Annotated in this window: 67 protein-coding genes; 46 read left to right on the top strand and 21 right to left on the bottom strand. The window is 49.9% G+C overall.

What is annotated here, in order from left to right:
• The first annotated feature begins 63 nt into the window (after positions 1–63).
• The 9 genes from JUB14_RS10615 (at position 64) to JUB14_RS10655 (ending at position 13,347) form a co-directional block, all read left to right on the top strand.
• On the top strand, positions 64–663 hold the full coding sequence (locus tag JUB14_RS10615; protein ID WP_207505825.1) for an RNA polymerase sigma factor: 600 nt from the start codon (positions 64–66) through the stop codon (positions 661–663).
• A gap of 152 nt (positions 664–815) precedes the next feature.
• Positions 816–1,844 carry a FecR family protein gene (locus JUB14_RS10620; RefSeq protein WP_207505826.1) on the top strand — a complete coding sequence of 343 codons (1,029 nt, stop codon included), beginning with the start codon at positions 816–818 and terminating at the stop codon, positions 1,842–1,844.
• Positions 1,845–2,101: 257 nt separating this feature from the next.
• Positions 2,102–5,491, top strand: a complete 3,390-nt coding sequence (locus JUB14_RS10625) for a TonB-dependent receptor (RefSeq protein ID WP_207505827.1) — start codon at positions 2,102–2,104, stop codon at positions 5,489–5,491.
• A 10-nt stretch (positions 5,492–5,501) separates the two neighbouring features.
• Positions 5,502–6,974, top strand: coding sequence for a RagB/SusD family nutrient uptake outer membrane protein (locus JUB14_RS10630; RefSeq protein WP_207505828.1), 1,473 nt, complete (start codon positions 5,502–5,504; stop codon positions 6,972–6,974).
• A gap of 79 nt (positions 6,975–7,053) precedes the next feature.
• Entirely contained in the window at positions 7,054–8,823 is a 1,770-nt protein-coding gene (locus JUB14_RS10635; RefSeq protein WP_207505829.1) for a DUF8769 domain-containing protein, read from the top strand.
• Between the two features lie 178 nt (positions 8,824–9,001).
• Complete coding sequence (locus tag JUB14_RS10640; RefSeq protein WP_207505830.1) at positions 9,002–11,005, top strand: alginate lyase family protein; 2,004 nt, start codon at positions 9,002–9,004, stop codon at positions 11,003–11,005.
• Positions 11,006–11,142: 137 nt separating this feature from the next.
• Positions 11,143–11,784: a hypothetical protein gene (locus JUB14_RS10645; RefSeq protein WP_207505831.1), complete on the top strand. Its 642-nt coding sequence runs from the start codon at positions 11,143–11,145 to the stop codon at positions 11,782–11,784.
• Between the two features lie 209 nt (positions 11,785–11,993).
• Positions 11,994–12,668: a hypothetical protein gene (locus JUB14_RS10650; RefSeq protein WP_207505832.1), complete on the top strand. Its 675-nt coding sequence runs from the start codon at positions 11,994–11,996 to the stop codon at positions 12,666–12,668.
• Positions 12,669–12,768: 100 nt separating this feature from the next.
• Positions 12,769–13,347 carry a PepSY domain-containing protein gene (locus tag JUB14_RS10655; protein WP_207505833.1) on the top strand — a complete coding sequence of 193 codons (579 nt, stop codon included), beginning with the start codon at positions 12,769–12,771 and terminating at the stop codon, positions 13,345–13,347.
• A gap of 13 nt (positions 13,348–13,360) precedes the next feature.
• Here the strand turns inward: JUB14_RS10655 and JUB14_RS10660 are convergent, their stop codons facing one another.
• Together JUB14_RS10660 and JUB14_RS10665 are read right to left on the bottom strand one after the other, a co-directional pair.
• A complete protein-coding gene (locus JUB14_RS10660) occupies positions 13,361–14,053 on the bottom strand; it encodes a hypothetical protein (RefSeq protein ID WP_207505834.1) in 693 nt (230 codons plus the stop codon).
• A gap of 52 nt (positions 14,054–14,105) precedes the next feature.
• Complete coding sequence (locus tag JUB14_RS10665) at positions 14,106–15,359, bottom strand: MFS transporter (protein WP_207505835.1); 1,254 nt, start codon at positions 15,357–15,359, stop codon at positions 14,106–14,108.
• Between the two features lie 174 nt (positions 15,360–15,533).
• Here JUB14_RS10665 and JUB14_RS10670 point away from each other — a divergent pair, with 174 nt between their 5' ends.
• Together JUB14_RS10670 and JUB14_RS10675 are read left to right on the top strand one after the other, a co-directional pair.
• Positions 15,534–15,893, top strand: a complete 360-nt coding sequence (locus JUB14_RS10670; RefSeq protein ID WP_207505836.1) for a BlaI/MecI/CopY family transcriptional regulator — start codon at positions 15,534–15,536, stop codon at positions 15,891–15,893.
• Between the two features lie 23 nt (positions 15,894–15,916).
• The gene (locus JUB14_RS10675) at positions 15,917–17,830 is read left to right on the top strand and encodes a M56 family metallopeptidase (RefSeq protein ID WP_207505837.1); all 1,914 of its coding nucleotides are present in this window, start codon (positions 15,917–15,919) and stop codon (positions 17,828–17,830) included.
• 12 nt (positions 17,831–17,842) lie between these two features.
• Here JUB14_RS10675 and JUB14_RS10680 read toward each other — a convergent pair whose 3' ends face one another.
• Together JUB14_RS10680 and JUB14_RS10685 are read right to left on the bottom strand one after the other, a co-directional pair.
• Positions 17,843–19,549 carry a GH39 family glycosyl hydrolase gene (locus JUB14_RS10680; protein WP_207505838.1) on the bottom strand — a complete coding sequence of 569 codons (1,707 nt, stop codon included), beginning with the start codon at positions 19,547–19,549 and terminating at the stop codon, positions 17,843–17,845.
• Positions 19,550–19,681: 132 nt separating this feature from the next.
• Complete coding sequence (locus tag JUB14_RS10685; RefSeq protein WP_207505839.1) at positions 19,682–20,911, bottom strand: porin; 1,230 nt, start codon at positions 20,909–20,911, stop codon at positions 19,682–19,684.
• A gap of 529 nt (positions 20,912–21,440) precedes the next feature.
• Here JUB14_RS10685 and JUB14_RS10690 point away from each other — a divergent pair.
• The 4 genes from JUB14_RS10690 (at position 21,441) to JUB14_RS10705 (ending at position 26,997) form a co-directional block, all read left to right on the top strand.
• Positions 21,441–23,408 (top strand): DUF3858 domain-containing protein, encoded by a 1,968-nt coding sequence (locus tag JUB14_RS10690; protein WP_207505840.1) that lies wholly within the window; start codon positions 21,441–21,443, stop codon positions 23,406–23,408.
• Positions 23,409–23,430: 22 nt separating this feature from the next.
• On the top strand, positions 23,431–25,338 hold the full coding sequence (locus JUB14_RS10695; protein WP_207505841.1) for a DUF3858 domain-containing protein: 1,908 nt from the start codon (positions 23,431–23,433) through the stop codon (positions 25,336–25,338).
• A 275-nt stretch (positions 25,339–25,613) separates the two neighbouring features.
• Entirely contained in the window at positions 25,614–26,093 is a 480-nt protein-coding gene (locus JUB14_RS10700; RefSeq protein ID WP_207505842.1) for a GAF domain-containing protein, read from the top strand.
• A gap of 187 nt (positions 26,094–26,280) precedes the next feature.
• On the top strand, positions 26,281–26,997 hold the full coding sequence (locus tag JUB14_RS10705; protein WP_207505843.1) for an SRPBCC family protein: 717 nt from the start codon (positions 26,281–26,283) through the stop codon (positions 26,995–26,997).
• Positions 26,998–27,076: 79 nt separating this feature from the next.
• Here JUB14_RS10705 and JUB14_RS10710 read toward each other — a convergent pair whose 3' ends face one another.
• A complete protein-coding gene (locus JUB14_RS10710) occupies positions 27,077–29,287 on the bottom strand; it encodes a B12-binding domain-containing radical SAM protein (RefSeq protein ID WP_374757800.1) in 2,211 nt (736 codons plus the stop codon).
• A gap of 148 nt (positions 29,288–29,435) precedes the next feature.
• Between JUB14_RS10710 and JUB14_RS10715 the strand changes: the two genes are divergently transcribed.
• Positions 29,436–30,593 (top strand): zinc-dependent alcohol dehydrogenase, encoded by a 1,158-nt coding sequence (locus tag JUB14_RS10715; protein ID WP_207505845.1) that lies wholly within the window; start codon positions 29,436–29,438, stop codon positions 30,591–30,593.
• An 80-nt stretch (positions 30,594–30,673) separates the two neighbouring features.
• Here the strand turns inward: JUB14_RS10715 and JUB14_RS10720 are convergent, their stop codons facing one another.
• Positions 30,674–31,549: an aldose 1-epimerase family protein gene (locus JUB14_RS10720; protein WP_207505846.1), complete on the bottom strand. Its 876-nt coding sequence runs from the start codon at positions 31,547–31,549 to the stop codon at positions 30,674–30,676.
• 39 nt (positions 31,550–31,588) lie between these two features.
• On the bottom strand, positions 31,589–32,287 hold the full coding sequence (gene rbp / locus JUB14_RS10725; RefSeq protein WP_207505847.1) for an RNA-binding regulator: 699 nt from the start codon (positions 32,285–32,287) through the stop codon (positions 31,589–31,591).
• A gap of 124 nt (positions 32,288–32,411) precedes the next feature.
• Here rbp and JUB14_RS10730 point away from each other — a divergent pair, with 124 nt between their 5' ends.
• Together JUB14_RS10730 and JUB14_RS10735 are read left to right on the top strand one after the other, a co-directional pair.
• On the top strand, positions 32,412–33,845 hold the full coding sequence (locus JUB14_RS10730) for a glycoside hydrolase family 30 protein (RefSeq protein ID WP_207505848.1): 1,434 nt from the start codon (positions 32,412–32,414) through the stop codon (positions 33,843–33,845).
• A gap of 165 nt (positions 33,846–34,010) precedes the next feature.
• Positions 34,011–37,232 (top strand): VPS10 domain-containing protein, encoded by a 3,222-nt coding sequence (locus JUB14_RS10735; protein ID WP_207505849.1) that lies wholly within the window; start codon positions 34,011–34,013, stop codon positions 37,230–37,232.
• 122 nt (positions 37,233–37,354) lie between these two features.
• Here the strand turns inward: JUB14_RS10735 and JUB14_RS10740 are convergent, their stop codons facing one another.
• Both JUB14_RS10740 and JUB14_RS10745 read right to left on the bottom strand, forming a co-directional pair.
• The gene (locus JUB14_RS10740; RefSeq protein WP_207505850.1) at positions 37,355–39,556 is read right to left on the bottom strand and encodes a TonB-dependent receptor plug domain-containing protein; all 2,202 of its coding nucleotides are present in this window, start codon (positions 39,554–39,556) and stop codon (positions 37,355–37,357) included.
• Between the two features lie 157 nt (positions 39,557–39,713).
• Entirely contained in the window at positions 39,714–40,223 is a 510-nt protein-coding gene (locus JUB14_RS10745) for a metallophosphoesterase family protein (RefSeq protein ID WP_207505851.1), read from the bottom strand.
• A gap of 144 nt (positions 40,224–40,367) precedes the next feature.
• Between JUB14_RS10745 and JUB14_RS10750 the strand changes: the two genes are divergently transcribed.
• Positions 40,368–41,423 carry a 3-oxoacyl-ACP synthase III family protein gene (locus JUB14_RS10750; RefSeq protein WP_207505852.1) on the top strand — a complete coding sequence of 352 codons (1,056 nt, stop codon included), beginning with the start codon at positions 40,368–40,370 and terminating at the stop codon, positions 41,421–41,423.
• A 133-nt stretch (positions 41,424–41,556) separates the two neighbouring features.
• On the opposite strand, the gene JUB14_RS10755 is transcribed toward JUB14_RS10750, so the two are convergent.
• Positions 41,557–43,146 (bottom strand): glucoamylase family protein, encoded by a 1,590-nt coding sequence (locus JUB14_RS10755; RefSeq protein WP_207505853.1) that lies wholly within the window; start codon positions 43,144–43,146, stop codon positions 41,557–41,559.
• 399 nt (positions 43,147–43,545) lie between these two features.
• Here JUB14_RS10755 and JUB14_RS10760 point away from each other — a divergent pair, with 399 nt between their 5' ends.
• On the top strand, positions 43,546–44,160 hold the full coding sequence (locus JUB14_RS10760; protein ID WP_207505854.1) for a DUF6134 family protein: 615 nt from the start codon (positions 43,546–43,548) through the stop codon (positions 44,158–44,160).
• A 41-nt stretch (positions 44,161–44,201) separates the two neighbouring features.
• On the opposite strand, the gene JUB14_RS10765 is transcribed toward JUB14_RS10760, so the two are convergent.
• Complete coding sequence (locus JUB14_RS10765; protein ID WP_207505855.1) at positions 44,202–44,951, bottom strand: hypothetical protein; 750 nt, start codon at positions 44,949–44,951, stop codon at positions 44,202–44,204.
• Between the two features lie 132 nt (positions 44,952–45,083).
• Positions 45,084–45,728, bottom strand: a complete 645-nt coding sequence (locus tag JUB14_RS10770; RefSeq protein ID WP_207505856.1) for a hypothetical protein — start codon at positions 45,726–45,728, stop codon at positions 45,084–45,086.
• A gap of 245 nt (positions 45,729–45,973) precedes the next feature.
• On the opposite strand from JUB14_RS10770, the gene JUB14_RS10775 reads away from it, so the two are divergent.
• The 3 genes from JUB14_RS10775 to JUB14_RS10785 all read left to right on the top strand — a co-directional run bounded on the left by JUB14_RS10775 (position 45,974) and on the right by JUB14_RS10785 (position 51,042).
• Positions 45,974–48,808, top strand: a complete 2,835-nt coding sequence (locus tag JUB14_RS10775; RefSeq protein WP_207505857.1) for an outer membrane beta-barrel family protein — start codon at positions 45,974–45,976, stop codon at positions 48,806–48,808.
• A gap of 107 nt (positions 48,809–48,915) precedes the next feature.
• Entirely contained in the window at positions 48,916–49,662 is a 747-nt protein-coding gene (locus JUB14_RS10780; protein WP_207505858.1) for a GLPGLI family protein, read from the top strand.
• Between the two features lie 492 nt (positions 49,663–50,154).
• A complete protein-coding gene (locus JUB14_RS10785; protein WP_207505859.1) occupies positions 50,155–51,042 on the top strand; it encodes an OmpA/MotB family protein in 888 nt (295 codons plus the stop codon).
• Positions 51,043–51,176: 134 nt separating this feature from the next.
• Here the strand turns inward: JUB14_RS10785 and JUB14_RS10790 are convergent, their stop codons facing one another.
• Positions 51,177–52,187 (bottom strand): phosphotriesterase family protein, encoded by a 1,011-nt coding sequence (locus JUB14_RS10790; protein ID WP_207505860.1) that lies wholly within the window; start codon positions 52,185–52,187, stop codon positions 51,177–51,179.
• Between the two features lie 103 nt (positions 52,188–52,290).
• Between JUB14_RS10790 and JUB14_RS10795 the strand changes: the two genes are divergently transcribed.
• On the top strand, positions 52,291–53,592 hold the full coding sequence (locus JUB14_RS10795) for a serine hydrolase domain-containing protein (RefSeq protein WP_207505861.1): 1,302 nt from the start codon (positions 52,291–52,293) through the stop codon (positions 53,590–53,592).
• A gap of 15 nt (positions 53,593–53,607) precedes the next feature.
• Positions 53,608–54,906, top strand: a complete 1,299-nt coding sequence (locus JUB14_RS10800; RefSeq protein WP_207505862.1) for a serine hydrolase domain-containing protein — start codon at positions 53,608–53,610, stop codon at positions 54,904–54,906.
• A gap of 38 nt (positions 54,907–54,944) precedes the next feature.
• On the opposite strand, the gene JUB14_RS10805 is transcribed toward JUB14_RS10800, so the two are convergent.
• Entirely contained in the window at positions 54,945–56,633 is a 1,689-nt protein-coding gene (locus JUB14_RS10805; protein ID WP_207505863.1) for a fatty acid--CoA ligase, read from the bottom strand.
• 230 nt (positions 56,634–56,863) lie between these two features.
• Between JUB14_RS10805 and JUB14_RS10810 the strand changes: the two genes are divergently transcribed.
• Entirely contained in the window at positions 56,864–57,820 is a 957-nt protein-coding gene (locus tag JUB14_RS10810) for a threonine ammonia-lyase (RefSeq protein WP_207505864.1), read from the top strand.
• A gap of 315 nt (positions 57,821–58,135) precedes the next feature.
• Positions 58,136–58,435: a hypothetical protein gene (locus tag JUB14_RS10815; RefSeq protein WP_207505865.1), complete on the top strand. Its 300-nt coding sequence runs from the start codon at positions 58,136–58,138 to the stop codon at positions 58,433–58,435.
• Positions 58,436–58,487: 52 nt separating this feature from the next.
• Here the strand turns inward: JUB14_RS10815 and JUB14_RS10820 are convergent, their stop codons facing one another.
• From JUB14_RS10820 to JUB14_RS10830, 3 genes are all read right to left on the bottom strand, one after another.
• The gene (locus JUB14_RS10820; protein WP_207505866.1) at positions 58,488–58,970 is read right to left on the bottom strand and encodes a hypothetical protein; all 483 of its coding nucleotides are present in this window, start codon (positions 58,968–58,970) and stop codon (positions 58,488–58,490) included.
• A gap of 85 nt (positions 58,971–59,055) precedes the next feature.
• On the bottom strand, positions 59,056–59,871 hold the full coding sequence (locus JUB14_RS10825) for an SDR family NAD(P)-dependent oxidoreductase (RefSeq protein WP_207505867.1): 816 nt from the start codon (positions 59,869–59,871) through the stop codon (positions 59,056–59,058).
• Between the two features lie 153 nt (positions 59,872–60,024).
• Positions 60,025–61,662: a hypothetical protein gene (locus tag JUB14_RS10830; protein ID WP_207505868.1), complete on the bottom strand. Its 1,638-nt coding sequence runs from the start codon at positions 61,660–61,662 to the stop codon at positions 60,025–60,027.
• Positions 61,663–61,917: 255 nt separating this feature from the next.
• Between JUB14_RS10830 and JUB14_RS10835 the strand changes: the two genes are divergently transcribed.
• From JUB14_RS10835 to JUB14_RS10890, 12 genes are all read left to right on the top strand, one after another.
• On the top strand, positions 61,918–62,478 hold the full coding sequence (locus JUB14_RS10835) for a collagen-like protein (RefSeq protein WP_207505869.1): 561 nt from the start codon (positions 61,918–61,920) through the stop codon (positions 62,476–62,478).
• Positions 62,479–62,713: 235 nt separating this feature from the next.
• Complete coding sequence (locus JUB14_RS10840) at positions 62,714–64,171, top strand: PQQ-dependent sugar dehydrogenase (RefSeq protein ID WP_207505870.1); 1,458 nt, start codon at positions 62,714–62,716, stop codon at positions 64,169–64,171.
• Between the two features lie 8 nt (positions 64,172–64,179).
• Positions 64,180–64,527: a c-type cytochrome gene (locus JUB14_RS10845; RefSeq protein ID WP_207505871.1), complete on the top strand. Its 348-nt coding sequence runs from the start codon at positions 64,180–64,182 to the stop codon at positions 64,525–64,527.
• Positions 64,528–64,678: 151 nt separating this feature from the next.
• Positions 64,679–66,058: a Gfo/Idh/MocA family protein gene (locus JUB14_RS10850; RefSeq protein ID WP_207505872.1), complete on the top strand. Its 1,380-nt coding sequence runs from the start codon at positions 64,679–64,681 to the stop codon at positions 66,056–66,058.
• A gap of 241 nt (positions 66,059–66,299) precedes the next feature.
• Positions 66,300–66,482, top strand: coding sequence for a hypothetical protein (locus JUB14_RS10855; protein ID WP_207505873.1), 183 nt, complete (start codon positions 66,300–66,302; stop codon positions 66,480–66,482).
• Positions 66,483–66,790: 308 nt separating this feature from the next.
• On the top strand, positions 66,791–68,416 hold the full coding sequence (locus tag JUB14_RS10860) for a carboxylesterase/lipase family protein (RefSeq protein WP_207505874.1): 1,626 nt from the start codon (positions 66,791–66,793) through the stop codon (positions 68,414–68,416).
• An 82-nt stretch (positions 68,417–68,498) separates the two neighbouring features.
• On the top strand, positions 68,499–70,052 hold the full coding sequence (locus JUB14_RS10865) for a carboxylesterase/lipase family protein (RefSeq protein ID WP_207505875.1): 1,554 nt from the start codon (positions 68,499–68,501) through the stop codon (positions 70,050–70,052).
• 13 nt (positions 70,053–70,065) lie between these two features.
• Positions 70,066–71,361 (top strand): CitMHS family transporter, encoded by a 1,296-nt coding sequence (locus JUB14_RS10870; protein WP_207505876.1) that lies wholly within the window; start codon positions 70,066–70,068, stop codon positions 71,359–71,361.
• Positions 71,362–71,540: 179 nt separating this feature from the next.
• Positions 71,541–72,863 carry an acyclic terpene utilization AtuA family protein gene (locus tag JUB14_RS10875; RefSeq protein ID WP_207505877.1) on the top strand — a complete coding sequence of 441 codons (1,323 nt, stop codon included), beginning with the start codon at positions 71,541–71,543 and terminating at the stop codon, positions 72,861–72,863.
• Complete coding sequence (locus JUB14_RS10880; RefSeq protein WP_207505878.1) at positions 72,860–73,171, top strand: AtuA-related protein; 312 nt, start codon at positions 72,860–72,862, stop codon at positions 73,169–73,171. Before JUB14_RS10875 ends, JUB14_RS10880 begins: the two co-directional genes overlap by 4 nt.
• A gap of 123 nt (positions 73,172–73,294) precedes the next feature.
• Positions 73,295–74,170, top strand: coding sequence for an alpha/beta hydrolase (locus JUB14_RS10885; RefSeq protein ID WP_207505879.1), 876 nt, complete (start codon positions 73,295–73,297; stop codon positions 74,168–74,170).
• Between the two features lie 191 nt (positions 74,171–74,361).
• Complete coding sequence (locus tag JUB14_RS10890) at positions 74,362–78,456, top strand: glycosyl hydrolase (RefSeq protein WP_207505880.1); 4,095 nt, start codon at positions 74,362–74,364, stop codon at positions 78,454–78,456.
• Between the two features lie 114 nt (positions 78,457–78,570).
• On the opposite strand, the gene JUB14_RS10895 is transcribed toward JUB14_RS10890, so the two are convergent.
• Entirely contained in the window at positions 78,571–80,136 is a 1,566-nt protein-coding gene (locus tag JUB14_RS10895) for a protein adenylyltransferase SelO (RefSeq protein ID WP_207505881.1), read from the bottom strand.
• 200 nt (positions 80,137–80,336) lie between these two features.
• Between JUB14_RS10895 and JUB14_RS10900 the strand changes: the two genes are divergently transcribed.
• Positions 80,337–81,041, top strand: coding sequence for an alpha/beta hydrolase (locus JUB14_RS10900; RefSeq protein WP_207505882.1), 705 nt, complete (start codon positions 80,337–80,339; stop codon positions 81,039–81,041).
• A 7-nt stretch (positions 81,042–81,048) separates the two neighbouring features.
• Here the strand turns inward: JUB14_RS10900 and JUB14_RS10905 are convergent, their stop codons facing one another.
• A complete protein-coding gene (locus tag JUB14_RS10905) occupies positions 81,049–81,972 on the bottom strand; it encodes a gamma-glutamyl-gamma-aminobutyrate hydrolase family protein (RefSeq protein ID WP_207505883.1) in 924 nt (307 codons plus the stop codon).
• Positions 81,960–82,964 (bottom strand): amidoligase family protein, encoded by a 1,005-nt coding sequence (locus JUB14_RS10910; protein WP_207505884.1) that lies wholly within the window; start codon positions 82,962–82,964, stop codon positions 81,960–81,962. The genes JUB14_RS10905 and JUB14_RS10910 overlap by 13 nt, the downstream gene beginning before the upstream one ends.
• Before the next feature lie 225 nt (positions 82,965–83,189).
• On the opposite strand from JUB14_RS10910, the gene ggt reads away from it, so the two are divergent.
• From ggt to JUB14_RS10940, 6 genes are all read left to right on the top strand, one after another.
• Positions 83,190–84,881, top strand: coding sequence for a gamma-glutamyltransferase (gene ggt, locus JUB14_RS10915; protein WP_207505885.1), 1,692 nt, complete (start codon positions 83,190–83,192; stop codon positions 84,879–84,881).
• 14 nt (positions 84,882–84,895) lie between these two features.
• On the top strand, positions 84,896–85,351 hold the full coding sequence (msrB, locus tag JUB14_RS10920) for a peptide-methionine (R)-S-oxide reductase MsrB (protein ID WP_207505886.1): 456 nt from the start codon (positions 84,896–84,898) through the stop codon (positions 85,349–85,351).
• An 81-nt stretch (positions 85,352–85,432) separates the two neighbouring features.
• Positions 85,433–86,536 carry an amidohydrolase family protein gene (locus tag JUB14_RS10925; protein ID WP_207505887.1) on the top strand — a complete coding sequence of 368 codons (1,104 nt, stop codon included), beginning with the start codon at positions 85,433–85,435 and terminating at the stop codon, positions 86,534–86,536.
• A 1,307-nt stretch (positions 86,537–87,843) separates the two neighbouring features.
• On the top strand, positions 87,844–88,113 hold the full coding sequence (locus JUB14_RS10930; RefSeq protein WP_207505888.1) for a hypothetical protein: 270 nt from the start codon (positions 87,844–87,846) through the stop codon (positions 88,111–88,113).
• Positions 88,114–88,249: 136 nt separating this feature from the next.
• Positions 88,250–90,418: an O-antigen ligase family protein gene (locus JUB14_RS10935; protein WP_207505889.1), complete on the top strand. Its 2,169-nt coding sequence runs from the start codon at positions 88,250–88,252 to the stop codon at positions 90,416–90,418.
• A gap of 543 nt (positions 90,419–90,961) precedes the next feature.
• Positions 90,962–91,204, top strand: coding sequence for an SBBP repeat-containing protein (locus tag JUB14_RS10940; RefSeq protein WP_207505890.1), 243 nt, complete (start codon positions 90,962–90,964; stop codon positions 91,202–91,204).
• Between the two features lie 606 nt (positions 91,205–91,810).
• Here the strand turns inward: JUB14_RS10940 and JUB14_RS10945 are convergent.
• Positions 91,811–92,416 (bottom strand): fatty acid desaturase family protein (locus JUB14_RS10945; RefSeq protein WP_207505891.1); only part of this gene is annotated, 606 nt, incomplete at its 5' end.

Genomic DNA, 92,416 nt, shown 5'->3' on the forward strand with positions numbered 1-92,416 from the left:
AATTTTATTGTTACATTATTATATATTTATTGAATTTTTTACTCTACACAGTATTTCTCCACCATGAAAAAGGTATCCTTTGACGATAGGGCTGCGGTTGAAAGTATCAGGGAAGGAGACTTACAGGCTTTCACGGCGGTCTATCATGAGTATCATCGTTACCTTTTTCATTTCTCTCTTAAATTTTTAAGCTCTACCCAGCTGGCTGAAGAAGTAGTTCATGATGTGTTCCTGAAAGTGTGGGAGAATCGCCAGGGACTCAACGCAGAGCTGTCGCTGAAAGGGTACCTGATCAAGATCTGCAAGAACCAGGTACTGAATCTGCTGCAAAGAGCCAACCGGGAGCAAGCCATTATGGAAGAGATTATGCGCTCGGCACTGACCGGACATAACGAAACCGAAGACGCTATCGTGGCGGCTGATCTGGAAGTACACGTAGACCATCTTATTTCTCAGCTTCCGGCCCAGCGGCAAAAGATATTCCGGATGTACCGGTTTGACAATATGAATACGGACGAGATAGCTACTGAACTGGATATCTCCCGGGGTACCGTCAAGGACCACCTGCTGAAGGCTAACCGTTTTCTCCGTAAGTACCTAACTACTGCTACGCACATCCCTCAGGATGTTTCGTTACTGCTACTGGCGTTGCTGAGCTTTTAATCGTCAAATAACCATTTATCTGATTTCCATCTTTCCTATCTCCCTGCTTCCGGGGCCATTTCAGCTATATTTTAGCATTAAATAAATATTTTTTTGAAGGAGAGCATGTCTGCCTACCTGATTCTTGGTATTAGTAATATAAACTAAGCATCATGAAGGACGAGCTCTACATTAAGAGACTGCTGGATAAGTACCTGGCGAAAGAATGTACCGAAGCAGAAATTAAAGAGTTACTAGCCTGTCTGGAGAGTCCGGAGGGGAAGCAGGTACTGGCAGAGATAATGGACGAGGAGGCTGCACAGCTGGAGGTACTTAACCTGGAAGTACGGCCCGACGTATCGGATCGGATGCATAGCCGACTCATGCAGAGTATCGAACAGGCAGAGGTTCCGGCGCCAGTGTACCGGTTACCCATTTACCAGCGTAGAAGCTTCTGGCAACTGGCGGCTGCCTTTGTAGGGCTGCTGCTGCTGGTAGGTGTAGGTATGTATGCGCTTGATCAAACCGGTAAGCAGACCTATACCACGGAGGTAAGTCAGAAGCGGACGGTACTCTTGCCGGATGGTTCGCGGGTAATCCTTAATTCGAGTTCAATGATAACCTACACAACCCAGTGGCTGGGAGAGGAGGCCCGTCGGGTGGAGCTGGAAGGAGAGGCTTTCTTTGATGTGAAGCATGATAGAGAGCGTCCCTTTTATGTAAAAACGGCGCGCGCCGAGATCAAAGTACTGGGTACTGCCTTCAACGTGCGATCCAGCAGCAGCTCTAATACTTTCGAAACCACCCTCATTCGGGGTAAAGTAGTGGTGAAAGATCTATGTGCCCCGGAAAGGCCGGAAACGGTACTGAAACCCAACGAGAAAGCTGTACTGAGTAACGAACTGGCCCGGATAAAAACAACCAAAGCGGAGCCCGAGCCGGCTAGCTATTGGCAAAAAGGGCAGCTGGTATTTGAGGATGAGCCCATCCAGGTTATCGCAGAGGAACTGGAAAAATGGTACAATGTACAGATTGAAATTGAGGAAGCTTCGAAGGATTGCCGTTTTCACCTGAACGTAGAAAAAGAAACGCTACCGGATGTACTCCGGCTTTTTGAGAGCCTGACCGGCGTCCGCCCCATCATCAGCGGAAACCAGGTCACTCTCAAAGGAAAGCTATGCGATACTAATAGACCTAACTAAACCACGAAGTGCCTATTGAGCAGAAAATATTCCGAAGGTACCTGCGAACAGGGAGTTTGTTCCGGTAGAAAAGTTCGGATGCTATCCTATCTCGCCAAAGATTAACCAGATAGCATCCGGGTTTAAGCAAACCTGTTGTTTTACTTAACCATAACAAAAGTATGAAAAATACTTTATTACCAGCCTATTGCCTATTCAAACGAAGTAGTAAGCAAAAAATTAAGACGATCCCTATGGTAGCATTAGTGGTACTACTGATGAATATAATGCAGGTGCAGGGATATGCACCTGCAAGGGAGCCCAAAGTATCTTTAAATCTCCGGGAGACGACGTTGCGGCAGGTACTGTACGAGCTTGAACGTCAGAGCAAAATGAGCTTTTTTTACAGCTCAAGCCAGATTGATACCAAAAAGAAAGTAAGTATCACTCAGAGTGGTAATCTGGCGGAAGTCCTGAATGAGCTGTTTAGAGACTCAGAGATTCTGTGGCAGGTAGATGGTAAACATATCCTGCTGAAGAGAAAAGCTGAAGCCAAAAAGTTGTCAACGTATAATAGTGACCGTTTACCTACTCCCAATGAAGAAGCGTCCCGTTTATTACCCAATGTTGCCGTGAGAGCGCAGGTACTACGGGCGGTGACGGGGGTAGTCAAAGATGAAAATAATGATCCCCTACCCGGTGTAAGTATCATCGTCAAAGGTACTCAGCGCGGTACGGTTTCGGATCAGGATGGAAAATTCTCCATTGACGTACCGGACGCAGATGCGGTGTTGGTGTTTTCATTCGTAGGGTATTCTCCCCGGGAGGTTCGGGTAGGGAATCAGTCATCGGTTGAGGTATCCTTACAGACCGATACCAAAGCCCTGTCTGAAGTCATAGTGGTAGGATACGGTAGCGTCAAAAAGGAAAACCTTACCAGTTCAGTATCTAAGATTGGTACGGATGCCATCGAGAGCCGACCCCTGACTACCCTGAGTGATGCCTTTGCCGGTCAGCTGGCGGGGGTACGGGCGCAGAGTGTATCGGGTATACCCGGACAGGAGCTCCAGATCCGGATCCGGGGCGTCAACACAATCAATGGAAACAGTAGCCCGCTTTATGTGATAGATGGTGTACCGCGTGATGATATGAATGATATCAACCCTGCCGATGTAGCTTCCATTCAAATCCTGAAAGATGCTTCGGCTACCGCTATCTACGGAGCGCGCGGAGCCAACGGGGTAGTACTGATTGAAACCAAGCAGGGATCTGGCCGCCCATCCGTGACGTTTGATGCTTTCTATGGTATCCAAAGCCCCGAGAAGCTAGTAGGTATGATGAACAAGCAGGAGTGGCTGGCTTATAACATCTGGGACCGCAACGAAACCTGGCTGCGCCAGGGCGGCTCCATGAAAGACCCCATGTCGGCCCGTCCGGCCAACCTGCAGGTACCCGAGCAATGGCTTGACCCAAGCAACACCGGAACAGACTGGCAGCGGGCTATATTTGCGGATGCTCCCATTCAGAGTTATCAGGTAGCAGTATCCGGCAAAAATGATATGGGAAGCGTGTACATGTCGGGTGGGTACTTTGACCAGGATGGGGTGATCTACAACACCTACTACCGCCGTATGAACTTCCGGTTCAATGGTACCCTGAACGTGACCAAGCGGTTTCAGGTAGGTATGAACCTGTCGCCGTCGTTCTCGGTACAGGATGATCGCGAAACGCAGGGAAAGGAAACCGTCATCCACCACGCCATGGCGCAGTCGCCGCTGGTCAGGCTCAACGAGGCTACCCGTGACTGGGGCTATCCGGTAGGTATCGGACAGGTGTACCCCAACCCGCTGGAGCGCCTGAAATACACCACCGACCGTACCAACAAGAGCAGGTTTACCTCGGTGGTTTGGGGGCAGTACGAGCTTATTCCCGGCCTTACCTTCAAGTCCCAGTTTGGCTATAACTACAACCAGAACTTGTACGAGTTCTTCCAGCCAGGTAACATTACCTACAGCAATGGTTTTGTGACGCTGGGTAATAGCAGTTCTCAGATGATGAGGGACTGGTCCATTCAGAACACGCTGTCGTACGAGAAAAACTTTGGTGATCATAACATCAATCTGTTAGCCGGTCAAAGCGCCGAAGACCGTAGCTTTTACCAGATCCAGGCGATAGCAAGCGGCTGGCCTAACGAAATCATCGAAACCCTGAATGTCGCTACTACACCTACGCGTGCTTCCACGGATAGAAACGGCTCCCGCATCTCCTCCTTCTTTGGGCGGGCGGGCTATAACTTCCGGGAGAAGTACCTGATCAATGCGACTATTCGTCGCGATGGATCCTCCCGTTTCGGATCTAATCATAAGTGGGGGATATTCCCGGCGGTATCGGTAGGTTGGAAGCTCAACGAAGAAGCTTTCCTGCAGAATGTAAACTGGCTGTCCCTGTTGAAGCTGCGCGCTTCGATCGGAACCTCAGGCAATGACCGCATTGGTAACTACGACTACATGTCCAAACTGGCCATCAGCAATACGACCTGGGGCGATGCCATCGTGGCGGGTCTGGTACCTTCCAATATAGAGAACCCTGATCTGAAGTGGGAGTCTACCACAAGCAAGGATTTAGGATTGGACATATCGGCCTTCAATAACCGCGTACAGGTGAGTCTGGATTACTACGTCAACCGTACCAACAACCTGCTGTTCAACCTCCCCATTCCCAACAGTACCGGCTTTGGTAGTTTCAGAACGAACATTGGTAGTATCCAGAACCAGGGATGGGAAGTGGATCTGACTACGGTGAATACCGCCGGAGCCGTTCGCTGGACTTCGTCCCTGAACCTGTCGACTAATCAGAACAAAGTATTGGACATGGGTAATATCAGCCAGTTTACCAGTACCAGCTGGGATGCTCAGTTTATTACGCGGGTGGGTGGTCCGGTTTCACAGTTCTACGTGTACCGTACCAATGGTATCCTGAACCGCGAAGACTTTGACGATGCCGGCAAAGCCCGGGTACCCATATTCCCCGGTCAGGAGCAGGGCAACGTGAAGTACATCGACCAGAACGGCGATGGACAGATCAACGCGCAGGATCTGGTACCTTACGGCAATCCGCTGCCGGATATGATCTACGGATTTACCAACCGTTTCAAATGGAAAAACTTAGAACTGAATGTACTGCTGCAGGGGCAGTTTGGCGGCGATGTTCTCTTCCTGGGTCAGCGCCAGCTGGATAACGGAAATACCAACGTCAACAACTTTTCCCGCTGGGTACGCGCCTGGAAACCTGACTACGAAGCCAAGTACGGTCCCGGCGAAAACCCGATACCTGACCTGGGCGTGGATATGTCATGGGACGGTGAAACTCCGTATACTAAGGGTAAGAAGTCTGACAACAACAGTGACTTCCGTATTTACGATGCTACCTTCTTCCGGATCCGTAACATTGCTCTCAACTATACGCTGCCCAAGAGCATCGGTGGGCGGAGTTTCTACAAAGGAGCGCGGGTGTACGTATCGGTGGATAACCTGAAGACCTTCGACAACTACCCTGGTGTCACTCCCGAAACCAATAGCTTCGGCAATGCCACTACCCAACAGGGGGTTGACTATAGTACCTATCCTTTGTCCAAGAAATTTACATTCGGAATAAATGTTACCTTCTAACAAGCCCGACATGAAAAAACTCATATATTCTTCCTTGCTGATAGTGAGTGTTGCTCTTACAGCATGTACCAAGTTTCTCGAGATGACTCCGGAGTCGGAGTACAGCGTAGCAGGAGCCTACAAGACCCAAAACGATTTTCAGCAGGCCATTGCGGGGGTGTATTCTGCTCAGCAGGGGCTGTACTCGTCCAACGCCAGCTGGTTCCGGGGGCTTATTTCCCGCTCCGACGAGATCAGTACCGGCGCTACCTACATGGAAGGGCTGGATCAGTTTATCGAGAATGCTACTAATCCCTGGTTGAGTACCTCCTGGAACGGTTACTATCGCATGATCCAACTAAGCAACCTGATTCTCGAAAAAATAGATCAGGGGGAATTTACCGACTCTAAGATGCGCGACTATATCAAGGGGGAGGCGCATATGTTCCGGGCTTATTCGTACTGGACCCTCGGAACGCTCTTTGGAGGAGTGCCCATCCTGGATAAGTCCATGTCGATAGAAGAGGTAAAAAAGGTAAAGCGTGGTACACAGGAAGAAACCTTTGCCTTTGCCGAAGCTGAATATAAAAAAGCCATTGAGCTGCTACCCGCCGACTGGGCTGGTGCCAACAAAGGCAGGGCTACCAAATACGCCGCTCAGGGTATGCTGGCTCGCCTGTACATGTTCCGGTCAAAGTTTGACCTGGCCAAGCCACTGCTCGTCGAAGTTATCAACTCAGACAAGTACAGTCTTGAAGCTACCTACAGCAACGCGTTCAACGATGGCTTTGACAATGGGAAGGAAAGGGTGTGGGAGGTACAGTTTACCGGAGGACAGAACGGCGAGGGACAGGCCTTCACCACGGGATTACTCCCCGAAGGATTCAATGACCGTACCATCATGCCATTTTCGGGCTATTCAACGGCTATGCGGGTATCGCCGGCCCTCTATGAGAGCTACGAGAAGGGAGACCTGCGCAGGGACTTATCTATCCTGAAAGGCTGGGTAAGTATGACCGGAGTGAAGGACACCGTGTCCATGTTTGTGAAGAAGTACCATCCCCATACCTATGTACCCAAAATGCAAAATGACTGGGCCAACAACATACCTATACTTCGCTACGCGGATGTAAAGCTGATGTACGCTGAGGCCCTGAATGAGCTTGGGTACGAAGCGGGTGGTGAAGCCTTTGCCGCTCTGAATGAAATCCGTAAGCGGGCCGGATTACCGGCACTTACCGTGACCGATCTGCCCACGCAGGCGGCTTTCCGCGAGGCGCTACGAAAAGAGCGTAAAATAGAATTGGCCTTTGAAGGATTGAGGTGGCTGGATCTTGTTCGCTGGAATATTGCCGAGGAAACCATGAATACGTTTCTGGCACAACCTCTGGAAGGAGGGGGCATCTACTCCATGAAGCCTCACCAGAAGATATTCCCCCTCCCGTTTGATGAATTGACGCGTTACGCGGATGAGCAGGTACTCTGGCAAAATCCGGGCTACTAAGTCATACTCCCCAGGCCATTGGAAAATATTCAATGGCCTGGGTCAATTCCCATTTACCTATTCCTAAACCCTTACCACTATGAGCACCAGACTTATCCTATGCTTACTGCTGATAGTAGGAGTGACCGCCTCTTTATACGCTACCGGGTATAAGGATGCCTACATCCAATACGAGCCGGTACAACTGACGGAGGCCGAAAAGCAGGTACTGCGGGAGTCGATGAGTAAGCTGCACGATCGGTATGACCCGAAGGAGAAAATGCTTACCAAGCAGCTCACCGGATGGAATTACCATACTGATGCCGAAAGTGGCCTGTACCACGAAGTACGCAGCTCACTCAACTACGCAGTCGGGCTGCTGGACCTGGGGGAGGAGCAGTACAAGCAAAGAGCCTTTGACATCATCAGAAAGGTAATCAGCCTGCAGGATACCATCAGTGCCAACAAGACCAGCGGTATTTGGCCCTACTACCTGGAAGAGCCCCTGGCTACTAAGAAGTCACCCGCCGACTGGAACTGGGCCGACTTCAACGGGGTGAGCCTGCTGGATATCTACATGGGGCATCAGGCACGACTGCCGGAGGATCTGAAATCCATAATCAGGACTTCTCTGATCTATGCGGCCCGATCCATCCAGAAGCGGAATGTACAGCCCGGCTATACCAACATCGCCATCATGGGTACCTACGTGACCTTTATGACGTCGCACCTGTTTGACCTGCCTGAGATGAAGGTTTACGCCAACAACCGGCTCAACAACTTCTACGACTATACCCTCAAGCGCGGCTTTACCGAATACAACAGCCCTACCTACACCATTGTGGCCCTGGATGAGCTGGACCGGATGAAGCGTCACATCGTAGACAAAGACGCCAAACCCAAAGTGGATTCTCTGTATACGATGGCGTGGGAGGTAGTGGCCAAACACTACCACAAACCTTCGGGCCAGTGGGCCGGCCCGCACAGCCGGGCATACAACTCCTTTCTGACGCCTTCGATTTATGGTATACTCAAACAAGCCTCGGGGGGACAGATAGATCTGCCGGGAGCTACGGCCCGCAACGATGTCAAGATCAGTCACCAGATCCCGGAGCACCTGATGCCCTACTTCCTGTCGCCCCAGTACCCACGTACCCAGCGTGATGTACTGGCCATTGATGATCCACAGGTAATAGGTACTACCTACCTTACAGACAAGTACGCATTGTCTACGGCCAACCGGTCCAGCCTCTGGAACCAGCGGCGGCCATTCCTGGCGTACTGGGGTACTCCCGCGCAGCCGCACTACCTGCAGGTACGCTTCCTGCACGATCTGTACGACTTCAGCTCAGCCAGCTTTTACAGCGATCAGAAAGAAAACATCGTCCTGGCAGCCATCAACTTCCTGACCAACGGCGGCGACAAACACATCAGTATCGATCGGTTGAAGGACGGTAAGTTCAGGGCCAATGACTTGCGGCTGCGGTTTGAGTTCGGGAATGTACAGGCCGATCAGCTCGCGCTACCCAAAGCTGTTAATGAATTCCACTTCCAGCAATTGGATAATCTGACTTTCGGAATCCAGCTTTTCCACGCCGCTTTTGGCGATCAGAAAGGGTACTGGGAAAAAGGTGGGGACGATAAGGCTGCCTGGATAGATTACGTCATCTACTCGGGAGCCGAAAAAGACCTGGATCTGGCGGCCCTCAACGAAGCGGTACTTGGTTTCAGATTCCACCTGACCGACACCAAATCGAGCAACCTGAAAGAGGTAAAGGTCACAAAGACAGCGGATATCCTATCAGCGGTCTGGCAGGGCCTTACTGTACAGGTACCCGTCAAGCCCATGCCGCAGCCTAAGAATCTTTAAGCCGCGTCAGCGGAACCTATATCCACACCCTTTATTGTTCACAGAGTACCAGACGCCTCTTTCAGAAAAGAGGCGTCTGCTTTTTTACAAGAATACCTTTTGGTAGTTGTGTGCCAGTATTGAGTAAGTAGGTTAGATTCAATGTATGCTTATTCAATCAATACTATCTCCTGAAAAAATGGACAAAAAGCTGTTACTCTTCCGGTACCTATGGTCACTCACAGGCTATATTTGCTATGTACTGCTGTTCATTTTTCTGCTAGCTGGAATGGGACCTGCTCGTGGTGAGGGTAATCATGAAAACGTGGAGCCAATTGCTGAGATCAGCAAGCTACTGGCAAGGCTGAATCTGGATGCGCCGGGGCTCGCGGGTGTAAAAGCTGCCGCCCATACGCCCGAGCTGGCAGCCAGAGAACTACTGACTTACTACCGGGCTCGTACTTCGGTGAAGCATCCTGTGGACCGGCAACTGAAAGCCCCTAGGCGGGGGAATAGCGCCAGCGAGAAAGATATTCAGGTAGCCAATGATGCGCTAAAACATGTGTTCGTGGGGCAGCCAGCTTACTCATCCCATTTCTGTGGTGAAAATATTTACTGGGCTACCAATCCTTACCCGGATAAGGAATGGGTGTGGCAGCTGAACCGAATGAGCTTTTGGGATGCCATGGCACGCGCTTACTGGCATACCGGAGATGAGAAGTATGCCCGAGAGTGGTGCGTGCAGGTTGTAGACTGGACCCGCAAAAACCCACGCGACGACCAGCACCAGTACGCCTGGCGCTCCATTGAAGCCGGTATACGTGGCTATCGTTGGACAGGGTTATTTCAGTATTTTATTGATTCGCCTCATTTCACACCTGACGTGCTGGTAGCTTTTCTCAATAGCTGCTATGATCATAGCACATACCTGATGACCCGCTACACCAAGGGAAGTAACTGGGGCCTGATGGAAGCGGAGGGCATGGCCTTTATCGCTATGTCCTTTCCGGAGTTTAGGGAGTCACAACAATGGAAGGAGGAGGCCATCCAGCGGCTGAACCAGGAAATTACTAATCAGGTATATCCGGACGGACACCAGCGCGAACTGGCCTTTGGCTACCATATGGGCTGCATCGGGTGGTTTATGCATACCTATGAATTAGCCAAATTGAACGGGCAGACGGATGCTTTTTCAGACTCGTATACAAAGATCATCGAAAAAATGTGTGAGGTACCTATGAAGCTCAGCTTCCCGGATGGTACTACTCCGCAGTTTGGTGATGCCTGGTCAGGTACTCCCGGTCAGTATTACAAGCAACTCCGGGAGTGGGCGAAGCTATTCAATCGCCCTGACTTCCTGTACGTGGCTACCGAGGGTAAAGAAGGTTCCCGACCCGAGGCTACTGCCTTTGCCTATGATAAAAGCGGACTATACTCCCTACGCAGCAGCTGGGACAAGGATGCCATTAGTCTGGTACTTAAGTGTGGACCTGATGGAGGGGGCCACAGCCAACCCGACAACGGTACCTTTGAGTTGTACGCAGGGGGCCGCCACCTGATGCCTGATGCGGGTAGCTACATCTACAGCGGAGACCCCGAAGGCCGCCGGTGGTTTCGCCAGACCAAGGTACACCAGACCCTTACACTGAATGAAGCAAACTCGGCTTACGCACCGAGCCTGCGGCTATGGAAACCAGGTCCGGATATGGATGTACTGGTAGTTGAAAATAAGAGCTACCCGGATCTGACCCACCGGCGGGCTGTACTGTTTGTCGACAGGAAATACTTTGTGCTTGTTGACGAAGCCATAGGAGAGGGCACCGGCGACGTAGATCTGCATTTCCAGCTGGCTCCGGGTGATGCTGTTTTTGATCAGAATACCCATTCGGTGCGCTCAGATTTTAAAGAAGGCTGGAATGTACTGGTACAGACTGTGGAGCAGCTGGGGATGAAGCTGGAAGCGGAGGAAGGGCAGGTGTCATTTATTTATACCAAAAAGGAGCCGCGCCCTGCCTTCAGGTACCGGATACATAAGGCTACCACAGAGAACGGGCTCCGTTTTGTTACCGTCGTAGTACCTTATACCGGCTCCCGACCTAATGTGAGTGCCCGTATAGTCGGACAGCCGCCAGTAGGTACCTCTCACATGGAACTGGAAGTAACAATAGATGGAGTGAAGAAACACCTGACTTACCAGTTCTGAGGATTCTTTATTAAACGTGTCTTGACTTGTACTAAATTTAGAAAGCTGGTGCCGTTAAATAAAATTACATGGATTCTTTTGAATGGATTGCGGTAAGCCTCTACTTTTAGGCTTTTACCACCCTCTATCTGTTAATCATGCGTTTTCTTCTTCTTTGCCTGGGGCTTTGCCTGCTGAGCCTGATAGCCAGTGCCCAGGATTTACCTATCCCCCAGGTTGAAGTACCATCCACGGACAGCCTGTCCGAAGTACCAAAACCATCTTCTGACACCCTTTCATCAATCACCATGAAGGTGGAGCCGGGCCTGGTGGCTGTATCTATTGTTGCGGGGGTAGTGGGTTTTCCTGCCTACTTCTACATGGGGTACCATTCTTACACAATCAATGATAGGAAGAGGTTAAATCAAAGAGCTGTACTTCCGTATTTTAAGGCTACCAGAGATGCCCAACTCATGCAGCTATACAATCAGCACCAGGTACAACGGGTGATCTGGTACACCGCTACTACGGGCGGTCTGGTGCTATTTACCTATGGCTTTGCGCAGCTTATTGTTTCCATATTTGACCCTTCGGAAGGAGAAGGTGCCGCTACCAAACTTCTATTGGGAGCAGGTCTTACGGTATGGGGGCAGGTTGCAAGGGTAGTTACGTTCCGGAGGCTCAAACAGGCAGTTGATTTATATAATTATCAATATGCCACTCCTTCCAGAGAAGTAAGCCTGTACCTGGGTTTTCCCTCCCGAACACCAGCCGGTGGAGCTCTGTACCTAAGATTCTGAAAAAGGTGAAGCATTCTATTTCGACGGTTTTCCTGTTACTCCGGTGGGTGCACCGGGGGAAAGTTTGTCCAAAATAACCGGGTAAGGGGGGCGCAAACTGTCACAGATCGGGCGCTTCCCCTTTGTCTCCTTTCAGATTTCAAATAAGCGAGACATGGTATTAGGAGAGAAGGCCGTACTTTTGTACTTCCATTTCCTCACCCTTTTGCATGTATAAGTACCTATTCACGTTCGGGCTTTGTCTTTTGTTCCAGGTGGCTGCGGCTCAGGGAATGCACATATCCCAAGTAGATTCCGGTATATCTGACAGTACTTCTGTTAATCCAGTACTGACGGATAAGATACCGGTCCCTCCCGCACATGCCGATTCGCTTCCCCGTATTTATATGAGGGTGATGCCGAGCCGGATTATATTGTCCCTGGCCTCCATATTCTTACCGATTGTGCCCGGTACCGGACTTTTTCTGGGGTGGCACGCCTATACCATACAGGGTCAGACCAGGTTCACCTCCAAAGCTGTATTACCCTACTTTGCAGCTACGCAGGACCAGTACCTCCTTAATATGTACCAACGGCACCGGAACAACCGCACGGTCTGGTATACGGGTACGGCTGGAGGGGTGGTTGTAGGGGCAGTAGGCTTCGCTCAGTTGTTTGTATCCATTTTCCGACCTGCCAATCTATCAGCGGCTACTAACAAGCTTATCATCGGAGGGGGCCTGTTGGGCATCGGTCAAATAGCCCGGGTTGTTTCCTTTCGTCAGCTGCGGAAGGGGGTCAACCTGTACAACGATCAGTATGCTCTACCTCCGAAACGGGTCAGTCTGCATGTGGGATTATCTTCTCAAACGCCTGCCGGCGGAGCTTTATATGTGAGGTTCTGAAACTGCTGAAGCAGGTTAAGTCTGTAATATTTCTGGTATTGATGATCCCAATACTTTATTTTGAAGTTACATTGAACCTGACACCTATTACCCTTCGTGTATGCCAACCCTCCCTCCCTCCCAAAAGATAGCTCAGTCGACCCGCCTGTACCGAAAGCTGCATAAGTGGCTAGCGGTGCCGCTGTTTCTGTTTATGATCCTGGTGGGAGGGACCGGACTACTACTAGGCTGGAAGAAACAGACGCAGTTACTGCCCAAAACCACCAAAGGTACTACTTCCGAAAGTGGCAAGTGGATCAGCCTTGATAGCACTCAGCGGGTAGCTCAGGCTTACTCCCGCACAGAACTGGGACTGCCCGATGAGATTGACCGCATCGACGTCCGGCCGCAAAAGGGCGTAGCCAAGATTGTCTTTACGCAACACTTCACCGAATTACAGATCGACTGCACCACCGGCGAGATCCTCAGCATACATACCCGCACCTCCGATATCATTGAGAAGATTCACGATGGCTCCATTTTGGACTATTGGATCGGCCAGGATGGGGAGCAGGTAAAGATTACGTACACCTCTATCCTGGGTCTGGGGCTGATCCTGCTGTCTTTCAGTGGCTTTTGGCTGTGGTACAATCCAAAGAGGATCAGGAAGCAGAAAAATTCGGTGGCTGCCGCAGTTTGACACTACAGTTGTGCTATTGACGGTTCAGGGGTATACCTACTTCTACTACCAGTAGATTATGCTTTTCGGATTGGGACATTGGATATATACTCTTCCAGTCACCGAGCAGGCTCCATTCGTAGCGGGCGTTGAGCATCACCCGACCAGCCTTCCACATAACCTCAGCCGGTATTACCGGCATGAAGCGACGGTACTGCTGGTTTCTATGTAGCTTTCCAGGAGTCAGTTCTGCGCTATTGTCAAAGTCCCACAAACGGGTCTGTGACACTAGTAGCATCCGTCCCCCCAATCCGGTTCCCACCGAGAGCCCTTTGGTTAGGCTAAGCTGTAAGGTACTGGTAAGGCCCAGGGTATAGTCGGAGGCAGCCCCCTGAAAAAATCCTCTTGCTCTTCCGTCCTGATCCCTGACATCAAATGGTGAATCCCAGTAGGTACTTCGGGACAGATTAGCCTGGGTTTTCAGACTAAGGGAACGGGGCAAGGAGGTGAGGGCAGTGGTGCCGATGCCAAAGCCGCCTACTTGCACCCGGGGACTACGATTCTGATTGTGCCATAGGAGGGGATAGATGTCTTTGTGAGAAAACGGACCCGGAAGGTACAGGTTAGCATTGGGAGTAAGGTACCATTCGGTGGGTCTGCTTTGGCTAAATGCCTGCATAGAAAATAGGACGAACAGGCCGAGTATAAGCCGGAAGAGGTGCTGCATGGGAAGTGAGTGGAGTAACGCGTGGGTGAACTATAAACCGATAACGCACCACCTACTTTTTAATTGCGTACAGCGTGATTAGCCCCGATAGTAGCAACGACCCCGCCATAAACAGGTAGGAAGCACCAAAGTCTCCCGTCGTGCCGTTGAGGTAGCCAACTATATAAGCACCCACAAAAGAGCCCAACGCCCCAAAGCTATTGATAAGTGCCATGGCGCCACCGGCCACGTTGCGGGGGAGCAGGTCAGGAATAATAGCAAAGAAGGGGCCGTAAGGGGCGTACATGGCCCCGCCCGCAACGACCAGCAACACAAAAGACAGCCAGAAATAATCGGTGCCGAGCAGGTACGAACCATAGAAGGCCAGGGCTCCAATGAGCAGAAAAGGCCAGACGAATGCCTTCCGGTTGAGGGTCTTGTCGGAGTAGTGGGAGGCGGCCAGCATCCCGATGATAGCCAGCACGTAGGGGACCGCCGACAGCCAGCCAGTCTTCACGATATTCATATCCGGGGCGGCATTCAGGATGGAGGGGAGCCACATTACAAAGCCATACACCCCAATGCTCCACAGGGCATACTGCAGGCACAGCCACAGCACGATCCGCGACCGGAACGCTTCCCCGTAGTTCCGCACCGGCCGTATACCCTGCTGCTCCTGCTGGAGCTTTTCTTCCAGCGCCAGCTTCTCATCTACCGAGAGCCAGTTAGCATCTTTGGGACGGTCATCAACCAGTCGCCACCAGAAAAAGGCCCAGACTACGGCCGGGAGTCCCTCCAGGATGAACATCCACCGCCAGCCTACCGCCTCAATCAGGTAGCCCGACAAGACCGACATCCACAGGATGGTAGCCGGATTGCCCAGGATCAGGAAGGTGTTGGCGCGGGAGCGTTCGGACCTGGTAAACCACCGGCTCAGAAACAGCAGCATGGCCGGCATCACGGCGCTCTCTACCACGCCCAGCATAAACCGGATCACGATCAGCCAGTTGACATTACTGACCATACCGGTAGCCGTGGCCAGCCCGCCCCACAGGATCAGCGACCAGAATATAAGGGTACGGGCGCTACGCTTTTCGGCATAAATGGCCCCCGGTACCTGAAAGAAGAAGTACCCCAGAAAAAACAGCGACGCCAGTAGCGAGGACATAGCGGGCGTAACGCCCAGGTCCTCGGCCATACCCCCTGCGGCACCAAAACCATAATTGGCCCGGTCGAGGTAAGCCAGGCTATACGTGATAAAGGCAATCGGAATCAGGCGGTACCAGCGGGAGGGGGCTATGGTATGGGCAGAAGTTGTAGCTTCCATGGGGGAGTGAGTGAAACGGTCTGTACTTAAAATCAGATCCAGCGCCCTTTTTACTATCTTCTGGCTCACATTTTAGTTAGGGAAGTAAATTATATTTAAGTAAGAATGAAAAAGTTAGGATAAAAGCTTGTAGTATCTACGAATGTTTCGTAGTATTACGAAAAAGTCGTAGATATGGAAAAGCTTACCCCACAGGAAGAAGAGGCACTGCTGGCCGTATGGAAGGCGGGAGAAGGTAGTGTAAAAACATTTCTGGAATCCATTGAGGAGCCACGTCCACCGTACACCACGCTGGCCTCTACCATCAAGAATCTGGAAAAGAAAGGGTACCTGCAAAGCAGGAAGATTGGCAACACCCTGCTATACGCCCCAACCGTCACCGAAGAAGCCTATAAACAGAAGTTTATGGGGGCGGTGGTGAAGGACTATTTCGAAAACTCCTATAAGGAGCTGGTCAACTTCTTTGTCCAGAAAAAGAAGATCTCCACCCACGAGCTGAAGGAGATCATCAACCTGATCGAAGGTAAAAAATAACGGCCCTATCCACACCACATACTATGTCACCATTCCTGGAGTACCAAGTCAAGCTGGCTGTTAGTCTGGCGGCCATCAGCCTGTTTTACCAATTTGTACTGCGCCGGTATACGTTCTTTAACTGGAACCGGTGGTACCTGCTGTTCTATTCAGCACTTGCTTTCTTGATTCCAGCCATTGATCTTAATCCAGCCATCCAGCAGACGGAGCTACTCACACACCCGGTCATTCAGTCTATTCCTACTATTCAACAGATTGCGTCACCCGAGCTGTTGGCTGCCGCGAGTGAAAAAGCAGCCACGCCCCTGGGTCCAGATGAGTATGTACTTATCCTTTTTGTCGTGGGTTGTATCCTGATGGTGGTTCGGTTGGGGGTACTTCTGTTCTCTTATATCAGGATCAGGAATGGGGCTCGTCTGGTCCGGGATGAGGGAGTGAAGATCTACCACGTAGCCAAAGATATTGTTCCCTTCTCTTTTGGCAATGCCATCTTTTTCAACCCCAATCTGCACCGGGAAAACGAGCTGCGGGAGGTACTGCTGCATGAGATCGTACACGTAAAACAGAAGCATACGCTGGATGTAATCTGGTCGGAGCTGCTCTGCATTCTCAACTGGTACAACCCCTTCGCCTGGATGCTTCGCCATGCCATCCGTCAGAACCTCGAATTTATAGCCGACCGCCGGGTATTAGAGCAGGGCGTTGATCCCAAAGAATACCAGTACCTGCTCCTGAAAGTGGTAGGAGTACCTGATTTCAGAATTGCCATTCAGTTCAATTTGTCTTCCCTTAAACAGCGAATCAAGATGATGAACCGTATGAAAACAGCTCGTATACAGGTAATACGTTTCCTGTTTGTGCTCCCCCTGCTATCCGTACTGCTGGTAGCCTTCCGTACCGATATAGGAGAACTGGCTACACCCAGGCAGGCGACTCAGCCACAGGCTTCAGCCAGCCATGGACAGCAAAATAACGACAGTACCATGTACATAGCCGGCTTACTACGGGATGGTACTACCGGTAAACCTATTCCTGATTTTCCCATTTCTGTTACGATTAACAAAGAGGATAAGGGAACAATAATGACGGACAAAGATGGTTTTTATGTTGTGGAGTACGAGGTAAACGAGGGTGAAGAGATTCCTTACATGCTAACCAATGAAAACAGTCCGTATAGAGAATTCGGTACTGCTTCTACCTTAGGAAGAATCAAGGAATTACGTAATCACCATATGGATATTGTATTTCTCGGAGGAAAGTTAGGAAAAGAGTCCCGCAATGAGTGGTATAGGTTTTCTTTTGATCCGGCAGCGATTAACTGGACTGCTAACTCCAAAGAAGAGTTGAAGCAGTTGATGATGCAGCACCTGCCCCGGTTCATAGCAGAGAATAAACTAAAACGGGATTTCAGAAGCGAATACAAAAGGCCAAAAGATGTAATAACAAAATTCAGAACTGGCTATTTCGATCGGAAAAGGGAGTTGGTAGGGTATGAATCAGTTACCGAATTTTACCTGGATGGTGAAAAGGTATCGTATCAGGCTATCAATAAGGCATTTAGGAGCAGGACAGCGGAGGTAGCTTACAAAGACTATAAAAATCCGTATGGTATAAATGACAAAATGGTCTACCTGACCTTCCCGCTATTCAGAGATTCGCCCCCACCTGCTCTCGTGTCGGACCGGAGGGTGGAATGGGTAGATGTAGAAGAGTTTGATGTAGCTAAGCTTGAAAACGAACCCTACCTGCTGGACGGATTCCGCCAGGTCTATGGCGTGGGTAGTAACCTGGTGCCCCTGAAGGAGGAGATCAAGAGAGTGGCTATACTTAAAGGAGCCCTGGCCCGCTACTACGACCGCAACCTCAAGCAGATCTGGTGGATCGAAACCCGGCCGCCGGCTGAGGTACAAGGGCGGCCGGAGTTTGCCAACCGGTAGCTTAGCAGGTACTTACCACGTAACCTTGATCAGCGACACGCCCTGGCGGGGCAGCTGAAAATCCATTTGTAGTTGACCGTTCCTGACATCCATCTGGGTCGGGGAAGCAAAGGTCTGGAGTTGGCCTGCCTTTTCCAGAGTGGCTATTTGCTCGGCTGTGGGGTTCTGGGGAGAGCCCATTCTTTTCCAGACTTCGTAGGAGTTGCTATACTGTTGATCAATTCGGTAGTGATGCACCAGGACTCGTCGGGCGGGTACGCCTTTGAGCTGAACGGAAACCGGAGCCGTAGGTTCAAGCTTATTGTCGTCGTGGTAGTGCCATACCATCACGGCTGCTTCCTGAGCCCCCTTGGTTGCGTAGGCATTGATGTCGGCTTCGCCCCGTACACTTACCGTTTTCAGCTTTTGGGCGTTATATGTCAGATCCTGCTGTACCTGCACCCGCTTGCCGGACATCATCCCAAACATCCTGAACACGTTGAGCACGGGTTTATCCACCCCATTGGTAGCCAGATCCCTGAAGCCCCGAAACCAAGGCTGATCCTCAAACTCAAAGGCCCAGGTAACGGCTCCCAGCAGATTGACACCCCGGGCATCGGCCAGCTCGTGCTTACGGGCAAAAGAAGCCGCCGTATAGCTGGAGTACATGGTACCGTTGCGGTAGGCGTTCTGCGGGTGAAGGTCTTCGGAGCAGGCCGCGCAGCCTTCCGGGTCAGACTCGCCAATGATGATAGGTAGTTTTTTTAGCGTAGGGTAGGAGGCTATAATCTCAAATCCCTTATCAATGTCACGTAGCTGCGTCCCCATGTTCATCTGTACAATGCCGTCTACTACCTTGGGCGAACCCTTGGCGTGGAAGGTGATGAAGTCCAGGGGAGAGCCGGTTTTGCCGGTCACGTAGTTCTTCCCGCTAACGACATGGTCCAGAAAGGCTTTCAAAAATTTGGCCGATACATCCCAATTAGGCCCTGTTACTTCGGGGCCACCAATCTTGGCCGTTGGCAGAGCACGCTTGACGGCATCGGCGGTATAGTCGTACAGCTTGATGTACTCTTCGGTCGTGCCTTTCCAGTACCCGATGTTCGGCTCATTCCAGAGCTCCCAGTACCACGACTCCACTTCCTGCTTCCCGTACCGCTCCACCGAATGCCTGACCCACTGGTACACCAGTTCCGCAAATTTATCGTAGTCTTTTGGCGGGTGGGCCCAGCCGGTATAGATATCGTTGTAGTTGTCGCCAGGCTTCCAGTAGTGCCGGTAGGGCTGGGGGTTTGTTGATAGGGCCTCAGGCATAAACCCAATTTGCGCCATGGGTTTCATGCCCCGCTCTATGTACGTGTCAAAAATCTTGTCAACGATGGTCCAATTGTAGATGGGCTTTCCGTTGGCATCTTCGGTATAGGCGTTGGTGGAGCCCCACTTCAGCGCCGCCTCCCCGTCGCCTGTTACCAGCAGACCATGCGTCCTCACAAATACAGGTACTTTGCTAAGCTGGGAAATTTCGCTGAGCAGCTTCTTTCCATCCTTCATGTAGGTATAGTTAGGCTCATCGTAGCCAAACCACGCCCAGATCGGTTTAGCATCGCCCAGTTCTTTAGTGAGATCAACCCGGATGGGAACAGCTGCGGAAGCGGTGCTTTGGGCCCGGCTGACGTTGGCAAGCAGGAGTAGAAAAAGAGCCGGTAACAGGCGGATAGGGAGGAAGGAGTTGGAGTGCATGGTTAGGAAAAGTAGAAAAGGACTACCCTTAAAATGTCAGTACGCTCCTTTTATACTATCTGTTCCTGCACAAAAAAGCCTCCCATCGTCACGAAGGGAGGCCCTGGCGGGAGTACTGTATAACCTATTAGCTTAAAAATTGAGCTGAGCCTGTAGTCGCAGGAGGCTTCCTGTCTGGAAGTTGTTCTGCTTTTGAAAATCTTCGTAGCGGCGGCTTGAGATGGTGTACATGGGTACCAGTTCAAAATTCTTGATGGGCTGCCACTCCACGCCAATTTCCAGTTCACGTACCAGGTAGCTGCGGGCATCCCGTTCGTGCTTCTTACCGCCGTCGTAGTACTGAGCCCTGATGAATGGGTACAGGAGCTGATCTCCAATGTTGGTTTTGTAGTTGAATAGCACGTACCCACCCGTCAGTTTCTGAACTTCAATGGTCTCCGTTGCTTTGTTAAATTCCGGTCCACGACCAATGTTGTACTCCGTCTGGATACCAAAGGGCTTTGGGTACAGGACAAAGGTAGCCGCTACCCGTTGATCGATATAGTTAAGGTCCTCTACAAACTTAACCCCCTGGCTTACATTTGCTCTGGGTATGGCGTACTTACCGGTATATCCCTGAATCCCAGTTTCAATGATTTGGTTTCCTACTGTAAAAGGATAGGTAAACCGTGCTACCACGTGACGATTTTTGTTCAGTTCCGGTGTATTGGCGGTCTGTCCATTGTAGATACCAAGGCCGAACATCCCGTAGTCGCCGCTTCCTTTGAGACCGGTACTGACCAGTTCCGAAAATATTCTTCTGATCCGCTTGGGCGCCCAGTAAAACATGACCCCCAGATCCCGCTCATTGGCTATGGCACTATTAAGGGCATCGTTCCGGTCAAGTGGTATCCGGTTCTGGCTCGACTGCATGTTTTCGAAACCAAAAGGTATCTTACTTTGCCCGATCCGGAATCGAAACTCATTGTCATCATCCAGCCCCAGGTCAAAGTACATATCTCTTAATTGTGCAAAGTGTAGCCGGTCAGAAGAGGGACTATTGGCAAAGTCGGGTTGTATGTAGAAGTATATCCGTTTGTGGATCTGACCAAAGAAAATAACCCGGGTACGTCTAATAAAAAATCCACCATTGCCACCCCAGGATCGGTCACACTGTTCACAACCCAGGTCGGGGTTGGTTTCGAAAAGGCCGTTGTACCGTACCTGGGCATAGCCTCTGATCTGAATTGTTTCAAACCATTTTTTAGGAGCGGCCGGTACGACAGGTTGGGGGGGAGGGGGCTGTGTACTCGTTGAGTCACTTTGGGAGTACCCCAATAGGGGGACTAGCAGCAAGGCTACTGAAAGTAATCTTACATTCATCAGAAACAATTCTTATATGGGTGTCAAGTTGTGTTTAGATTTCCAAAGTGCAATTCTGTAAAGCACTGCAACTGGAAATAACCACGAAAGTAGTGAAAAAATACTACTTCATGCGTAGTAGGTAATTTGGGTTTGATCATTAGAAGTTTTCAAAACTCATCAGATCGGTAACAAGAGGAAGTGAAGTAAACACTGAACTTCGAAAATGATATACCAGCAGGCAGGGCAAGGGAATGTACACGCGTTGTGTAGTTTAGGGTAGATCGTTAGATAAAAAAACAGATATTTATCCCAGTGTTTTGGCTGGAGCACGATGAGCGGATCCTACATTAGGTGAGCTATTTAGTAGGAATCTCTACTCCTTAATCTGCGATAGGCCTATTTGTTTGAGATGATATGGCATATATATTGCGGCTAAGCAGAGGCGAGCCAAGCCAGATTATGATTGGCCTCGGTGCTGCTGAATGTACTGAAAAGTAACTAAGTAACTTGTACCCTCTGATTCAACACAACTACTCCCTATCTGCACATGCGTACCTTGATCCTTTATTGGGGGCTTTGCCTCCTGTCATTTGCTTCATTAGCCCAGAAACAAACCGTAGAATTTGGTAAGATCAAACCGGAAGACCTTCATCTGAAGGTATATCCCAAAGACTCGTCAGCCGATGCGGTAGTTCTGTATGACTTTGGCGAAACAGACTTCACAATTGTAGGAAACGAACTTTATATCCGGACTACCTACCACGAGCGTATCAAGATCCTGAAGAAGTCAGCGTATGACCGGGCTAATGTACATCTGCAGTACTATTGGGGTGGAAACAACAAAACAGAGATTATAACTAACATCAAGGGCTATACCTACAACCTTGAGGGGGGAGTAGTCAAACAGGAGGGTCTGACCAAAGATATGATCTTTGATGAGAGATCTTCTGAAGGCTTGTCTTCACGAAAGTTCACTCTGCCGAACGTAAAGGAAGGGGCGGTTATAGAGTATACCTACGAGTTCATGACTCCGTGGACTATTGCCAATAATCCTAAGACCTGGAATTTTCAAAGCAGCTTGCCTGTAGAGTGGAGCGAGTACCGTATCACTATTCCGCAGACCCTCTACTACCGCATGCTCATGTCGGGCTACCTGCCCCTGGACATTAGCGAAAATCAACCGGTGAATATAGATCTGCAAAGGCTGGGCTCCCGGGCAACCAGCTACCGCTTTGTCGTAAAGAATGTACCTGCCTTTCGGAACGAATCTTATATTACTACTTACTCTGACTATATATCAAGGATTAATTTTGAACTGGCTCGCGTTGATGCACCAGGTGTCCTGATCAAAAACTTGTCATTAAGTTGGGAGGACCTGAACAGTACCCTGCTGAGCAGCGAGCAGCTGGGCGGACAACTCGAACGAACGGGCTTTCTTAAAGACGCAGCCAACACTATTAAAGCGCAGACGACAGATACCACCGCTCAGCTGGCTGCAGCAATGAAATACCTTCAGCAAAATGTCAGATGGAATGGTGAAACCAGTATCTACTCCAGAAGCCTGAAAAAAATACTTGAAAAACGGGAAGGCGACTCGGGGGATATTAACCTGCTATTGACGGCTCTGCTAAGAGAGATGGGCTACGATGCGCATCCGGTTATACTGAGTACCCGCCAGCACGGACGGGTTGACAGTACCTTTGCGATGATCAGGCAGTTCAATGCTCTGGTTGCTCACGTGTCACTTAAAGGCAAAGATGTACTGCTGGATGGTACGGATGAGTTTCTGAAAGTAGGTATGCTACCCGACTACTGTCTCAACCAGGTAGGCTGGCTGCTGCATCCGAAAAATGCCCGCTTTGTTGCCATCAAACCGACCGAACTGGACCGGGAGTTCGAGAAGGCAGAACTGACCATAGGGGAAGACGGCGAACTAAAGGGTACCTTCACCAGGTCGTACGGAGGCTACGGCGGCTGGAACGCCCGAAAGAAGTACAAGGCAGAGGGGGAAGCTAAATTTTTGACATCAGTCAAAGAAGCAAGGCCCTCCTGGGACATCACCAGGACTACCATCATCAATCAGGAGTCCGTTAACCTGAGTATGGATGCGACCTACGAGCTGAGTATGACCGATTACGTGACGCAGGCCGGAGATATGCTGTACCTGAAACCCATGCTCTCCGAAGGCTACACCGAGAATCTACTGAAAGCGGAAACGCGTGCCTATCCGGTAGACTTCGCCTATCCTATGGAAGAAGTATTTGTGGCTACCTACCGGCTACCTGCCGGGTATAAGGTTCTGGAGCAACCCAAGCCTGTTGTCGTAAACCTACCCAACAACGGTGGACGCTTTTTGTACGCTGTGAACGTAGATGACAAGCAGGTCACGGTAACAAGCCGCATTCATGTAAGAAAGGCTGTTTTCTGGGCTGAAGAGTACAGTATGCTGAAAATGTTTTACGATCAGATCATCGCCAAGCATAATGAGCAGATCGTCCTCAAGAAAGCTAACTAATATACCTCTATCACTCCACGCTATGCGACAGTACCTATTACCAATACTCCTTCTGATTATAACCCGCTCTGTTACGGTAGCACAGAATTATTCTGCCTTATCCATACCCACTGCGTTACAGATTGATGCCCATGCGGTAGTACGTTATCAGGATACCGAGTTTCACGTCAGGAACGCGGGTGAGGCCGTAACCCGGGTAAAAGGGGCGGTTACGATCCTGGACGAGCAGGGGGAGGTCTACGCCACGCTGGCTATCCCCTACAGCAAGTTCATTAAGATTACAGACATGGAAGCCGAGCTCTATGACGTCAACGGTCAGCGGGTGAAGCGACTCAAGCGGAGTGATATCGAGAGCTACAGGACCAACTCTGGTAATAATACCATTGACGATAGCTACGTTAAAGCGGCGGTATTGAAGCATACGCACTATCCGTATACCGTAGTGTACTCCTACGAGTACACTACCCGCAACATGATGTTTTATCCCATCTGGAAGGCCTATCCGTATTCGCTGAAAGGTACCTCTGTCCAAAGAAGCTCTTTTGTCGTATCCATGCCCGCCGGACTGGCACTTCGCTACCGGGAACAGAACATGCCCCAGCCGGCTGTCGTGTCTGAGAAGGATGGCCGAAAGGTATACAGCTGGGAGGTAGCCAACCTACGGCCTTTCGAGACGGAACCCTACGCACCTAACATAGAGCTGTCGCTACCAATGGTCTATACAGGCCCAACAGATTTTGAAGTGGAGCTGTACAAGGGCAAATTGACTACCTGGAAAGATGTTGGTACTTTTTATCGGGAGCTGAATAAGGATCGCCAGACGTTACCAACTACCCTGGCCACTACCATTCAGGATGTTACACAAGGAGCTACTACACCCCATGAGAAAGTAGAGAAGATCTATGAGTATCTGCAGTTGCATACCCGCTATGTCAGTATACAATTAGGAATAGGAGGGTGGCAGTCGATGCGGGCAGAGGAGGTCGCAGCCAAAGGCTACGGTGACTGTAAAGGCCTGACTACCTACATGGGAGCTATGCTACAGGCAGCAGGCATTAAGTCGTATCCCGCCCTGGTACGTGCCGGTGAGGATGAAGATGAGATAAGGGCTGATTTTCCTTCGTTTCAGTTCAACCACGTCATCTTGTGTGTACCTGCCGCTAAAGATACCCTCTGGATTGAGTGTACCAGCCAGACTAATCCCCTGGGCTATTTGGGTAGCTTTACTTCCGATCGCCAGGTGCTTCTGATCACGGAAGAGGGAGGTAAACTGGTACGAACGCCGACTTATCAACCCTCTGACAACCTGCAGCAGCGCCAGGCTCGGGTCAAACTATCTGATAACGGCGAAGCCACCGTTATCATGAACACCCTGTACACGGGCCTGCAGCACGATGAGCGTGCGGGTGTACTACACGCGCTGGGAGCCGAAGATCAGAAAAAGTGGATCTTAAAGAGGCTCAGTCTGCCCAGTGTTGAGATCAGGAACTTTGAGTTGAAAGAAAGCCGGAAAGGAATGCCGGTAGTCGAGGAAAATCTGAATCTGTTTGTACGAAATGTCTGTACCCGAAGCGGAACCCGACTCTTCCTGACCCCCAACTTACTCAACCAGGTCAGGAGTACCCCAGCTCCCAATACTGATCGTAAATTCGATTTTGAACAGCCCCTTCATTACACCGATGAGGATAGTATACAGTTTGAGCTGTCCGAAGGCTATGCAAGTGAGTACTTACCTCAACCTGTAAAGATAGAGTCCGGTTTTGGCAGCTATGAGTCTTCGGTGATCCAGTCCGGTAATACGATTACCTATGTGCGTCGGGTTGTGATGAAGAAGGGGCGCTATCCCGCAGCTGAATACAGTGCCTGGGTGGACTTCCTTAAAAAGATAGCCAAAGCCGACAAGAACCAGGTCGTGTTGGTGAAAAAGTAGCAATCTGATCGATCCGCACTTATTCATGACCAGGTAGGTACACTGCAGGTTCTCTTCTTTCAAGCCTGTACTAAGTACAATTAAAGCTGAAACAGACTAAATGGAATAGACTTTAAGTTAATATTTCAACTTAAAGTCTATTCCGCAAAAAGTAATTAATACTTACTGGTACTGTATTTTTGGGCAGTAGAAAGTGCTGATTGCTTTGCTAAATTGCCGGGCATAAAGCAGGCAACTGCATTCATGATTTATAGTATCACTCTAATTCGTCTAGTATGAGAAGTAACACTTCATCCATCTTTGATACATTACAAGCACAGCCTTCGGCGGTTGACTGGCAGCAACTCCTGAAGGATGTGATTGAGGCCTTTGATTGTACCACCGGTACCATTCACTTTCTGGACGAGAGGAGCCAGCTCCTCAAGTTGCAGGCGCAGCAGGGGATTCCTGAGTTTCTGCTGCCCAAGATGGAGGCAATACCCATTGGCAAAGGTATGGCCGGCATCGCCGCCGAACGTCGTCAGCCTGTAGAGATGTGTAACCTCCAGACTGATGAATCAGGAGTAGCACGGCCCGCCGCCCGCGAAACCAAAGTAGAGGGCTCCATAGCGGCACCCATGATGCTGGATGGTGAGCTGCATGGGGTGATAGGTATAGCCAAGCCCTTTCCCTACGACTTTACGGAGGAAGAGGTAAGTGAGCTGATGAAAATAGGGGAAGAGATAAGCCGCTGCCTGGTTAGAAGTAAAGCTTAGGTCTATTCTTAGATGTAAGTATATAGAACACCGGCAGATCCCAAGCCGGTGTTCTAGTTTTTACAGGAGACAGTTTTAGGTACCACCGCCAGCTACCTGTACTCAAAAGGCACATCGGATGTGCCCAGGGCAAACAACATTTACCTACTCCTGGTTATAACTGCACCACACAAAGTAGATACCTATTATGAAAGACGCCTATAGTCCGATCCTGCGAAACCAGAAAATCAATGTTGGCTCTACGGAGCGTATCCTGTCCGTACTGGGTGGTTCGTACATGCTGTACGATGCCCTTACCAGCGGAAAATCCAGTATAACCGAGGCTCTGTTAGGAGGGTACCTGCTGTTCAGGGGTACCACGGGATACTGCCCGGTACACGGTATGATCGAAGATCGTCCGGCGCAGGAGCACAGCCAGAATATCAACATCCGCGTCAACATGACGGTCAATCGCAACCGCATGGACGTCTATAACTTCTGGCGCAAGCTCGAAAACCTGCCACTCTTTATGAGCCATATCAAGAAGGTAAATGAGCTGGACAAAATCAATTCCGAATGGACTGCCAAGGGACCGGGTGGTATCGGTAGCGTAAGCTGGAAGGCCGAGATCGTAAAAGACGAGCCGGGCCGCCTGTTAAGCTGGCGCTCCTTACCTGACTCCACCATCGAGAACGCCGGAAAGGTAGAGTTTCTGGATGAGGGAGCCCTGGGTACTACTCTGCACGTAGTAATCACCTACAAGGCACCACTGGGAGTACCCGGCAAAGAATTGGCCCGTCTGCTGAACCCCATGTTTGAGGAGATCGTGAAGGACGACGTTCTGAACTTCAAAGCTTATATGGAAACTGGTGAGACCCTTACCCTGAATAATGTAGACGGTACAGACGAAGGTATGCTGGAATAGACAAGAGCCTGAATAAAAAACGAGGAGCCGGCATTCATGCCGGCTCCTCGTTTTTTATGTATAAAATGAATGGCTTTATCTATACGATCAGTAGCCCGTTATCCCGCAGTTCCTTCCAGACGTAAGATTGTTTCAAATCATCAAAGTTGCCGAGTCCGGCCTGTTCATAGCGGGCCTTTAACTGCTGTAGCGACAGGGGCTCGTGCTGTCCAATGGCTAACTGCGGCAGTATCTCTACCAGCCAGTCGGCTAGTAGCACGTTAGTAGTGAGTCCCCAGTGATTTTTCTTGCTGTAAAATTCAAGTTCCGCTATCTCCACTACCTGTTTCCCCTGCTTTTGCTCAAATACCGACAATGAGGGCTGTCCTCCCAGCCATACGGCCAACGCATTGGGGCGTGCCTGTCCATCTGTAGCGTCGCTGATACAACGCTCAATGTAGTTGGGTGGTATGGAGGTAGGAGGTACTTTGAAATCAAACCATTTCTTAAGCGGCATATCAAAACCTACCCCGTGCATGTAGTTGAAGAGGGACTTGCGGAGGCCTTCGGCAAACAGGTCATGATCAGCCCCCGTTGGGTCGTCGTGGAAAAGGTCGTTATCGGCAAAGCCGCCAAAGTCGGGGCCTATGCGCATTACATCAAACTCCGCCGGATGTAGCCCCACAGGACTGTGGGCGGTCATGGCAAAGCGGTGCCAGAATCCTGATTGCACTACTCCCAGTTGGAATAGCTGACGTACCATTTCCAACGAGTCTATGGTTTCTTGCGCGGTCTGGGTAGGGAATCCATACATTAGGTAGGCATGTACCATGATGCCCGCCTGCGTGAATCCATCGGCCACACGGGCTACCTGCGCTACGGTTACTCCCTTTTTCATCCGCTCGAGCAGGCGGTCCGAGGCTACTTCCAGTCCGCCCGATACGGCTATGCAGCCGGAGGCTTTCAGGAGCTGGCACAGGTCAGCCGTAAAATTCTTCTCAAAGCGGATATTGGTCCACCATACTACCGTCAGCTTACGTCGGATGATCTCCAGCGCCAGGTCACGGAGCAGGGCCGGAGGCGCGGCTTCGTCCACAAAATGAAACCCATTCTGCCCTGTTTGCTCAATGATCTCTTCGATGCGGTCGCATAGGAGGGAGGCCGTAACGGGTTCGTAACGTTTGATATAGTCCAGCGATATGTCACAGAAAGAGCACTTGCCCCAGTAGCAGCCGTGGGCCAGGGTCAGCTTGTTCCAGCGGCCATCACTCCACAGCCGGTGCATAGGGTTGACGATTTCGATCACCGATAGGTAGTCGGGCAGCGGCAGATCGCTATAGTCGGGGGTACCCGTGTCGCGCTGGGCCACATCCTTTTCTTTGGCTCCGTTGTAGTAGATGACCTTTCCGTCGGTACGGGCAAATACCCGTTTGAGCTCACTCTGTTCCCGCTGGCCCGACACGTACTCCAGCAGATTGATGAGCGGCGCTTCGCCATCGTCGAGGCTGATGTAATCTATATAATCAAATACCCGTGGTTCGCGCAGGGTACGTAGTTCAGTATTGGCGTAGCCACCCCCCATTACTACCGCTATATCGGGGTAGTGTCGCTTGAGGTACTGTCCACATTTGAAAGCCCCGTACAGGTTGCCCGGAAAGGGTACCGTCAGGCATACCACCATAGGCTGCCACTGCTGGACTTTTTGTTCGAGCAGGTCCACTAAGATGGAGGAGATGAGTGTATCAGATGCCTGTAAAGTAGCTTCAATCTCATCAAAATGTGTAGCGGTACGCCCCAGCCTCTCGGCGTAGCGGCTGAATCCAAAGTGAGGATCTATGGCTTCCTGAATCAAATCCCCAAGGTCCTCTAGATACAGTGTAGCCAGGTGACGTGCTTTATCCTGAATTCCCATAGTACCAAAGGCCCAATCCAGCTCATCGAGCTGTTCGAAGCGCGAAGCCTCAGGCAGGTAGCTCCGGTCACAGATGCTGTGGGCCAACGTAGCGTTTTTATTCTGCAGAAAACGAACCACCGGATCAATGGTACTCATGTACTCGTCGCGCAAGGCGTAGATGCGGTAGCTGTTATCAGATAGTTCGATATCCGAAGCTTCCAGATCCTCAAACATGCGTCGTAACCCTTTGGAAGAAAACAGCTTCAGGATCACCTCTATACCCAGATCGGCTTGGTGTGACTCGTAGCCTTTGGTGTTCAGAAAGCCTTTGAGATAGGCCGTGGCCGGGTAGGGGGTATTGAGTTGGGTAAACGGAGGGGTAATAAATAAGATCTTCTGTTTCAAGGCGCTACTCATTCTGCTGTGATTCGGTTGCAAAGGTAACGTTAGTTTTTGATACTGAGGTTCCTGATCCGTTGAGAGTTCCCGGAAAAGGAAGAGACTGGCTTGATTTTTTTGCAGATACTGATGTTCAAAATATTTTTCACACTTCAAGCAAACCACTATGAAAGCAGCCGTTTTCCACAAGATTGGTGATATCAGAGTAGACACCGTCGACGATCCGCGCATTGAAATGAAAGGCGATGTTATTCTGAAAGTAACGTCTACCGCCATTTGTGGCTCTGACCTGCACATTTATGACGGATTCTTTCCCCAACTGCGCAATCAGATACTGGGCCATGAGTTCATGGGAGTAGTAGAGGAGGTAGGTCCAAACGTAAAAGATTTGAAAAAGGGAGATAGGGTAGTAGTACCTTTTCCGGTTGCCTGCGGGGGATGTTTCTTTTGTAACAATGACTTGCATACCCATTGTGAAAACTCCAATCCTGAGTTCTATGGTCCCGAAGGGAATATGCTGAATGGAAAAGGAGCTGGCTTATACGGATATACAGATCTCTACGGAGGCTACGCCGGCGGACAGGCCGAGTACGCCCGTGTTCAGTACTCTGAATTCAACGTACGTAAGGTGCCCGAAGGCATGACCGACGAGCAGGTTTTGTTCCTGACCGATATATTCCCCACGGGTTGGGCGGCGATCGACTGGGCTAACCTGAAAGGCGGCGAAACGGTAGCTATATTTGGTTCTGGGCCCGTAGGGCTGATGGCGCAGAAGGCTGCCTGGCTGCAGGGTGCTAAGCGTGTGATCGCCATTGATCCGCTGGACTACCGTCTGGATATGGCTAAGAAAAACAACAACGTAGAAACGCTGAACCCGCATAAGGTGGATGTGATCGAAGCCATCCGGGAGATGACCTCCGGTAGGGGAGCTGATGTATGCGTGGATGCCGTAGGTACCGAAGCCGAGCGCAGTACCATGGACAAAGTTAAGGCTACCCTGCTGATGGAGAAGGGCACCAATAAGGTAATGGAAATGTGCTTTGAGGCGGTACGCCGCGGAGGTACCGTTACCGTAGTAGGCGTGTACGGTAGCCCGTATAATAACTTCCCCGTTCACCGGATCTTTGACAAAGGGCTAACCATCAAGATGGGACAGGCTATGGTACAGCGTTATATCGACCACCTGTTTGATCTGGTGAAGAATGAGAAAGTAGTCCTGAATGATATTATCACCCACGAAATTCCCCTGATCGAAGCTTCACATGGATATGATATATTCAAGCATAAGCAGGATGACTGCGTGAAGGTGGTACTGAAACCCTGATACTAGTTGATTGCTCATTTCAACTAAAAAGCCCCCGACCAGATTTCTGGCGGGGGCTTTTGAATAGCTGACCTTATATACTATTCGGTAATCTCTATGGTATAGGAAGCCGTAAAAGTACCACCGCCCTGGAGCCTGATGATGCCTTCTTTGGTTTCGAGGTTCTGATCGGTGTCATGGCTGTCGGCCACACCGTGCCAGGGCTCCAGGCATACATAGTCACCTTTGGGCTTGGCCCAGATACCTAGGTAGGGGAAGTCACTGAAATACAGGGCCACCACCTGATCCGATTTCCTGCTCTTAAGACTAACCTTAGTGGATTTTAAATCTTTGAATACCAGTGCATCCTGATCAAATAACCTGTGGAATATAGGCAGATTCTTGGTATCCTTCAGTACCTGTTCGGTTTCGCCGCTTAGCAGTCCTTTATCAGTCAGCATCCAGCGAGATACACTTTCCCTCTGATCAAATTCCAGGTAGAAGTCATCGTAGCTCTCGCCACTCTGACGCGGACACCTGAAAGCTGGATGACCACCTATCGAGAACAGCATCGTATCGTCTCCCAGGTTTTTTACCTCATGGTGTACAATAATGCGGTTCTCTTCCAGGGTATAACTGATGTTGAACTCAAACCGGAACGGGTACGCCAGCAGCAAGTCTTCGTCGTAGCTCAGCGTGAAGCGCAGACTGTTATCGCTACTGTCGGTTAGCTTTACCTTTGGGTTGTTCCGGACGAAACCGTGCCGGTTTAGCTGATAGCTGTTGCCCTTATAGTGGTAAGTACCTTCTTTTAGTTCACCTATGATGGGGAACAGTACCGGGGCATGGCTGGGCCAGATATCCGGGTTGCCATCCCACAGGTAATCCATTCCGGTAGTCACCGACTGGATGCGGCTTAGTTCAGCTCCGATTTCCTTGACAGTAATCCTGAGCAGGTTGTTCTCAATTGTATGCATGTATGCTAATAAGTAGGATTGCTATGGATCTGAAGAAGCTTAATCTTCATCATTATCCCAATCCCAACGATTTCCACCTTTTTTGCCTTTATTCCGGTCAAAGCTGCCCTTGCCGCCTTTACCGCGGTCAAAGCCACCATCCTTCCGGAAGTCGCCACCCTTTCTGGCGGGACCTTTCTGGGAGCTTCCACCCCAGTTGAAGTTATTTCCGGAGCTTTGTCCACCGCCTCCCTGGGAGCCGCTGCCGCTGTTACGGTCAAACGTTCTTCCCTGGTAGTCGCCACTACCTTTCTTAAAGTTACCGTTGTCTGAGCGACTGCTGTCAGAGCGACTACTGTCTGAGCGACTGCTGTCAGGACGGTTATACCCGCTATCCGGGCGGCTACTGCCGCTATCAGGACGTGGGCCACTTCCCTGTGGGCGCGGACCGCTTCCTTGCGGACGAGGTCCACTTCTTTCCGGGCGACTATCGCCGCCACCGGTACGACCCGGTTCTTTTCTGAATTTTGATTCATTCACAACGAGCGGACGCCCGTCTATCTCTACACCATTCAATTCAGAAATGGCGTGTAAAGCCTGCTGTTCGTCGGGCATTTTAACGAAGCCGAACCCTTTATTCTGTCGGGTTTCATGGTCGATGATGATCTTTACAGAGGATACTTCTCCGTACTTTTCAAAGATCTCCTGCAATTCTCTTTCCTTTATTTTGAAGGGAAGGCTGCCCACAAAGATGTCCATTTGTAGTTTGTAGTTAGCTAGATATGTTTTTTTCTGTAAATGTAGCTTTTTTTGTATTAGATAGAATCAGCAGGTATTTACAATATTTGGAAGACCTGCTGCGCCACCGTTTACCCTTACCTCTATGCGAATAAATCTTACTATTTCAGCCTGGCTCCTGCCTTTGTTGCTGATCCTCTATTCATGCAATAAAAAGTATACCACACCCCAGGCAACTGATACAAATACACGTCAGGTATGGATGACTCATCCGGCCGGGCAGGTCTTATTTCAGAAACAGGAGCTATCAGGAGGGGAAGCTACTGCTGGTGCCGGTGGAGTTCCCACTATCACGATAGACGGCAGCCAGACCTTTCAACCCATTGAGGGCTTTGGCTATACCTTTACGGGAGGCAGTGCCATCCTCCTCAACCGGATGAAACCCGCAGCCCGGGAGGCCCTGCTCAGGGAGCTGTTCAGTACCTCAGGGAATGGGATTGGCGTCAGCTACCTGCGGTTGAGCATCGGAGCATCTGATCTGAGTGATCGGGTATTCAGCTATAACGACTTACCAGCCGGACAAACTGACCCGGATATGACCCGGTTCAGCCTGGAACCGGAGCGGAAGGATCTATTGCCCGTACTGAAGCAGATACTGGCTATCAATCCGGACATAAAAATAATGGCGTCGCCCTGGTCGCCGCCCGTCTGGATGAAGACTAATGGCAGTTCCAAAGGCGGGAGTCTGAAGCCCGAGTTCTACGATGCCTACGCGAAGTACCTGGTGAAGTACATACAGGAAATGCAGAAGGAGGGAGTACACATAGATGCCATCACCATTCAGAACGAACCCCTGCACCCCGGCAATAACCCCAGCCTGCTAATGCTGCCGGAGGAGCAGGCCGCCTTTATCAAGCGCAGCATGGGACCGGTCTTTTCGGAAGCGGGCCTCAAAACTAAGATCCTTATCTACGACCACAACGCCGACCGCCCCGACTATCCCATTACTATCCTCAATGATCCGGATGCCCGGAAGTATGTACATGGCTCAGCTTTTCATCTGTACGGTGGTTCCATCGAAGCGCTTTCGGAAGTACATCGTGCCTACCCTGACAAGGCTATCTACTTTACTGAGCAGTGGGTAGGGGCGCCGGGCAACCTGGCGGGTGACCTGCCCTGGCACGTCAAGAACCTGATCATAGGCGCTACCCGCAACTGGTCACGAACGGTACTTGAGTGGAATCTGGCTTCTGACCCCCACCAACAGCCGCATACCGAAGGAGGCTGCGACCAGTGCCTGGGAGCCATTACCATTGCTCCCAACGATGAAGTAGTTCGCAATCCCGCTTACTACGTCATAGCGCATGCCTCCAAATGGGTACGGCCTGGCTCCGTCCGGCTTGGGTCCAATGTACCTGCTCAGCTACCCAATGTAGCCTTCCGAACTCCGGATGGAAAGAAAGTACTGGTCGTGCTGAACGAAGGGCAAACCAGCCAGACATTCGCTATCAAATCCGGAGGTAAAGCCATATCCGCCACGTTACCGGCTGGAGCGGTGGCTACATATGTATTGGAGTAAGGGCTAATTTTTTAATAGGAATTGACTGGTTGAGCCACTCAAAGGAGCTGTATTCTTTTCGAAGGAATAACTGTGACATCATCTACTGACCAGTCAGTACTTCGGGTAAATTGTTTACTTTGGTAGGAAAATTCTTGCCCTACTAACAATACTTCTATCCATTACATGAAAAAAACGCTCCTCTTTCTGGGACTGGCGGCTCTGCCTCTGGGGCTTAGTGCTCAGAAGAAAAAAGCAAAGACACCAACTGGTACAACTACTACGACCAGCCCTTCCGTTGCTAATTATGACACGCTTTTCAAAGCTGTAAAATGGCGTAACATTGGTCCATACCGAGGAGGTCGTTCGGTAGCGGCTAGTGGAGTCATTGGTGATCCGCTGACGTACTACATGGGTACCACAGGTGGCGGCCTCTGGAAAACCACCGATGCCGGCGTTTCCTGGCAGAATATCTCAGATGGTTTTTTCAAGACGGGTTCTGTCGGAGCGGTGACAGTGTCCGAGTCAGACCCGAATGTAGTGTACGTAGGGATGGGTGAACACGCTCCGCGCGGAGTAATGACCTCCCATGGGGATGGCGTCTATAAATCAACCGATGCCGGTAAAACCTGGACAAAACTGGGCCTGGACTTGACCCGCCACATTGCCCGCATCAGCGTACATCCTACCAATCCGGATATCGTATATGTGGCGGCGCAGGGGGCGCTGCACGGGCCTTCGCAGGAGCGTGGTATTTACAAATCGGTCGACGGTGGCAAAACCTGGAAGAAGGTTTTCTACGTAGACGAGAACACTGGTTGCGCGGACCTGAGCATGGATATGACCAATCCTCGTATCCTGTACGCAGCTATGTGGGATCACCGTCGTCTGCCCTGGCAGATGGTTAGTGGTGGCAAAGGAAGTGGTATGTACAAATCAACCGACGGCGGCGAAACCTGGACTCCTATCCAGAAAGGACTGCCCAAGGAACTGGGTAAAATGGGCATCTCGGTATCACGGGCCAATCCGGAGCGGGTATATGCCGTGGTGGAATCCGATACTGAAAAAGAGCAGGGGGGAGTGTTCCGTTCGGATGATGCCGGCAAAAGCTGGACCCTAATCAGCAAAGACCACCGCACCGTACAGCGTGCATGGTACTATATCGAGATATTTGCTGACCCTAATAATGAGGATGTAGTGTACGTGATGAATTCACCCGCCCTTAAATCGATTGATGGCGGTAAGACATTTAGTCGCGTATTTACAACAACCCACGGCGACTACCACGACCTCTGGATCAACCCTAAGAACAGCAAAAACCTGGTAAGTGCCAATGACGGCGGAGCGGCGGTTTCCTTCAACGGGGGGCAATCTTTCTCCTTACAGAATGGAATGCCAACGGCGCAGTTTTACCGCATCAGTGCCGATAATCTGTTCCCGTACCGGGTGTACGCTGGTCAGCAGGATAATACCTCGGTCATGATCACCAGCCGCACCACTAACGGGAGCGGTATTACCGACAAGGACTGGGAGGCTTCGGCCGGTGGTGAGAGTGCGTTTCTGGCGTTTGATCCGGATGCGCCCCGCTACGTGATGGGAGGCAGTTACCAGGGTACCATTGAATTGCTGGACCTGCAGAATAAGGAGGGCAAAGGCGTAATGGTGTCTCCGATCCAGTACCAGTCGGTCAAGGCGAAGGACATGAAGTACCGCTTCAACTGGAATGCCCCGATCATTTACTCCCAACGCGAAAAGGCCTACTACCACGCCGGTAACGTTGTGTTCAAAACTACTGACATGGGTAAGACCTGGGCACCCATCTCTCCCGACCTGACCCGTGGAGACACAACTAAGCTGGGACTGGGCGGTGCTCCGTATACTAATGAAGGAGCCGGTGGTGAAAACTATGCTACTATCTCGTACCTGCTGGAGTCACCGCAGGAAGCGGGTGTCATGTGGGCAGGTAGTGACGATGGACTGGTACATATAACACGTGATGGCGGAAAGACCTGGACCAATGTAACACCGGTAGGGCTGGAAGAAACCCTGATCAACAGCATCGAGGTATCTCCGCACGACAAGGCTACCGCTTACATCGCGACCACCCGCTATAAGGTCAATGATTTCAGACCATCTATTTACAAAACCACCGACTACGGCAAGACCTGGACCAAGCTCACGAACGGTATCCCGGACGGAGCATTCACCCGGGTAGTACGTGAAGATACGCAGCGTAAAGACCTGCTCTTCGCCGGTACCGAAACAGGTCTCTATGTATCTTTCAATGGAGGTACTCAGTGGGCGCCCATGCAGCTGAACCTGCCCGTTACGCCTATCACCGACTTGAAAGTACATCAGAATGATCTGATTGCGGCTACTTCGGGACGATCATTCTGGATACTGGATGATCTGGCCCCATTCCGTCAATACAATGAAAAGCAATCGAAGGAAAGCCTGATGGTATATACCCCGGAGGATACCTACCGGGTGTCAGGTCGTAGTACGCTGGATAAAGTAGAGGAGGGTGAGGATGCTTCGATTGGAGTAGGTAGCTCCGGCTCGGTGGGTACCAATCCGGCCACAGGAGTAGTCCTTTACTACCAGTTGCCCGCCAAAGTAGATACCAGCCTGACCCTGACCATAGAGGTATTAGATGCGAAGGGTGTGGTAGTACGCGAGTACAGCAGCAAGAAAGATGAGGAGTTTGAAGAGTACCCCGGTGGACCTTCCCCTGATCCTACTTTGCCTATGAAAGCCGGCCTGAACCGCTTTGTGTGGGATTTGCGGGCGGAGACACTTCCGGGTGTACCTAAGGTATTCATCGAAGGCAGCTACGACGGCCGCAAGATGGCTCCCGGTGCCTACAAGGCCCGATTTACTTACAACAAGCAGAGCCAGACTGTCACTTTCAATGTGCTGCCTGATCCACGTATCAACGCCACTGCCGCGGATTACGAAGACCAGCAGAAGACTATGATGGCTATCGAAAATGGCGTGAAAGACATCCACGAGTCGGTGCTGAAAATGCGTAAAGTACGCAAGCAGGTGAGTGAGGTGGTAGATCTGCTGAAAAACAAAGCAGACATGAAGGACGTAACCGATCAGGGTAAGGCTCTGGTGAAGAAACTAAACACCTGGGAAGAGAAGCTGGTGCAGAACAAGTCACAGTCGAATGATGACGTGATCAACTTCCTGAACATGCTCAGCGCCGATTATATATTTGTGCGGGGTGAATTGGATACCAATGTACCTTTCGTTACCAACGGACAGAAGCAGAGGGTAGCCGAGCTGGATGCCCAGTGGCAGAAGCTGAAAACTGAAATGAACGGGATAGTGAACAAGGAGGTAGCCGCTTTTAATACCCTGGCCAAGCAGAAAGGCATCGAGAAGGTAATCGTGTCTTTGTAGATGCGGTTGCAAGCCGCCAGCAATTAGCAGTAGCTATTTCCTGCAAGCAAAAAAGACCGGACTGTTAATCAGTCCGGTCTTTTTTTTGCTCATAAACTCATATACTTCCTACTCATACTCTTCTAAAAGTGGCCTCTGACCGCCAGGATGAAGTTACGGCTGGGGGCGCTGACACCGCTGGCGAAGTAGCGATAGTTGCGGTCAAGGATATTCTCACAGGCTAGTTGCATCGTCAGGAACTGACTGACCTTGTATGAGGTGCGAAGGTTGAGTGTCCACCAGGCGGGCGTTCCCTGCGGGGTGGCAAAGGCTTCATTATCTTCCGCTCCCAGCCGATAATCCTTGATCCGCTTCCAGCCATTGTACAGGGCAAAAAGCTCCGCCCGTAGTGCCGACCGCTCGTACTGGAGGCTGGTCCTGCCAAAGCGGGGTGGGATATGATCCAGGGGCGTGGTGGCACCGTTTTCCTCCAAGACTCGTCCGTAGGTGTAGTTGTAGGTATTTCGCAGATTTAGGTCCTGACCTATTTTAACTAGGACGCCCAGATTATAGCCCTGTACATACGCCTGCTGCTTGTTCTGATTGGCCGTTACGCGGCTAAGTACACCATCGTATTCGATTAGGGATTGGCCACTGAATCTAAATGCATCCGTTACGATAGCATCACGGAGCCAGGTTTGGTAGGCGGTGGCTTCCAGCCAGATGCTACTACCTATGCGCTGGTTCCCCGACACTTCCAGATTATAGGTGTACTCAGGACGAAGACCGGGATTAGGTACTACCACCAGACCCGGTTGCGAATCAAATACTTTTCCGAGGTCATCTACATTAGGACTGCGGAATCCGGTAGAGCCGAGCAGGCTTAGCTTGGTACCTGCGGAAGGGAGCCATACCGCCCCCAGGTTTCCTGTTAGGTTACCCGATTGCTGATGAGCCTCGTCGTAGGGAAAAGGAAAGAATTCCTTGCTTCTGAACTGCGCGTCCAGCTTAACGAGCGAATACCGCAGTCCCGCATTAAGGTAAAACTGCTCCGATACCGCCCACTGATCTGTCAGGTAGGCTGCCATCCAGTCCATGGTGCTGCCACCGTCGGGGTAGCGGGTATCTGTGGGTACTATGGCGTTGGTGACGATATTACGGCTGGTGGCTGTCGATAAGACCTGATTAGAGACCAGTTCCAGTCCGTAGCGCCAGGTATGTGATCTCACTGTCTTCTGAGCATCCGCGTTGAGGCTGTACACATCTACATTCTCAACCTGCGACTTCAGGTTGTTGCTATTCAACCGACGACTGTTCCGGCTCTCCTGTATACCCTGAAAGGCCCCCATTACCATCAGGTTATCATAGAAAGTCTTGCTTTTGAGGTTAAGTTGGTAGCTGGCCAGGAAGCGTTTTTCGGGGCCGTAGTACCATTCGGCAAAGGCAGGAGAGCCATTGCTGTTGCTGACTTGAGTCAGGCGGTCGTAGCGGGACACGTTCCCCGTGGTGGAGAACTGCACATTCACCACATGCTCGACCCGATCCGATGGCTTGAACAGGAACTTCTGCAGTATATCGTGCTGCCGGTACGCCGTACCTACCTGCACGTTGGGATTTGCGTTGGTTCTTACTACATCCGCATTATTCTCCCGCTCCACGTAAAAGGACCGTTTTCCAAAGTCAGGATAGCGGTCCAGCCGGTTTTTTCCCTGCTTGATATCACCAAACTCGGATAGGGTGACGCTGGTGAAGGAGCCAAACTTTTTCCCGCCTATACTCACGGTACCATGCTGGGTAGTCTCTTTGTTCGCGCTCGAAAAACGGGTCAAAAGAGAAGTCTTGAGTAGTAGTCTGTCGTCGGTGGATAGGGTAGGTTTACGGGTTTGGAAACTGATTACGCCACCGAGGGCATCACTGCCATACAGGACCGAACTGGGGCCAAATAGTACCTCCACCTTATCGAGCGCGTTATTGTCAATACGGAGGATGTTCTGAAGGTGTCCTCCCCGGTAGATGGCGTTGTTCATGCGCACCCCATCCACCACGATGAGTACCCGATTGGCCTCAAAGCCACGAAGTACCGGACTGCCCCCACCGCCCTGGCTCTTCTGGACGAATACGTCCCCGCTCTGCATCAGTACATCGGCCGAGGTCTGGCTATTGCGGAAGGCTAGTTCGGGTGCTTGGATCTGGGTAATCTGAAAAGGGAGAGTTCGCTTTTGGGAAGCAAATTTGCCGGCCGTTACCACCAGCTCATTAAGTTGGAGGGTGTCCTTTTCGAGCGTCTGCGCACTTGCCAAGAAGGGTACTATAAGCAGGCCGGACAGAAGTAAATATTTATACATGTTTGTATTCATTCAACACATCAGTCCTGTACCAGATCAGGCAGAGCATGGTAGGTAGGCTGATATCCAAAGGAGGATTCTTTAAAAAAACAATTTGACTGACGCTTCCAGTCTGGAAGTGACTTCAGTATACAAAGCTAAGGAATAGAAGCCGGTATTACTGGAGGGCACCTCTTTTTCCTAATTCGATCACTTCCATTCCAGGTATTTTGCCATTATCGAGGGTAAACCTGAGCGCCGTACGAATCTTGTGAAATCCCTCCCTTCCGGCTGCTCCGGGATTGATGTATAGCATATTGCGGAGCTTGGGGTCACGCATGACGCGCAGGATATGGGAGTGGCCGCAGACAAATATATTGGGGGGATCGGCCTGCAGCGCGGGTTTTACCTGTGGGTTGTATTTAGGAGGAGCTCCGCCTATATGCGTCATCCATACCCGGAATCCTTCCAGGTCATAGTAGAGGTTTTCGGCTGCAAGTGCCCGTACCTCCCGCCCGTCAATATTACCCGATACAACCCTGAGAGTCTTAAAGGCCTGCAGATCAATGATGATTTTGGCGTCCCCTACATCCCCGGCATGCCATATTTCGTCACAGTCGGCAAAGTGCTCGTACAGTCGCTCGTCGAGGTAGCCGTGAGTATCAGATAAGAGTCCTATTTTTAGCATGCGTGGTATTAAATGAAAATTATATATTTCGTAGAAACTGTTGGATGTTCAGAACAATAGTCGCAACTTTGGTCGTTACATAGTATCCTGTTTACCTACAAAGTAATCAGATTGCATCTCTTTATCAAAACCAGACTAAAACGAATGATACGTTCTAAAATAGCCGGTATCGGCCGCTATGTACCTGAGCAGGTAGTAACTAACCACGATCTCACGAAGCTCATGGATACCTCTGACGAATGGATTCAGGAGCGGACGGGAATCAAAGAGCGTCGCTACGCCAAAAAACACGAAGAGACTACGACCACGATGGGTACCCGTGCGGCCGAGATAGCCATCGAGCGGGCCGGTATCCAGAAAGAAGACGTAGACTTTATCATCTTCGCCACCCTTAGTCCCGACTACTACTTTCCGGGTTGTGGCGTGCTGCTGCAGCGGGAACTGGGCATTACCAAAACTGAAATAGGCGCTCTCGATATCCGTAACCAGTGCTCGGGCTTTATCTATGGTCTCTCTATCGCTGACCAGTTCATCAAGACCGGCATATACAAAAATATCCTGCTGGTGGGCTCTGAGATGCACTCTATGGGACTGGAGTTTAGTACTAAGGGGCGTAACGTGACGGTAATCTTTGGTGACGGAGCCGGAGCCGTGGTGCTGCAACCGACAGAAAAGGAAGATCAGGGTATCCTGACTACGCACCTACACTCGGACGGTACCCATGCCGAGCAACTGGCCATGATCAGTCCGGGTAGCCACGGTGGTTATCACCTGGGTAAGGAGAACTTCGGATTTCCGGATGTGGAGTACGGTGAGCTGTTTATCTACCCCAACCTGATAGACAATAATAGCTACTACCCTAATATGGACGGTCAGTTGGTATTCAAGAATGCTGTGCAGAAGTTTCCGGAAGTGATAAATGAGGCTCTTCAGAAGACAGGCCTCCAGGCTTCGGACATAGATATGCTGGTACCTCACCAGGCCAACCTCCGCATCAGCCAGTTTATCCAGGGTAAACTGGGGCTGCGCGACGATCAGGTTTGGAATAATATCCAGAAGTACGGCAACACCACCGCTGCTTCTATACCAATTGCTCTCTGTGAGGCATGGGAAGCCGGAAAGATCAAAGAAGGAGACCTAGTATGTCTGGCTGCCTTCGGCAGCGGCTTTACCTGGGGATCGGCGCTGATACGGTGGTAATCCCATTATTGATTGAGTGATTTTGAATGAGCGGCCAGAGGAGCTTCTTCCGCCGCCGCGGTGATTTAATATGTTAGTGATTGAGTGGATTTAAAAGATAGTTCATTCACTCAATCACTAATTCATTATTCACTCAATACAACCTGAACGGTAGCTCTTTTGTGCCTTCGGTGGTTAGTAGCCGGATGGTATATTCGCCTGGGTCGGTTAGGAAAGTTAGCTGCTGTGGGCCTTTGGTTTGCGCCTGATTAGTAAGGAGTTTGGTAGTTTTACCTGCCTTGTCCTGCAACTCGATACTGACCGTTTGTGGGGTTGCTATATAGTAGTCGAGTACGTATTTCCCCAAATCCGGATGTTTCAGTAAAGGTACCCTTTGGGTCTGTTTATCAACGATATACATATAGTAGCCCGTCGGGTAGTCAGGATTTCGGATTCCCATTTTGGGTAATGCCTGCTGCATCTCTTTAATCTTTTCTCCCAGCTTCCACAGTAATCCGGAGCGGTAATTTTCGATCATAATGACGATAGGTCCCTGATCAATAGCCAGATACTGGTTGGAGTACCAGCCCTTGTGCTTGTTGTAGGCATCGAAGAATCCGTAGTCACCAAACAGCCGGTTACCTTCACGCCGATACAGGTGCATCAGTACCTGCATGGAGAAAGCCGGGGTGTATGGGAATGATGAGAGGGCCGCCGTGGGCGTAATGGTACCGTTGTCTTCTTTTGGGTTGTGAGCCCCGTAGAATTGGTGGTTGTCGCTGGCGGTGAGTCCCCAGTTTTCTTCGGAGTAGCCATACTCCTTAGGGGCTTCGTAGATACAGTACGCGCGGTTGATCAGCGTGTGCTTGACGTTCAGGTCCCAGTAGTTGACATCTTCATCCTGCATCCACCTGGGGTCGAGGCTCAGGTACGAGTAGTGGGCAAAGAACAGCGGCCCGCCGTAGTCGAAGCCGATGGGGAGTCGGTAGCCTACGAACTCCTTGCCGTTGATGTAGTGCCAGGGTTCCGCTTTCTTCCAGGTATTGACGTACACCTCAGGTGTAATGGGATGGGTAGGCGAAGCCAGCGCCAGTACGTAGGTAATAAAGCACTCATTGTAGCCGCCGATGGCGTGGTTCATCTGCCAGCCGTAGTTGGGCGACCAGTGCCACAGCAGCTTGCCATCGTGCACATACCAGTTCCACTCGACGCTCCGCCACAGGCGATCAATACGCTGCCGTAGTTCAACTTCCTGGGCCGATTTGCCATCGAAGTACTCGCGGGCTACCAGCAGTCCGTTGATCAGGTAGGCCGTTTCGACCAGGTCGCCGCCGTCGTCGTACCGGCTGAAGGGGACTACCTTTCCGGTGCGGCCGTCGAGCCAGTGCGACCAGGCTCCGTGGAAGCGATCCGCTTTCTCCAGAAAACGGGTTATCTTCAGCATTCTTTCAACAGCCTGCTGCCGGGTGATCCACTGCCGGTAGGTACCTACCACCAGCGCCATGATCCCGAAGCCCGTCCCGCCACTGGTGACGATATTGGGCGTGGCTGTACGCTCAGGTATCAGGCCTGACACGGGATGAGCAAAGTCCCAGAAGTACCGGAAGGTCTTTTCCTGTACTACATTGAGGTATTCGCCCTGCTCGGTGGGGGGGTAAAAGGGAGCTATATCTTTCTGGGCCTGCAAGGTAGTACTTGCCAGCAGCAGGCAGCAAATAGAAAGTATATACATGGAGTAACGCATAGGGACCAGATAGCTTTTAAGGTTGTTTAGGGTTTAATTAACAAAATCATAATGCAGCAGATCCTACTGCTGACTACTATTTGGGCTTTTATTAAAGAGACGAATACCAGCAAAATACTAACCATTTTGTAGTCTGATAGTTGGTAAGGATAGTGGTAAAGGGCAGGATAGCTGTCATAAGAACATAGGGAGCAGGATAGGCTGGCCCCTGAAGATATTCCCTAATAAATCATTTATCATTTACGGATACATAAGAGTTTGTCCATCTGTTCGTTTCATTATCTGTGCTGATAATCAATGCGAACCTCCGGGAAGGTGGGCAGTTAGTTGTATCATAGTATGATCAGCGGGAAAAGGTAGAGGGAGAATAACCTATTAAGTACTAATTGTAATTAGCTCATGAAAATATTGATTCTGTTGTTGTCAGTACTATTTGTAGTAAGTCAGGCCCCTGTTGTGGGGCAGCCGCTGGTATATGATATACTGCTGGCGGGGCGTGACGTAGGCGAACTGAAGATTGCTCCGGCCGAGGGCAACAGTACCAGTGAGAGCCTGCGCGTGGAGGGCGCCATTAATACCTTCTTATACGATGTGGTTTACGTGGGAGAGAATCTGTTTGAAAAAGGTATTCTTAAAACTTCCTTATCAAGCCAGGAGGTGAATGGACGGATGAAGGAAAAGACCAAAACCATACAGTCACAAGGCAGCTATCAGGTAGTATTTGCCGATGCCAAGTCCACTCAGAACAGATCGCCGCAGCTTCCTCATCCCATCAATCATACCGTTACCAGCCTTTATTACCGCGAGCCGGTCAATTTCCGGCATGTCTATTCCGAGCGTTTTGGCAAGATGTGCCCTGTTCGTAAAGTAGCGGCCGGACTATACGAAGTCACCATGCCCGACGGCAAAAAAGCCACCTACCACTACCGGCAGGGCCAGTGCCACAAGGTAGAGTCCGAGATAATCGGGATTGGGCTGCAGTTTAAGCTGAGGGAAGGAACGGCTAGCAGGTAAGGGGCTATCTCTTCAAGGTCATAAAGCAGCTTCCGTAATCTTCATTCTCGTCCCGTAATACAGGTGGTACGCTGGAGCTTAGTCAGGTATTTAATGTTTTTTTTATTCTTGGAAATCCGTTTGGATATATCCTCAAAAATAAACTGTTCAACCGGATTAGGGTCTATTTTGAGAGCTTGTTGTAGATGGTTTATATCCCGCTCCTGATCGCTGACTATTCGTCGACAGTTAGGTATTAAAGATTGTAAGGATTTGCAGACCTGGCCTTTCTCCCTGCTCTCCTGAAGCAGGGTAAAAGAAGTACAAATTAATTCGATATTTAAGCCACCTCCCTCTTTCATTTCGCTCAGATAGTATACTAATTTTCGGTCTCTTTCTCGCGTTGATGAATACAATGCGGGCGATAAACAAATATGCTTTATCAGTACCTGAGACGCTACCTGCCTGTATAGCTTTATATTGATTTCACCATTGATTTTTTTCAGGTTCGAGTTATACTCTTTATCCAGTAGGACTTTATCCTGGCTATAAGTGCCCTGTATTTCTTCTACACCATTAGATGGTAATCCTACGCTTTTCAGAAATCTGATCTGGTCTTGCATCAGGGAATCTGATCTTACTTCATTATCCTTATCATATTCAAATTGTAAACTCAGAAACAAACCTTCTAAGTCTATTTCTTCATTGGATAGGGTATCGGTAACTACAATCAGATTGGAGCAGGTACCATGTAGATGGGTGAGGCAAATCACGATGGTACATCCGATAAGCAAGGCTAATGACTTTTTCATAGGTGCAGGTATTGGGTGAGTAAATGGGTGGTCGTTACCTATAAATGCGCAGGGAAAGTGTTACAGGTAATGGTTTTGAAGAAAATACGGGGTGACAATAACCAGTCCTTTTTACCTGCCGCAAGGCCTCCTTCAATACCTTACTTCATCCGGCTTCCACACCACTTTGGCTTTGTCCAGTTGTGCCCAATCTTGGGTGAAGTCTGTATGAGAGTTATAGGTATAGGTAGAAGTAATTGTTTCGCTACGGGTGGTCCGGGGCAGGAGTGGCTCTGTGAACGTGAGTGCTATGTAGATAACGCTGCCTCCGGTGGAATCCGAATGGTGCAGAAACCCGATAACAGACTTCACGTTCTGCTCTGATCTATTGGTAATACTTATTGAGTAGTAGACCTGTACAGTAGAGTCGCTGTACTGGGCCGTGATATCCCGCAGTTGTACATCCACTACTTTCGCAAGTTCTTCGGTACGCTTTTGCTCAGCCTCCGCTTCCAGCGCGGCCTGTTCCTCCTCCCGGGCCTGACGGGCTTTGTCCTGAATCTCCCACAACTGGTACTCTTCCCAAAACTGGCGGTAGGTTTTTCCTTCCAGTTTCTCCTCCGTAAATGACATGAGCAGCAGGTACTGCGTGATGGCCTTATAGGCAGTAGAGTCAGGTGTATCGGCAAGCAGGATGGCCTGCAAATCTGTTGCAAGCGTCTTCTCGCAGTACGTCCGGTCCAGCGGGTCAGTCACTGCAACGAGAAGGAAGAGTAGGTTTAGTATTAGTGTGTGCATACAAAGTTAGGTGTAAGTATCAATGATTAGCCTGAGCTGGAGTAGCTACTTAGCTACAGGATTCGCTCCTCTCAATTTACTATTAAGTTATTTAATATAAAAGAAAACTAAATATTTTTTGGTGTTCTCTTGACCGTTAACTAAAATTTTAGTTAAATTTAAGAAAAATTAACACACTGGATTGCAACGATTAGTAAGTTAATGCCGACTTTTAGCCATTATACACCGCTCTAAACCATCCACTCTTGAAAAAAAATCTCCTTCTCCTGTGCTTATGTATCATAAGCGGGGTCTCCTTTGCACAAAACACCGGACGATTCAGTATAAAGGGTACTGTCGTTGATTCAGCCGGTGTAAAGCTACCTTTTGCCACCGTCATGCTGCTGCAACCACAGGATTCATCCCTGGTTAACTATGGCCGAACCAACGATGACGGTATTCTGGAATTTAAGAATCTTAAGCGCAGCAAGTACCTGCTCAAGGTCAACTACGTTGGGTACTTGCCTTACCAGCAGGTAGTAGAGCCAGCCGATGGACCCGTAACCGACATAGGTACCATATCCATGAAAATCCTGAATCAGGACTTGTTTGAGGTAGTAGTCAAGACGGCCCGGGCTCCATTGAGTATACGGGGGGATACGGTGGAGTATAACGCAGCTTCGTTTAAGGTACCACCCGGCTCTTCGGTAGAGGACCTGCTGCGACGCCTGCCGGGTATGCAGATCGAGCAGGATGGTACCATCCGGGCACAGGGGCAGGAGGTCAAGCGTGTAACGGTAGACGGAAAGCGTTTCTTTGGAGACGATCCCAAGATGGCTACCAAGAACCTACCAGCCGAAGCCATCTCCAAAGTACAGGTATTTAATGGGAAAACGGAGCAGTCACGCATTACGGGAGTAGATGACGGGAAACAGGAAAAGACCGTAAACCTCGAGCTCAAAGACAGCCATAAGAAGGGCGGTTTTGGTAAGGCTACCCTTGGGGTCGGAACCGACTCACGGATGGAAGGCAAGGTCAGCTACAACCGCTTCAACGATAAGCAACAACTCGCCTTCTTTGGTCTGGGCAACAACACCAACCAGAGCGGCATGTCATGGGATGATTTCCAGGACTTCCGGGGGAGTCAATCGTTCAACTGGGGCGATGACGGCGACTTTGGATTCAGCAGTGGGGGAGGCATTCGATTTATCAGTGGTGGTGATGGGGACGAAGAAAGCCTCACCATCCAGGGCGGGCGCGGAGGCCAGGACCGGGGCTTTACCAAGAACTTCGCCGGTGGTGCCAACTACAACTACGATACCAAGAAAACCAAGTTTAGCAGCAGCTACTTCTATAACCAGACCGACCAGACACTTGATGCCTTCTCGAGCCGAGAAAACTTCCTTAACAGTACTTCGTTCCTAAGTCAGGATGACAACCTCCGCCTCAACTTCAACGGCAACCACCGGGGGAGTCTGCGCTTCGAAAAAAACCTTGACTCACTGAATACCCTGGTACTTATTAGCAACTCCCGGTTGGGACAGGGCAATAACTCGTTTAGCAGCTTTCAGCAGTTTTTTCGCGAAGGCAACACCCTTACCAACCAATCCATCCTGAACAACATCAACCGCTTCAACTCCTTCTCAATGGGCAATACGGCAATCTATCGCCACAAGTTCAGGAAGAAAGGACGTAACTTCGCGGCCAGCCTCGGGTATAACATCAATAACTCGAATGGCAATGCTGAACAGAAATCGGTCAATGAGTTTTATCAAAGGGCCGGTCAAGATTCAACAGAGTCGATAACCATTAACCAGTACAACCAGACCCAAAGCTTACGTACTCAGTTTAAGGGAAGCCTCCTGTACGTAGAGCCATTTGCCAAGAAGTTTTTCTGGGAGACCTTCTATAACTTTAGCCTCCGCAACGACGAGGTAGACCGCGATGTATACGACCGCAGGTCCGAGAATGAGTTTCGGAACGAACAGCTGAGCCGCTACTACACCAACGAGTTTATATACAACCGCCTGGGAAGCAGCGTGAGGTACTCGTTCAATGGCCTGAACCTGACTGTAGGTCTGGCGGCTATCCAGTTTGATTTGCAGGGTATGTTTGCCAGTGACCAGACAGCTGCGCAGTCTGGACGGGTAGACCGTAAGTACTTTACCTGGGCACCTAACTTATCACTCAACTACGACCTGAAGAACAACCGATACCTGTACGCCAACTACAACCTGAATGTCAACGAGCCTAACATCCGCGACCTGCAGCCCATCGTAGACAACAGCAATCCATTGTATATCCGTGAGGGTAATCCGGACCTGCTACCGCAGTCCAGCCATAGCCTCAACGCCGGGTTCAACTACTTCAATCCGGGTAGCTTTACTCAGCTGTACATTGGACTTAACTACAACTACTTCGTCAATCAGATTGTATATACACAGCAGGTAGATGAGAACTTCATCACCCGCACCCGGCCTATCAACATCTCCGGCGGGAATTGGATGGGATCATACATGGGATTTGGCTTTCCGCTGAAGAAGACCAAAGCCACCCTGAATATGAACGGAGGGGTAAACCGATCCAATAACCTGACCTATATCAACAACGTCCTGAACGAGACCAGTACCAACAGCTACAATTTTGGGGTACGTATGGACCTGACGCCCAGCGATAAGTTTACATTCTATCCATCGGCTAACTGGAACCTGAGCAATACCAGCTACTCAATCAACTCCGCCCAGAATCAGAAGATCGTAAACGGTACCTATAATGCCGAGATGAACGTGAAGCTGCCCGCCGAAATGTTCTTCAACGGACGCTTCAGCTACCGGAGTTACGTAAACAAGCGGTTCGGTTTTGACCAGCGGCAGCCTATCCTGAACCTGTCGGTGTACAAGATCGTCCTGAAAAACAAGAAAGGGGAGGTGCGCTTTACGGCCTACGACGTATTTAACCAGAACCGGGGCATTACGCAGTTTGCAAGCCAGAACTTCGTATCTACCGAGCAGGTTCAGACGCTCGCGCGGTATTACATGCTGAGCTTTACCTATAATATGCGTGGTGTGACCGGTAGCGTACGCCGGAGAGGATTCTTTTGATGGTGAATGAGCGAATGAATCTTAAAAAATTCATTCGCTCATTCACCTCAGTAATACCATATAGTAATTAAAGCTAAAACCTAACAGCTATCAGCTAATAACTTACAATGAAATACATAAAGACACTACTACTGGTACTGCTCACTACGCCGTCGTGGGCACAGAAGATGGAGGGGGTAGTTACCTACGAGCGGGTGCAGTACCAAACCAAAATCTACTCCCGCCTGACGTTTCTGAGTCAGGAAGAGAAAGACCGGATTAAAATGACCTGGGGCAATGATGATGAGTGGAAGACCAAGATGAAACTGTTCTTCAGCCCTACCCAGAGTAAGTATACCTACTTCAATACGCAGGGACAAACCGAAGATGGTAACTACTCGTGGCGGCAGGATGAGTTTGAGATCTACCGGGATTTTGAGAAAGAGAAAAAGACGGAGATCATCGAAATGCTCGGCCGGACTTACGTATTGGAGGATTCGCTGAACATGCCCCGCTGGAAGATCATGAATCAGATCAAGGACATAAACGGGCATGTATGTATGATGGCCGTTACGGAAGATACTATCCGCAACCAGAAGATTACGGCCTGGTTTGCCGATGATATACCCGTACAGGCTGGACCTGAGCGATATTACGGACTACCTGGGCTGATTATGGAGCTAAACATTAACGATGGTGATGTCATCATCACAGCCACCAATGTTGAACTCAAACCGGTGGCCGAAGAGCTGAAGCTGCCCAAAAAGCTGAAAGGCCGCAAGATCTCGGATAGTGACTATGACAAAATCATATCCACCCATATCCGCGACAGTATCAAATCGCACCGAAATCCTTACTGGGCTATACGTTACTGACAGGTCTTACATAAAGGCATTTAAAAAGGGCTCTCCTTCGGGAGAGTCCTTTTTTGTGTTATTTATACACTAAGAGCTGAGGCCGCTGTGATGAATAGGCTTTGTATAGAAAATGGTATTATAAATAAATTAGAATTTTATCTTGAGCTCGAGGCCTTTACTAACTAAAATTCAGAGACTTATTAAGCCTAAAGTGCTAATACAGGTAAGCTAATAAATTGATAATCAATATTAATTTACAAAGAGCAAAGGAACTTTACAGGCAGGTTATAAGTTGAAAATTAGGAGTTTTTTTATGTAATATCAGAAGAATTTTAGGGTAGTTGCAGAAGTAATACTTCTTTTTTGAAGAAGGTACATTAAATTTGTATTGCCCAAACGTCACCAGATTAGCTGGTGAATGATAGAAGCAGATTATAAAACAACCTGGTGCTTTTTTGTAGAAAACCAATTTTTTCAATCTAATAACTATTTATAAAACCTCCTGATCCCATGCAAAAAATAATTATTGCGATTGCAGTGGTCCTAACCCTCGGCTCCTGTGCAAGTAAAAAGAAGATGCTTGCTATGGAAACAAAAGCTAATGAAATTCAACTACAACTTGACAAGGCGCGTGCTGACCTGAACGACTGTGACACCCGGACGGCTGGTTTGAACGAAAAGCTGAAAACCAGAGAAGACGAACTGGCCAGCCGTAGTGCCCGCGTAAAAGAACTGGAAGATCAGATGGAGTTCCTGAAGAAGAACAACAACCAGCTACTGGATCGTATGGCTGATCTTTCGATTGTTACTAAAGAAGGTGCTGAGAGTATCCGTAAGTCAATGGAGACTATGAACCTGCAGGGTAAGTACATCCAGAACCTGAACACAAGCATCCAGCGTAAGGACTCCCTGAACATGGCGCTGGTGATGAACCTGAAGCGCTCACTCCAGGACGTTAGCGACGAGGATGTACAGATCGAAGTGAAGAAGGGTGTAGTATATGTATCCCTGTCTGACAAGATGCTGTTCCACTCAGGTAGCTACATGATTACTTCAAGAGCCGAAAACGTGCTGAGCAAAGTAGCCAAGATTCTGAATGATTACAAAGAGATCGAAATCCTGGTAGAAGGTCATACTGACAATGTACCTTATCGCAATGACAACCTGGTTGATAACTGGGATCTTAGCGTGAAGCGTGCTACTTCGGTTGTACGTACTCTTCAGGAGAAATACGGTGTTGCACCGTCTCGTATGATCGCTGGTGGACGTGGTGAGTACCTGCCTAAGGCTGGTAACGAAAGCAAAGAGAACCGCAGCCAGAACCGTCGTACTGAGATCATCATCACTCCTAAATTGGATCAGTACTTCAACCTGTATACTCCACAGGCTGGTAAATAATCAGAAGATATAATATCTCTTTTTGACCATAATAGTAGGCCCGTCAGCATCGCTGACGGGCTTTTTTTATACTTACTGGTAGAGCAGCTATATAAGTTGCTAGATGTACTGATAAGGCAGATGGTAGAACAAATCTAGCTCTTACGAACCCGGATGGTAAATGCTTCCGCCGGATTCCGGACCAGTAGTTGTTCAAAATCTGTATCGGTAAATCCCTCCTTCTGCAGTAGGGGGAACAGCTTGTCAAAAATACCCGTGAAGCCCACAAAATCTCCTCCGTTGGGTTCGCCGGGGCGGTACCAGCCGGCATCGTGCGAAATCAGTACCCGGTTGAGGTGGCCCTTGTCCTTCATGGTTTTGATCCACTCGGCGTACTGCTCATGATTGCCGGCACCAATACCGTCCAGACTGATCCAGGCTCCCTGCTGGGCGGCCTTACTATACGTTGACTTATCTGATTCGCTCTGGGCGTGTACCCACACAAAGGCTGATGGATGTACCCCCTGCTTTTTGAGTATTTCTATCTCTTCAAAAGCGGTTTGGGCCGGGCCGGTATGGGAGCAGATAGTGAGTCCAGCTTCCAGATGGGTCAGCGCGGCCGCGGTAATTAATTTGCGGTGTAGCTTGGAGAGAGGGCCGCTGTTGACCCCAATTTTTATGAAGCCCGGTTTGATACCTGTATAGCCTATACCATTAAAGCTTTCTCTGATCCAGCGGGCGGCCAGTTGCTCGGCTGATTCGGTCTGGGTCCAGGGTGGCAGGTACTTGTTATCTGAGGCACCGTAGTAGCCGGTATTGGTCAGGATCTGTAAACCGCTCTGCTCCGCCAGCATTTTTAGCAGCTGCACATCACGTCCCAGAAAAACCGGTGTACATTCCAATATGCTTTTTACCCCCTTCGCTTTCACTTCCATCAGATATGGCAATACCTTTTTTACCACCTCTTCACGGTTCCAGCGATCCATACTGAAGTTATCAGCCCCGATAAAATCCACCAGAAAATGTTCGTGGATGAGCGTCATGCCCAACGACGAAGAGTAAATGGGACCATTGACGGTATGGAGGACTTCTGATTTGTCGGAAAAGCTTGTAAGACAGAGTGGAGTGGCTGCGCAGGTTAATAAAAAGTCACGTCGGGATAGCATACTTCTTATGTTTTATTTTTGGGAAGGTAGAAAAAAATCAAAAACTTCTTCCATTTTTAGCTGGTATATGTACTAATGAAAATTGATATTTAACTATTTCTCTATGCAAAGACTTTTTCCTGCCTGTTCTAACAGACTACTCCTCCTTAGCCTCCTTTTGGGCTTATCTATCTTACCACTCTTTGCCCAGACCCTGACCGAAGCTTCCCCCGAAAGTGTCGGTATGAGCACCGAACGGTTGCAGCGAATCGAGAGCGTCGTTCAGGATTATGTAAATCAGCAACGGATTGCAGGTGCCGTAGCCCTGGTGGTACGCAACGGGAAGATCGTGTACTACAAAGGCATCGGCTACGATGATATGGACACCAAGTCGCCGCTGAAGCGGGACGCTATTTTCCGCATTGCCTCGCAGACCAAAGCCATTACCAGTACGGCTATCATGATGCTATATGAAGAAGGCAAAATCCTGCTGGATGAACCGGTATCGAAGTATATTCCTTCATTTAAGCAGCCCAAAGTACTGGCAACGTTCAATGAAAAAGACAGCAGTTTTACTACGATACCCGCAAAGCGTGAGATCACCATCCGCGACCTGCTCACCCATACTTCCGGCATCAGCTACGCGGGTATAGGTACCAAAGAGGCCAACGCCATTTACGCCAAATACAAAATCCCAAGCGGCATCGGTACTCCTAATCATAAACTTTCCGATGCCATCAATCTGCTGGGTACGATGCCACTGATCCACCAGCCGGGCGAGAAATTCTCGTACGGACTCAACACCGATGTACTGGGGTACGTGGTAGAGGTTGTATCGGGCAAATCACTGGATGAGTTTTTCCGTCAGCGCATTTTTGAACCCTTAGGTATGAAAGATACCTACTTCTACCTGCCTGCCAGTAAGGCCCCCCGACTCACTACCCTGTACACCCAGACCCGCGAAGGTGCAACGATCAAGAGAGTCGCTCAGGGAGGTTCATCACCTGATTTTCCGAAGGAAGGAGGTACTTTCTTTTCGGGAGGAGCGGGTCTTTCATCTACCGCCTATGACTACGTGATCTTTCTGCAGGCCATGCTCAATGGAGGGCAGTACGGTGGTAAGCGCATCCTGAGCCCTATTACCATAGATATGATGACAGCCAACCAGATTGGTGACATCAACGTAGGAGCCAGAAAATTCGGACTCGGCTTCGCGATTGCTACCGAGAAGGAAGCCGCCCGACTGCCTATATCCGTTGGTACATTTGAGTGGGGCGGTATATTCGGCACTACTTATTGGGCCGATCCGAAGGAAGGCATCGCCGCGCTGATCATGACCCAGAAGTACCCCAACTCCTACGGTGACCTGAGTGATAAATTCAAAGTACTGGTGTACCAGGCTATCACCAAAAAGAATCCCCAGTAGTAGTACCCACCCTTTATGAAGTATAGTCTTACTCCGCGTAGAAGTCTGTTGCTGTTTTTTTTGCTGGCGTTGGGCATTGCCTTGTACTACGTAGTATCGGACCAGCCCCTGGATGAGGCTTCGCCCGAAAGTGTAGGGATGAGCACCGACAGATTGCAGCGTATTGATACAGTGATGAAGGAGTACGTAGAGAAGCAACTTTATCCGGGGGCGGTGGTACTGGTGATGCGGCATGGGAAGCTGGTGTATCATAAAAGTTTTGGCTATAATGATCTGGAAAGAAAAGTGAGGTTGCCAAAGGATGCGATAGTTCGGATCGCTTCAATGAGCAAAGCTATTACGAGTACGGCTGTCATGATGCTGCACGAAGAGGGGAAGTTTCTTCTGGATGATCCGGTGTCGAAGTACATCCCAGCATTCAAGCAGCCCAAAGTACTGGATACTTTTAATGCGGCTGATACGACCTATACTACGGTACCTGCCAGCCGTGAGATTACCATCCGTGACCTGCTGACGCATACCTCGGGATTGAGTTATCCCGAAATCGGCAGGGTGGAGGCCATTGCAATTTATGCCAAACATGATATACCCAGCGGTATAGGTACTCCGCATTACAAGCTTAAGGATGTAATTAACCGACTAGCTACGCTGCCTCTCATGCACCAGCCGGGCAAGCGATTTACCTATGGCCTCAACACCGACGTACTGGGGTTCCTGGTGGAGGTAGTATCGGGGAAGCCACTGGACCAGTTTATGCGGGAGCGTATCTTTGAGCCATTGGGAATGAAGGATACCGGCTTTTATCTAGCCGAAGATAAAGCTTCGCGGCTGAGCACCCTTTTTGCCGAATATGACGAAGGAGGTACTACCCTTGCCGAAACCGGCTACGGCTTCTATCCCAACTTCCCTTTGGAAAAAAGTACTTACTACTCCGGTGGGGCCGGGTTGGTCTCTACCGCTTATGATTATGCGATCTTTCTGCAGATGATCCTGAACGGAGGAGAGTTCAACGGGAAACGTGTTTTGGGACCGGTGACCGTAAAGCTGATGACCTCCAATCAGATTGGAGATATGAACCTGATCTATAAGAAATTTGGCCTGGGATTTTCGATAGCTACCGAGCGGGAGGCCGTCCGGTTACCACCCTCGGCCGGTTCGCTCGACTGGAACGGTATCTACGGTACTACTTTTTGGGCTGATCCGGAGCAGGGAATTGTAGCGGTAATGATGACTCAGAAGTACCCCAATCCCTATGTGGATCTGGGGGAGAAGTTCAGGGTACTGGTCTATCAGGCTATCACCCAGTTAGATTAACCAAAACAGCCCACGTCCTTAGTCGTGGGCTGTTCCTTTTAGTGAGAAGTGCCATTGATTGTATCCTGCATCTCGCTTCGAATTTTTTTCTTGTCGATCTTTCCGACGCTGGTCTTCGGTATTTCTTTGACAAATACGATCCGATCCGGCACGTACCACTTATTCAGTTCGCCGGATTCTACCCGGTCCTGAATGGAGTCTTTGATACTATCGGGAGTAACCTCATCGGTATAGCCCGGTTTTACCACCACCAGCGCGTGGGGACGCTCACCCCATCGTGTATCGGGTAGGCCTACTACGGCTACTTCGACCACCCCCTCGACCTGAGATATCAGATTTTCTATATCAAGTGAAGACACCCATTCCCCTCCTGATTTGATCACATCCTTGACCCGGTCGGCAATAGCCACGTAGTAGTCGGGACCGATAGTGGCCACGTCGCCGGTATGGAGCCAGCCGTTTCGCCAGAGCTTTTCCGAATTTTCCGGCTCTTTGTAGTAGCCCTGAGTCATCCAGGGGCCGCGGGCCACTACTTCACCCAGCGTGTGCCCATCGTGAGGCAGGAAGTTGTCTTGCTCGTCCACCAGGTGCAGGTCCACAAAGGGAGCTATCTTACCGGCCTTGGTACGGTAGTCTAGCTGGTCATCCATCGATAGATCCAGTTGCTCGTCGTTGAGATGTACTACCGACATGATCGGAGCCGTTTCGGACATACCGTATCCCTGCGATACATTGATACCCAGCTTAAGGGCTGCTTTGGCCAGGCCCCGGGTAAGGGCCGAGCCCCCGATGATCACCTTCCAGCGGCTGAGGTCTACCTGCTGTACCACCGGACTATTGACCAGCATATTCAGGATGGTAGGTACACAGTGCGACAGCGTTACTTCCTCCTTGATGAGCAGTTTCAGGAGCATCTCCGGTTCGTACCGGCCCGGGTATACCTGCTTATTATTGAGCATGGTGGCTGCGTAGGGGAAGCCCCAGGCGTGTACATGGAACAGGGGCGTAATGGGCATGTATACATCCTGATGGGTGAAGGGTAGTGCCTGGTACCCACAAAAGAACGTGACCAGTCCCATGGTGTGCATAAACAACTGCCGGTGCGAGAAGTACACCCCTTTGGGGTTACCCGTCGTGCCGGTTGTATAGAAAGTTGTAGCCATGGTATTCTCATCGAAATCCGGAAAGTCGTACTGGTCAGAAGCCCCTTTCAGGAGCTGTTCGTACTCGCCGGCCACCTCAAACGAGGTAGTGGGCAGGGGCGGTTTTTCAGAGCCGTATACCTTATCGCTCAGGATGACAAACTTCTGCACCGTAGTGATCTGATCTTTGATGGCTTCCATAATGGGCAGGAAATCTTCGTGTACCAGCAGCACCTTATCTTCGGCGTGGTTGATGGTATAGAGGATCTGAGCGGGTGAGAGGCGCACATTAATGGTATGGAGTACTGCGCCATAGCAGGGGACGGCAAAGAAGCTCTCCAGGTAGCGGTGACTGTCCCAGTCCATGACGGCTACGGTTTCGCCCGGTTGTACGCCCAGCTCCTCAAGTACATGAGCCAGCCGGCGTACCCGCTTATTAAATTCAATATAATCCATCCAGAACAAATCGCGGTACACGATGCGGCGCTGGGGATTGTAGCGCAGGCTCTGAGCCAGTATGGTCTTGATCAGCAGGGGCTGCTCATAGGCTGATTCGGTACGGGGTATCAGTTTGGTTTGGATCATACATCAGTACATTAAGGGTGAATAACTAAGAAGGTATATGTTGTAATAGCTTTTAAAGGATTTGGTTTTCTTAAATAGCTAATTTATTACCTATACTTGCGTCCCTGATGGCCCGTGCTCCCGGCTGGAAGCCGGTCTGGTTCAGCTTATTTTGTCTGCAACCAGTACTTCCAGACAGGCAGCAGACGGACAGTAGCTAAAATACTTTTAATTCTATTTATATTACCATTATGACTCCTGAAACCTTTCCTTCGCAGGCCATTATAGAGCAAACTCATGAGCTGATTCGCCACTACATTCATCGCACCCCTGTGTTCACCAATAGCACCATCAACCAGCAGTGTGGCGTGGAAGTCTACTTTAAGTGTGAGAATTTTCAGAAGATCGGTGCTTTCAAAGCACGCGGGGGAATCAACGCAGTGCTCTCGCTACAGGAATCCGAACGCACCAACGGCATTACTACTCATTCGTCGGGTAACCATGCGCAGGCTATTGCTTACGCGGCCCGTCAGGTGGGGGCCAAAGCATACATCGTGATGCCTGACAACTCGCCCAAAGTAAAGATCAACGCTGTACTGGGCTATGGTGCTGAGATCACCTTCTGCCCCAACACCCCCGAAGACCGGGAGGCAGCCGTGCAGAAGATCGTAGCGCATACGGGCGCGACTTTTATTCACCCGTTTAATGACTACCGGGTTATAGCTGGACAGGCTACTGCCGCTAAGGAACTACTGGAACAGGTAGAGGATACCCTGGATGTACTGATGGCACCCGTGGGTGGTGGAGGGCTCCTGAGTGGAACGGCCCTGTCTGCGCACTACTTCTCGCCCACAACTGAGGTGATCGCCGGTGAGCCCGAAGGAGCGGCTGATGCCATTCTTTCCTTCAAATCGGGACAAATAGAGCGGGCACCCTTTGTGAAAACCATCGCGGACGGGTTGCTGACCCCGCTTGGTGACAAGACCCTGGCCATCATCAGAGAGCACGTAAAGGAGATACTGATCGTGTCGGACGAGGAGATCGTGGCAGCCATGCGCCTGCTTTGGGAGCGTATGAAGATCGTGGTTGAGCCCTCGGGAGCCGTACCCTTCGCTGCCTTGATGAAGCATAAAGACTTGTTTGCCGGTAAGAAGGTAGGTATAGTACTGACAGGGGGAAATGTTGACCTCGGAAAGCTTCCCTTCTAACCATCAGTAAAGGTGTAGTTGGACGGTTTGAAACAGATAAAGCCTGAGCGGTTAGCTCAGGCTTTATGCTTGGTATCTTGTTGACACATAGCGGAGTATACAAACATTTTTTTTAAGAGGTAGTTGTATGAAAAATGGTATAGTTTATGCTTAAAGTTGTGAAGTTCTCAGGTTGGACTAATCCTTCTTTATTTTATATTATAAAAAGTTAAACATACCTGTCAAGGCATTTAGTATTGCGATGAAATGAGTTGAAATTTATATTTGAGGTTCCATTTTATTCCAAACATAAGTACAACTAAGAATACCTGTCGTATGGCTACATTTGTTAGTTGCCCCGGCCAAAATCAAGCAGTGAATCTGGATAGCGTTGATACCATCACGCTGATTGATACCAACAATCACCAGTACTGCATCGAATTCTACAAAAAAATCATGGTGCAGATTCCGACGCAGGTAGCATCGTGGTCATTTGAATCTAAAAAAGAAAGAGACGCGGTATATAACCTGTTAAAAGCAAAGCATTTCTCGGAGTTGTTGGCTGATACCTTTCCGGAAGGAAGATTTATTCGCTCCGGGGATATCACCAAGTCTAACGGCTCAAACGGAAACTAGAGTACAAAGCTTTATCAGGAGCAGTACATCAGCTGTTTATTCGTTAGTTAGGTTAGAATAAGCACTTGGCATACTCCTGAAACCTTTCCGATTTCTTTTTTACAATATCTTCCTTATAGTCATCGATTTCCAGGGCTTTGATTGGGTTAGTACCCAACAGAGCCACTGTACCGCGGTCTAATAAGGCTGTGTAGGTGTATACATGCCTGCCATCCTGGATGTGGTAGTCAAGTTCGCCATCCAGCCGGAGCGGCTTATGATCATGCAGATATAGTTTGGCTACTTTGGGTTTTCTGAGAGCCTTCGCTCCTGCTACCCGGATGGTAGTCACGTAGGTGGTATCTTTCCCCTTGATCACCCGCGCAAGGTACATCGATTCCTCAATGGGCGAATGGGTAATCGTAGAGCCTTCGGAGGTAGTGGTTTCGATGCCCGGACAGTCGGCCCCGGACACTGATAGAGCAGAATGGGTGGAGGCGGAACTCACGAACAGTTGCACGGAGACTAGCAGGGGCAGTAGCAGTTGGGTTTTCATACGTTGAGCTGATAGAGGATTAGCGGCTCAAATTAATGGATTAGCCCAATATTCCTGCTACTGGTCCCTAATTCTCCGCTATTACTTAGCCAAAGGCTGACTCCACCGAGCCGCCGTCTACTCGGTAGTTACTGCCGTTGACGTAGCTGGCCAGCTCAGAACTAAGGAAGGCAATCACTGCGGCTACCTCCTCGGGCTGTCCGCGCCGGTGTACCGCTATGTGGGGGCGTTTGTTTTTCAGAAACCAGTCTACTACTTCTTCTACGGAGGAGTTTCGTTCCTTGGCCAGTTCTTCCATCATGGCGTTGGTCATGGGAGTCTCCACGTAAGCGGGCGATACGCAGTTGATCAGCAGACCATCGTAGGAGTAAGCCCGGGAGAGGCACTTGGTGAGGTTGATAATGGCAGCCTTGCAGGCGTTGTAGGGGCTTTCTTCTTCGTAGGGTTGTAAGGCGTTTTCGGAAGATACCAGTACCACACGACCCCAGCCCCGGGCTTGCATCTGGGGGATAAAAGCCCGGCATACCCGTATCGCTCCCATCAGATCTATATCAATGGTTTTCAGCCAGTCGTCATCGCTGAGACTGATAAAATCGCCGGCGGCACCCCTGGCTCCGGCGCAGTTGATAAGAATATCTACTCCGCCAAACTGTTCCTGCACCTGGGCAGCCAGTTGGAGTACCTCCTCGTTTTTGGTCAGGTCCGCCGTTATAGCCACTACTTTACTGCGACCCTTGGTGTGAGCCTTCAACTCCTCGGAAGCCTTATCCAGTTTGTCCTGCGTTTTGTCTGTGAGTACTATATTTACCCCCTCGTCGGCTAGTATCTTAGCGGTAGCCAGGCCTATACCTGAGTCACCTCCCGTAATCACTGCCGTTCTTCCTGAAATCGATAAGTTCATGATGGTATATAATAGATGTTGAATAAATCAGTTGAGTAGCTAACCGCCTGATGTAGATTATGGTTATGGATTGATAAAAGAAAAAGCGGCAGATCGGAAGATCTGCCGCTTGCTTTAAGGCGGGGTAGAGAATACTGGTATATGCTTAAACCGTTACTTCTTGGGACAGTCACGTACTAGTTTCTGGAGGGTAGCTACTACAGACTTACCGGTTGCGATTCCGGGTACGGCAAAGGTTGTTTCCTTCGCGTATTTGATTTTGTCGCCGTTGGTGTATTCCTTGATCAGTTCTTCTCCGAAGCGGGTCGGAACAGCCACCTCTACATTTTTGCCTTTCACCTTCAGCGAAACTTTGTCCGCATCTATATCGTACAGATTAAATTCATACAGGTACTCATCTACTTTCTTGTTGCTCTCTTTACGGACAGAGAGGGCCACTTTGCAGGTACTTCCTTCCCGGATTTCCAGCTTTTGCTGTACCCCTACCTGACGTTCGTCAAATCCTGCCAATGAGGTACGTAGCCACGCCAGGTCGTGCGGTGCCTCTTTGTTAGAAGAAGACTTAATAATATACCTCAACAGGTGCTGCATCTGCTTGGCGGTGGCCAGATCAGGTGCCTGCAGGGCCAGTTTCTGGGTGTAGTTTTGCTGCTCCCCGTCCTTACGTACTTCAATGAGTGATTGCTTACCGGCGGTAGTGGCCTCCACCAGAAATACCTGTTTAGAAGTTTCAATCGATACCGATGGCTCCGACAGATCCGCGAAGTTGAAGATGTACTGCTCTTCGGTTGTGCCTTTTTCCTTGGCGGTACGGTGCGAGTAGGTAGCTACCTGGGCGGCCGTAAGCGACTGCTCGTGATTCTCCTGATTGATGGTGAAGTTCTGGACCAACTGGCTCAGTTTGTGCAGTCCATCCTGCAGGCTGGTGGCCTTGGGAAGGGTATGCTCGGAGGCAGTACGGGCCAGTGGGATGGCGGTTTGCAGAGCCAGTACCAAGAGTTGTGCCTGGTCTACATCTTCGGTAGCTATGGATACTGTACGCGCGAAGCCATTCTTCTTACCATCCTGCTCCACACTAACGAATTCCTGCTTTTGCCGTATGTCAGCCTCTACCATAACCTGCTTGCGGCGTACCTGAGCTTTTACCGACGGCTCGTGCAGATCGCCCAGGTCCCAGCCAAACTTCTCCGCCTTCTTTAACCCCTTCTTGTCATACTCTTCGAAAGTAAGCCAGGTTTGGGCGGGGTGCTTGTCGTCAAGTACGAGTGCCTGCTTGAGGGTTACATCTCCCGCGTCTATATTCTGTACATGAGCTACTAGCCAGCTACGTAGAGCCGGTAGTTCGGTTGGGAGTGAAATGGTTTTGCGCCAGGCCGCATCGGCCAGCGGAATGGCAGCCTTAAGGGCCTCTTCAACGGCACGGGCATTGTCCACATCTTTGCAATACAGTTCCAGAACGCTGGAGTAGTCACCCAGAACTTCATCTTCGTACGTTTTGATAACCGGCAGGCTACCCGAACGGGCACTGACCCACATGAGATCTTTGGAGTTTTCGCGCCCCACCAGATTTTTGTCCATCGCACCCAGGTTCAGTACCGCTCTCCTTTTGATGCTTTTTCCTTTGCTGTCGGTTTCTTCGGTCAGTATATTCAGTCGATAAGGCTGTTCAGGGGTATAGCTGACTTCCTGCCGATAAGTCTTCTTGTCGGCTTTTACTTCTCCCAACTGCTTTTTCAGCTCTTCCAGATGACGGACCAGATCACCTCCCTGACCTAGAACAGCACCAGACAACAGGAGTAGCAAACAGGTGGAAAAGCACTGTAAAAAAGTAAAAAATGGACGAGGTACTGGTGTAGTCATCTGTAAGATAGAGGTTAAAGATACATGGCTTTGATTTCAGGGAGCGAATTTGGTAAAATTTGCTGCAACTGCAAATCCCGGTGTGGTATTTGCTAGTAAATCTTACTTATATATCCTTCTCACTAAACACTACACTTTATGTTAAAACCAATCCTCTATTCTGTATTATTATCTGCACTTGTGGTTATGGCCTCCTGTAAGGGCAAGCAAGGTGAAATAGGCCCTCAGGGCGTAGCCGGTGTGGCGGGTCCTGCCGGTCCTGCTGGTACCAAGGGAGACAAAGGCGACAAAGGCGAGAAGGGCGACACCGGAGCTACGGGTGCTACCGGAGCCACTGGTGCAAAAGGTGATAAGGGAGATACTGCAGGAGCCATGCAGTTTAGTGTAGGGCAGGTAGAGTCAGATAATGAACTTCATTTCAACCTGAGTTTTGATCTTTCGTCAGTAGCTAACCTGGCCTCCGTAGAAAAAGGGATGGTACTTTGCTACTATAAGAGCGCTGACTTCTGGTTTCCGGTACCGGGTGTGGTACCTCTCAACAATGGCCGACTGGGTACTATGTTATTTGCTTATCGGATGGAAGGCAAACAAATGAAGGTAGTCGTGTACTCGGCTGACATGAAAGGAAAAGAAACGGCTACTGATATCCGCGTAGTACTGGTACCGGCGCAGAATGCCCGCCTGAGCGCCGATGTTGACTACAAAAATTATCTGGAAGTAGCCAAAGCATATAATCTTCCGCTCTAATCTTTAAAAAAATATCCTTTCAAAGCCAGAGCTCCATCCGGGGCTTTGGCTTTTTTTTATACATAGTATTAGTACTTACTACTACTGTAGTTTATGACTTATTGATGCCTGTTCGTCAGGTACCTGGTGAGTAAGTCATGGAGAAAAGATTAAGTGTAAAGGATTAACTAATTGGTAGGCTGGCATGCTTTTGTGGAGGATGAAGTAAACAAAGTTTTATTTCATCATATTGATAATGAGAAAGTATTTCCTTCGCCTGGCATTACCAGCCGCTATATTTTCAGTACTTACCGGTTGTTACAGTATGAGGCCTTCCAACGGAGGCGGACAAATCAAATCTATTACTCAGGAAAGAAACATCAATCCGGCTGATGTATTGCTTCCCCCCGGCTATACCATTGAGGCCGTAGCCCGCGATTTTACCTTTCCCACCGCCGTAGCCTTTGACAGCCAGAACCGACTACACGTCCTTGAGTCGGGGTACTCCTACGGTGAAGTATGGACCGAACCCAAGCTGATCCGGATTGATAACAATGGTACCCGCACGGTAGTCGCTACCGGTACGCGCAATGGCCCCTGGTCCGGTATTTCCTACCACGATGGCAACTTTTATGTAGCCGAGGGGGGTACCATGGAAGGGGGTAAGATCCTGCGTATAGCACCCGACGGAGCCATCGCTACCCTGGTAGATAAGTTACCTACCCTGGGTGACCACCATACTAATGGCCCGGTAATCAGGGATGGGTATGTGTACTTTGGGCTGGGAACGGCTACCAACTCGGGAGTAGTAGGGGTAGATAACTACAAGTATGGCTGGCTCAAGCGCGAGCCCCGCTTTCACGATATACCCTGCCAGGATGTGGTACTGAGTGGTCTCAACTTCGAAACACCCAACGTCCTGAAAGATTCCACCACCAAAGCCACAACCGGAGCTTATTCACCCTATAATACCACAACGTACCCCGGCCAGATCATCAAAGGCAGTATTCCCTGTTCGGGAGCTATCATGCGGGTACCCGTCGCCGGAGGCAAGATGGAACTCGTAGCCTGGGGACTCCGCAATCCCTTTGGACTGGCTTTCTCAAATGATGGCAGGCTATACATCACCGAAAATAACTACGACGTCAGGGGAAGCCGACCTGTATGGGGGAGTGGTGATGTACTCTGGGAGATTAAAGAAGGTATGTGGTACGGCTGGCCCGACTTCTCCGCCGGTAAACCAATCCGCGACGACGAAGAATTTGCGCCACCGGGTCAGGGACAGGTTAAACCTATCCTGCAACGCTATCCCAATCAGCCTCCCAAGCCAGCCGCTATACTCGGCGTTCATTCCTCCTCCATTGGGTTTGATTTTTCCCGGAGTTCCACCTTTGGGTTTGAAGGCGAAGCCTTTGTAGCACAGTTTGGTGATATGGCTCCAGAGGTCGGTAAAGTACTGGCACCGGTGGGGTATAAACTAGTGCGGGTAGATGTTCAGAACGGTGTTATCAGAGACTTTGCTGTTAACAAAGGCAAACGTAACGGTCCGGCTAGCTGGCTCGAAAGCGGCGGACTGGAAAGACCCGTTTCGGCCAAGTTTGACCCTAGCGGGAATACTCTGTACCTGGTAGACTTTGGTGTAATGAAAGTAACGAAGGCAGGATCAGAGCCTAAGCCCGGCAGTGGCGTAATCTGGAAAATAACCCGGAAGTAATTATGAAAATGAATATAAGATTAGTAGCCCTGGGCGTGGCTTTGGTAGTATGGTGTGTAGTGGTTGCCGGTTGTGCGGCCCGTAAGTCCGAGCCCATCAAAAATGAATTCTTTAAACCAACCAACGCCAGTATCGCCAATGGCGAGCGGGTATATATGGCCAACTGTCAGAAGTGTCATCCGTCCGGTGAAGCCGGTCTGGGACCCTCACTGAATGCCGTTCCGGCACCCCAGTTTATCAAGCGGTTCCAGATGCGACACGGCCTGGGAGTGATGCCAGGTTTCAAGCGTGACGAGATCTCTAAAGAGGATCTGCATGATATCTCCAAATACCGCAAGGCCTGGAAACACTACTAAGTAGGGGTGACTTATTAAAAATAAACTTCCCGAAGGGTGGTAAAAAGTGTACATTTCGTCTTTATAGTATAAAGGTGCTTATACTATCCATCTAATAATGGACGGAGCAGCCTTTGACGAATGTTAAAAGTTACTACCTATTCTATACAAAATGAAAGACAACAGAAGGAAGTTTATTAAAGATCTGGCATTGGGTACTGCCGGTGTAGCGGTAAGCGGAAGCCTTGTTAATAGTATGGCCAACCGAATACCCGCCACCGCCGGTATGTCCGCTAAAAGTTATACAAAAATCATTGGAGCCAATGATCGTATAGGAGTAGCCATTGCCGGTCTGGGTCGTCGCTACGGAGCGTATCTCGAAGCCATCGCTCATAAACCCAATAATGTGGAACTGGTGTACCTGTGCGATGTGATGAAAAAACAGCGCGATGCTGCCGGTAAGAAGTTGTCCAAGATGGTCGATAATACGCCAAAGCTTGAGAATGATATTCGTAAAGTAATTGCCGATAAACAGGTAGACGCACTATTTAACGCTACGCCCGACCACTGGCATACCCCGGGGGCCTGTCTGGCTATGCAGGCGGGGCAGCATGTATACGTAGAGAAACCCTGCAGCCATAACCCTAAAGAGGGTGAAATGCTGGTAGATTTTCAGAAGAAATATAATAAGGTAGTTCAGATGGGAAATCAGCAGCGTTCGGCTCCTGAGTCCATCGAAATTGTCAAAGAAATCCATAACGGTGTCATTGGAAAGCCCTTCAAGGCCATCGCGTTTTATTCAAGCGGTCGGGGTGAAGTACCTCAGCAACAGAAAGCGCCCGTACCCGAAGGGTTGGACTGGGCACTGTGGCAGGGACCGGCTCCGCGCCGCGACTATACCAGTGAGACCTGGGACTACAACTGGCACTGGTACGGCTGGGACTACGGTACCGCCGAAGCCGGTAACAATGCGACCCACGAGCTGGACGTAGCGCGCTGGGCTCTGCAGGAGGACTATCCTGAGTTCGTCACAGTAGAGGCTGATAAGCGTTATTTCCCCAATGACGGCTGGACCATGTACGATACCATGCTGGCGACTTTCAAATTCCCCGAGAACAAGATCATCCAGTGGGATGGCAAGAGCCGCAACTCCTACAATACCTACGGCAGCGACCGGGGGACCATCATCTACGGTACCAACGGTACTGTCTATGTAGATCGCGGTGGCTATAAACTGTATGACCGCGGTGGCAAGCTCATTAAGAGTAATAAGTCAAAAGGTGAAGAAGCCGGTACTGCCTTGGGTGGTGGCGGTGATATGTCGACCCTGCACGTAGTAAACTTTTTTGACGCTATTCGGGGAAAGGCTAAGCTTAATTCACCCATCGACGAGGGAGCCAAGAGTACGCACCTGTGCCACCTGGCTAATATCTCGGCTCGTACGGGTAAAGAATTCAAAGTAGATACCAAGACGGGACGTATAGCTGATAAGGAAGCTATGAAGCTGTGGGGGCGTGAGTATGCCCAGGGCTGGGAACCGAGAATTTCATAAATTTAGAAACAACTGTAAAAGCGGAGCCTCCTTGTACAAGGAGGCTCCGCTTTTTTTATGACAGGTACAGAGAATATTTGTAAATAAAATATGAAATATATTGCTTATTAAAGATTTCTTACCATAATGTTCTTTGAACTTATGTATTAGAAAAATTATAATTTGCGTTTGATAGGATATTCATAATTTATAAATAATTTAGTACCCATAATACGTTAATCCTCCTTTATCTTAAAAAAGTATGAAGCGCCCTTTGTTAACCCGCGACTGTGTATTGTCGGGCGAATCAAGTAGAAGTATGCACGGTATTGTAACCCGGCATCGAAAAGTAGTACAGTTGGTTTGCCTTCCAAAGCAGAGGAATCTGCTGGACCACCTACTCGAGAATCCTTCTTTCTCGACATTTGTGTATTTCCTGAATTAATGAGATAGAGCGTAGTCTGCTAAGTTGTAGTAGTATTACAGCAACTTAAAGAGCTCTTATTCAAGTACGAGACAAACAACAGAAAGCGCGTAGCAGGGGCTACGCGCTTTCTGTTGTTTCTACTGCTACAAGGCTTGAGTCTTGAATTGGAAAACAGTCGACAGATGAAATAAAAAATTCAACAAATGCTGTGTGTTAATTTGACATAATGTATAATAGTAGTATCATTGCGTATATATTACATTAAATGTAGCAATAGTACTATATTTAATGGTACCAACTGTTTCTATAACTCTTATCCCATATTCATGACAAGCAGACAATCCCTTATGGCTATGATGGTACTGATGGTACCCCTGGCAAGTGTGGCTCAGAAGCCCGCTACATCTTCGTCACCCATCCAGGTCAGTGCCGAGCAAGCCATTGTTACTACCGAGTATGGTAAGCTCCGTGGCTACCAGCAAAACGGTACCTATACCTTCAAAGGGATTCCCTACGCCAAGGCGGAGCGGTTCAGGGCTCCTCAAAAGCCCGATGCATGGCAGGGTGTACGTAGTTCGCTTTCGTACGGGCCGGTTTGTCCGACCGATGTGACTACTACCGTCAATGACGAATTTGAATTCGTGTTCCAGCACAACTGGGGCTATACCAACGAAAACTGCCTGAGCCTGAATGTATGGTCGCCGGGTATCAATGATAGTAAGAAACGTCCCGTGATGGTGTGGTTCCATGGTGGAGGATTTTCGGCGGGGTCATCCGTTGAGCTGCCATCCTACGATGGTGCTAACCTGACCCGCAAAGGTGACGTGGTAGTCGTGACCGTAAACCACCGCCTCAACCTGCTGGGCTTCCTGGATATGTCAGCCTATGGTGATAAGTACAAAAACTCAGCTAACGCGGGTCTGATGGACCTGGTAGCTTCGCTGGAATGGGTGAAGAATAATATTGCTCAGTTTGGCGGAGACCCCAACAACGTGACCATCTTTGGTCAGTCGGGTGGGGGAGGAAAAGTAACTTCCCTGATGAACGCGCCCTCGGCCAAAGGACTGTTCCATAAAGCCATCGTGCAGAGTGGTAGCTACATCCAGAACTTCAATGAGCCGGCTATGGGGCAGCGTGTGAGCGCGGCTATGCTGGAAGAACTGGGACTAAAGCCTAATCAGGCTGATTCGCTGCAGAAGATCTCTTACGAGCACCTCAATGCGGCCAGCAAAGTAGCTATGCGTAAGGTAGGTGAGCAACTCAAAGCCGAAGGCAAACCGGCCATGGGACTAGGCTGGGGACCTACGCTGGATGGTCACTTCCTGCCGTACCAGCCTTCGGAGGCAGCGGCTCAGGCGCTTTCTAAAAATATACCCCTGCTGGTAGGCTCTACCAAGACCGAGTTTGCTCCCTTTCGTCCCGGATCACGTATAAAAACAATGGACGAGGCCAAAACCAGCCTCCAGAAAATGTATAGTGAAAAAGCCGACTCGTATATGACCGCTTACAAAAAGGCGTATCCCGAAGCACAGGCACCATCTGATTACGTATCGGTTGATATAGGATTCCGGGCGGGTGCTATCCGTCAGGCCAGCCAGAAGGCCGTACCGGGTGCTGCTCCGGTGTACATGTACCTCTTTACCTGGAACTCACCGGTGATGGATGGCGCTTTCAAATCCATGCACTGTATGGAGCTGCCATTTGTATTTGACAACATCAGCCGCTGTGAAGAAATGACCGGAGGTGGCAAGGAGGCTCATGCTCTGGCCGACAAAATGAGCCAGGCCTGGATCCAGTTTGCCAAGACCGGCAACCCTAACCACAAGGGGCTGCCTACCTGGCCTCAGTACACCGCCGAAAATGGTGCCAATATGATCTTCGATAATGTAAGCGTCGTAAAAAACCACCACGATAAGGAGGTACTGGAAATAGCTTCGAAGACTTCCCTTTAAGCCAGAACAATAGAATGTACCAGTCAGAGGCTTTTGACTGGTACATTCTGTTTTAACGAATCCTGATCAGCCCTATTCACCTATGCTCACCTTTTTGCGAATTCCGGCATTACTCAGTCTGACCATAATTTCCCTGGCAGCTATTCATTCACAAACCTTACCTCTGGATGTAGTAAAGACGGAGGCGGGGCAGGTATCAGGTTCCAAAAGTACCGATGGCAGCATCGCTATATACAGGGGCATACCCTTCGCGGCTCCCCCGGTGGGTGACCTACGCTGGAAAGCGCCTCAGCCCGTAAAGCCTTGGTCGGGGATACTTAATGCCGATCAATTTGGACCCAGCCCGATGCAAGGTACTCCGGCCCCATTCAGCATGTGGTCAGCCGAATTCTTGATTCCCAAAGAGCCTATCAGTGAAGACTGTCTGTACCTCAATGTCTGGTCCGGGGCTAAATCCGCACAGGAAAAAAGGCCGGTATTAGTATGGATCTACGGAGGTGGGTTTAATAGCGGAGGCACTGCCGTACCTATCTATGACGGGGAAGCCATGGCTCGCAAGGGAATTATATTTGTTAGTGCCAATTACCGCGTAGGACCGTTCGGCTTCTTTGCTCATCCGGAACTGACGAAGGAGTCAGGTACTAATGCCTCCGGCAACTACGGCCTGATGGATCAGATCGCGGCCCTACAATGGGTAAAGAAAAACATCGCGGCCTTTGGCGGCGATCCTAACAATGTGACCATAGCCGGTCAGTCGGCGGGTTCGATGAGTGTCAGTTGTCTGGTAGCTTCACCCCTGGCCAAAGGATTATTTAACAAAGCCATTGCGCAGAGCGGAGCCATTTTTGGCCGCACTATGCCGGTCCTCGAGCAGGCCGAGCGGGATGGGGAGCGGGTAGCAAAAAGCCTGAATACAGCTTCATTGAAAGAACTCCGGGATGTACCTGCTGAGGAACTGCTAAAAAAAGGGCAGGGCATGCGGGTAATCATTGATGGCTACGTATTACCCAACAAGGTAGCCGATATATTCGCAGCCGGAATGCAAAATGACGTAACACTTCTGACCGGTTGGAATCAGGACGAGGGATTGCTATTTGGTCCGGTCAAGACTGCTGCTGATTTCCGGAAACAAGCTGAACAACAATACGGGGCCGATGCCCCTACCTTCCTGAAGTACTACCCGGCTGGTACCGATGAGGAGGCTTCCAAATCGCAACTCAATTTATCCAGAGACCAGACATTCGGGACTCAGAACTATATCTGGGCTAATGTGCAGGCTACTCAGAACAAGTCAAAAGTGTACGTCTACCGCTTTACCCGCATAGTACCCGCTACCGGCGAATACGTTAAGTACGGTGCCTTCCATACCGGAGAGGTACCCTATACCTACGACAATCTTAAATTTGTGGATCGTCCCTGGGAGCCGGTGGACCGGGAACTGGCACAGACTATGTCGACCTACTGGGCCAACTTTATCAAAACGGGTAATCCTAATGGTAAAGGAGTACCTGCCTGGCCAGCGTATACTATAAAGGAGAAGCAGATTATGGAGCTGGGTAAAAAGCCTGAAGCCAAACCTATACCTGATCAGGCCGCTCTGGACTTTCTGTTTTCGAAAATGTCGGGCAATCAATAGTTAGTTTTACCTCATGCTGGCATTCCTGGGTCTGCTGACCATTGTTTTATTGCTTGTGTTGGTCATGACAAAAAGGGTTTCGCCCGTTGTCGCCCTGATTGTAGTCCCCATAGTAACGGCACTGCTGGGAGGTTTTACATCAGAGATAGTAAAGTTCATCACGGATGGTATTCAGTCCATCGCCACTACGGCCGTGATGTTTGTCTTTGCCATCCTTTTCTTTGGCATCCTGATGGATGCCGGTACTTTTAAGCCCATAATAACCTGGCTGCTAAAAGTGGCCGGGAATGACCCTGCCCGTATAACGGTAGTTACGGCCGTACTCGCTATGATCGTACATCTGGATGGCTCGGGAGCAGTTACCTTTCTGGTGACTATACCGGCCCTGCTGCCCTTGTATGACGCCTTGGGTATGCGCAGGACTACGCTGGCAACTACCGTAGCACTGGCGGCCGGTACCATGAATATCCTCCCCTGGGGCGGACCCACCATCCGGGCGGCTACTGCGCTGGAGGTACCGGTAACGGAGCTATTCAACCCTTTGCTGGTTCCGGTCATGTGTGGGTTGTTGACAGTTCTGGTCATCGCATATGTACTGGGCGTAAAGGAAAGACCGCTTGTAAAAGTACCCGCGCAGACTTCTCCCGCAACAGACTCATATGCGGAGCAGCCGGGTAGTAATTTGGAAAGACCCCGGTTGCTGTGGTTTAACCTGCTGTTGGTCATTGGGTCCATTGCGGTACTTATTTCCGCGCTGGCTCCACCACATGTTATCTTTATGGTAGCCTTCGCCGTGGCCATCACGGTCAACTATCCGGACCTGACTATACAGCGTGAGCGGATTGATGCCCATGCCAAAGCGGCCCTACTGATGGCCAGTATTCTTTTTGCGGCCGGGTGCTTTACCGGTATTCTCAAAGGATCGGGCATGATAGGAGCTATGGCTGAGGCGGCCGTTGCTTACATACCCGCCTCGGTGGGGAATCATCTGGCTCTGATTACAGGGTTGGTAGCCATGCCGGCTAGCCTCTTGTTTGACCCGGACTCCTTCTACTTTGGCATCCTGCCTCTGCTAGGTACTACCGCTACCCACTTTCAGGGCAGTGCACTGGAAGTAGGAATGGCCGCGATCCTGGGACAGATGACCACCGGCTTCCCGGTAAGCCCGCTAACCGGTGCTACCTTTCTGCTCATAGGGCTGACGGGGGTGGATTTGGGCGACCACCAACGAAAGACTATCCCGTTAGCTTTTCTGGTCACACTGGTAATGTTACTTGTGGCTGTACTTGTGGGAGCTATTAGCTTTTAGGAGCTATTAGCTTGTTCAGATTGTGGGTAATTAAGGGTTAGGAGGAGATGGCTGAAGTGGGAATTCAATAGTGGATTATATGAAGTTTCTAACGAGCTAGTTGAAAATAGATAATCATTTTATCAATCAAGTGAAGAGCTAATAACCAACAACTAACAACTAGTAGCTAACAACTAAAAATGAAAGATACAATCAGGATTGGTTGCGGAGCCGGATTTTCGGGAGACCGGCTGGAGCCGGCCGTAATACTTGCCGAAAGGGGTGAACTGGACTACCTGGTACTGGAATGTCTGGCTGAGCGTACCATTGCCTTAGCTCAAAAGCGGAAAAGGGAGGATGCTACAAAAGGATATGATCCTCTACTTGAGCGTCGAATAGAGCAGTTGCTGCCGATACTCAAAAAGAATGGAGTTCGGCTCATCACCAATATGGGGGCGGCTAATCCGGTAGCAGCGGCTGAAAAAGTCTGTGAGATCGCGAATCGTCTCAACCTCTCCGTGACCGTAGCAGCCATAACCGGCGATGATGTATTTAGACAGTTGACGGGGGAAGAGACTGCCATGGAAACGGGTCAGCCTATAGCTGATTCGGGTCAGCTCATTTCAGCCAATGCCTACATGGGTACTGATGCCATACTACCTGCCCTGGAATCAGGCGCCGACGTGGTCATTACCGGCCGGGTTGCCGATCCATCCCTATTTGTAGCACCGCTGGTGCATGAGCTGGGCTGGTCGCTGGATGATCCGGACCAGATGGGGCAGGCTACAGTCATTGGTCACCTGATGGAGTGTGCCGGTCAGTTGACGGGTGGGTACTTTGCCGATCCGGGAAAGAAAGATATTCCTGATATGGCTAATCTGGGGCATCCCTTTGTGGATGTGAGTCAGGATGGCAGAGCAGTATTTGGAAAGGTGGCAGGTACCGGCGGAGCTATCCGACTCGAAACGGCTAAAGAGCAACTCCTTTACGAGGTAATGGACCCGAGCCAGTACTTTACGCCCGATGTAGTGGCTGATTTTACAGGGGTTACTTTGAAAGAAGTTGGTCCAGACCAGATAGAAGCCACCGGCGGCCGGGGACAGGCCAAGCCAGATAAGCTAAAAGTAAGCGTTGGCTACCACGCCGGGTACATCGGCGAAGGCGAAATATCCTACGCCGGATCTAACGCCCTGGGGAGAGCCCAACTGGCCGGAAGTATAATCGAAGAACGACTAAGGGACCGCTTTACCAACCTGCGAGTGGATTATATTGGAAGTACTTCGGTACACCGGACTCAGCTAGGTACCTGGCCGGAGCCTTACGAAATTCGCCTTAGGGTAGCGGGTAGAGCCGCTACGGCTGCCGAGGCTGCTCTGGTGGGCGAAGAAGTGGAAGCCCTGTACACCAACGGCCCGGCCGGTGGGGGTGGAGCCCGTAAGTATGTCTATGAAGTGGTGGGTATAGTATCAACCCTACTGCCACGCGAGAAAGTACAGTCAGCCGTAACCATCCGAAAAGCATGAAAAGGAAACTCTATGATATAGCCCACAGCCGCGCCGGTGATAAGGGTAATACGTTGGTTCTTTCCCTGATCCCTTACAAGGAGGAGGATTACCCATTACTCAAAGAGAAGGTAACGGCCGAAGCTGTAAAGTCGCACCTCAAGGATATCGTAGCAGGCGAAGTAGAACGTTATGAACTCCCCAACCTGCCCGCGCTTCAGTTTGTGTGTAGGCAGGCGTTGCTGGGTGGGGTCACTACTTCCCTGGCTATGGATACCCACGGCAAGAGCCTGAGCTATGCCCTGCTGGGAATGGAAGTAGAGCTGTAGGCAGTAAGCTTTAAGCTATATGCATATTTATTAGCCACAGAGTGGCGGCACTTTAGTAGCAAAATAGAAGAACAACCTTTTTAGCCCTAGCAGGGCGACATCTATATTTAAAGACAATCTAAAATGAGAAACGTGCTTTATATTAACTTAATTTTTGCTTGCCTCCTTTCGCTAAGTACGATGGCGGCGAAAGTAGATACACTTAGCATCCAAAGCCCAAAAATGAACCGAACGCTTAAGGCGGCCGTGGTACTGCCCGAGAGTTACCAAAAAGCCAGTAAGCCTTACCCGGTGCTGTACCTGCTTCACGGGGGTACCGGAGGATTCCGCGACTGGCTCACCAAAGTGCCCGATAAGACGCTGCTGCACCGGATGGCCGATCAATATAATATTATCATTGTAACACCCGATGGAGACCCCACCAGCTACTACTTTGATAGTCCTCTGGTAAAAGAGAGCCAGTTTGAAACCTTTATTACCAAAGAGCTGGTCGAAAAGATTGATAAGAGCTATCGTACGGTGAAGGACAAGAAAGGACGGTTGATAGCCGGACTTTCAATGGGAGGCCACGGAGCAATGTACCTATCCAGCCGCCACCCTGAATTATATGCAGCAGCCGGAAGTATGAGTGGGGTAATGAACATCAACACCGCTACCTGGAGAGTACCCGCTGAATTTGCCAAGTCCCGGGCTGATAATTTTGTGAAACTGCTGGGTGAACGCAAGGAGGGGGAGCACCCACATCCCGGCTACACAATGGTCTCCCTGGTGGATCGCCTCAAAGCCAATAGTCTGCCATTCATCCTGGACATTGGTGTAGATGACTTTTTGATCGATACCAATCGTGATCTGCACGCCCGACTGCTGGCGAATGGAGTCCCCCACGATTATATTGAGCGCCCCGGTGCCCATACCTGGGAATACTGGGAAAATGCGCTGCCATTCCAATTGATGTTTTTTAACAAAATTCTCAAAGCAAACGGCGTTGCTGTTCAATAACTGTATTTTAAACCACAGAGGTAAAAGAGGTATAGCTTAGAGTGAAAAGGAGTTTTTAAAGACTCTGTGCTACTCTGAGAAGAACTCAAAGTAACTCTGTGGTTATGGTTACAAGGAGCGTATTGAAAACCTTGTACGGACTCAAAAAGAGAAAAGCTAACGGCTAACCAGCTAATCGCTAAAAGCTAAAAATGAAAAGAAGACAATTCCTCAAAAATACAAGTGCCGCCGGCTTACTAACGCTGGTCACTCCGGCCGGTATATTTCAGACCCTTCGCCATAAAGCAGTCGTTGGTCTGGAAGAGAGTTTCGTTAAACCACCCGCTTCGGCCCGGCCTCAAACCTGGTGGCACTGGATGAATGGTAACGTAACAAAGGAGGGTATCACCCTTGACCTCGAAGCCATGCAGCGCGTAGGCATCGGAGGCTTCCAGAACTTTGACGCCGGTACCGGTATACCCGAAGGCCCTATCAAGTATCTGAGCCCTGAATGGCTGGAATTGAAGAAGCACGCTATCCGGGAGGCCGATCGCCTTGGACTAGAGTTTACCATGCACAACTGCCCCGGCTGGTCGTCGAGTGGTGGTCCCTGGATTACGCCCGAGCTATCCATGCAGCAGATTACATGGAGCGAAGCCGGGGTGAAAGGAGGAGGTACAACCAAGTTAAGTTTGCCGCAGCCCTTCACAAATCTCAACTTTTACCGGGATATTGCCGTACTGGCATTTCCAACCTTGAAGGGCGATGCGGACCTGGCTACTCAGTTGAAGAGTGCCAGTAGCAGTAAGGGAGCCCTTAACCTGAAACAATGGGCTGATCTGGATCAGCAGGGTATAGCCGTTCCCAAAGGATCAGCAGAACAGCCTGGCTATATACTGCTGGAGTTTAAGGAACCATACGAACTTCGTTCCCTGTCATTTATAGCTTCTGTAGCGGGGGGCGGTGGTTTTGGAGGCCCCGCAGGCGGTGTCACATTGGAAGCTTCTGACAATGGTACCCAGTTCAATAAAGTCACTACTATCTCTAACGGTCAGCAGGTACTTCGCGCCACTGGCGAGGCCTTTTTTGCGGCGGAAGTTCCGGCTACCAAAGCCAGGTTTTTCCGTCTGTCGGCACCGGATGAGAAGCAGTACCGGCAGATACGCTTCTCGGGGGCGGCCCGTCTGGACGACTGGATGAAAAAAGCCAACTACCGCTTTACGGGTAGTGGTGTAACCGAGAAATTGGGGGATGGTGCTGAGGTAGCCGGTTCGGTGATCAGGCCGGAAACCATTATAGACGTCACGCAGTACATGGATAAAAATGGCGTACTCAACTGGAAGGCTCCCGCCGGGGACTGGACCGTGATGCGCATAGGCTATACTTCCATGGGTACCCTCAACCGCTCTGCTCCCGATACGGGTGTAGGACTTGAATGTGATAAGTACAGCGCGGAGGCCATTGAGTTTCATTTTAACAAAATGATGGAGAGCCTGCTGCCCACGCTGCGCCCGCTGGGAGCCAAGGGTAAAGTAGGTTTATTGATAGATAGCTACGAAGTAGGGATGCAGAACTGGACGCCCCAGTTTCGCCCCGAATTCCAGCGGCGTATGGGTTATGACCTCATCAAGTACCTGCCCGCTATGACGGGACGCATCGTAGGTAGTGTAGATCAGTCTAACCGCTTCCTGTGGGACCTGCGCCGCGCCCAGGCTGACCTGATGGCTGACAACTACTACGGAAAGTTCACCGACTTGTGCCATAAGAATAACATCATCTCCTACACGCAGCCCTACGACCGCGGACCGATGGAGGAAATGCAGATAGGTTCCCGGATTGATACCATGGTGGGGGAGTTCTGGAACAGCCTTTCGGCCATATTCCAGAACAACTGGACCATGCGTCGGACCATGAAGCTGTCGGCCTCTATTGCCCACGTTAACGGTCAAAAAGTAGTGGGAGCCGAATCCTTTACGGGTGAGCCCGAGTCGGCACGCTGGCAGGAGTACCCTTTCGCCCTTAAAGGCCTGGGAGATAAAAAAATGACCGAAGGGCTTAACCGCTTTATCTTCCATCGCTTTGCGCACCAGCCGCACCCAACCGCAAAGCCCGGTATGACCATGGGTCCCTGGGGTATCCACTTCGACCGCACCAATACCTGGTGGGAGCCGGGCAAAGCCTGGATGCAGTACCTGACCCGCTGTCAGAGCCTGCTGCAGCAGGGCTTGTTCGTTGCAGACCTGGCTTACTACACGGGTGAGCATCCTGGAGGTTATACGGAGGTGAGTCCGGAAGAGCTGAATCCCAAACCATTGGCCGGATTTGATTACGATGTCATCAATACAGAGGCGATTATGCGACGTGGCAGTGTGAAGGATGGGCGCCTTACTCTTCCCGACGGCATGAGCTACCGGATACTAATAGTACAGAATGACAAGGGCATACGGCTGGAACTGCTGCAAAAACTGTGGGATATGGTACAGCAGGGCTTGGTACTATACGGACCTAAGCCCGGACACCTGCTGGGGCTGAAAGGAGCCTCGGCTGAGGATAGATCTACTTACGACCGGCTTACGGCTGAGCTGTGGGGCTCTGACGCAGGCCCTACTACGCAGGGGCACTCTGTAGGGAACGGACGGGTATTCTGGGGACAGCCGATTCAGTCGGTACTGTATGCCGTGGGTCTCAAGCCTGACTTTACCTACTCGTCCCGCTCCGGAGATGCTCCCATCTCGTACATCCACCGTCGAATCGGCGATGCGGAGGTATATTTTATAGCAAATCAACGTCGTAGTCAGGAAGACCTCGTATGCTCATTCAGGGTAGCAGGCAGACAGCCCGAACTATGGGATGCTGATAAAGGTACCATGATCCGAATGAGCGTTTTTGAGCAGAAAGAGGGAGAGACTAGTGTACCCTTACAGCTGGGGCCCTACGGGTCAGCCTTTGTGGTGTTCCGTTCACCGGTTCCGGCTAGTTACCTCCAATCGGTGCAGCAGAATACAGACAAGGTACCTGCATTGGGGACTAGTCCGTTCCCCCACGTACCCCGGCAGCTCAATCATGAGGCTGCCAACACGTTTACCATGCACTTCTGGGCGAAGCCAGAGTTCAACGCCATGCTCAGTGCCCGTGGCTTAATGGAAGGTATTTCCAGCACCTGGACCGACTACTACGCGGTTTACCCCGCGGCGGGTGAAGAACTCTACGGGAAAGATTTTGCCACGGCTGGTCTGGCTGTTGGTCGAAACGGAGTGGCTGTTTGGGAGAATAAGGCAGGCACACCGGTTTTTGCGCTGGCGGCTCCGGCGTCCATCACCGGATGGAGTCACATAGCCCTAGTGTATTTGGAGGGAGTACCTTCAGTGTATGTCAACGGCAGGTTAATTGAGAAAGGGAAAAAGAGTGAAAGTAATGTAGTACCGGGTATGGGGCTGGCTTTGCAAGCCGAAGGAGCCTCGTACTACAACGGAGATATGAGTGAGCCGGAGCTCAATGCAAAAGCCCTGGGTGAGGCTGAACTCCGACAACTGGCCGCTCAGCAACCACCCGTTCGGCATGAGTTGCCCGTGGTGGAAGTGAGTGGAAGTACCAGACCTTCGCTGCTGTTCTGGCAGGATGGGTTGTACACACTCCGTAGTAATACCGGGCAGCGAAGTTCGGTCCATATTAAAGCGCTCCCGCAGCCGCAGGAGCTAGCGGGGCCTTGGCGGGTGAACTTTCCGCCTGATCTGGGAGCACCTGCCCAGATTACTTTACCCGAGCTGCAATCGCTCCATAAACACGAGCAGCCGGGGGTGAAGTACTTCTCCGGGACGGCTACCTATACCAAGCAATTTGATATACCGGCCAGTACGCTGGTGGCTGGTACGAACGAGAAGCGGAGGGTGTTTCTGGATCTGGGCCAGGTAGAGGTCATCGCCGAAGTAACGGTAAATGGACGTGACATGGGTACCCTCTGGACCAGACCTTATCGCGTGGATATAACAGATGCGATAAAAGCCGGCTCTAACAACGTGGAGATCAAAGTAACCAACCAGTGGCCCAACCGACTGATTGGTGACGAACAGCAACCCGACACGGTGAAGTACACATCGGGTGGGGCGGGGCCATTTGGAGCCTTGTCAAGCGGAGCCATTCAGGAGTTACCGGACTGGTACAAGCAGGGCAAGCCCAAACCCAATAACGGCCGGGTAGCCTTCACTACCTGGAAGCACTATACTAAAGATTCACCTCTGCTGGAGTCTGGACTGGTAGGTCCGGTGAAGCTGCTGACGGTGGTAGAGAAGCCGGTGGTGCTGGCGTGAGGTTTTTTGTTTAACCACAGAGGCAAAAAGAGTTAGGCACGGAGTTTCATAGAGTCACAAAAACTCTGTGTCCTCTGTGCTAAAACTCCATTTAACTCTGTGGTTAAAGCTATTCTATGAACTACAAGATAGCATAGAGCAGCCTGCCTTCTGGCTGGCCCAGTCGGGGCGCTTGGCTAAAAACTCATTGAAGTTTCGGGAGTAAGGTTCCTTCATGGCCTGCTGTAACTTGACAAACAGTTGATCATCTCCTTTTTCTAATCCTTCAATAGCCTGGTGGAGCAGGTAGTTGCGAAGGATGAAGCGCGGGTTACTCTTCCGCATCAGTTCCAGCGATTCTTCACGGCTGAAAGTATTAGCCCGTATCCGCTCCCAGTATACATTTAAGGTGTTAAACAGAAGCTCCCGATCAGTGGACGAAGGCTCGCGGTAGTAGCTCTCCCTGAAATGCTCCACCACCTGTTGCTCCGATTCCACCTCATTAAGATCCATGAGCAACTGGAAGAAGATAGTCATGTCGGGTTTGATCGTAGTCAATACTTTCTCTACCTCGCCAATAAGCTCTTTATCTTCCTCACGAAGCTCATCTAGTCCCAGCTTATTACCCATCATGACGTAGAACTTGTCGTAGAAGAGGTCCCGGTACGCATCCAGGACTTCTTGCAAGGGCTGAGTATTATCCTGGTACAGCGGGGCAATGGCACTCGCCAGACAGCCAAGGTTCCAGTAAGCGATAGTATGCTGACGGCCAAAGGCGTAACGACGGCCCGGCAGGTCGGTGGTGTTAGGAGTAAAGTTAGGATCGTAGTCGTCCAGGAATGAGTACGGGCCGTAATCAATGGTTAGTCCCAGGATGGACATGTTGTCGGTGTTCATTACCCCATGTACAAAGCCTACCCGTAGCCACTCCACCATCAGGCTGGCGGTACGCTCCACTACTTCTTTGAACCAGGTAGTGACGCGCTCAATGCCTTCACCCTGAATGTGCGGGTAGTAGCGGCTGATGGTCCAGCCTACCAGCTTTTCCAGATTCTCATCTTCCTGCCGGGCGGCCAGCATCTCAAAGTTGCCGAAGCGCAGGAGGCTCGGTGCCACCCGCATCACGATGGCGCCCGGTTCCATGGCCGCATTGCCGTTATAGAACATATCCCGCAGTACCTGATCACCTGTGCTTACCAGACTAAGCGCCCGTGTGGTGGGTACCCCCAGACGGTACATCGCCTCACTCATGAGGTACTCCCGCACCGACGAGCGCAGTACCGCCCGGCCATCGGCCCGACGGGAGTAGGGGGTAGGTCCAGCCCCTTTTAGCTGAAGCTCGTACGAAGAGCCACTAGGAGCTACCCATTCGCCGAGTGTAATCGCCCGTCCATCACCCAATTGTCCGGCCCAGTTACCAAACTGGTGTCCCGCATAGCAGGCGGCGTAGGGGTACATAGTAGGGGTAACCAGGTTACCGGACAGTATGGCTACTTCTTCCTCCGTGGTCGGTTTTTCAATATCCAGTTCCTGAGCCAGTTCGTCCGACCAGGCCAGCAATTTAGGGACGCTAACGGGAGTAGGTACAGCCTTGCTGTATAGTACATCCGGTGTTTGACGCGGGCGCAGATCGCCACTTTCGTCACCGGGAAAGGTATCTACAAATTCTTTTTTATATGAAGTCGAAACAAGATTCTGCATCAGTTGATTTAGTTAGTATGTATGGTATAGGAGCTATTTATCTACCCTATCCACCTACTATCTAACACCAATTCTGCTATAAAGATTTAATGGACGTATAGTATCTACTATAAGCTGGTCGAAAGACAGAAGTAGTGGCTTGACTGGCATTAGAATTATAGAAATAGTATGGTATCAGAATAACCAGGAAAGGAGAAGCTATGATCACCAACCTCGATACATACACCACGGGGCGGCTAATGGCGAGGCCAGCCCAGACCACTGCTACCGATACCTTGCCGGTGGGAGAACATTCCCTTAATCTGGATGGAGATAGGGATGGGCTTATCTACATACCTAAGAACTACAAGCCTGGTCGTCCGGCTGCTCTGGCACTCATGCTGCACGGAGCGGGTGGTGTAGCCGGGCATGGAATGTCTTATCTGAGGGAGTATGCTGATGACAACAACATTCTGCTACTGGCTCCGGCATCGCGATCTTCGACCTGGGACATTATCTCATTCAATACCTTTGGCCCTGATGTTCTTTTTATTGATCAGGCGATGGCTCTAGTATTTGAGCGCTATGCCATCAATCCTGAGCATATTGCCATTAGTGGATTTTCAGATGGAGCCTCTTACGCCCTTAGCCTTGGACTGACCAATGGCGATCTGTTTACGCATATCTTAGCCTTCTCTCCCGGATTTGTTCATACTAAAGAGAAAGTCGGTCAGCCTTCTGTATTTATAGCTCACGGTACCAAGGACCCCATACTACCCATTGAACCATGCAGCAGACATATCGTACCTCAGCTAAGGCGACAAGGCTATGATACCAGCTACATTGAGTTTGACGGAGAGCACGAAATACCACATAATATCTCTAAAAAGAGTATTGAATGGTTTATAAGAGGAGGTATAGGATAGGCTATGTTTAATAGCCTTCCCTATACTGCTCATCCATTTCCCGGAGTACTTCGGCTTTGGGACTATTGATCGCTTCTTCCATATCATGGTCTTCAATCTGCTGATTTACCTCACGGGCATGCTGTACCAGCGACTGAAAGATCCGCCTGTGCCACTTGATCTGAGGCAGGTACTCGGGGTGCCACTGTACCCCCACCATATATTCATGGGCGGAGCTCTCAATAGCCTGTACAACATGATTCTCTTCTTGAGCCACAATATCTATGGCTTCGCCGGGATCTTTGACGGCCTGGTTATGGAGCGCATTAACTTCCAGCTGCCTTACGCCCAGTATTTGTTCCAGTTTGCTGCCCGGCTTTATATAGACCTCTTTTACCGGGAAAATACTAGCCGGATTGGGCTCCTCTGTGTAAAAGGTAGAAATGCTCTTATAGAGGGTACCCCCGAAGTACACATTCATCAACTGCGAGCCGCGACAGATCCCCAATACGGGCAATCCTTTCGTGGCAGCCTGGTGAATCAGCTGGAACTCCAGGTGGTCACGCTCACGATCCAGACCAAAAGCCAGCTTCCGGCTGAATAGTTTCCGGACAAAGAACAAGGCCGGGTAGTACAGTTTTGTGGCAAACCGGCCGATACGCTGGAAAAAGGTCAAACGGGGATGTCTGATTGTCTGCCGGAGGTACTCATCTATAACGTAGTCCTGCTCGTAGGTACTAGGGTCCACGTCAGCTCCGCCCCCAATGATCAGGCCTTGCAGTCCATCCGCAGTACGGGGATTGGAGGGAGTAATACGGACGGGCTTACCACCCGCCAGTCGTACCCCCAGCGCCGTAAAAAACCAGGCGGTACCTCCTCCCCGGTCAGGGCCGGTGATACCTATAGTAGGTCGGTCACGATTAATTTTAAACTTATTTTTCAGGATAGCCATTCTTCAGTGATTTTTGTCCATTTGGTATCAAAACCAAGTAGTGTGTGTGCTTTCAGGATTAGGTACTCCCGGCTCATCTGTGTAAGTTTATTCGGGTCATTAGCCAGCTCATCTACCTGTACCCATAGGTTCCATTCCTGGGCTAGTGACCAGTCTGGCTGTGATATAGAGCTGTTGGGCAGCCGGTAGTGGAAGGTATTCCGGGGCTTTACCTTACCCAGGTCACTGAACTGAGATACCACCTCATTGTTGAGGGAGGCAAATACTGGGTACATATCCAAAGGTCGGTTGCGGTCCGGATTGTACGTGTGGTAGTCCCGGATCAGTGTATCCAGGTCGGGCTGGTAGCCGGGAACCAGTACCAACTCAGCGTATAAGGCCGGAAAAGGATCAATAAAAGGACTCATTTTACGGGCCAGGTCAGTATGGCCGGCCTCCAGGAGCCACGGATGTAGCAGGATCAGCGCCCTGATGTAGTTAAGTAGCGACTGAGGACTGGTATCAGGTACCTCAATGTTGATGTGGGTGCCATAGGCATTGGTAATGAACGCGTGTGTGCCTTCTGCCCCCTGTTTATAAAGTTCGATCCTGAGTTTTTCAAGCTGTTCCAGGTCCGGGATAGGTACGGGGGGGCAAGCTATTTCGTAGGGCATTATCTTACCTACTATGCTTTCAAGGGCCGTTTCTACTTCATTCTCCAGGGTATTAGCCCCCATCATTATCTCTTCCGGCTTAATATTAAATGTATCGAAGACTTTCTTATAGCGCTTTTCGGTGAGCAATGTAGAGTCAAACTCTACCGTAAAATCCCCGATGGTAGTGTTTACCACTTTCTGTTTAAACCTTCCCACGGGCTGTACTTCACCTCCGTATAGATCCTGAATGATCTGTACTGCATCCTTGATACTCACATTAGAAAACTCCAGCTCATAGCCAACTGTACGTACGTTTCCTTTTTCATTATACAATAAGGATGGTTGTCTGAACTGCATAAATTATATATGGATAGTTATTGATGTAAACATTTGCTGTTGGAGGCCGTTCAGGTAATGAAGCCATTCTTTCATAGCTCCTGATAGAGATACCACCTGCTTTCTCCAGTGTATCTGTATAAAAAAAATAATACCTGAAGCATAAGCAGATCTAGATAGAGCGGCAGGGCTTCGGGTAGATGCCGGTTCTTAGTAGGCATTAATTAATAACCAAAATACTTATTGATGTTCAGGAGATTAACGGTTTTTATAGTACTTTTTTGCACCCTTGGCTGCTCTAACCGGAGCATTCGTGAAACAGGACTTATCACCAGGCAGGCTATGGTGGTATCGGCCCACCCGCTGGCTTCGGCGGTAGGTACTAAAGTACTCAAAAGAGGAGGAAATGCCGTAGATGCGGCCGTGGCGGTACAGTTTGCGCTGGCCGTAGTATACCCTGACGCCGGGAATATAGGTGGAGGAGGATTTCTGGTGTTCAGGCAGAAAGACGGCCATATTGATGCCCTTGATTATAGGGAGAAAGCACCGGCTGCTGCCCATCGTAATATGTACCTGGATGAGAGGGGGGAGGTGATCGAAGAGCTAAGCCTGAAAGGACACTTGGCTGCGGGAGTGCCGGGTACTGTGGATGGCATGGTAGTAGCCCATAAAAAATACGGAAGCCTGCCCTGGGCCGAATTGGTGCAACCGGCGGTACTGCTGGCAGCTAATGGCTTTCCGCTAACCAAAAAAGAGGCAAAAAAGCTCAATGAGGAACGTAAGGACTTTCTGAAGTACAACACCCGGCGACCGGAGTTTATACTCAAAGACCATTGGAAGGAGGGAGATACCATTAGGATGAAGGAACTGGCCTTTGCCCTTACGCAGATCAGAGACAGGGGGAGGAGTGGATTTTACGAAGGAGCGGTTGCAGACAGTATCGTAGCCGAGATGAAGCGGGGAGGAGGGCTGATCTCCCACCAGGACCTGGCCTCCTACCAGTCCGTCTGGCGAAAGCCCATCACGGCTCATGTAGGTGAATACAGGATCATCTCCATGCCGCCTCCTTCTAGTGGCGGGATAGCCCTGGTGCAGCTGCTAACTATTTCATCCGGTTATCCGTTAGGGGAGTGGGGGTACAAAACCGTCAAGACGACCCACCTGATGATCGAGGCTGAAAGACGGGTGTACGCTGATCGCGCGGTGCACCTGGGTGATCCTGACTTCCATAAAGTACCCGTAGAGGGGCTGCTGGATACCAGCTATATCAAAGGGCGTATGACAAACTTCACCCCAGGCAAAGCTACGGATAGCGATGATGTATCGGCGGGAACGCCGGCTCCTCCCGAAAGTCCCAATACGACCCACTACTCCATTGTTGATGTCCAGGGAAATGCCGTGTCGGTGACGACTACCCTTAACAGTAGCTTTGGGTCGAAGGTGTTCGTAGCGGGAGCGGGATTCTTGCTCAACAACGAGATGGATGACTTCAGCGTAAAGCCCGGAGCGCCTAACTCGTACAGGCTCGTGGGAGGCGAGGCCAACGCCATTGCTCCCGGCAAGCGTATGCTCAGCTCTATGACACCTACCATCCTCGAAAAGAACGGAAAGCTCTATATGGTAGTAGGTAGTATGGGTGGCTCTACCATTATTACTACGGTATACCAGATCATCCTCAATGTAATAGCGCATGGGATGCCCATGCAGGGGGCTGTCAACGCGGGCCGTTTTCACCACCAGTGGCGACCCGACTGGGTCTTGTCTGAATGGGGGGCACTGGGCTTTGGTACCGGACTGCGCCTGTGGCTGATGGGCCATAAAATTGCGCCCTACGTTAACGGCACCATTGGCCGCGCTTCCGGTATATTGGTACTGCCGGATGGACGGCTAGAGGGAGGCGCTGATCCCAGAGGTGATGACGCTTCGGCGGGCTTTTAACTCATACTCTACCTATGCTACATTGGATCGATGTCATCAAGTACGCCAAGTACAGTAATCCGGAACCGCCCTGCCGGATCGAGAAGACGGAGGAGGAGTGGAGGCAGCAGCTCACTCCCGCCCAGTACCAGGTCATGCGGGAGAAGGGGACCGAGCCGCCCTACCGCAATGCCTACTGCCGCTCCTACGATCCGGGCCGTTATGCCTGTGCGGGCTGCGGACAGCTACTCTTCGACTCTGCTACCAAGTACTACGCCATATCTGGCTGGCCCAGCTTTACCCAACCTGTTTCCCGTGCTGTCATCCGATATGCCTATGACTTTAGCCACCGTATGGAGCGGATTGAGGTACTCTGTAACAGGTGCGACTGCCATCTGGGCCATGTATTTCCCGACGGTCCCGAACCGAGTGGCTTGCGGTACTGTATCAATTCGGTGAGTCTGGTGCTGTTGCCAGGGGAGGAGCAATGATCTTTTGATAAACACAGGCAAGTAGTCTACCGGATCGTTGGCTTTAGATGTATAAGTATCAGCACCTTTTTCCAGTAAGCTATGACAACTAGTGGCGCCGCCGCCTCCGGCTTTTTATCCTCCTTTCTACTACTATCTACCCTGAGCTCCGTGTATACTGCACAGGCGCAGGGGGTGCAGGATCTTAAGCTGAAAGACTTTCGACCCGTCTCCATTTACAAAGTACCTCAGTCAAAGATCCAGAAGGCGAAGTACCCCGCCGTGGACCTCCACGCCCATGACTATGCCAAAACCGACGCGGAGGTGGATACCTGGGTCAAAACCATGGATGCCGCTGGCATAGCCAAGTCGGTAGTACTGGCCTATGCGACGGGGGAGGCGTTTGATGCTATTGCCCAAAAATATGCCCGCTATCCCGACCGCTTTGAGGTATGGTGTGGCTTTGACTATACCGGAATGGATCAGACAGACTGGGCGCAGCGGGCCGTAGCGGAACTGGAGCGTTGCTATAAGATGGGAGCCCGTGGGGTAGGAGAGCTGGGAGATAAGGGCCTGGGCGAACTCTATTCCAAACCTACACCGGGTTATGGTATGCACATAGATGATCCCCGCATGAAGCCCCTGCTGGCCAAGTGTGCGGAACTGCGTATGCCCGTAAGCATCCATGTAGCCGAAGATGCCTGGATGTACGAAAAGCCTGACTCCACCAACGATGGACTGATGAACTCGGCGAAGTGGAATGTAGACATGACAAAGCCAGGTATACTGGATCATGACCAGCTGGTAGGTACGCTGGAAAACGCCGTACGTAACAACCCCAAGACTACTTTTATCGCCTGCCACCTGGCCAACTGCAACTCCGACCTGACTATGCTGGGGCGCCTTTTTGATAAGTACCCCAACCTATACGCTGACATATCCGCCCGCTACGGTGAGTTTGCTCCCATACCCCGATTTGCCGGAGCCTTTATGGAAAAGTACAGCGACCGCATTGTGTACGGTACTGATATGGGCACGGCACCCGGTATGTACCATACTACCTTCCGGATACTGGAGTCAGCTGATGAGCACTTCTACGAGCATGACCGATTTGGCTACCACTGGCCTCTGTATGGCCTGGCACTTTCCAGCGCTACACTTCGCAAGATATACAGCACCAATGCCCGCAAAATTCTTTCACGTTAGATTGAATACTCCTTTCAGTTTTGAAACAGGCTAACTAAAGTGTTGATTTTAATCAACGTTTTTTAATGTACCGACAACAGAAATCAGGTGCAGCACCTGGTTTATCAGCTTCCTGGTTCTGACGTACCAGAAAGGGGAACTATGCATTTCTCGGATTTAAAGCCTTAAAGAACAGCTTATTATTCAAATTTTATATGGCCTTATTCTGGTAAGTGCCGTGAATTGGTATATTTATTTTATATACTACATATACAGAATAGTTCTATACCCAAAGCTGTACATGTGTTGAAAGAAGTAGGTAGTGCGGAAACAACTGTAAGTCTTTTGGAAGGGGTGATGGACCTTTCTGCTTTGTGAATCGATAGAAAGAACAATATAAAAATATCCACACAAAACAAAAAGCAAAATGAAGTTACCTCACGAACTCCAACCCGGCGACCGCTTTTACTATCGCCATAGTATTGGTGAAGACGTAAAACTATGGAAAGTAGTTGCCACTGGCCTCAACAGCTTGATTGCTACCAGTGAACATATGTATAGTAACGTACCACTATACTATGATCAGATGACAGAGCCTGACCGGCATTTTTGCTATGTGCCAACCCAGCCTGGTTTGATAACGATTATACGTACAGCATTTGGTACGAGAACTGCTGGTAGTGAGGTTGCTTAAAAACAAGTTACAGACATAGTCATGAATAATAACCTATACTGTTACTGATAGTACGATTCCGTTTCGAAGATGACCTGACAAGTACAGGTGTAGCTGATAGCATTTGCTTCCGGTTAGAAAAAAGTATGAGGTAAGATGGGATAAGCAAATGCCGCTATTATAGTTAAGAATATAGTATATATATGAAAAAGGCTCTGCAGCATGCTGTGGGGCCTTTTTTTGTGCCTCAAAATAACTGTGGAAGTATAGTTGTGGAATAATCAATGGGCATTGGTTATGTGTGTATACGGTTATACACATCAGTATTTCTGATTTAGTGAAAAGTAATTTTTTGTATTTATTGTAGATGACTGTTAATCAGTGTATTAGACTGACAGTTGACTCTTCTTCTACTACGTAAAAATACCTACCAAGAGCAATGGGTATGATAGTTATATAAGTATAAATACGCTTAAAAATATATTGAATACAAAATTTGTTAAATAGTAACCGATGTAACCCAAAGAGCGTATTCAATAGTAGGAGCGACATATCAATAACCGCTGAATCATGTTGGAGTCCTGAGCCAACCTAAAAACAGGGGCGTAATTCTGAAAAGCCTTATGAGTAAGAAATATCCACAACACTAAGTACTATGAAAAAGACTATTAGCACACTATGTTTTGCAGCACTGGCATCCGTAGCTTTTATTGCCTGTGAGAAAGATGGAAATGCACTGTCGCCTATGAATGGTCCCCAGAAGAATATGGCAAATGCCAAGAATGGTTCTGAGAAGGTTACTATCTGTCACCAAACCGGAAATGGCTCTTCGCATTCTTTAAGTATCAGTATCAATGCCTGGCCAGCTCACGAGGCGCACGGAGATATGATGGGAGGCTGTGATATGACTTCAACTCCTGAATAAGCTTTCACACGTACACACACTATATTGAAAATCGAGTAAAAAAAGTACAGGATATGATGAGTCTTCATATCCTGTACTTTTTTTGGTTCGTACCCCATTTGAGCCTGATGGTCATTGCACTTTCTACCACTTCGTTATGAGTACAGGTATCTCCAATCATACAGCAGGGAATAATCATAGGAAGGTAGTACGCAGTATCCTGGTGCTGATTATCCTTACTCCGCTGATCGCTGACTCACGGATGGATTATGGCTTCAGAGTTCCCCGCTATATCTACTTCACGGGTCTGGTCGTCGTTCTTAGTGCCCTTGTACTTGTGTTAAGACCAGCTATATGGAGTATCAGGTATAATGCGCTCACTTTATGCTATCTGTTGTTCTTTTGTTCGATCAGCATTGCTCAGTTTACCGCTCATGATCCATACATGAGCTTGTATTCCACCTTTGAGCGTATGGAGGGCCTTTGGTATTACGCCGTGCTGATGCTACTACTTTGTATGTTAAGTACCATTCGGTTTAGCCAGGCCGACTGGTACCGCCTGCTGGGTACCTGGGTAGTGGTGGCGGATTTAGTTGCCCTTGGTGGACTCTTTTTTGAAATAGAGAAAGGCAATGAATACCGGATAGCCTCTACTTTGGGCAATCCATCCTATCTGGCTCATTATTTACTCAGTAGCTTTATCTTACTTGGCTTGGTAGCTGATGCCAGTAACATTAGAAAGTACTTCATGTTGTTTGCGGGGGGAGCGGGTGTACTACTGGCTGGTATCTTCTTTACCTTCACCCGTACTACCTATATTGGACTGATGCTGGGAGGGCTTACCTTCCTTATCCTGCAAGGCAGACATCTACGTTTTGTATCTATAAGTAAAATCAAAAAGTTAGCAACAGTTATTTTCCCCTTGGTTTTGCTGATTGTAGGTTTTTGTATTTACCATTTCGAGCGTCTTGCTTATTCAGTAGTTAATACCAATACGGTACAGGACCGGTTCAGATTATGGCGGATCGCCTGGCAGGGTATTCAGCAAAGGCCCTTGCTGGGGTGGGGCACCGACAACTTTCCGTATGTATACCAAAAGTACATGCGGAAGTCCATGGCCTTACAGAAGGTATGGTACGACAGGAGCCACAATGTGTTTCTAGACTGGTTTATCAACGGAGGTCTGCTTTCGGGGCTGCTCTACCTGGCTATTTGGGGCCTGCTCCTTTGGTATATCTGGAAAACCAGCTTATCGGCCTTTCGTAAATCCCTGCTAACCTCCTGGTGGGTTGTATCTGTCTTTTATCTGGCCTTTAACATCGACAACCTGCCCAACTGGATTCTTCTACTACTTGTGACCTTCTATGTACTGAATCACCTTCCGGAGGGGCAGCTAAGAGTAGTAACAAACCCCAAAGCTATTCGTATCATTTCCCTGGCCTATGTACTGGCCGGACTCTGCATCATTAAGTATAGCCTATTGCCCACTACCTATGCTTACCTATTGGCCCGGAAGTATGCCTTCTCTTATAGTCCGGAAGAGAAGATGCTACTTATCAGGGATATGTTAGACAGAGGTTTTCCATCTAATTACAACCTGGCCGGGAGTGTAGCAGATTATACCTACACAGTACTACATAGTGATGTTTCAGATAAGGTTAAGCATGAATATAGTCAGCTAGCTTACCGCTTCATTCTAGATGAATCTGCAAAAAGACCTCCTTCTTTATACCTGTTACTAAAAAAAGCAGATCTGTCAACCTTGCTTGCCAGGGACGGGGAGGCTATCAAGTCACTCAGGGAAGTACTACGGGTTAATCCTGTTTTTGCTATGGCTTACCTCCGGATAGGCTATCTGTACTTTGCAAGGAAGCAGCATAGAGAGGCCCTTGAATATTTCAATAAAGCGGCGGAGGTATCTCCCGAACTGACCGAAGCCAAGCTGATGAAAATCAGAACTATGCCTATGGTGGATGCAGGATATGATGTTGCAGGTGAATTGAAAAAGATATCAGGCGAACGACTGGTAGACCACGCTCACCTTGTAAGTACCATTTTCAGAGAATCCGGCAAAATGCGGGAATACCTGGTCTGGATGTGGAAGGGGGCTTACCATACCGAGTCCCGAATGAAGCCCCAGGTACTTTATGAATGGGCCCGGTGCTCCTACGAAGTCGGAGATCTGTCGTCCTTAAAAAACGTACTCGAAATTTACAAGGTGACATTCCACTGTTCCCCCCAGTTTTCGAAAGACGTACTTGACCTGGCGCAACAGGGGGTAGATCCCTCCACCAAACTACTAGAGTTCAGATCATACATTAAGTAGTAGGTGAACTGGTTGATAGATTGTTACATTTTTTAATGGATGATTGAACGGACATATAATTGAGGAAATAAGCCTTAGCACTGATAGGTATCTCGGGAGCCTTATTCCCGGCCTGCATTGGTCATATTATTACTAACCCATTGAACGAACTCCAGGCAGCAAGTACTGTCTGGGGTACAGATGGCCCGGCTTTGCGATAGGCTATGCTACTGCAGTCGATCTTCTACTGCCACCTTTAGCGGTACCAGCCTTACTGCCGCTGGTGGAGCTGAGCAAAATCCCTTTATGGCTAAATATTGTGGTCAGAATGGTGAACTGGTGTGGGTTATAAATGTAGGAACTGGCTGGGGTGTGGTATAGCTCTGAAGGCTGTGGAAATGGAAATGCCTGCATAGTAGGGAATAAGGCTATAAAGAAAGTAAATAGTGAAAATAGTACTATTTTGTGGAGCCAGGTTTTTAAGGTAGAGACACGTACTATGGGTCTGATACAGCGACTGATGCGCAGGTAGATGTGTTAGTCACCGATGCCTGCAGGAGTACATTGATACCAGGGGAGCAAACTATAACTGCTGAGGGAGGGCTGGACCTGTTCCTGGCTAAGCTTAACAGCAGTGGAACTCTGATCAGCCTGCTACGTGACGGTGGTGCCAGAGATGAAGTGGCATATGGAATTGCAACAGATTCTGATGCAAATGTGTACCTTACCGGTTATTTTCATAGTCCTTCTAGGCTGGGTGGAAAGGCACTGACATCGGCCGGAGGAGGCCTGTTCCTGATCCAATAAAAATAATAATCAGCCTACAGATAAGTATCCGTAGGCTGATCGACAAGTATATATCCATCCATTTTTATCAGACCTTTTAAGGTATGATATCAACAGTTCGATCAAGTATAAGAGGATAATCAGGGAGTTGCAAAGAAAAATAAGCAGGTGGTATATTATAGGTAAGAAATATGATTTTTGTTAGATTATAAAACAACTTTTGAATTCAAGGACGTCAAAGTCAGAGATCGTGTTATTGAGTTTGACATGAACAAGAAGAACACCAAAGGTAAGGTCGAATGGGAGTGCCTATAAATTATAGGATAATCTTGTTCATAACTCAGTATAATCACTACCAGAAAAAGGGGCATGATACTCCTCATTTAGCTGGTAGTGATATTCTTTCACAAGTACACCAGCATTGCTATTTAGTGCTGGTAAGATCAGAGGCAGCAAAAACAGTCTGTTCGGGTACTTGCTGTTTCAGGCGAAGAAGAAAATTAGTGTTTTGTGGATCATCAAGAACCTGAACCTGGTCCCGACCCTCCTACTTTATATCCTGATTCATATTGACCCGAAGCACTGGTAGCACCAGGTAATTAGTAGCATGGCATGGATACATACCTGCTAACCAATAGCCTCATTCAGGTCATTTAGGCTTCCAAAGCGGCGTAAGGTTATAATATGCGAACGTAAAGCCTGCATAAAGGTAGCATTCTCCTGATACTCTAGCCCAAATTCAAGGGCTGTTTTCTTCACGATAGGAGCTATCTTTGGATAATGGACATGACAGATCTTAGGAAACAGGTGATGTTCGATCTGGAAGTTTAACCCGCCGATATACCAGGATAGCCATTTATTCCGGGGTGAAAAGTTAACGGTAGTTTCCAGTTGATGGATAGCCCAGTCCTTCTCAATTATGCCCTGCTCATTAGCAATAGGATGTGAAGTGCCCTCCACCGTATGCGCCAGCTGAAATATTACGGTCAAGACAGTACCCGCTGTAAAATGCATCAAGAGGAAGCCTGCTACTACTTCCAGCCAGGGTAGTTGAAACAGAAAGATTGGAACTCCAAAAAATGCTAGTAAGTATACCGATTTCATAAGAATTAATCCCAGCAACATTCTTCTGTTTTCATGGATTGACTTTCGGTTGACTCCTGATTTTATGAAACCCTGGTACTGGATAAAGTCCTTGAGCAGCACCCAGTAAAGGGTAAGTATCCCATAAAA

Origin of the sequence: Telluribacter humicola, assembly GCF_017355935.1 — a bacterium.
Classification (GTDB): Bacteria; Bacteroidota; Bacteroidia; order Cytophagales; family Spirosomataceae; genus Telluribacter; species Telluribacter humicola.

What these genes read in the sequence shown, in the direction of transcription:
- JUB14_RS10875 (WP_207505877.1), top strand. Translation starts at nt 71,541, where the DNA reads ATGAAAGATACAATCAGGATTGGTTGCGGAGCCGGATTTTCGGGAGAC.
- JUB14_RS10705 (WP_207505843.1), top strand. Translation starts at nt 26,281, where the DNA reads ATGAAAGACGCCTATAGTCCGATCCTGCGAAACCAGAAAATCAATGTT.
- JUB14_RS10840 (WP_207505870.1), top strand. Translation starts at nt 62,714, where the DNA reads ATGAGAAAGTATTTCCTTCGCCTGGCATTACCAGCCGCTATATTTTCA.
- JUB14_RS10735 (WP_207505849.1), top strand. Translation starts at nt 34,011, where the DNA reads ATGAAAAAAACGCTCCTCTTTCTGGGACTGGCGGCTCTGCCTCTGGGG.
- JUB14_RS10670 (WP_207505836.1), top strand. Translation starts at nt 15,534, where the DNA reads ATGGAAAAGCTTACCCCACAGGAAGAAGAGGCACTGCTGGCCGTATGG.
- JUB14_RS10860 (WP_207505874.1), top strand. Translation starts at nt 66,791, where the DNA reads ATGACAAGCAGACAATCCCTTATGGCTATGATGGTACTGATGGTACCC.
- JUB14_RS10715 (WP_207505845.1), top strand. Translation starts at nt 29,436, where the DNA reads ATGAAAGCAGCCGTTTTCCACAAGATTGGTGATATCAGAGTAGACACC.
- JUB14_RS10895 (WP_207505881.1), bottom strand. Translation starts at nt 80,136, where the DNA reads ATGCAGAATCTTGTTTCGACTTCATATAAAAAAGAATTTGTAGATACC.
- JUB14_RS10710 (WP_374757800.1), bottom strand. Translation starts at nt 29,287, where the DNA reads ATGAGTAGCGCCTTGAAACAGAAGATCTTATTTATTACCCCTCCGTTT.
- JUB14_RS10630 (WP_207505828.1), top strand. Translation starts at nt 5,502, where the DNA reads ATGAAAAAACTCATATATTCTTCCTTGCTGATAGTGAGTGTTGCTCTT.
- JUB14_RS10890 (WP_207505880.1), top strand. Translation starts at nt 74,362, where the DNA reads ATGAAAAGAAGACAATTCCTCAAAAATACAAGTGCCGCCGGCTTACTA.
- JUB14_RS10780 (WP_207505858.1), top strand. Translation starts at nt 48,916, where the DNA reads ATGAAATACATAAAGACACTACTACTGGTACTGCTCACTACGCCGTCG.
- JUB14_RS10685 (WP_207505839.1), bottom strand. Translation starts at nt 20,911, where the DNA reads ATGAATGTAAGATTACTTTCAGTAGCCTTGCTGCTAGTCCCCCTATTG.
- JUB14_RS10910 (WP_207505884.1), bottom strand. Translation starts at nt 82,964, where the DNA reads ATGCAGTTCAGACAACCATCCTTATTGTATAATGAAAAAGGAAACGTA.
- JUB14_RS10660 (WP_207505834.1), bottom strand. Translation starts at nt 14,053, where the DNA reads ATGCAGCACCTCTTCCGGCTTATACTCGGCCTGTTCGTCCTATTTTCT.
- JUB14_RS10825 (WP_207505867.1), bottom strand. Translation starts at nt 59,871, where the DNA reads ATGAACTTATCGATTTCAGGAAGAACGGCAGTGATTACGGGAGGTGAC.
- JUB14_RS10740 (WP_207505850.1), bottom strand. Translation starts at nt 39,556, where the DNA reads ATGTATAAATATTTACTTCTGTCCGGCCTGCTTATAGTACCCTTCTTG.
- JUB14_RS10815 (WP_207505865.1), top strand. Translation starts at nt 58,136, where the DNA reads ATGGCTACATTTGTTAGTTGCCCCGGCCAAAATCAAGCAGTGAATCTG.
- JUB14_RS10865 (WP_207505875.1), top strand. Translation starts at nt 68,499, where the DNA reads ATGCTCACCTTTTTGCGAATTCCGGCATTACTCAGTCTGACCATAATT.
- JUB14_RS10785 (WP_207505859.1), top strand. Translation starts at nt 50,155, where the DNA reads ATGCAAAAAATAATTATTGCGATTGCAGTGGTCCTAACCCTCGGCTCC.
- JUB14_RS10765 (WP_207505855.1), bottom strand. Translation starts at nt 44,951, where the DNA reads ATGAAAAAGTCATTAGCCTTGCTTATCGGATGTACCATCGTGATTTGC.
- JUB14_RS10800 (WP_207505862.1), top strand. Translation starts at nt 53,608, where the DNA reads ATGAAGTATAGTCTTACTCCGCGTAGAAGTCTGTTGCTGTTTTTTTTG.
- JUB14_RS10810 (WP_207505864.1), top strand. Translation starts at nt 56,864, where the DNA reads ATGACTCCTGAAACCTTTCCTTCGCAGGCCATTATAGAGCAAACTCAT.
- JUB14_RS10870 (WP_207505876.1), top strand. Translation starts at nt 70,066, where the DNA reads ATGCTGGCATTCCTGGGTCTGCTGACCATTGTTTTATTGCTTGTGTTG.
- JUB14_RS10880 (WP_207505878.1), top strand. Translation starts at nt 72,860, where the DNA reads ATGAAAAGGAAACTCTATGATATAGCCCACAGCCGCGCCGGTGATAAG.
- JUB14_RS10930 (WP_207505888.1), top strand. Translation starts at nt 87,844, where the DNA reads ATGAAAAAGACTATTAGCACACTATGTTTTGCAGCACTGGCATCCGTA.
- JUB14_RS10900 (WP_207505882.1), top strand. Translation starts at nt 80,337, where the DNA reads ATGATCACCAACCTCGATACATACACCACGGGGCGGCTAATGGCGAGG.
- ggt (WP_207505885.1), top strand. Translation starts at nt 83,190, where the DNA reads ATGTTCAGGAGATTAACGGTTTTTATAGTACTTTTTTGCACCCTTGGC.
- JUB14_RS10755 (WP_207505853.1), bottom strand. Translation starts at nt 43,146, where the DNA reads ATGCGTTACTCCATGTATATACTTTCTATTTGCTGCCTGCTGCTGGCA.
- JUB14_RS10790 (WP_207505860.1), bottom strand. Translation starts at nt 52,187, where the DNA reads ATGCTATCCCGACGTGACTTTTTATTAACCTGCGCAGCCACTCCACTC.
- JUB14_RS10935 (WP_207505889.1), top strand. Translation starts at nt 88,250, where the DNA reads ATGAGTACAGGTATCTCCAATCATACAGCAGGGAATAATCATAGGAAG.
- msrB (WP_207505886.1), top strand. Translation starts at nt 84,896, where the DNA reads ATGCTACATTGGATCGATGTCATCAAGTACGCCAAGTACAGTAATCCG.
- JUB14_RS10750 (WP_207505852.1), top strand. Translation starts at nt 40,368, where the DNA reads ATGATACGTTCTAAAATAGCCGGTATCGGCCGCTATGTACCTGAGCAG.
- JUB14_RS10645 (WP_207505831.1), top strand. Translation starts at nt 11,143, where the DNA reads ATGCGTTTTCTTCTTCTTTGCCTGGGGCTTTGCCTGCTGAGCCTGATA.
- JUB14_RS10620 (WP_207505826.1), top strand. Translation starts at nt 816, where the DNA reads ATGAAGGACGAGCTCTACATTAAGAGACTGCTGGATAAGTACCTGGCG.
- JUB14_RS10885 (WP_207505879.1), top strand. Translation starts at nt 73,295, where the DNA reads ATGAGAAACGTGCTTTATATTAACTTAATTTTTGCTTGCCTCCTTTCG.
- JUB14_RS10845 (WP_207505871.1), top strand. Translation starts at nt 64,180, where the DNA reads ATGAATATAAGATTAGTAGCCCTGGGCGTGGCTTTGGTAGTATGGTGT.
- JUB14_RS10665 (WP_207505835.1), bottom strand. Translation starts at nt 15,359, where the DNA reads ATGGAAGCTACAACTTCTGCCCATACCATAGCCCCCTCCCGCTGGTAC.
- JUB14_RS10675 (WP_207505837.1), top strand. Translation starts at nt 15,917, where the DNA reads ATGTCACCATTCCTGGAGTACCAAGTCAAGCTGGCTGTTAGTCTGGCG.
- JUB14_RS10925 (WP_207505887.1), top strand. Translation starts at nt 85,433, where the DNA reads ATGACAACTAGTGGCGCCGCCGCCTCCGGCTTTTTATCCTCCTTTCTA.
- JUB14_RS10720 (WP_207505846.1), bottom strand. Translation starts at nt 31,549, where the DNA reads ATGCATACAATTGAGAACAACCTGCTCAGGATTACTGTCAAGGAAATC.
- rbp (WP_207505847.1), bottom strand. Translation starts at nt 32,287, where the DNA reads ATGGACATCTTTGTGGGCAGCCTTCCCTTCAAAATAAAGGAAAGAGAA.
- JUB14_RS10655 (WP_207505833.1), top strand. Translation starts at nt 12,769, where the DNA reads ATGCCAACCCTCCCTCCCTCCCAAAAGATAGCTCAGTCGACCCGCCTG.
- JUB14_RS10640 (WP_207505830.1), top strand. Translation starts at nt 9,002, where the DNA reads ATGGACAAAAAGCTGTTACTCTTCCGGTACCTATGGTCACTCACAGGC.
- JUB14_RS10850 (WP_207505872.1), top strand. Translation starts at nt 64,679, where the DNA reads ATGAAAGACAACAGAAGGAAGTTTATTAAAGATCTGGCATTGGGTACT.
- JUB14_RS10695 (WP_207505841.1), top strand. Translation starts at nt 23,431, where the DNA reads ATGCGACAGTACCTATTACCAATACTCCTTCTGATTATAACCCGCTCT.
- JUB14_RS10795 (WP_207505861.1), top strand. Translation starts at nt 52,291, where the DNA reads ATGCAAAGACTTTTTCCTGCCTGTTCTAACAGACTACTCCTCCTTAGC.
- JUB14_RS10805 (WP_207505863.1), bottom strand. Translation starts at nt 56,633, where the DNA reads ATGATCCAAACCAAACTGATACCCCGTACCGAATCAGCCTATGAGCAG.
- JUB14_RS10770 (WP_207505856.1), bottom strand. Translation starts at nt 45,728, where the DNA reads ATGCACACACTAATACTAAACCTACTCTTCCTTCTCGTTGCAGTGACT.
- JUB14_RS10680 (WP_207505838.1), bottom strand. Translation starts at nt 19,549, where the DNA reads ATGCACTCCAACTCCTTCCTCCCTATCCGCCTGTTACCGGCTCTTTTT.
- JUB14_RS10650 (WP_207505832.1), top strand. Translation starts at nt 11,994, where the DNA reads ATGTATAAGTACCTATTCACGTTCGGGCTTTGTCTTTTGTTCCAGGTG.
- JUB14_RS10615 (WP_207505825.1), top strand. Translation starts at nt 64, where the DNA reads ATGAAAAAGGTATCCTTTGACGATAGGGCTGCGGTTGAAAGTATCAGG.
- JUB14_RS10905 (WP_207505883.1), bottom strand. Translation starts at nt 81,972, where the DNA reads ATGGCTATCCTGAAAAATAAGTTTAAAATTAATCGTGACCGACCTACT.
- JUB14_RS10855 (WP_207505873.1), top strand. Translation starts at nt 66,300, where the DNA reads ATGAAGCGCCCTTTGTTAACCCGCGACTGTGTATTGTCGGGCGAATCA.
- JUB14_RS10835 (WP_207505869.1), top strand. Translation starts at nt 61,918, where the DNA reads ATGGCCTCCTGTAAGGGCAAGCAAGGTGAAATAGGCCCTCAGGGCGTA.
- JUB14_RS10820 (WP_207505866.1), bottom strand. Translation starts at nt 58,970, where the DNA reads ATGAAAACCCAACTGCTACTGCCCCTGCTAGTCTCCGTGCAACTGTTC.
- JUB14_RS10745 (WP_207505851.1), bottom strand. Translation starts at nt 40,223, where the DNA reads ATGCTAAAAATAGGACTCTTATCTGATACTCACGGCTACCTCGACGAG.
- JUB14_RS10625 (WP_207505827.1), top strand. Translation starts at nt 2,102, where the DNA reads ATGAATATAATGCAGGTGCAGGGATATGCACCTGCAAGGGAGCCCAAA.
- JUB14_RS10690 (WP_207505840.1), top strand. Translation starts at nt 21,441, where the DNA reads ATGCGTACCTTGATCCTTTATTGGGGGCTTTGCCTCCTGTCATTTGCT.
- JUB14_RS10760 (WP_207505854.1), top strand. Translation starts at nt 43,546, where the DNA reads ATGAAAATATTGATTCTGTTGTTGTCAGTACTATTTGTAGTAAGTCAG.
- JUB14_RS10700 (WP_207505842.1), top strand. Translation starts at nt 25,614, where the DNA reads ATGAGAAGTAACACTTCATCCATCTTTGATACATTACAAGCACAGCCT.
- JUB14_RS10635 (WP_207505829.1), top strand. Translation starts at nt 7,054, where the DNA reads ATGAGCACCAGACTTATCCTATGCTTACTGCTGATAGTAGGAGTGACC.
- JUB14_RS10730 (WP_207505848.1), top strand. Translation starts at nt 32,412, where the DNA reads ATGCGAATAAATCTTACTATTTCAGCCTGGCTCCTGCCTTTGTTGCTG.